This window comes from Hazenella coriacea (genome assembly GCF_004341825.1).
Classification (GTDB): domain Bacteria; phylum Bacillota; class Bacilli; order Thermoactinomycetales; family Thermoactinomycetaceae; genus Hazenella; species Hazenella coriacea.
On record NZ_SMAG01000004.1, the window covers coordinates 1 to 115,343 of the forward strand.

Annotated in this window: 133 protein-coding genes, 1 tRNA gene, 1 pseudogene and 2 other annotated features (1 of these 137 running past the window's edge); of the genes and pseudogenes, 19 read left to right on the plus strand and 116 right to left on the minus strand. The window is 40.7% G+C overall.

Features of this window, described 5'->3' with window-relative positions:
• Window positions 1-596: 596 nt before the first annotated feature.
• Both EDD58_RS08720 and EDD58_RS08725 read right to left on the minus strand, forming a co-directional pair.
• Window positions 597-1,016 (minus strand): OsmC family protein, encoded by a 420-nt coding sequence (locus EDD58_RS08720; RefSeq protein WP_131924513.1) that lies wholly within the window; start codon window positions 1,014-1,016, stop codon window positions 597-599.
• Between the two features lie 14 nt (window positions 1,017-1,030).
• Window positions 1,031-1,660, minus strand: coding sequence for a stage II sporulation protein M (locus tag EDD58_RS08725; protein ID WP_131924515.1), 630 nt, complete (start codon window positions 1,658-1,660; stop codon window positions 1,031-1,033).
• A gap of 105 nt (window positions 1,661-1,765) precedes the next feature.
• On the opposite strand from EDD58_RS08725, the gene pdaB reads away from it, so the two are divergent.
• The gene (gene pdaB, locus EDD58_RS08730; protein WP_131924517.1) at window positions 1,766-2,530 is read left to right on the plus strand and encodes a polysaccharide deacetylase family sporulation protein PdaB; all 765 of its coding nucleotides are present in this window, start codon (window positions 1,766-1,768) and stop codon (window positions 2,528-2,530) included.
• Between the two features lie 18 nt (window positions 2,531-2,548).
• Here pdaB and EDD58_RS08735 read toward each other — a convergent pair whose 3' ends face one another.
• A complete protein-coding gene (locus EDD58_RS08735; protein ID WP_131924519.1) occupies window positions 2,549-3,139 on the minus strand; it encodes a KinB-signaling pathway activation protein in 591 nt (196 codons plus the stop codon).
• A 134-nt stretch (window positions 3,140-3,273) separates the two neighbouring features.
• On the opposite strand from EDD58_RS08735, the gene gerD reads away from it, so the two are divergent.
• Entirely contained in the window at window positions 3,274-3,903 is a 630-nt protein-coding gene (gerD, locus tag EDD58_RS08740; protein ID WP_131924522.1) for a spore germination lipoprotein GerD, read from the plus strand.
• 102 nt (window positions 3,904-4,005) lie between these two features.
• Here gerD and EDD58_RS08745 read toward each other — a convergent pair whose 3' ends face one another.
• The 3 genes from EDD58_RS08745 to EDD58_RS08755 form a co-directional block, all read right to left on the minus strand.
• Entirely contained in the window at window positions 4,006-5,088 is a 1,083-nt protein-coding gene (locus tag EDD58_RS08745; protein ID WP_131924524.1) for an Mrp/NBP35 family ATP-binding protein, read from the minus strand.
• A 59-nt stretch (window positions 5,089-5,147) separates the two neighbouring features.
• Window positions 5,148-5,876, minus strand: a complete 729-nt coding sequence (gene cwlD / locus EDD58_RS08750) for an N-acetylmuramoyl-L-alanine amidase CwlD (protein ID WP_131924526.1) — start codon at window positions 5,874-5,876, stop codon at window positions 5,148-5,150.
• A 92-nt stretch (window positions 5,877-5,968) separates the two neighbouring features.
• Window positions 5,969-6,415 carry a hypothetical protein gene (locus EDD58_RS08755; RefSeq protein ID WP_131924528.1) on the minus strand — a complete coding sequence of 149 codons (447 nt, stop codon included), beginning with the start codon at window positions 6,413-6,415 and terminating at the stop codon, window positions 5,969-5,971.
• Between the two features lie 219 nt (window positions 6,416-6,634).
• On the opposite strand from EDD58_RS08755, the gene EDD58_RS08760 reads away from it, so the two are divergent.
• The 6 genes from EDD58_RS08760 (at window position 6,635) to EDD58_RS08785 (ending at window position 14,111) form a co-directional block, all read left to right on the plus strand.
• Window positions 6,635-7,282 (plus strand): TetR/AcrR family transcriptional regulator, encoded by a 648-nt coding sequence (locus EDD58_RS08760; RefSeq protein ID WP_131924530.1) that lies wholly within the window; start codon window positions 6,635-6,637, stop codon window positions 7,280-7,282.
• On the plus strand, window positions 7,275-8,573 hold the full coding sequence (locus EDD58_RS08765; protein WP_131924973.1) for an MFS transporter: 1,299 nt from the start codon (window positions 7,275-7,277) through the stop codon (window positions 8,571-8,573). The genes EDD58_RS08760 and EDD58_RS08765 overlap by 8 nt, the downstream gene beginning before the upstream one ends.
• A complete protein-coding gene (locus tag EDD58_RS08770) occupies window positions 8,558-10,876 on the plus strand; it encodes an ABC transporter permease (protein WP_131924532.1) in 2,319 nt (772 codons plus the stop codon). The genes EDD58_RS08765 and EDD58_RS08770 overlap by 16 nt, the downstream gene beginning before the upstream one ends.
• A 3-nt stretch (window positions 10,877-10,879) precedes the next feature.
• Complete coding sequence (locus tag EDD58_RS08775) at window positions 10,880-11,638, plus strand: ABC transporter ATP-binding protein (protein ID WP_131924534.1); 759 nt, start codon at window positions 10,880-10,882, stop codon at window positions 11,636-11,638.
• A 554-nt stretch (window positions 11,639-12,192) separates the two neighbouring features.
• Window positions 12,193-12,615 (plus strand): PH domain-containing protein, encoded by a 423-nt coding sequence (locus EDD58_RS08780; protein ID WP_131924976.1) that lies wholly within the window; start codon window positions 12,193-12,195, stop codon window positions 12,613-12,615.
• Complete coding sequence (locus EDD58_RS08785) at window positions 12,612-14,111, plus strand: PH domain-containing protein (protein ID WP_131924536.1); 1,500 nt, start codon at window positions 12,612-12,614, stop codon at window positions 14,109-14,111. The genes EDD58_RS08780 and EDD58_RS08785 overlap by 4 nt, the downstream gene beginning before the upstream one ends.
• A gap of 241 nt (window positions 14,112-14,352) precedes the next feature.
• Here EDD58_RS08785 and EDD58_RS08790 read toward each other — a convergent pair.
• The 53 genes and pseudogenes from EDD58_RS08790 to EDD58_RS09050 form a co-directional block, all read right to left on the minus strand.
• A pseudogene (locus EDD58_RS08790) lies at window positions 14,353-14,666 on the minus strand (DMT family transporter).
• Between the two features lies 1 nt (window position 14,667).
• The gene (locus EDD58_RS15135; protein WP_279389108.1) at window positions 14,668-14,997 is read right to left on the minus strand and encodes a DMT family transporter; all 330 of its coding nucleotides are present in this window, start codon (window positions 14,995-14,997) and stop codon (window positions 14,668-14,670) included.
• A gap of 24 nt (window positions 14,998-15,021) precedes the next feature.
• Window positions 15,022-15,378: a hypothetical protein gene (locus EDD58_RS15140; protein WP_131924540.1), complete on the minus strand. Its 357-nt coding sequence runs from the start codon at window positions 15,376-15,378 to the stop codon at window positions 15,022-15,024.
• A 220-nt stretch (window positions 15,379-15,598) separates the two neighbouring features.
• Window positions 15,599-15,820 carry a hypothetical protein gene (locus tag EDD58_RS08805; protein ID WP_131924542.1) on the minus strand — a complete coding sequence of 74 codons (222 nt, stop codon included), beginning with the start codon at window positions 15,818-15,820 and terminating at the stop codon, window positions 15,599-15,601.
• Between the two features lie 126 nt (window positions 15,821-15,946).
• Window positions 15,947-16,090: a MerR family DNA-binding transcriptional regulator gene (locus EDD58_RS08810; protein ID WP_279389109.1), complete on the minus strand. Its 144-nt coding sequence runs from the start codon at window positions 16,088-16,090 to the stop codon at window positions 15,947-15,949.
• Between the two features lie 217 nt (window positions 16,091-16,307).
• Entirely contained in the window at window positions 16,308-16,700 is a 393-nt protein-coding gene (rpsI, locus tag EDD58_RS08815; RefSeq protein WP_131924546.1) for a 30S ribosomal protein S9, read from the minus strand.
• Between the two features lie 21 nt (window positions 16,701-16,721).
• Window positions 16,722-17,159 carry a 50S ribosomal protein L13 gene (rplM, locus tag EDD58_RS08820; RefSeq protein ID WP_131924548.1) on the minus strand — a complete coding sequence of 146 codons (438 nt, stop codon included), beginning with the start codon at window positions 17,157-17,159 and terminating at the stop codon, window positions 16,722-16,724.
• 183 nt (window positions 17,160-17,342) lie between these two features.
• On the minus strand, window positions 17,343-18,107 hold the full coding sequence (truA, locus tag EDD58_RS08825; protein WP_131924549.1) for a tRNA pseudouridine(38-40) synthase TruA: 765 nt from the start codon (window positions 18,105-18,107) through the stop codon (window positions 17,343-17,345).
• Window positions 18,108-18,114: 7 nt separating this feature from the next.
• Window positions 18,115-18,909: an energy-coupling factor transporter transmembrane component T family protein gene (locus EDD58_RS08830; protein WP_243648691.1), complete on the minus strand. Its 795-nt coding sequence runs from the start codon at window positions 18,907-18,909 to the stop codon at window positions 18,115-18,117.
• Window positions 18,906-19,769 carry an energy-coupling factor transporter ATPase gene (locus tag EDD58_RS08835; protein ID WP_131924551.1) on the minus strand — a complete coding sequence of 288 codons (864 nt, stop codon included), beginning with the start codon at window positions 19,767-19,769 and terminating at the stop codon, window positions 18,906-18,908. The genes EDD58_RS08830 and EDD58_RS08835 overlap by 4 nt, the downstream gene beginning before the upstream one ends.
• Window positions 19,745-20,593, minus strand: coding sequence for an energy-coupling factor transporter ATPase (locus EDD58_RS08840; RefSeq protein ID WP_131924553.1), 849 nt, complete (start codon window positions 20,591-20,593; stop codon window positions 19,745-19,747). The genes EDD58_RS08835 and EDD58_RS08840 overlap by 25 nt, the downstream gene beginning before the upstream one ends.
• 79 nt (window positions 20,594-20,672) lie before the next feature.
• A complete protein-coding gene (gene rplQ, locus EDD58_RS08845; RefSeq protein ID WP_131924555.1) occupies window positions 20,673-21,065 on the minus strand; it encodes a 50S ribosomal protein L17 in 393 nt (130 codons plus the stop codon).
• Between the two features lie 24 nt (window positions 21,066-21,089).
• Complete coding sequence (locus EDD58_RS08850) at window positions 21,090-22,034, minus strand: DNA-directed RNA polymerase subunit alpha (RefSeq protein ID WP_131924983.1); 945 nt, start codon at window positions 22,032-22,034, stop codon at window positions 21,090-21,092.
• A 167-nt stretch (window positions 22,035-22,201) separates the two neighbouring features.
• Window positions 22,202-22,600 carry a 30S ribosomal protein S11 gene (rpsK, locus tag EDD58_RS08855; RefSeq protein ID WP_131924557.1) on the minus strand — a complete coding sequence of 133 codons (399 nt, stop codon included), beginning with the start codon at window positions 22,598-22,600 and terminating at the stop codon, window positions 22,202-22,204.
• Window positions 22,601-22,621: 21 nt separating this feature from the next.
• Window positions 22,622-22,990, minus strand: a complete 369-nt coding sequence (rpsM, locus tag EDD58_RS08860) for a 30S ribosomal protein S13 (RefSeq protein WP_131924559.1) — start codon at window positions 22,988-22,990, stop codon at window positions 22,622-22,624.
• Between the two features lie 19 nt (window positions 22,991-23,009).
• The gene (rpmJ, locus tag EDD58_RS08865; protein ID WP_022738894.1) at window positions 23,010-23,123 is read right to left on the minus strand and encodes a 50S ribosomal protein L36; all 114 of its coding nucleotides are present in this window, start codon (window positions 23,121-23,123) and stop codon (window positions 23,010-23,012) included.
• A gap of 64 nt (window positions 23,124-23,187) precedes the next feature.
• Window positions 23,188-23,406 (minus strand): translation initiation factor IF-1, encoded by a 219-nt coding sequence (infA, locus tag EDD58_RS08870; protein WP_131924561.1) that lies wholly within the window; start codon window positions 23,404-23,406, stop codon window positions 23,188-23,190.
• A 4-nt stretch (window positions 23,407-23,410) separates the two neighbouring features.
• Entirely contained in the window at window positions 23,411-23,719 is a 309-nt protein-coding gene (locus tag EDD58_RS08875) for a KOW domain-containing RNA-binding protein (protein WP_131924563.1), read from the minus strand.
• 20 nt (window positions 23,720-23,739) lie between these two features.
• Window positions 23,740-24,486, minus strand: a complete 747-nt coding sequence (map, locus tag EDD58_RS08880) for a type I methionyl aminopeptidase (protein ID WP_131924565.1) — start codon at window positions 24,484-24,486, stop codon at window positions 23,740-23,742.
• Window positions 24,483-25,136 (minus strand): adenylate kinase, encoded by a 654-nt coding sequence (locus EDD58_RS08885; RefSeq protein WP_131924567.1) that lies wholly within the window; start codon window positions 25,134-25,136, stop codon window positions 24,483-24,485. The genes map and EDD58_RS08885 overlap by 4 nt, the downstream gene beginning before the upstream one ends.
• Window positions 25,137-25,249: 113 nt before the next feature.
• Window positions 25,250-26,554 (minus strand): preprotein translocase subunit SecY, encoded by a 1,305-nt coding sequence (gene secY / locus EDD58_RS08890; protein ID WP_131924569.1) that lies wholly within the window; start codon window positions 26,552-26,554, stop codon window positions 25,250-25,252.
• Complete coding sequence (gene rplO, locus EDD58_RS08895) at window positions 26,554-26,994, minus strand: 50S ribosomal protein L15 (RefSeq protein ID WP_131924570.1); 441 nt, start codon at window positions 26,992-26,994, stop codon at window positions 26,554-26,556. Before rplO ends, secY begins: the two co-directional genes overlap by 1 nt.
• 33 nt (window positions 26,995-27,027) lie before the next feature.
• The gene (gene rpmD / locus EDD58_RS08900) at window positions 27,028-27,222 is read right to left on the minus strand and encodes a 50S ribosomal protein L30 (protein WP_207903285.1); all 195 of its coding nucleotides are present in this window, start codon (window positions 27,220-27,222) and stop codon (window positions 27,028-27,030) included.
• 6 nt (window positions 27,223-27,228) lie between these two features.
• Entirely contained in the window at window positions 27,229-27,696 is a 468-nt protein-coding gene (gene rpsE, locus EDD58_RS08905) for a 30S ribosomal protein S5 (RefSeq protein ID WP_131924986.1), read from the minus strand.
• Window positions 27,697-27,743: 47 nt separating this feature from the next.
• Entirely contained in the window at window positions 27,744-28,112 is a 369-nt protein-coding gene (rplR, locus tag EDD58_RS08910; RefSeq protein WP_131924574.1) for a 50S ribosomal protein L18, read from the minus strand.
• Between the two features lie 36 nt (window positions 28,113-28,148).
• Window positions 28,149-28,688, minus strand: coding sequence for a 50S ribosomal protein L6 (gene rplF / locus EDD58_RS08915; protein WP_131924576.1), 540 nt, complete (start codon window positions 28,686-28,688; stop codon window positions 28,149-28,151).
• 27 nt (window positions 28,689-28,715) lie between these two features.
• The gene (gene rpsH, locus EDD58_RS08920) at window positions 28,716-29,114 is read right to left on the minus strand and encodes a 30S ribosomal protein S8 (protein WP_131924578.1); all 399 of its coding nucleotides are present in this window, start codon (window positions 29,112-29,114) and stop codon (window positions 28,716-28,718) included.
• A 25-nt stretch (window positions 29,115-29,139) separates the two neighbouring features.
• Window positions 29,140-29,325, minus strand: coding sequence for a type Z 30S ribosomal protein S14 (locus EDD58_RS08925; protein WP_131924580.1), 186 nt, complete (start codon window positions 29,323-29,325; stop codon window positions 29,140-29,142).
• Between the two features lie 48 nt (window positions 29,326-29,373).
• Entirely contained in the window at window positions 29,374-29,916 is a 543-nt protein-coding gene (gene rplE, locus EDD58_RS08930) for a 50S ribosomal protein L5 (protein WP_131924582.1), read from the minus strand.
• Between the two features lie 27 nt (window positions 29,917-29,943).
• Window positions 29,944-30,321, minus strand: a complete 378-nt coding sequence (gene rplX, locus EDD58_RS08935) for a 50S ribosomal protein L24 (RefSeq protein ID WP_131924584.1) — start codon at window positions 30,319-30,321, stop codon at window positions 29,944-29,946.
• Window positions 30,322-30,377: 56 nt separating this feature from the next.
• Window positions 30,378-30,746, minus strand: a complete 369-nt coding sequence (gene rplN, locus EDD58_RS08940; RefSeq protein WP_131924586.1) for a 50S ribosomal protein L14 — start codon at window positions 30,744-30,746, stop codon at window positions 30,378-30,380.
• A gap of 40 nt (window positions 30,747-30,786) precedes the next feature.
• Window positions 30,787-31,053, minus strand: a complete 267-nt coding sequence (gene rpsQ / locus EDD58_RS08945; protein WP_131924588.1) for a 30S ribosomal protein S17 — start codon at window positions 31,051-31,053, stop codon at window positions 30,787-30,789.
• Window positions 31,050-31,265, minus strand: a complete 216-nt coding sequence (rpmC, locus tag EDD58_RS08950; RefSeq protein ID WP_131924590.1) for a 50S ribosomal protein L29 — start codon at window positions 31,263-31,265, stop codon at window positions 31,050-31,052. The genes rpsQ and rpmC overlap by 4 nt, the downstream gene beginning before the upstream one ends.
• The gene (gene rplP, locus EDD58_RS08955) at window positions 31,262-31,684 is read right to left on the minus strand and encodes a 50S ribosomal protein L16 (protein ID WP_131924592.1); all 423 of its coding nucleotides are present in this window, start codon (window positions 31,682-31,684) and stop codon (window positions 31,262-31,264) included. The genes rpmC and rplP overlap by 4 nt, the downstream gene beginning before the upstream one ends.
• A 3-nt stretch (window positions 31,685-31,687) precedes the next feature.
• Window positions 31,688-32,353: a 30S ribosomal protein S3 gene (rpsC, locus tag EDD58_RS08960; protein WP_131924594.1), complete on the minus strand. Its 666-nt coding sequence runs from the start codon at window positions 32,351-32,353 to the stop codon at window positions 31,688-31,690.
• Window positions 32,354-32,380: 27 nt separating this feature from the next.
• On the minus strand, window positions 32,381-32,713 hold the full coding sequence (rplV, locus tag EDD58_RS08965) for a 50S ribosomal protein L22 (protein ID WP_131924596.1): 333 nt from the start codon (window positions 32,711-32,713) through the stop codon (window positions 32,381-32,383).
• 31 nt (window positions 32,714-32,744) lie between these two features.
• Entirely contained in the window at window positions 32,745-33,026 is a 282-nt protein-coding gene (gene rpsS / locus EDD58_RS08970) for a 30S ribosomal protein S19 (RefSeq protein WP_131924598.1), read from the minus strand.
• 42 nt (window positions 33,027-33,068) lie between these two features.
• Window positions 33,069-33,902 (minus strand): 50S ribosomal protein L2, encoded by an 834-nt coding sequence (gene rplB, locus EDD58_RS08975; RefSeq protein WP_131924600.1) that lies wholly within the window; start codon window positions 33,900-33,902, stop codon window positions 33,069-33,071.
• A gap of 32 nt (window positions 33,903-33,934) precedes the next feature.
• Window positions 33,935-34,222: a 50S ribosomal protein L23 gene (gene rplW / locus EDD58_RS08980; RefSeq protein ID WP_131924602.1), complete on the minus strand. Its 288-nt coding sequence runs from the start codon at window positions 34,220-34,222 to the stop codon at window positions 33,935-33,937.
• The gene (gene rplD, locus EDD58_RS08985; protein WP_131924604.1) at window positions 34,219-34,845 is read right to left on the minus strand and encodes a 50S ribosomal protein L4; all 627 of its coding nucleotides are present in this window, start codon (window positions 34,843-34,845) and stop codon (window positions 34,219-34,221) included. The genes rplW and rplD overlap by 4 nt, the downstream gene beginning before the upstream one ends.
• 28 nt (window positions 34,846-34,873) lie before the next feature.
• Entirely contained in the window at window positions 34,874-35,506 is a 633-nt protein-coding gene (rplC, locus tag EDD58_RS08990; protein ID WP_131924605.1) for a 50S ribosomal protein L3, read from the minus strand.
• A gap of 33 nt (window positions 35,507-35,539) precedes the next feature.
• Complete coding sequence (gene rpsJ / locus EDD58_RS08995) at window positions 35,540-35,848, minus strand: 30S ribosomal protein S10 (protein WP_131924606.1); 309 nt, start codon at window positions 35,846-35,848, stop codon at window positions 35,540-35,542.
• 538 nt (window positions 35,849-36,386) lie between these two features.
• On the minus strand, window positions 36,387-36,650 hold the full coding sequence (locus tag EDD58_RS09000) for a hypothetical protein (RefSeq protein ID WP_131924607.1): 264 nt from the start codon (window positions 36,648-36,650) through the stop codon (window positions 36,387-36,389).
• Between the two features lie 40 nt (window positions 36,651-36,690).
• Window positions 36,691-37,590: a tetratricopeptide repeat protein gene (locus EDD58_RS09005; protein WP_131924608.1), complete on the minus strand. Its 900-nt coding sequence runs from the start codon at window positions 37,588-37,590 to the stop codon at window positions 36,691-36,693.
• Window positions 37,591-37,598: 8 nt separating this feature from the next.
• Window positions 37,599-38,930, minus strand: coding sequence for an ATP-binding protein (locus EDD58_RS09010; RefSeq protein ID WP_131924609.1), 1,332 nt, complete (start codon window positions 38,928-38,930; stop codon window positions 37,599-37,601).
• 124 nt (window positions 38,931-39,054) lie between these two features.
• On the minus strand, window positions 39,055-39,702 hold the full coding sequence (locus EDD58_RS09015; RefSeq protein WP_131924611.1) for a response regulator: 648 nt from the start codon (window positions 39,700-39,702) through the stop codon (window positions 39,055-39,057).
• Window positions 39,699-40,718, minus strand: a complete 1,020-nt coding sequence (locus EDD58_RS09020) for a sensor histidine kinase (RefSeq protein ID WP_341539271.1) — start codon at window positions 40,716-40,718, stop codon at window positions 39,699-39,701. The genes EDD58_RS09015 and EDD58_RS09020 overlap by 4 nt, the downstream gene beginning before the upstream one ends.
• Window positions 40,719-40,918: 200 nt before the next feature.
• On the minus strand, window positions 40,919-42,046 hold the full coding sequence (locus EDD58_RS09025) for an MBL fold metallo-hydrolase (protein ID WP_131924615.1): 1,128 nt from the start codon (window positions 42,044-42,046) through the stop codon (window positions 40,919-40,921).
• A gap of 27 nt (window positions 42,047-42,073) precedes the next feature.
• Window positions 42,074-42,643 (minus strand): sulfurtransferase TusA family protein, encoded by a 570-nt coding sequence (locus EDD58_RS09030; RefSeq protein WP_165875899.1) that lies wholly within the window; start codon window positions 42,641-42,643, stop codon window positions 42,074-42,076.
• 21 nt (window positions 42,644-42,664) lie between these two features.
• Window positions 42,665-43,447, minus strand: coding sequence for a sulfite exporter TauE/SafE family protein (locus EDD58_RS09035; RefSeq protein WP_131924619.1), 783 nt, complete (start codon window positions 43,445-43,447; stop codon window positions 42,665-42,667).
• Between the two features lie 42 nt (window positions 43,448-43,489).
• A complete protein-coding gene (locus EDD58_RS09040) occupies window positions 43,490-44,098 on the minus strand; it encodes a DUF1641 domain-containing protein (RefSeq protein ID WP_131924621.1) in 609 nt (202 codons plus the stop codon).
• A gap of 13 nt (window positions 44,099-44,111) precedes the next feature.
• Window positions 44,112-45,251 carry an NAD(P)/FAD-dependent oxidoreductase gene (locus EDD58_RS09045; RefSeq protein WP_131924623.1) on the minus strand — a complete coding sequence of 380 codons (1,140 nt, stop codon included), beginning with the start codon at window positions 45,249-45,251 and terminating at the stop codon, window positions 44,112-44,114.
• A 17-nt stretch (window positions 45,252-45,268) separates the two neighbouring features.
• Window positions 45,269-45,502, minus strand: coding sequence for a sulfurtransferase TusA family protein (locus EDD58_RS09050; RefSeq protein WP_131924625.1), 234 nt, complete (start codon window positions 45,500-45,502; stop codon window positions 45,269-45,271).
• A gap of 353 nt (window positions 45,503-45,855) precedes the next feature.
• Here EDD58_RS09050 and EDD58_RS09055 point away from each other — a divergent pair, with 353 nt between their 5' ends.
• From EDD58_RS09055 to EDD58_RS09075, 5 genes are read left to right on the plus strand one after another with little or no spacing between them, the layout of a single operon-like run.
• On the plus strand, window positions 45,856-46,596 hold the full coding sequence (locus EDD58_RS09055; protein WP_131924627.1) for an ABC transporter ATP-binding protein: 741 nt from the start codon (window positions 45,856-45,858) through the stop codon (window positions 46,594-46,596).
• Window positions 46,593-47,720: an ABC transporter permease gene (locus EDD58_RS09060; RefSeq protein ID WP_131924630.1), complete on the plus strand. Its 1,128-nt coding sequence runs from the start codon at window positions 46,593-46,595 to the stop codon at window positions 47,718-47,720. The genes EDD58_RS09055 and EDD58_RS09060 overlap by 4 nt, the downstream gene beginning before the upstream one ends.
• A 13-nt stretch (window positions 47,721-47,733) precedes the next feature.
• A complete protein-coding gene (locus EDD58_RS09065) occupies window positions 47,734-48,480 on the plus strand; it encodes a hypothetical protein (RefSeq protein ID WP_131924633.1) in 747 nt (248 codons plus the stop codon).
• Window positions 48,481-48,516: 36 nt separating this feature from the next.
• Complete coding sequence (locus EDD58_RS09070; protein ID WP_243648692.1) at window positions 48,517-48,903, plus strand: GntR family transcriptional regulator; 387 nt, start codon at window positions 48,517-48,519, stop codon at window positions 48,901-48,903.
• A 4-nt stretch (window positions 48,904-48,907) separates the two neighbouring features.
• Window positions 48,908-49,759 (plus strand): ATP-binding cassette domain-containing protein, encoded by an 852-nt coding sequence (locus EDD58_RS09075; protein WP_165875900.1) that lies wholly within the window; start codon window positions 48,908-48,910, stop codon window positions 49,757-49,759.
• A 154-nt stretch (window positions 49,760-49,913) separates the two neighbouring features.
• Here EDD58_RS09075 and tuf read toward each other — a convergent pair whose 3' ends face one another.
• From tuf to EDD58_RS09205, 26 genes are all read right to left on the minus strand, one after another.
• Window positions 49,914-51,101: an elongation factor Tu gene (gene tuf, locus EDD58_RS09080; RefSeq protein ID WP_131924641.1), complete on the minus strand. Its 1,188-nt coding sequence runs from the start codon at window positions 51,099-51,101 to the stop codon at window positions 49,914-49,916.
• A 104-nt stretch (window positions 51,102-51,205) separates the two neighbouring features.
• Window positions 51,206-53,281, minus strand: a complete 2,076-nt coding sequence (gene fusA, locus EDD58_RS09085; protein WP_131924644.1) for an elongation factor G — start codon at window positions 53,279-53,281, stop codon at window positions 51,206-51,208.
• A gap of 38 nt (window positions 53,282-53,319) precedes the next feature.
• Window positions 53,320-53,790 carry a 30S ribosomal protein S7 gene (gene rpsG / locus EDD58_RS09090; protein WP_131924647.1) on the minus strand — a complete coding sequence of 157 codons (471 nt, stop codon included), beginning with the start codon at window positions 53,788-53,790 and terminating at the stop codon, window positions 53,320-53,322.
• 47 nt (window positions 53,791-53,837) lie between these two features.
• Entirely contained in the window at window positions 53,838-54,251 is a 414-nt protein-coding gene (gene rpsL / locus EDD58_RS09095) for a 30S ribosomal protein S12 (protein ID WP_131924650.1), read from the minus strand.
• A gap of 151 nt (window positions 54,252-54,402) precedes the next feature.
• Window positions 54,403-54,654 (minus strand): ribosomal L7Ae/L30e/S12e/Gadd45 family protein, encoded by a 252-nt coding sequence (locus EDD58_RS09100; RefSeq protein ID WP_131924653.1) that lies wholly within the window; start codon window positions 54,652-54,654, stop codon window positions 54,403-54,405.
• A gap of 79 nt (window positions 54,655-54,733) precedes the next feature.
• Window positions 54,734-58,351 carry a DNA-directed RNA polymerase subunit beta' gene (gene rpoC / locus EDD58_RS09105; RefSeq protein ID WP_131924658.1) on the minus strand — a complete coding sequence of 1,206 codons (3,618 nt, stop codon included), beginning with the start codon at window positions 58,349-58,351 and terminating at the stop codon, window positions 54,734-54,736.
• Window positions 58,352-58,422: 71 nt separating this feature from the next.
• Window positions 58,423-61,971 carry a DNA-directed RNA polymerase subunit beta gene (rpoB, locus tag EDD58_RS09110; protein WP_481249184.1) on the minus strand — a complete coding sequence of 1,183 codons (3,549 nt, stop codon included), beginning with the start codon at window positions 61,969-61,971 and terminating at the stop codon, window positions 58,423-58,425.
• Between the two features lie 242 nt (window positions 61,972-62,213).
• The gene (locus EDD58_RS09115; protein ID WP_131924661.1) at window positions 62,214-62,819 is read right to left on the minus strand and encodes a class I SAM-dependent methyltransferase; all 606 of its coding nucleotides are present in this window, start codon (window positions 62,817-62,819) and stop codon (window positions 62,214-62,216) included.
• Window positions 62,820-62,975: 156 nt separating this feature from the next.
• On the minus strand, window positions 62,976-63,338 hold the full coding sequence (gene rplL, locus EDD58_RS09120) for a 50S ribosomal protein L7/L12 (protein WP_131924663.1): 363 nt from the start codon (window positions 63,336-63,338) through the stop codon (window positions 62,976-62,978).
• Window positions 63,339-63,397: 59 nt separating this feature from the next.
• Window positions 63,398-63,904 carry a 50S ribosomal protein L10 gene (gene rplJ, locus EDD58_RS09125; RefSeq protein ID WP_131924666.1) on the minus strand — a complete coding sequence of 169 codons (507 nt, stop codon included), beginning with the start codon at window positions 63,902-63,904 and terminating at the stop codon, window positions 63,398-63,400.
• A gap of 30 nt (window positions 63,905-63,934) precedes the next feature.
• Window positions 63,935-64,070, minus strand: a sequence feature (ribosomal protein L10 leader region).
• A gap of 61 nt (window positions 64,071-64,131) precedes the next feature.
• Window positions 64,132-64,830: a 50S ribosomal protein L1 gene (gene rplA, locus EDD58_RS09130; protein ID WP_131924669.1), complete on the minus strand. Its 699-nt coding sequence runs from the start codon at window positions 64,828-64,830 to the stop codon at window positions 64,132-64,134.
• Between the two features lie 78 nt (window positions 64,831-64,908).
• A complete protein-coding gene (rplK, locus tag EDD58_RS09135; RefSeq protein WP_131924671.1) occupies window positions 64,909-65,334 on the minus strand; it encodes a 50S ribosomal protein L11 in 426 nt (141 codons plus the stop codon).
• Between the two features lie 157 nt (window positions 65,335-65,491).
• Window positions 65,492-66,025 carry a transcription termination/antitermination protein NusG gene (gene nusG, locus EDD58_RS09140; RefSeq protein WP_131924992.1) on the minus strand — a complete coding sequence of 178 codons (534 nt, stop codon included), beginning with the start codon at window positions 66,023-66,025 and terminating at the stop codon, window positions 65,492-65,494.
• Window positions 66,026-66,068: 43 nt separating this feature from the next.
• A complete protein-coding gene (secE, locus tag EDD58_RS09145; protein ID WP_131924674.1) occupies window positions 66,069-66,293 on the minus strand; it encodes a preprotein translocase subunit SecE in 225 nt (74 codons plus the stop codon).
• A 55-nt stretch (window positions 66,294-66,348) separates the two neighbouring features.
• Window positions 66,349-66,498 carry a 50S ribosomal protein L33 gene (gene rpmG, locus EDD58_RS09150; protein ID WP_131924677.1) on the minus strand — a complete coding sequence of 50 codons (150 nt, stop codon included), beginning with the start codon at window positions 66,496-66,498 and terminating at the stop codon, window positions 66,349-66,351.
• Window positions 66,499-67,031: 533 nt separating this feature from the next.
• Entirely contained in the window at window positions 67,032-67,667 is a 636-nt protein-coding gene (gene sigH, locus EDD58_RS09155) for an RNA polymerase sporulation sigma factor SigH (RefSeq protein ID WP_131924995.1), read from the minus strand.
• Between the two features lie 114 nt (window positions 67,668-67,781).
• Window positions 67,782-68,330, minus strand: a complete 549-nt coding sequence (locus EDD58_RS09160) for an NYN domain-containing protein (RefSeq protein WP_165875901.1) — start codon at window positions 68,328-68,330, stop codon at window positions 67,782-67,784.
• Window positions 68,296-69,036, minus strand: coding sequence for a 23S rRNA (guanosine(2251)-2'-O)-methyltransferase RlmB (gene rlmB, locus EDD58_RS09165; protein ID WP_131924683.1), 741 nt, complete (start codon window positions 69,034-69,036; stop codon window positions 68,296-68,298). The genes EDD58_RS09160 and rlmB overlap by 35 nt, the downstream gene beginning before the upstream one ends.
• A complete protein-coding gene (locus EDD58_RS09170) occupies window positions 69,029-69,469 on the minus strand; it encodes a Mini-ribonuclease 3 (protein WP_279389105.1) in 441 nt (146 codons plus the stop codon). The genes rlmB and EDD58_RS09170 overlap by 8 nt, the downstream gene beginning before the upstream one ends.
• Complete coding sequence (cysS, locus tag EDD58_RS09175; RefSeq protein ID WP_131924686.1) at window positions 69,466-70,866, minus strand: cysteine--tRNA ligase; 1,401 nt, start codon at window positions 70,864-70,866, stop codon at window positions 69,466-69,468. Before cysS ends, EDD58_RS09170 begins: the two co-directional genes overlap by 4 nt.
• On the minus strand, window positions 70,835-71,572 hold the full coding sequence (gene epsC, locus EDD58_RS09180; RefSeq protein ID WP_131924689.1) for a serine O-acetyltransferase EpsC: 738 nt from the start codon (window positions 71,570-71,572) through the stop codon (window positions 70,835-70,837). The genes cysS and epsC overlap by 32 nt, the downstream gene beginning before the upstream one ends.
• 178 nt (window positions 71,573-71,750) lie before the next feature.
• Window positions 71,751-71,972 (minus strand) — a binding site (T-box leader).
• Window positions 71,973-72,002: 30 nt separating this feature from the next.
• A complete protein-coding gene (gene gltX, locus EDD58_RS09185; RefSeq protein ID WP_131924692.1) occupies window positions 72,003-73,463 on the minus strand; it encodes a glutamate--tRNA ligase in 1,461 nt (486 codons plus the stop codon).
• Window positions 73,464-73,484: 21 nt separating this feature from the next.
• Complete coding sequence (gene ispF / locus EDD58_RS09190; RefSeq protein WP_131924694.1) at window positions 73,485-73,970, minus strand: 2-C-methyl-D-erythritol 2,4-cyclodiphosphate synthase; 486 nt, start codon at window positions 73,968-73,970, stop codon at window positions 73,485-73,487.
• The gene (gene ispD, locus EDD58_RS09195; RefSeq protein ID WP_279389106.1) at window positions 73,967-74,656 is read right to left on the minus strand and encodes a 2-C-methyl-D-erythritol 4-phosphate cytidylyltransferase; all 690 of its coding nucleotides are present in this window, start codon (window positions 74,654-74,656) and stop codon (window positions 73,967-73,969) included. Before ispD ends, ispF begins: the two co-directional genes overlap by 4 nt.
• Window positions 74,657-74,729: 73 nt before the next feature.
• The gene (locus EDD58_RS09200) at window positions 74,730-75,824 is read right to left on the minus strand and encodes a PIN/TRAM domain-containing protein (protein ID WP_131924700.1); all 1,095 of its coding nucleotides are present in this window, start codon (window positions 75,822-75,824) and stop codon (window positions 74,730-74,732) included.
• A 129-nt stretch (window positions 75,825-75,953) separates the two neighbouring features.
• Window positions 75,954-76,442 (minus strand): CarD family transcriptional regulator, encoded by a 489-nt coding sequence (locus tag EDD58_RS09205; RefSeq protein ID WP_131924702.1) that lies wholly within the window; start codon window positions 76,440-76,442, stop codon window positions 75,954-75,956.
• Between the two features lie 425 nt (window positions 76,443-76,867).
• Between EDD58_RS09205 and EDD58_RS09210 the strand changes: the two genes are divergently transcribed.
• Window positions 76,868-77,266 carry a nucleoside triphosphate pyrophosphohydrolase family protein gene (locus tag EDD58_RS09210; RefSeq protein ID WP_131924704.1) on the plus strand — a complete coding sequence of 133 codons (399 nt, stop codon included), beginning with the start codon at window positions 76,868-76,870 and terminating at the stop codon, window positions 77,264-77,266.
• A 164-nt stretch (window positions 77,267-77,430) separates the two neighbouring features.
• Here EDD58_RS09210 and pssA read toward each other — a convergent pair whose 3' ends face one another.
• The 9 genes from pssA to EDD58_RS09255 all read right to left on the minus strand — a co-directional run bounded on the left by pssA (window position 77,431) and on the right by EDD58_RS09255 (window position 87,611).
• The gene (gene pssA, locus EDD58_RS09215) at window positions 77,431-78,141 is read right to left on the minus strand and encodes a CDP-diacylglycerol--serine O-phosphatidyltransferase (RefSeq protein ID WP_131924706.1); all 711 of its coding nucleotides are present in this window, start codon (window positions 78,139-78,141) and stop codon (window positions 77,431-77,433) included.
• 108 nt (window positions 78,142-78,249) lie between these two features.
• Window positions 78,250-79,329, minus strand: coding sequence for a DNA integrity scanning diadenylate cyclase DisA (gene disA / locus EDD58_RS09220; protein ID WP_131924709.1), 1,080 nt, complete (start codon window positions 79,327-79,329; stop codon window positions 78,250-78,252).
• Between the two features lie 3 nt (window positions 79,330-79,332).
• A complete protein-coding gene (gene radA / locus EDD58_RS09225; RefSeq protein ID WP_131924711.1) occupies window positions 79,333-80,706 on the minus strand; it encodes a DNA repair protein RadA in 1,374 nt (457 codons plus the stop codon).
• A 98-nt stretch (window positions 80,707-80,804) separates the two neighbouring features.
• A complete protein-coding gene (gene clpC, locus EDD58_RS09230) occupies window positions 80,805-83,252 on the minus strand; it encodes an ATP-dependent protease ATP-binding subunit ClpC (RefSeq protein ID WP_131924714.1) in 2,448 nt (815 codons plus the stop codon).
• Between the two features lie 214 nt (window positions 83,253-83,466).
• Entirely contained in the window at window positions 83,467-84,552 is a 1,086-nt protein-coding gene (gene mcsB / locus EDD58_RS09235) for a protein-arginine kinase McsB (protein ID WP_131924717.1), read from the minus strand.
• Window positions 84,553-84,564: 12 nt separating this feature from the next.
• A complete protein-coding gene (mcsA, locus tag EDD58_RS09240; RefSeq protein WP_131924720.1) occupies window positions 84,565-85,086 on the minus strand; it encodes a protein-arginine kinase activator protein McsA in 522 nt (173 codons plus the stop codon).
• Between the two features lie 6 nt (window positions 85,087-85,092).
• The gene (locus tag EDD58_RS09245; protein WP_131924723.1) at window positions 85,093-85,563 is read right to left on the minus strand and encodes a CtsR family transcriptional regulator; all 471 of its coding nucleotides are present in this window, start codon (window positions 85,561-85,563) and stop codon (window positions 85,093-85,095) included.
• A gap of 554 nt (window positions 85,564-86,117) precedes the next feature.
• Window positions 86,118-86,816 carry an MgtC/SapB family protein gene (locus EDD58_RS09250; protein ID WP_131924726.1) on the minus strand — a complete coding sequence of 233 codons (699 nt, stop codon included), beginning with the start codon at window positions 86,814-86,816 and terminating at the stop codon, window positions 86,118-86,120.
• A 135-nt stretch (window positions 86,817-86,951) separates the two neighbouring features.
• The gene (locus EDD58_RS09255) at window positions 86,952-87,611 is read right to left on the minus strand and encodes an HAD family hydrolase (RefSeq protein ID WP_131924729.1); all 660 of its coding nucleotides are present in this window, start codon (window positions 87,609-87,611) and stop codon (window positions 86,952-86,954) included.
• Window positions 87,612-87,953: 342 nt separating this feature from the next.
• On the opposite strand from EDD58_RS09255, the gene EDD58_RS09260 reads away from it, so the two are divergent.
• The 3 genes from EDD58_RS09260 to EDD58_RS09270 all read left to right on the plus strand — a co-directional run bounded on the left by EDD58_RS09260 (window position 87,954) and on the right by EDD58_RS09270 (window position 90,281).
• Window positions 87,954-88,775 (plus strand): sensor histidine kinase, encoded by an 822-nt coding sequence (locus tag EDD58_RS09260; RefSeq protein ID WP_131924732.1) that lies wholly within the window; start codon window positions 87,954-87,956, stop codon window positions 88,773-88,775.
• Entirely contained in the window at window positions 88,772-89,431 is a 660-nt protein-coding gene (locus EDD58_RS09265; protein ID WP_131924735.1) for a response regulator, read from the plus strand. Before EDD58_RS09260 ends, EDD58_RS09265 begins: the two co-directional genes overlap by 4 nt.
• 109 nt (window positions 89,432-89,540) lie before the next feature.
• The gene (locus EDD58_RS09270) at window positions 89,541-90,281 is read left to right on the plus strand and encodes a FixH family protein (RefSeq protein ID WP_165875902.1); all 741 of its coding nucleotides are present in this window, start codon (window positions 89,541-89,543) and stop codon (window positions 90,279-90,281) included.
• Window positions 90,282-90,414: 133 nt separating this feature from the next.
• On the opposite strand, the gene EDD58_RS09275 is transcribed toward EDD58_RS09270, so the two are convergent.
• The 8 genes from EDD58_RS09275 to EDD58_RS09310 form a co-directional block, all read right to left on the minus strand.
• Window positions 90,415-91,512: a site-2 protease family protein gene (locus EDD58_RS09275; protein ID WP_131924741.1), complete on the minus strand. Its 1,098-nt coding sequence runs from the start codon at window positions 91,510-91,512 to the stop codon at window positions 90,415-90,417.
• Window positions 91,513-91,666: 154 nt separating this feature from the next.
• Window positions 91,667-92,860 (minus strand): ABC transporter permease, encoded by a 1,194-nt coding sequence (locus EDD58_RS09280; protein ID WP_131924744.1) that lies wholly within the window; start codon window positions 92,858-92,860, stop codon window positions 91,667-91,669.
• On the minus strand, window positions 92,857-93,549 hold the full coding sequence (locus EDD58_RS09285) for an ABC transporter ATP-binding protein (protein WP_131924747.1): 693 nt from the start codon (window positions 93,547-93,549) through the stop codon (window positions 92,857-92,859). Before EDD58_RS09285 ends, EDD58_RS09280 begins: the two co-directional genes overlap by 4 nt.
• Complete coding sequence (locus EDD58_RS09290; protein ID WP_131924750.1) at window positions 93,546-94,652, minus strand: efflux RND transporter periplasmic adaptor subunit; 1,107 nt, start codon at window positions 94,650-94,652, stop codon at window positions 93,546-93,548. The genes EDD58_RS09285 and EDD58_RS09290 overlap by 4 nt, the downstream gene beginning before the upstream one ends.
• Window positions 94,653-94,829: 177 nt before the next feature.
• Complete coding sequence (yknW, locus tag EDD58_RS09295; protein WP_165875903.1) at window positions 94,830-95,531, minus strand: YknW family membrane protein; 702 nt, start codon at window positions 95,529-95,531, stop codon at window positions 94,830-94,832.
• Between the two features lie 648 nt (window positions 95,532-96,179).
• Window positions 96,180-96,255, minus strand: a tRNA-Ala gene (locus EDD58_RS09300).
• A 58-nt stretch (window positions 96,256-96,313) separates the two neighbouring features.
• A complete protein-coding gene (locus EDD58_RS09305) occupies window positions 96,314-97,090 on the minus strand; it encodes a DUF169 domain-containing protein (protein WP_131924756.1) in 777 nt (258 codons plus the stop codon).
• A gap of 173 nt (window positions 97,091-97,263) precedes the next feature.
• A complete protein-coding gene (locus tag EDD58_RS09310; protein WP_131924759.1) occupies window positions 97,264-97,998 on the minus strand; it encodes a protein kinase family protein in 735 nt (244 codons plus the stop codon).
• A 301-nt stretch (window positions 97,999-98,299) separates the two neighbouring features.
• On the opposite strand from EDD58_RS09310, the gene EDD58_RS09315 reads away from it, so the two are divergent.
• On the plus strand, window positions 98,300-99,589 hold the full coding sequence (locus EDD58_RS09315) for an MFS transporter (protein ID WP_131924762.1): 1,290 nt from the start codon (window positions 98,300-98,302) through the stop codon (window positions 99,587-99,589).
• Between the two features lie 245 nt (window positions 99,590-99,834).
• Complete coding sequence (locus EDD58_RS09320; RefSeq protein WP_131924765.1) at window positions 99,835-101,133, plus strand: MFS transporter; 1,299 nt, start codon at window positions 99,835-99,837, stop codon at window positions 101,131-101,133.
• A 169-nt stretch (window positions 101,134-101,302) separates the two neighbouring features.
• Here the strand turns inward: EDD58_RS09320 and EDD58_RS15035 are convergent, their stop codons facing one another.
• The 14 genes from EDD58_RS15035 to EDD58_RS09390 all read right to left on the minus strand — a co-directional run.
• The gene (locus EDD58_RS15035; RefSeq protein ID WP_131924768.1) at window positions 101,303-102,220 is read right to left on the minus strand and encodes a peptidoglycan DD-metalloendopeptidase family protein; all 918 of its coding nucleotides are present in this window, start codon (window positions 102,218-102,220) and stop codon (window positions 101,303-101,305) included.
• Between the two features lie 151 nt (window positions 102,221-102,371).
• Window positions 102,372-102,773 (minus strand): TadE/TadG family type IV pilus assembly protein, encoded by a 402-nt coding sequence (locus EDD58_RS09330; RefSeq protein WP_131924771.1) that lies wholly within the window; start codon window positions 102,771-102,773, stop codon window positions 102,372-102,374.
• Window positions 102,774-102,917: 144 nt separating this feature from the next.
• Window positions 102,918-103,487, minus strand: coding sequence for a Tad domain-containing protein (locus tag EDD58_RS09335; protein ID WP_165875904.1), 570 nt, complete (start codon window positions 103,485-103,487; stop codon window positions 102,918-102,920).
• Between the two features lie 472 nt (window positions 103,488-103,959).
• Window positions 103,960-105,267, minus strand: a complete 1,308-nt coding sequence (locus EDD58_RS09340) for a vWA domain-containing protein (protein WP_131924777.1) — start codon at window positions 105,265-105,267, stop codon at window positions 103,960-103,962.
• A 331-nt stretch (window positions 105,268-105,598) separates the two neighbouring features.
• Entirely contained in the window at window positions 105,599-106,915 is a 1,317-nt protein-coding gene (locus tag EDD58_RS09345; RefSeq protein ID WP_165875905.1) for a VWA domain-containing protein, read from the minus strand.
• Between the two features lie 268 nt (window positions 106,916-107,183).
• A complete protein-coding gene (locus EDD58_RS09350; RefSeq protein WP_131924782.1) occupies window positions 107,184-108,503 on the minus strand; it encodes a VWA domain-containing protein in 1,320 nt (439 codons plus the stop codon).
• Window positions 108,504-108,881: 378 nt separating this feature from the next.
• A complete protein-coding gene (locus EDD58_RS09355; protein ID WP_131924784.1) occupies window positions 108,882-110,204 on the minus strand; it encodes a VWA domain-containing protein in 1,323 nt (440 codons plus the stop codon).
• Window positions 110,205-110,279: 75 nt separating this feature from the next.
• On the minus strand, window positions 110,280-110,495 hold the full coding sequence (locus EDD58_RS09360) for a hypothetical protein (protein WP_131924787.1): 216 nt from the start codon (window positions 110,493-110,495) through the stop codon (window positions 110,280-110,282).
• Between the two features lie 103 nt (window positions 110,496-110,598).
• Window positions 110,599-111,504, minus strand: coding sequence for a type II secretion system F family protein (locus tag EDD58_RS09365; RefSeq protein ID WP_131924790.1), 906 nt, complete (start codon window positions 111,502-111,504; stop codon window positions 110,599-110,601).
• 15 nt (window positions 111,505-111,519) lie between these two features.
• Entirely contained in the window at window positions 111,520-112,443 is a 924-nt protein-coding gene (locus tag EDD58_RS09370; RefSeq protein WP_165875906.1) for a type II secretion system F family protein, read from the minus strand.
• Window positions 112,443-113,819, minus strand: a complete 1,377-nt coding sequence (locus EDD58_RS09375; protein ID WP_131924796.1) for a TadA family conjugal transfer-associated ATPase — start codon at window positions 113,817-113,819, stop codon at window positions 112,443-112,445. Before EDD58_RS09375 ends, EDD58_RS09370 begins: the two co-directional genes overlap by 1 nt.
• Window positions 113,820-113,895: 76 nt before the next feature.
• On the minus strand, window positions 113,896-114,636 hold the full coding sequence (locus tag EDD58_RS09380; RefSeq protein ID WP_131924799.1) for a CpaB family protein: 741 nt from the start codon (window positions 114,634-114,636) through the stop codon (window positions 113,896-113,898).
• Between the two features lie 42 nt (window positions 114,637-114,678).
• The gene (locus EDD58_RS09385; protein WP_165875907.1) at window positions 114,679-115,131 is read right to left on the minus strand and encodes a prepilin peptidase; all 453 of its coding nucleotides are present in this window, start codon (window positions 115,129-115,131) and stop codon (window positions 114,679-114,681) included.
• 14 nt (window positions 115,132-115,145) lie between these two features.
• On the minus strand, window positions 115,146-115,343 hold the 3' portion of the coding sequence (locus tag EDD58_RS09390) for a CpaE/TadZ family protein (protein ID WP_131924805.1). It continues 1,002 nt past the right edge of the window; only the last 198 of its 1,200 coding nucleotides appear in the window; its start codon lies beyond the right edge, outside the window; it ends in the stop codon at window positions 115,146-115,148.

Genomic DNA, 115,343 nt, shown 5'->3' on the forward strand with positions numbered 1-115,343 from the left:
GAGCCAGGATCAAACTCTCCAAGAATGGTTGTTTGATTCTATGCTCTCAAAAAATTAACAGGTCATGGTTTCACTCTTTAGTTTTCAAGGAACACATTCATATGATTCATTTTTTGTCACCATCTCGCGGCGACAAGATTTATAATAACACCATACAAATTGAAAGTCAATTACTTTTTTATAAAAAAATTAAAAGTGTTTATATGTAAAAGTGAAGTAGATCTTTTAAGATTTACAAACGAGAACTCTCCCTATTTCAATGGGGTAGAATTGGTATCCCCTTGTGACCATGCTTAGAGCAACAACTTTTGGCATCATCTAGACATGGATTGTGAAAATCCTTAAAACTGCATTCAAGCGAAAACTTGGAAAACGAACTATGCTAAGACATGGAACTCACCTTCATAGAGAAAATGCCTTTGGTTAGTTCAATGAAGCGAGAAACTCGTAGAAATGGTGATATAGTTCACTATGACCAGAAGCCTCTCTTTCTTCTCTCTGATGAGGCTTCTGGATCTGTCAAATCACAATTTAATCAACTTAATTGAGGCAAATTCCCTCTAGAAAATTAGTTTATTCCTCTGGTTAATAACTCTCTATAACTCAAAACGCTCTCCATTCACTTCAAAGCTTGCAGTTACTTCAGCATTCAATGAATTAGAGACTGTACAGTATTTTTCTACAGATAATTGAACCGCTCTACGCACTTTGTCAACAGGTAGTTCCCCTGTCAATACATAGTGCATATGCACCTTCGTAAATCTCTTTGGATACTCGTCAGCTCTTTCGCCAGAAACCTCCATATGAAACGTCTCAACCTGTAATCTCATTTTCTTCAAAATATCCACAATGTCAATTCCTGAACAAGCACCCACGGATGATAATAAAACTTCTCCAGGTCTTGGTCCTAAGTTCTCACCACCCACTTCTGGGGATGCATCAAAAGAAAAAGTATGTCCTGTAGGGGTTTCTGTTTCAAAATGCATTTTTTCTTTCCATGTAATCTCTACTTTCATCTTTCTACCTCCTATTAACCTAAGGGTTTCACATAAATCACAAGCGCAGACTCAATCATCGCCGCTAAAAAGAGTAATATAGTTACACTAATCATTAAAACACCGATATGTTGACGAAGCTCTTTCCAATCTTTTTTATTTTCTTCCATCACAGTCCGACTAAAAATGCCAATAAAACCACGGATGATAAAAACTCCAAACCGGATTCCTAATGATGCAGCAATGATCAGGGCTGGGATCTCCAAAATCCCATGAGGCAAAATGGTAGTCATAAATAATGTAAATGGGTGAGCTCCTGTCACTTCTGCTGCTGAAGCTAATGCCACTCCAAGCATTAACCCATTACTGATCAGAGAAATTAAAGGAATGATTCCAAAAAAGAAACCCAACCCAATCATCGAGAACGAAGCAACCATGTTCTTCACATATAGGGTAAGAAAAGCATTGATAAATGTAGGATTTCGATCGATCTGATCTACTGCCTCTTGGATCTGCTCAAATGCCCCCATTTGTTTTAAATATTGCATGATCTCCTGATAATTGGTGTACCCGATGATACTAAAAATAATAAAGGTAAGAGTTGACATGATTAAAAAAGTTCGTTCAGCTTTTAGTGCTTGGAAAAAACGGCGCAATCGATTCACTCACCTTCTGATCTTTCTCTAATCAATCATAACCCTCGTACAAATGCATACATTGAATAGTGGACAGGGTTCTTAGTCTCTGATTTGATGTATGGAGGGTCGAGTATGAATTATTTTTATGTGTTTTCTGGGAAGCAATTGAGACGAGCTTTTTTAATTGTCATAGCCCTTATTTTTGCTCTCGGGATTTTTTATGTTGAGAACGAAAATATGCAGGTATTTGTCCCCTTAGATTCAGGACCATCCGCGATCTATAGTGTAGATACAGATAAAAAACAGGTTGCTCTAACTTTTGATATTAGTTGGGGAGAAGAAAGAGCGGGTCCGATCTTAGATATTTTAGAACAAAAAGGGCTGAAAAAAGCAACCTTTTTCTTATCGTCTCCTTGGGCAGAATCTCATCCCAATATTGTAAAACGTATTGCTGATATGGGCTTTGAAATTGGTAGTCATGGACACCGACATGATAATTACAGTGCTTACAATGAAGAGCAGATCCGAACCCAAATCGGCAAAGCCCATTCCATCTTAACAAAAATGACAGGTAAAGAACCTAACTTGATCCGCTATCCCAATGGAGATTTTGATAAACGCGTCCTCAAAATTGCAGATCAAATGGGTTACAAAAGTATTCAATGGGATACCGACTCATTAGACTGGATGAATCCAGGTACAGGTAAAATCATCAACCGAGTGGTGAGTAAAGCACATCCAGGTGACATCATTTTGATGCATGCGAGTGATTCTTGTAAACAAACCCATGAAGCTTTACCTGAAATCATTGATCAGCTGCGAGCCAAAGGGTATGAATTCGTCACAGTGACCGAACTGATCTCTGGTACTGAGGTTCAAACCAAACCTGTAGAGTAAAAGCTAGACGCTGTTTGTCTAGCTTTTTTTATTTGGCTTTTGCACCCATTTGTGAAGTTGTAAAATTTGCCAACCATTACAGACGAGTAAAACTAAGATATTTTGTAACAGTATGAGAAAGGGAGTTTCTTGACCCATGATATTGATTGATGGGATCGCTTCCAAAGTCGTGGCGGCTACCATAAAGAATAAAGTAGGGATGAACGCAATCGGTTGTGTCCACTTCGCCTTCACTTGAGATATGACTAAAGCAACGACTGTAATCAGCACGGGAATGAGTAGATATATCCAAAAATCTTCTCCCTTAAACTTAATGAAAGTTAAGTAGACAAGGTTTCCTAATACAACCGCGACTAGCCCCAACAAAAAAATATGATACCAATTACGGTTTCGAATAAGTCCACGGCTCAGCCAGTTGAAAATAAGATAGGAAAAAAAGCCAAGTTCTGCGATCGCTGCCAAACTCAAACCTAATAAAAGTCGCCCTGTAAAAATGCCAAAAATCACTTCTCCCACGATGAATTCAAAAAGATAAGCTAAAGCCAAGGCGGTCACTGCTCCGATCAATAACGTAGACCAGAACCAAAAAATTAACTTTTTAAGTGTCATTATCTTGTCTCTCCTGTTAAGTTCGCTTTCCTGATTGTATCAAACCCACCTCTTTTTTGAGAAGATGGGGCATAAAACTTCACACAACTTACCATATTATGAGTAGCATTTCCGAGAAACGGAGGAACATTCTCATGCATCGCTATATCTCAATTCTATTCGTATGTTTGCTAACTCTCACTTCATGTTCTTCTACACAACAAGAATCCAGCTCCGAAATAGATTATCAAAAAGTGAAAGAAATTATGATTGATGTCATTCATACCAGCGAGGGGAAACAAGCCGTTCGTGAACTGATGAAAGACCCAGAATTTAAGAAAGAAATTATCGTCAGTAGTAGTGATATGGAAAAGTCAGTTGCTGCCTCCCTCACTGATCCCAAAATGAAAAAAGAATGGGAAAAGCTTTTACAAACTCCTCAAGTGGCGATGGGTTTTGCTACAGCGACTCAACAACAGCAACAAGAATTAATGAAAACTCTGATGAAAGACCCTGAGTATCAAAAAATGATGATGGAACGACTTCAAGACCCCGAGTTTTCTAAACATCTTCTTAAGTTGATGAAAAGCCAAGAATATCGACAAGAAGCCATGAAAGTGATGGAGGAAACGTTGAAAGTTCCTAGCTTCCAAGAGAAAATGATGAAACTCCTGAAACAGCCACCGCCACAACAAAAGCAGAAAGAAGGAGGAGAAGGTGGCGGTGATGGTGGTCAAGGCGGGGGAGGAGAAAGTGGTGGAGGCGGTGGTGGTGGAGGGCAATAGTCTGCTTCACGATCCGAGACACTGAAACCCTCCGATCTCACGCGATTCATTACAAAAAACCAGCATCCACACTCGACGTGGTGCTGGTTTTTTAACAACCATTTAAGCCACTGGAACCTTCTGTATAATCTTTTGTGCAAGAGATTCATAAATCTTTCCAGTTGGGTGTTCCTGACTATACACAGATGGAGAAAAGTCAGGATCATCAATATCATTAACAGGAGATCCTAATGGAATCTGAGCTAGCAGATCTACTTTTAATTCTTCTGCTAACTTCTCTCCTCCTCCACGACCAAATACATAGTCGCGTTCGCCATCTTTATTTTCATACCATGACATATTCTCCACGACCCCTAATAACTCATGTTTCGTAGTGTAAAGGGCCATCGCTCCAGCCCGAGCTGCAACAAAAGCGGCTGTTGCATGTGGAGTTGTTACAATAATTTCTTTACTATTAGGAATGAGCTGATGGACATCTAAAGCGACATCCCCTGTACCTGGAGGTAAATCTAAGAGAAGGTAGTCCAGCTCACCCCAGTGAACTTCACTGAAGAAGTTGGCAAGCATTTTACCAAGCATCGGACCTCTCCACACAACAGGTGCATTGTCTTCTACAAAGAAGCCCATTGACATCACTTTTACTCCATAACGTTCCACAGGAAGGATCGTCTGATCGATCACCACAGGTCGTTGTTCGATCCCCATCATATCTGGCACACTAAAGCCATAGATATCCGCATCGATAATACCTACTTTTTTGCCTTGGCGAGCGAGAGCTACAGCCAGGTTCACCGTAACTGTTGATTTACCTACGCCACCTTTTCCACTGGCAACTGCAATAAATTCAGTTTTTGAATCTTTAGCAAGAAGGGGTGGAACGGATGGCTCTTTTCCTGTAGTCGATTGTTTCCGTAAGCTTGCTGACAAAGCGGCTCGTTCTTCGTCTGTCATCGAGCCAAATTGAATTTCCACTTGTTCTGCACCTAATTGACGGATCGCTTGCTCTACATCTTCTTGGATTTTAAACTTCAAGGGACAGCCTTGAATGGTTAAAATCAAATCTAAAGCAACCTTCTTTCCATCAATACGAATGTTTCGGATCATATTTAACTCAACCAGGCTTCTGTTAAGCTCCGGATCTTTAACATCTTTTAATACATCAAGAACTTTTTCTCTAGTTAGCATATGATGACACCTCGAATTGAGAACGATTTCTTCACTATTATATCATAACCTTCCTCAATTCAATCCTTTGTATAATATTCGAGCAGACCATAATAAATAGAGGCTGCCAATTTCTTCTGATAATCTTCTGTTCCCAATAGAGAAGCTTCTTGTGGATTAGAAAGAAAGCCCACTTCCACTAAAGCTGTAGGCACTGGGGATGCTTTTAAGATATACACATCCCCTTTCTGTTTGGCAAGCCGGTTGGTATTTCCTAAGTGGTGGATCAGTTGGCTTTGAATGAGGGTTGCCAACTTTTTATTTTCTTCACGTTTTGGATGATAAAAAGTTTGAGCTCCAGACCAACGTGGAGAAGGAATTGCATTTAGATGAATACTAATGAATACATCTGCATTCTGATCCTCAATCAACTTCACCCGTTGCATAAGATCCTCAGCTTTCCGATGTGAGATCTTTTTGGTGCTTGTCTGAGATAAATCCGTATCTGTTTCTCGGGTCATCACAACTAAGGCCCCTGCTTCTTGCAAATAATCTCGTAAAAATAATGCAATTTTCAACGTGACTTCCTTTTCAACTAACCCTGTAGCACTAACAGCTCCTCCATCAAAACCACCATGACCAGGATCAATAATAATCATTTTCCCTGTCATTGGCATTGCTAAAGATTCCTCAGCTTCTTTATTCCATACTTGAACGACAATTTGATATAAAAGGGAGACACACAAAAAGGCACATCCTAACCAAATGACCTTCCCACTATTTGTCGACCAACGGAGATTATTCCACATAGATTATCGACCCTCACTAGACCTATTTCACTTCATAACCGATTTCATTGCTATGAAACAAATATATGGGACAGGGTTGTGGAATATGTATTCTATGCGTAGAACCGTTGACGAGCTCCCAGAACAAATAAGACCTGTACCAAATGCTCCAATAAAATAAATAAGGACTCACACCTCCACTCATCTAACCATTGCCAAATGGAGAAGTCGTCCGCCACTTCATGAATCAATTGCTGGCACTCTTCTTGATAAAAAAGCCGATATACATCTTCTAATTGATGATTTGGAATTAAATATCTCTGATCGATCCGAACCCGCTTCGCTTCTAAGATTCCATATACATATGCTTCAAATCCCAAACGATAAATGAGATCTAAAAGAATAGACTTTTTCTGCTCTGACCAAAAACGAGTCATGGGATCAACAAAATCCGTTGTTATATTCTCCATCTCCGACCAAGGGAAATGAGACAGCGCTTGCCTTCTTACTCGTTCCATATGTTGGTCGCGAACTTGCTCCAGAGAGATGACCTTAGCCACTGCTTCTCCTCCTTTGCCAATGTAACACTGAACCTGTTCTCCATTGTTGACAAAGGAGGATCGAAAAAAACCTCCATTCACCGCTTCAAATACATCAAACGAGTCTATATTGCCATCTTCATCTCTTATAATAACCCTTAATCGAGCTTTATTTAAAATCAACAGTATGCTAAAATAAAACCGACAGACAGTCGGTCTATAAAATAGGGGGTGTAAAAAATGAGAGTTACAAAAAAAGCCGAGGAGCGCAGGAACGAAATCCTTGACGCGGCTGATGAGCTTTTCGGTCAGAAGGGCTTTGATGGTACAAGTACAAACGATATTCTCGAAAAGGTCGGAATCGCGCGGGGAACACTGTATTATCACTTTAAGTCGAAGGAGGATATTATGGACGCACTGATTGAGCGGTATTCTGTCCTCCTTTTAGGAGCGGCGAAGGAAATTGCCTCAGATAAAAGCATTCCCGTAATCGAGCGCATAATCCGAACTGTAATGGCACTGAACTTGAGCGGCGGAACTAGCAAGGTAATTATGGACCACATTCACAAGCCGCAGAACGCGCTGATGCATCAAAAAATACAAAAGGTCATAATCAATGGCTTTCCACCGATCCTGACGGAAATCATCCGCGAGGGTATTGAGCAGGGAATGTTCAACACACCATTTCCGTATGAGTGCATGGAAATGGTTGTGATCTATGCGAATACCGTTTTTGATGATGATATGGTTACAATGACGGACGAGGAGCGCTTTTCACGAATGCTTGCCTTTATCTGCAATGTAGAAAGACTACTTGGAGCAGAAAGCGGAAGTCTGATGGACACTTTAAAGATGTTTGGTATGGGTGATGGAAGCAACAATGAATAATTCGGTAAAATCATTTAGAAAATTCCTCCTTCTGTGGTCGGGACAGCTTATTTCAACAATAGGAAATGGTCTTACATCGTTCGGGCTGGGGATTTATGTTTTCCAGCAGACAGGACAGGCGTCAGCAATGGGACTTGTAACCTTGCTTGCGTTTATGCCTTCGCTTCTCTTAAGCTCCTATGCAGGAGTGCTTGCAGATCGCTATGACCGCAGACTGTTAATGGTGTTGGGCGATAGTCTTTCGGCGATAGGACTTTTCTTTATTTTAATTTGTATGCTCCGCGGAGAAGCACAGCTATGGCAGATTTGTGTGGGAGTTACAATTAGCTCTGTGTTTTCGTCGCTACTTGACCCCGCCTACAAAGCTACGGTTACGGATTTACTTACCAAGGAGCAGTACACTAAGGCAAGTGGTCTTGTCCAATTGGCGGGCTCAGCAAAATTTCTGATTTCTCCTGTTATTGCGGGATTTTTACTCACCGTTACAGATATAAAGCTGTTGCTTATCATCGACATTTGCACTTTTTTTATCACCGTTATTACTACTCTTACGGTACGTAGGGGTCTTGTTTCCAAGACATATGAACAGACTAAACCGTTTGTACAGGAGTTCAAAGAAGGTTGGTACGCCGTTTCTAAAAACAGTGGTGTGCTTGTTCTTGTCATCATCACATCAGTGTTGACTTTTTTTCTCGGATTTATTGAAACACTCTCTATACCCATGCTACTTGCTTTTACGGATAGTTCTGTAATCGGGACAATTGAAACTATTGTCGCTTCGGGAATGCTTGTATCAAGTGTGATCATCGGGTTTCTTCCAATAAAGAGTGGTTATGTTAAAATTCTTTCTATTTCGCTGTTTTGTGTAGGAATATTTATGGCGGGCTTCGGATTTCGCGAAAATATTGTCCTGATCTGTATTTCAGGATTTCTCTTTTTTGCAATGATGCCGTTTGCAAACGTAAGCCTAGATTTTCTTGTTCGCACTAACATTGATAATTCTGTTCAGGGTAGAGCATGGGCACTAATCGGAATCATTTCACAGCTCGGATTTGTTGCCGCTTATGCACTTTCGGGTATACTGGCAGACTTTGTGTTCACTCCTCTATTAGTTGACGGCGGATTACTTGCTGACAGTGTAGGAAAGATCATCGGCACGGGTAGTGGTAGAGGAACGGGATTACTCATTATTATCGCTGGGATTTTGTTATCTGTTACTTCAGTAATTTTGTATAACTTGAAATCAATTAAAAGGCTTGAAAACAGGGGTGACTTATGTATTACAGAATAATCCGTAATGATATTTCAAAGAGCAAACTGATAACGCTGACAACAACGATATTTGTCGCTGTCGCCGCTATGCTTGTCTCTCTCTCGGCGATCCTTGTCGTAAATCTTTCGGGGGCGATCGATACACTCATGAAGCAAGCGAAAACTCCGCATTTTATGCAGATGCATTCGGGTGATATTAATACTGTACGGCTTGCGGATTTCGCGAAGAAAAACAGCCATGTCGATGAATTTCAGGTTCTTGAATTTCTAAATGTTGACGGTGCGCAGATTGTCATTGGCGGAAACTCGCTTGCGGACAATGTTCAGGACAACGGCTTCAGCACACAGAGCAAAAAATTTGATTATCTCCTTGATCTTAACGGAAACGTGATCCATGTATCCGATGGGGAGATTTATGTTCCGGTAGGTTATATGAAAGACGGTACGGCAAAAGTCGGTGACAAGGTTGTGATCGATGGAAAGAAATTTACCATTGCAGGATTTCTCCGCGATTCACAGATGAATTCAATGCTTGCCTCATCAAAGAGGTTTCTTGTGAGCGAAAATGATTATGCGGCAATCAAGGATTCTGGAAGCACGGAATATCTGATCGAGTTCAGATTAAAGGATTTGTCTAAGATTGGCGCATTCGAAACTGCTTACACCTCCGCAGGACTTGAAGCAAACGGCCCCACAATTACATATCCGCTTTTCAAAATGCTGAATGCTATTTCTGATGGGCTGATGATTGCGGTCATCCTTCTTGTAAGTGTGCTTGTTGTTGCCATCACATTTATGTGTATACGCTTTACGCTTCTTGCGAAAATCGAAGACGACTACCGCGAAATAGGTGTTATGAAAGCAATAGGGCTACGTGTTTCCGACATAAAAAAGATTTATCTTGCGAAATACGCAGTGATTGTGGCAGCTGGTTGTACTCTCGGATTTGTACTTTCATCTATGTTCAGAGATAGGCTTCTTGAAAATATACGACTTTATATGGGGGAGAGTGAAAATTCTTCTTTCGCTTTATTTTTCGGCATAATTGGCACATTGTTTGTATTCCTCGCAATTATTTCCTATGTAAGCATAGTGTTGAAACGCTTTCGAAAAATATCAGCCGCGGAAGCAATTCGCTTTGGCATTTCACAGGGAAAATCGACTCAGGCAAAACATTTTTGCCTAAGCGAAAACAGGCTACTTAACACAAATATTTTTCTGGGCGTAAAAGATGTTCTTGCAAAAAAAAGTCTTTACGCCACAATGCTTGCGGTGCTTGTGATTTCGACATTCATCATTATCGTTCCACAAAACCTGTACAACACTATTTCCTCAAAAAGCTTTATCACATATATGGGGATAGGAAGTAGTGATATGCGTATTGACATTCAACAGACCAACAATATTTCTAATAAAGAAGCAGAAATTGTAAAGGTGCTGGAGAACGACAGTTCTATATCCAAATATGCTGTGCTTACGACTAAAACATTCAAAGCAAAGACGGAGTATGGATCAGAGGAAGGAATAAAAATTGAGCTTGGCGACCATTCGATATTCCCAGTAGAATATTCCAAAGGCAGAGCACCCGTCGCAGAAGACGAAATTGCGCTCTCAACTATTAATGCTGATGAGCTAGGCAAAAAGGTCGGCGATGTCATTACGCTAGTGATTGAGGGGAAGGAGAAAAATCTCACGGTATGTGGAGTTTATTCTGACATTACTAACGGTGGCAAAACTGCAAAGGTTGCTTTCTCTGACAATTCGGCGGATATTATGTGGTCCGTTATTTATGCAGAGCTTTCGGATCCATCTCTTGTCGGAGAAAAAACCTCGGAATATGCAGACAGGTTCAATTTTGCTAAGATTTCGGGCATCGATGAATATATCAGACAGACATTTGGCTCGACCATAAGCTCCATCGAAAAGGTCTCCTATGTTGCAAATGTCGTTGCGCTGACAATAACGGTATTGGTTACACTTTTATTTATGAAAATGCTTGTCGCAAAAGACAGATCCTCCATTGCCATAATGAAATCGTTAGGTTTTACAAACTCGGATATTACAATACAGTATGTTTCGCGTTCGGTATTTGTTCTGATTGTGGGAATTGTTCTTGGGACACTTCTAGCAAACACTCTCGGAGAGATCTTAGCGAGCGCAGTTATCTCATCATTTGGAGCGTCGTCGTTTAAGTTTGTTGTTAATCCACTTTCTGCGTATCTATTATGTCCATTGATGATGATATGCTCAGTGTTGATCGCAACAATGATCGGCACATCGAGCGCGGGCCAAATAAAAATATCCGAAAATATGAAGGAGTAAATGATGAAGAAGATTATTATCGGTGAAAATATAGTAAAATCTTTCAGAGTAGGCAATGAAAAGCACAATGTTCTGGATGGCGTGTCCGTTGAAATAAACGAGGGAGAGTTCGTGTCGGTTATGGGACCTTCGGGCTCAGGAAAATCGACACTGATGTATGCAATCAGTGGAATGGATGGCATTGACGGCGGAAAGGTTTCTTTTGATGGTAGAGATCTATCAGCACTTAATGAAAAGGAGCTCGCCGACATACGCAGGACAAAAATGGGCTTTGTTTTTCAGCAACCAACTTTGCTTAAAAACCTGAACATTCTCGATAACATCATTCTTCCTACAATGCGGGATAACAGAAAAAGTGCTGCGAAGATTACCGAAAAAGCAAGAGCGCTTATGAAAAAGGTTGGTATTGCCGAACTTGAAAAGCGTGATATTACCCAGGCTTCGGGAGGACAGCTTCAGCGTGCGGGAATATGCCGTGCACTCATTAGTAATCCAAAAATAATCTTCGGTGACGAACCGACTGGCGCGCTTAACTCAAAAGCCGCACAGGAAGTTATGGACATCATTTCCAAAATTAACACAGAAGGTACTACGGTTATGCTTGTAACTCACGATGCAAAGATTGCCGCTAGGACTGAGCGTATTCTGTTTATGTGTGACGGAAAGGTCGTGAGCGAAATGCGATTTGAGAAATTCAATGGCACAGAGCTTAATGATCGAATGGAAAAAGTGACGGCAAAAATGCGGGAAATAGGAATTTGAATACTCTCTCCACCTACGCGATCACTTGAAGTGGGAGTACTCTTTCAGAAAGACTGATAGAAAAAGAGACAGTACCTGTTTATTTTGGATACTGTCTCTTTTTCTATGATACATTTACTTTTTCAAACGGACTGCAAAGTAAGAGGTAATAATTGTGATGGTCGTTAGGAGATCATCCACTTGTAAGAAAACCAAAGTGAACTACATCGCCATTGTAATGGCGAGCTTCTCGTTTTATTGAATCGACCCACGTCGCATTCTCCAAGAAGGCTCGTTCCATGCCTATATGAAGTTTACTTTACCAATACTGGAAGCATATAAATTAATGATAAAAAATAAGGAACATATTAATAAGTTTTTTCAAGGCTTTAATAATAGATGTATACCGTATTGAAATGGATGGACCATCACTCAAAAAAATATTTTTAGATGAATAATCGAAATGACGTATAATTAATAGAGAAACAATAGGTGGTGATTTTTTGAATACTCTATTGAACGCACCTCAGAAACGTTTATCCAAAGACGCGATCAAAGTTTGGCTCATCCGAGATATGATTACGAATATCATTGGGATCATCATCCTAGGTATCTTATTTTACCTTGATTATCATTTTTCATGGAAAGAATGGATTGGTTGGATATTGATCGCGATTACAGTCTTTGCTTTAATTGGTGGGATTTGGTCCATGATTCATCCTTTTTTACTTTATAAAAATTGGCGGTACGATGTGAATGAAGAGTTTTTGCAATTAAAATCAGGCGCAATCAATGAAACACATCAGCTTGTCCCAATGACAAAAATCCAATCAGTCGCAACCGAACAGGGACCCATTCTTAGAAAATACGGCCTCTACTCTGTTTCGGTTGAAACGATGGGGTCTTCTCATTCCATACCCGCATTACCCAAAGAGGTGGCTATTGAGTTGAGAAATCAAATTGCTCAATACGCTAAAATTAAGGAAGTAGAGCAATGACGAAGATAAAACGCTATTCTCCACTCATAATACTTTTTGATTTAGGCAAATTACTAAGGAATTCCTCTTTCTTTGCAATTTATTTATATGTAGTGAATACAAACTCAGAATCATTCTTCATCAAATATGGCAGGATTGTTTTCCTGATCGCTGTTGGATTGACACTTTTTTCAATCGTATATAAATGGTTCACCCATAAATACGAACTTGATGATCAGTCATTTCATCTTTACAAAGGACTTTTCAGCAAATCTGAACAGACGATCCCCTTTTCTAAAATTCAAAACGTCAATCGTCACACATCCTTATTCCATCGGATCTTTAAAATGACTTCTATTCATTTTGAAACAGCCATGACAGGTGAAAATGCAACGATAAAATTTAAAGTAATCTCTCAAATAGATGCTGAGCTTATGGAAGAGCATATAAAAAATATGGTTCTTGCTGACTCGGTCGACCTGAATCATGAATTCGCTGATCCAAGATTGGAAGTTGAACACCAAAGTCCGAATCGAACCATTCATTTTCAACCAACGAAAAAGGACATCTTAAAAGCATCTTTTACATCGTTAAGCTTTTTAGTTTTTATCCCTTTAATTGGCTCATTTTATTACAAAATTAATGAATTTTTTCATGTAGAGGATACTGTAGAAGGATTTTTTGAAAAAATAATAAGCTCGTGGTGGTTCGTGACAATCATTGTTATCGTTCTCGTGATCGCCTCCGCAATCTTTGGAATCGCAAAGACCTTTTTCAAGTATGGGAAATATGAAATATCTTCAGATTCGAATCATATTTACATCACTAGAGGTGTGATCGATGAAACAGCCTTATCAATTTCCAAAGAAAAGGTGCAGGCGATTGAAATTGATCAGTCGTTAATAAAAAGATTACTTGGGCTTGCGGAAGTGAAGCTGACAAGTGCTGGTGGTTTGAGTTCGGGGGAGGATACGTATGAAATTAATACACTCTATCCTTTTCTACCCGTTAACAAAGCTTATCAAATGGTTTCGGACATTTTGCCATCCTATGTGATTACACAAGAAATGAATCGACTCCCGAAAAAATCCTTTTGGGTACGTATATTGCGCCCAAGCTGGATCTGGATCATTGCAACAGGTGCTTTATTTTATTTCAAGCCAACAATTTTGGATGTGGAACAAGCTTGGATTATTTTATCAGCCCTCCTTTTACTTTGTGTTTTAATAGCAAGATTGTTAAATTTCTCCCATACCCGTTACGTAATAAATGATCACTTTATTCAGTTTAAAAAAGGAATCCTCACTACCTCTTTATTTGTCTCAAAACGAGAAAAGGTCATTGAAGTGAAAGTCACACGAAACATCGTTCAAAAGATGCTAGGTCTTGCGTCGATTGAGACAACTAATAGAGGAAAGCCAGTACATCATGCAGGTGTCGATGATGTGCCAACGGAACTAGCGAATTCATTTCTTCTGTGGTATGTAGGTCGGAAAAACGAGATCAAAGTTGAATGATAAATAAGCTGGAGTATGTTGTGAAATAGATTGAATTAAATATGCCCAAGAATGCGATCAAGTTAACATTCTTGGGCATATTTGGGATTCCCGCTCTCTTATAATGTTTTGCTTAATATAACGCTTGGAGAACTGTGGTACAAGACCTGCTTCTTTAAGACCATATTTTTTATGCTCTTTCACCCCTGGGGTCAGGTTAAGAAGACAGCTTTTTATACCAACCTAATCCTGTGTTAATGATTCAACTTACAACTTTTAAACCCGCAACAGTCAATATAATACCGATGATACAAACCATGCGTAGCAAGTTTTTAGGTTCATTAAAAAATATGATCCCAATAACTGTTGATCCAAGCGTACCAATCCCGGTCCAAATTGCATATCCAGTTGACAATTGAATCTCCTGCAAAGCCATGGATAGAAACTGAAAACTAATGATAAATCCTCCAATCAAAATAACGTTATTGACCCAATTATTTTCTACAGATACCTTTTTATCCCAATGACTCCAATCACTTCAAATATGCCAGCTATAAGTAGGTACCCCCAGGCCATATTAGTTCTCCCCCTTTTGTGTATCACCTGTAAATTTCAAGCCAATAATGAAAGTTGCCAGTAAAAGAATCAGAAAAATTTTCATTATATTTAATGGTTCATTGAAAATAATGATGTCCACCAAAATGGTTCCAATGGTTCCAATCCCAGTAAAGATTGCATAGGACGTCCCAATCGGAATCGTTTTGGTTGCTTGAATGAGCAACTCAAAGCTTACTAGAATAGCAAGAAGGGTTAACAGACTAAAAGAGTCTGCCTTGAGACCAGCCGCCCAGTAAATTTCCACTAAACCACTCATAAACAAATAGAACCAAGCCGTTTTTTCAGATATTTTTTCTTCCTTAGTCTCTTTGTTCTAGTCCGAATCTTTGGGTGATGTCTTCACATTCTGATCCTTGTTATTCGGAGATTTTTTGGGGAAGAAGATGTAAGAAAATGGCCAAATCGCATGAATTATGATCACCGTTGTCCAAACGCTACTAATCGAATTACCAGTCTCATCTATATAAAATTCGTTTTCTTTGGATAATATCCATTCCTTTAAATGAGACCCATAGGATCCGCTTGGCAATTCTGACGATGGTATAAGACCAAATATAAAAATAAACACGATATGAGCGATTACAAAGATCAAGAAATGACCGTAAAAATACTTTCTTTCCAATTTTGCATATTCAGCACCGAAACATTTCTCTTCATGTGAATCACGCAATTACTTTTCCTCCTCCTGCCAATTCGATTCATATATATCCATAATGTTGTCAATATACTGAATTTAATCATCCCCAAGAATGATTAAAGCGGCTTCTTCGGGGGATTGCTTTTGAAGATTCCAGTACTTCTCAACAAGCGCTATATCTCCATGAAATGCATCCTCAAGAAATGACACAAACCTCTCGGCCAATGCCTGAGATTTTGCAGAAGCTGGGTCTTCATATTTTTGCTCTTAATAAATCGACCAACTCTTTGGACTCCCTTTCTCCAATATCCAAAGCGGGATTTCTCAGCATTTTGAGCTCATGTTCATCAAAATGTTGCTTCAAAAATAAAGTTTTGTTGACCTGGTCTTCTTCGGTCTGTCTGACATACTGGAAAATATTTTTCCAACTTAGATCTTGTTCGATAAAGGATAAATGCTGAGAAAGTCGCAACAACTTCTCTAAATAAGTAAGTCGTTCTTTTTCCTTTGCGATCAGCGCCAGCTGTTCTTCAAAAACATTTTCCCAATCGTTTTGATTCAGGATTGTTTTTATTTGGTTTAATTGAAAGCCAAGTTCCTTTTATGCCATGATTCGCTGTATATCTGTTTTTGAGTAGTAGCGATAACCTGATTCCGCTGTATGAGATGGCTTCAACAGATTGATTTCATCGTAATACCTAAGCGTTCGAATCGTTATGTTCATTTCCTTGGCAACCTTTCCGATTCTTTATATCGTGAACCTCCGAAATTGTTTTCATTATTACTATAATCCTGACGTTAGCGTAAGAGTCAATCCAATATTCAAAACTTAATACATCTTATTTTTCCATATCGTTTAAAGTTTATATAGCAAAGATAGAGCCTATTCTTCATAGCAAATACAAAACCCTTTCTCATCTGATGTGAGAAAGGGTTGTATAAACATTGATATAACAGTAATATTAACGTTTGGAGAACTGAGGTGCACGACGGGCTGCTTTAAGACCGTATTTTTTACGTTCTTTCATCCGTGGGTCACGGGTTAAGAAGCCAGCTTTTTTCAAGGAAGGACGGAGTTCAGCATCCACTCTGAGGAGTGCACGAGCAACGCCGTGGCGAATCGCTCCAGCTTGTCCGGTAAATCCTCCACCATTCACTTTTACAAGTACATCATAACGATCTGCGGTATCAGTCAACACGAGTGGTTGCCGTACAATTGCTTTTAGAGTTTCCATACCAAAGTAATCATTGATATCACGACCATTGATTACGATACGGCCATCTCCAGCAACGAGGCGTACTCGGGCAACTGATTCTTTACGGCGACCGGTTCCATAAAATTGAATTTGTGCCATGATTGGTACCTCCTTTTTTTATTATCCGCGCAATTCCCACTCAATCGGCTGTTGTGCCTCATGAGGATGTTCGGAGCTTGCGTAGACTTTTAATTTTTTAAGTTGTTGACGACCTAATGTTCCTTTTGGAAGCATGCCTTTTACAGCAAGTTCAATCATACGCTCTGGACGGGTTGCACGTAAGTCTCCCGCAGAAGTCGCTCTGAGTCCACCTGGATATCCAGTGTGACGATAGTACATTTTTTGCTCTAACTTTTTACCTGTTAATTCTACTTGAGATGCATTGATCACGATGACGAAGTCACCTGTATCTACATGTGGGGTGAATTGTGGTTTATGTTTACCGCGTAGCAAAGTCGCTACTTCGGTTGCTAAACGCCCAAGGGTTTTCCCTTTTGCATCCACCACATACCATTTCCGTTCTACTTCTAATGGTTTAGCCATATATGTGGTACGCATCTATTTCCCTCCTCTTCTAACTTAACGGAATCTCCGTTATATCGAAAGCTAAATATCAAGCATTTAGAAGCATTTTTTAAAATCATTTGATGTTGCGCCGAACTTCATCCACCGGGGCGTGGAGTGGAAAATACCAAGCGTTATCATACCCCAAAAACGCTTAATTGTCAAGAAAACGCCTCGCTAGATCATCGAATCTTCTCGTTCCCAAGGTGTATAACCCACCCTCATCAAAACCAATCCTTCGGGTGGCAAAGTAGGACCTGCAAAGGTACGATCATGAGCTTGAATCATCTGTGGAATCTCTTCGACTGAACGATGATGTTTACCGATCTCCACCAAAGTCCCTGTGATAATTCTTACCATATTATATAAGAATCCATTTCCTGTTAGCTCAATATAAAGTCCTTGTTCGTCTTTGATCACACGACAATCATAAATCGTTCGAACTCGATCGATCACTTCTGTCTTTGCCGAACAAAAAGAGGTAAAGTCGAAGGTTCCGATGAGGAGCTCTCCCGCTTTTCGCATGGGTTCAAGGTCAAGGCTGTATGGAATATGAGTGCGAAATCGACGAGTAAATATATTAGAAATGGGCTGGGTGTCAATCTGGTAGCGATATGTCTTCCAACAAGCACTCTTACGAGCATGAAAATCAAATGGTACTTTCGAACTACTCAACACACTGAGATCCCTAGGTAACATCCTTCTGAGGATATAAGCATATTTTTCAGATGGGATCGGGCTCGTTGTCGTAAAATGACACACTTGCCCTTGTGCATGTACCCCTGCGTCCGTACGACCTGAGCCATGAATCGTCACTTCTTCTCCTGTGAGTGCAGTCAATGCTTCTTCTAATGTCCCTTGGATGGTACGTTGCTCAGGTTGACGTTGAAAGCCGGAAAAATCAGTTCCATCATATGCAATAACCAGCCGAACCTTTTTCATCTAACTCCTACTTTCTTAACCACCACAAGCCTACTAGAAGAAATAGAAAGATGAGCGGGAGAATCAGATCTCTTAAATGATACCGAAGAATCTTTAATTTGGTTCTTCCTGTGCCTCCCCGATAACCACGAGCTTCCATGGCTAAAGCAAGGTCTTCAGCCCGACGGAAAGCAGAAACAAATAGTGGAATCAGCACAGGGATATAACTTTTAACCCGTTTCAAGATTGAGCCTCGATCAAAGTCTACTCCTCTTGCCATTTGTGCTTTTTTAATTTTCTCTGTCTCCGACCAGATGGTTGGAATAAAGCGGAGAGCAATCGACATCATTAAAGCAAATTCATGTGCAGGGAGTCCTAACTTCTTAAATGGTTGTAATAGACGTTCTAATCCATCTGTTAAATCAATGGGGGACGTGGTAAAGGTTAATAATGAAGCCATCACCACAAGTAAAAAGAAACGAGTTGAAATAAAGATTGCTTGTCGAACTCCTTCTTCATATACAGTAATGAAGAAGAATTGGATTAGGATTTCTCCACCTTTTGTCATAGTCAAATGAAGGATTGCGGTGAAAATGATTAGAAAAATGACCGGCTTCACAGCTCGGTATAAGATCTTTAGGGATATTTGAGAAAAATAGATCCCAATAATCGTAAATAGCAATAATAGACTATATGACCACACATTGTTTGCTAGAAAGACAATCAGCATATAGGCAAATACAAATAATAATTTAGCTCTAGGATCAAAGCGATGCAGAGGAGAGTTCCCGGGTATATACTGACCCATTACAAATTGATTCACTTAATCTCCTCTCTTTCTCTACGAGCCAGAAGAGCTGATACGAGATCTTCCAAAGCGAACATATCGGTAGATAAAGGTGGAGAAAGTCGTTGATTGAGTTGCATGATCAACTTAGTAATTTCAGGAAGGTCCAATTGAAGTTGACGCAAACGATCTGGTTGTGAAAATACCTGCTTGGCTGTGCCGTTCAACACACATTGTCCCTCTGACATAAGATATAAGTGATCTGCATACCTCGCAGCATCATCCATATGATGAGTGACTAAGATCACAGTAAACTGCCGTTCCTTATGCAATCGATAAATCGTATCAAGTAAATCTTTTTGCCCTTGCGGATCAAGTCCAGCGGTAGGTTCATCCAAAATCAAAATATCGGGTTGCATCGCTAAAATTCCAGCAATTGCTACTCGCCTCATCTGACCGCCGCTCAGTTGAAAAGGTGAGCGACTTGCCAATTCAGGGGATAGACCTACCCACTTCATCGCTTGGGAAACCCGTTCCTCGATTTCTGATTCAGATAGTCCTTGATTATGAGGTCCAAATGCAATATCTTTGGCTACGGTTTCTTCAAACAATTGGTGCTCGGGGTATTGAAATACCACACCCACATGACGACGAACTTGGAACAAATCCTTGCTCTCTTTATCTATCACATAAGGACCTATGTGGATTTTTCCAGATGTAGGACGTAATAAACCGCTCAAAGTTTGAATCAACGTAGACTTCCCAGACCCTGTTGGACCTAATATAGCAACAAATGAATGACTATCTATCTGAAGATCAATATCACGCAAGGCTTGTTTTTCAAAAGGAGTATCTGGCATATAAATGTGATTTAGTCCTTGGATAAGAATCTCCATAGTTCATTCACCAGATCCTCTGTTTTAGAGATTTCTGTTTGAAGCGACCAACCATGCTGAATCAGTCGCTGATGAAGTTCAACAGATAATGGTACGTCCAATCCCCATTGTTTTAGCATCATCGCTTTAGGAAAAAGCTCAGTAGTGGGCAGATCCAGTTGTACTTCTCCTTCTGCCATCACAATCACTCGATGAGCTAGAAAAGCCTCATGAGCTGAATGAGTGATATGAATCACAGTTGTTCCCCTTTGGTGTAACTGGCGAATGATCGTAAGGATATCTTGCCTTCCTTGTGGATCTAACATTGAAGTCGCTTCGTCAAAAACAATTAATTCGGGTCGCATCGCCAAAATCCCAGCAATTGCAAGCCTTTGTTTTTGACCACCTGATAAATGGTGTGGCTCTCTCTGTTCCATTCCACTCAAACCAATGGCTTCTAAAGTTTCATGGATTCGTACGATCATTTCTTCGCGTGGTACTCCCAAGTTCTCAAGACCAAACGCAACATCATCTTGTACAGATGTAGCAACGATTTGATTATCTGGATTTTGAAAAACCATTCCTACCCACCGTCGAATTTCCCATAAATCAGCCTCCGAATGGGTAAACTTATCATTAACAGAAACATCTCCTTCTACAGGAAGAAGAAGCCCATTTAGACATCGTGCAAGGGTTGACTTCCCAGAACCATTCGGACCGATGATGCTTACATACTCACCCTTTTGAAAGGTGAGGTTCACATTTTTCAAGACCCACTTATCTTTCGGGGTTTCATCTGGAAGGTAATCAAACCATACGTTTGAAACTTGAATCAATGGGTTCATTTATTCTCCTCAAAAAGAAAAAGGGTTGATGTCAGGACCGGTTAAGATCCTGCCCTCACCCTTTCATCTACAGATTTGGTTACTTCACCAATTCTAGGAAAGCCATTGGAGCTCCATCACCACGACGAGGTCCTATTTTGAGAATTCGTGTATAACCGCCATTACGCTCTTGATAACGAGGAGCGATTTCTTCAAACAATTTCTTGACTGCATCCACTTGTTTGTTATGGACAATCTCTTCTCCATCTTTCACAGTGTTTGAACGAGTGGTACGAACAAACTCAGCTGCTTGACGACGAGCATGAAGATCTCCACGTTTGCCGAGGGTAATCAGTTTTTCCACGATTGAACGAACTTCTTTTGCCTTCGACTCTGTTGTTTGAATACGCTCATTAATGATTAAGTCGGTAACAAGATCACGGAATAATGCTTTCCGAGCTGCTGTATCTCTACCTAACTTAGAGTGTGCCATCGAATTTCCCTCCCCCTGCAAGTATTAATCATCGCTGCGCAAGGCAAGTCCAAGCTCTTCTAATTTTTCTTGTACTTCTTCCAGCGATTTTCGTCCCAAGTTGCGGACTTTCATCATATCTTCTTCTGATTTCTGCGTAAGTTCTTGTACAGTATTGATTCCCGCACGTTTGAGACAGTTATAAGAACGGACAGAGAGATCTAACTCTTCGATCGTCATCTCCATCACTTTTTCTTTTTTGTCCTCTTCCTTTTCGACCATGATTTCAGCCTCTTTAGCCTCATCAGTCAAGCCAACAAATAACATCAGGTGTTCGTTCAGAATCTTAGCACCTAAGCTCACTGCTTCATCTGGTAAGAGACTTCCATCCGACCATACTTCAAGTGTTAACTTGTCGTAGTTGGTTACTTGTCCAACACGAGTATTAGTCACTTGATAGTTAACTCGTTCGATTGGTGTATAGATCGAATCAATTGGAATAACGCCGATCGGTAAATCTTCTCGCTTGTTTTTATCAGCGGATACATATCCGCGACCACGATCAGCTATCATACGAATGTGAAGATGAGCTCCTTCAGCCAACGTAGCGATGTGTAGATCTGGATTCAAAATCTCCACATCGCTATCAGCACGAATATCACTCGCTTTGACATCTCCAGGTCCATCAATATCGATTTCAAGAACCTTCTCTTCATCTGAGTGAATCTTTAAAGATAGCTGTTTGATGTTAAGGATAATCTCTGTTGTATCCTCAACCACTCCAGGAATCGTGGAAAACTCATGCAATACCCCATCAATCTGGATGGATGTGACGGCCGCACCAGGCAAAGAGGACAGCAAGATACGGCGTAACGAGTTGCCAAGAGTAGTGCCGTATCCGCGTTCCAAGGGTTCCACCACAAATTTTCCGTATCGATGATCGTTACTGACTTCTACAGCTTCGATCTTCGGCTTTTCAATTTCAATCATACGGCTCACAAACCCTCCTTCAGAACGTCGCGTTCCGGGCGTTATCTCACCAACTGGTGACTAGGCTGTTGTGTAAATACGGAATGGCTAGAGTCCACGTGTCCTATCCAGTATACACAAACTTCTCCCAAATTAAACCACGGACTTGTTAAGAAAGAAGTGAATACTTACACACGGCGACGTTTCGGCGGGCGGCATCCATTATGAGGAATTGGTGTGACGTCTTTGATGAGATTTACTTCTAAGCCTGCCGCTTGCAGAGAACGGATCGCTGCTTCACGACCAGATCCAGGTCCTTTTACCATTACTTCAACAGATTTCATACCGCTTTCCATCGCTGTTTTAGCTGCTTGCTCAGCTGCCATTTGAGCAGCGAATGGAGTGCTTTTCCGTGAACCTTTAAAGCCCATGGTTCCAGCACTTGCCCAAGCAACGGCATTACCGCGTGGATCTGTAATGGTGATGATGGTGTTATTAAAGGTAGAACGAATGTGTACTACACCAGACTCCACGTGTTTTTTAGCACGACGTTTTACACGTTGAGTAGTAGTTTTACGTTTAGCCACTGTTTTCCCTCCTTACTTCGACTATTTCTTTTTATTTGCAATCGTACGACGTGGACCTTTACGGGTACGTGCATTTGTTTTGGAACGTTGACCACGAACTGGCAAACCACGACGATGGCGAATTCCACGATAAGATCCGATTTCGATCAAACGCTTGATGTTAAGGGCTGTTTCACGACGTAAATCCCCTTCAACCACCAAGTTTTTATCAATATAACTACGTAACTTTGCGATTTCTTCCTCAGTTAGATCACGAACGCGTGTATCAGCTTTAATCTCGGTAGCTTCCAAAATTTTGCTTGATTGAGAACGACCAATTCCATAGATGTAGGTGAGGGCGATCTCAACGCGCTTTTCACGTGGTAAGTCGATACCTGCAATACGTGCCATACGCTACACCTCCCGTCTGTTAACCTTGTTTTTGTTTGTGTTTAGGATTTTCACAGATTACCATTACGGCTCCTTTGCGACGAATCACTTTACATTTCTCGCAAATGGGCTTCACCGATGGTCTTACTTTCATTGATGGTTACCTCCTGTCTTTTGACAGACCCTTATCGAACCAAGTGATTCACCATGTGACGAAATTATTTATAGCGATAAGTGATCCGTCCACGGGTTAAGTCATACGGAGAGAGTTGAACTGTCACTTTGTCACCTGGCAGAATACGGATGAAATGCATACGAATCTTGCCAGAGACGTGAGCGAGCACCTCGTGACCGTTCTCCAACTCTACCTTAAACATTGCATTTGGTAAGGGTTCTCTTACAACCCCTTCTACCTCGATCACATCTTCCTTGGCCATCGACTCACTCTCCTTTCTGCTCACTTTGATTATGTTGGAGCAGGTATTGGTTTAGGGCGTACCGCAACTTTGCGTTATTCACACGACCGAGCTCATTAATTACGTTAGCCACTTCTTCAACTACCTGATTGGTTAGCTGAATATGCTTCACGTTTTTCTTTTTGGGACGGTCGAATTTTCGCTGGTCCCCATCAGCCAACCAAACGAAGTGAGGTTTTTCAAAACCGATGACAATCGCATAACAACCAGCTTCTCGTCCCCGTAAAACCCGAACGATTTGCCCAAGCTGGGGTCGACTGTCAACTTCTGTCACGTCTATCACCCTTCACCTGATCAAGCTGTAGTTAGAATCTCGTGGCCTTCATCCGTAATCGCGACAGTATGCTCAAAGTGAGCACACAATGAACCATCTGTAGTTACAACCGTCCAATCATCATCAAGAGTACGAACAAAACGCTTTCCAGCATTCACCATAGGTTCTATGGCTAGAGTCATTCCTTGCTTGAGACGAAGTCCTTTGCCTGGAACTCCATAGTTTGGGACACTTGGGGGTTCATGCAAACTTTGTCCAACTCCATGTCCTACATACTCCCGGACAATTGAAAAGCCCGCTTCTTCAGCAACAGCTTGAATCGCATGAGCAATATCACCCATACGCACTCCAGGTTTTGCTTGCTCTAAACCTTTATAGAGAGACGCTTCTGTCACCTTAAGTAACCTTTCAGCTTCAGGTGAAACTTTACCCACAGGGTAAGTCCAAGCAGAATCACCATGATAGCCTTCATAACAAGCACCGATGTCAATAGAGATGATATCCCCTTCAGAAAGCTTTCGATTCCCTGGGATTCCATGTACAAGTTCCTCATTGACAGAGGTACAGATACTTCCTGGAAAACCATTATAACCTTTAAATGAAGGAGTAGCCCCATATTTTTTAATCATGCGCTCTGCTATTCGGTCCAGTTCTTTCGTAGTGACACCAGGATGGATCGCCTTCTTTAACTCCTGATGAGTTAAATATACGATTTTTCCTGCTTGTCTCATGCGTTCCAACTCGTTTGCTGATTTTAGGATGATCATTTAGATATGCCTCTAACTAGTGACAATATAGACTCAGTCACTTGATCAATGGTTTGTGTTCCATCCACACGATGGACTTTACCCGTTGATTCATAGTACTTCAACAAGTGTTGGGTTTGTTCTAAGTTAACGGATAGACGTTTAGCAACAGTTTCAGGTTTATCATCATCCCGCTGATAGAGTTCTCCACCACAACGATCACAGATACCTTCCTTTTGGGTAGGTGCAAAAACCACATGGTAGGTAGCTCCACAATTACGGCAGATTCGACGACCAGTAAGACGTGTTAATAATTCATTTTCATCCACTTCAATATAGAGAACCATATCTAATTCTCTAGCAAGATCTTTAGTCAATTCGTCTAATGCTTCAGCTTGTGGCACAGTTCTCGGAAAACCATCTAAGAGAAAACCAGTTGCACAATCATCTTTACCTAACCGTTCACGAACAATACCAATCGTTACCCGGTCAGGAACCAGTTGACCTTGATCCATGAAAGACTTTGCTTCTAATCCAAGTGGGGTTTCTTCTTTTACCGCTGCCCGAAACATATCACCTGTGGAGATATGGGGGATCTGAAACTCTTCAATAATCTTAGCTGCTTGAGTTCCTTTTCCTGCTCCAGGCAAACCCATCAATACGATATTCAAGCATTATCCCTCCCCGTTTTCATCCGTTACGGGCGGTTCGCAGGCAGAAATGAATCATTCAATCCTGCTCATGCATAGTTCCCCGGAGTATGTCCGGGGGTCACGATGTCAACCTATTTATTCATAAACCCTTTGTAGTGGCGTTTGATCAATTGGCTTTCAATCGTTTTCATCGTCTCAAGGGCTACCCCGATGACGATTAGCAAAGCTGTACCACCAATTTGAACTGATTGAGGCAAGTCTGCAATAACGACCATGAAGACCGGTAAAATTGACACAGCCGCCAAGAAAAATGCACCCGTTAGAGTGAGTCGATTCATTACCCGGGTCAAATAGGTGGATGTGTTTTTACCAGGGCGAATGCCAGGAATAAACCCGCCGTTTTTCTTCATCTGATCAGCTAATTGAATAGGGTTAATCTGTACAAATGTATAGAAGTAAGTAAACCCAATGATCAAGACCACATATAAAACCATTCCAAAACCAAATTCATCAGCACGAATGTTCTTGATCACCCAATCAGCGATTGGATTACCTGCCCAAAACTGCGCAATTGTCGCTGGGAAATATAAGAGAGATAGCGCAAAAATAACAGGAATCACTCCAGCTGCGTTTACTTTTAATGGAATGTGTGTGGATTGACCACCGTACATTTTACGTCCGACTACACGCTTTGTATACTGAACAGGAAGTTTACGAACACCCTGTTGGATATAGATAACTCCAATGATAACGATTAGCACGACAGCTAAGATCCCGACAACTTTTAAGATTCCTAAGAAGACTGGAGCATTAGGGGTTGTAAACAGAGTGGTATACACTTGCGTAATCTGTGTTGGAATTGCAGCAATGATCCCTGCAAAGATCAGGATAGAAATTCCGTTACCAATCCCTTTTTCCGTGATCTTTTCACCAATCCACATTAAGAAAGCTGTCCCCGCAGTGAGTGTAAGTGAGATTAGTGCAAAATCCCAAAAGCTACCTCCCTGAACAAAACCCTGTCCAGCTGCATTATTAAACCCGATCGACATACCAATCGACTGAATCAAGGCAAGCACAATCGTAAAATAACGAGTAAACTGTGCTAGCTTCCGACGTCCTGCCTCACCTTCTTTTGCCCAACGAGCAAAAGCTGGAATGACATCCATCGTCAACAACTGTGCAATAATCGAAGCTGTGATGTATGGAAAGATTCCTAGTGCAAAGATGGAGTAGTTTGTAAATGCGCCACCAGAGAAGACATCAAGTAAGCCAAAAACCCCTTGAGTTTCGTTCATTAGTGCACGGAGTGCTTCCGGATTCGTGTTCGGAACCGGAATAAAGCTTCCGACCCGAAACACGACTAACATCATCAGAGTAAATAAAATGCGCCGACGAAGATCTTCCACCTTAAAGATGTTGCCCAGGTTCCGAATCATTAGATTACCTCCGTCGCTCCACCAGCGGCGGCAATTTTTTGAGTCGCGGCTTGTGAAAATTTATTTGCTTTCACTGTCAACTTTTTGGTTAGTTCACCGTCACCCAACACTTTCAAACCATCTTTAAGATTTCGTACAACTCCAGTTTTCAAAAGCAATTCAGGAGTTACTTCAGTACCATCCTCAAAGCGGTTTAAAACATCCAAGTTAATAACAGCATACTCTACACGATTTGGATTGGTAAATCCTCGTTTAGGTAGACGTCTGTAGATAGGGTTTTGCCCACCTTCAAAGCCTGGACGAACGCCACCACCTGAGCGTGCCTTTTGTCCTTTATGTCCTTTTCCTGCTGTTTTACCTTGACCAGCAGAAACTCCGCGGCCAATGCGTTTTTTCGTTTTACGAGACCCTAGAGCAGGTTTTAACTCATGTAGTTTCACTCTTCGCACCTCCTCTTCAACGTATCCTGCACACTATTCATTGATTTCTTTGACTTCAACCAAGTGTTTAACTTGATTGATCATCCCACGAATGGCCGGACTATCTTGATGAAGAACGGTCTGTTCCCGTTTACGCAGACCGAGCGTGCGCAGGGTGACACGTTGCACTTCAGGACGGCCAATCATACTCCGCTTGAGGGTAATCGCCAGTTTCGTTGCCACGGTCATCCCTCCTTATCCTAACAATTCTTCTACGGTTTTACCGCGTAATTTTGCTACATCTTCAGGGCGTTTCAAACTTTGTAATCCGGTTAATGTTGCACGAACCATATTGATTGGGTTGTTTGAACCAGTCGATTTTGTAAGGATATCCCCTACACCAGCAACGTTTAATACGTCACGCACAGGACCTCCCGCAATTACACCAGTACCTTTGGAAGCTGGCTTAAGAAGAACTTTTCCTGCTCCAAAATGACCGATGATATCATGAGGAATTGTGCTTCCTATGAGAGGAACAGAGATCAGGTTCTTTTTCGCTTCTTCAATGCCTTTACGAATTGCTTCTGGTACCTCTGCGGCTTTTCCGATGCCAGCACCCACTCTGCCTTTTCCGTCACCGACAACTACAAGAGCACTAAAGCTGAAGCGGCGACCACCTTTAACAACCTTTGCTACGCGGTTGATGCTAACCACTTTCTCCATAAACTCAGACTGTGCAGCATCTCTTTTGCGTGGCTTCTCTTGTCTGCTCAAAAGTCTAGACCTCCTTCCCTTGCTCCATCAGCTAATGCTTTTACACGTCCGTGATAAATATATCCACCACGGTCAAAAATAACATTTTCGCAGCCTTTTTCTTTCGCACGTTGTGCGATCAGTGCTCCGACTTTGCGTGCAGCGTCAACTGTTGCGCCACTTTCGCCTTTCCCTTTAAGTTCAACATCTAAGGAAGATGCAGAAGCAAGGGTTGTGCCTGTTTGATCATCGATCAATTGAGCATAGATGTTTTTCGAAGAACGGAAAACATTGAGGCGAGGACGCTCAGCCGTGCCAAAAAGTTTTTTACGAACACGCAGATGGCGTTTTTTACGCTTTTTGTTGCGATCATCTTTTTGAATCACGGTCTAGCTCACTCCCTTCTATATTAAGCGATTAGTTTACTTCTTACCGGTTTTACCTTCTTTACGACGAACACGCTCATCGCTATACTTAATTCCTTTACCTTTGTAAGGCTCAGGCTCACGATAGGCACGAATGTTAGCAGCTTGTGCGCCAACTTTTTCTTTGTCGATTCCACGTACAATAATTTGAGTTTGAGAAGGAACTTCGATTTCAATACCTTCTTCTGGAGTTACTTCCACTGGATGAGAGTAACCCACGTTTAATACTACATTATTGCCTTTTTTCGAAGCACGATATCCGACACCAACCAACTCCAGCGTTTTGGAGAAACCTTTGGATACACCTTCAACCATATTTGCAACAAGGCTGCGAGTAGTTCCATGTAGCGCACGATGTGTGCGGTGATCGCTTGGACGCTCAACAATCACTTCGTTGTTCTCCAGCTTGATGGCGATATCGGAATGGAAGTCACGAGATAAAGTTCCTTTTGGACCTTTCACAGTAACTGTATGACCATCGATTTTTACTTCAACACCGGTTGGTACAACGATCGGTTTTCTTCCGATACGAGACATTCCATTCACCTCCATCCATAAACGATCTTACCAAATGTACGCGATTACTTCTCCGCCTACTTTTTGCTGGCGTGCCTCTTTATCAGTCATTACACCTTTATTGGTAGACAAGATGGCAATACCTAAACCGCGTAAAACACGTGGAATTTCATTTGATTTCGCATAAACACGCAGACCTGGCTTGCTAATTTTCTTCAGGCCCGTGATTACTTTTTCATTGTTTGATCCGTACTTTAAGAAGATCCGCAAAATCCCTTGTTTGCTATCTTCAATGTACTCTGCATCACGGATAAAACCTTCACGCTTTAGAATCTCAGCGATTTCCCTTTTCATACGAGAAGCAGGAAGTTCAACACTTTCATGGCGTACCATGTTCGCATTACGGATTCTTGTCAGCATATCTGCAATCGGATCTGTCATCACCATGCGAGACCCCTCCTTCCTTCATCAATTACCAGCTTGCTTTTTTTACACCGGGAATCTGACCTTTGTAAGCCAACTCACGGAAGCAAATACGACAGAGACGAAACTTACGGTATACCGAATGTGGCCGACCACAGCGTTCACAACGTGTATATTCACGAACTTTATACTTCGGCTTACGCTGAGATTTTATAATCATTGATTTCTTGGCCAACGGATTCCCTCCTTTTACTATCAGATTTAGGTCCGAACCAAGATTTCACTACTTACGGAATGGCATTCCCATCAATGTGAGTAGTTCACGTGACTCTTCATCGGTATTAGCAGTTGTAACGATTACAACATCCATACCACGAACTTTGTCAACTTTATCATAAACGACCTCTGGGAAGATCAACTGTTCTTTTAAACCGAGGGTGTAATTTCCGCGTCCATCAAAGGATTTTGGAGATACTCCGCGGAAGTCACGCACCCGTGGCAAAGCAACATTGATTAGTTTATCAAGGAAATGATACATACGCTCTCCGCGAAGTGTTACTTTAACACCGATTGGCATTCCCTCACGAAGTTTAAAACCAGCAATTGACTTTTTAGCACGAGTGATTACTGGCTTCTGACCAGAAATAGTGGTCAAATCTTCCACTGCATTATCCAGAACTTTTGGATTTCCTACAGCTTCACCTACACCCATGTTGATTACAACTTTTTCGATCTTTGGTACTTGCATGCTAGATTTGTAGTTGAATTTCTTCAACATAGCAGAAGCAACATCTTTTTGGTACTGTTCTTTCAAACGAGCTGCCATCAGGTGAACCTCCCTTCTTTAGCAGAATTACTTATCTAGAATTTCGCCAGACTTTTTAGCGTAGCGAACTTTTTTCTCTTTGTTGTTTTTTCCCTCAACAAATTTGTAACCGACTCGTGTAGGTTGTTTTGTTTTCGGGTCTTCAATCATTAGATTGGAGAGATGGATTGCAGCTTCCTTCTCGATGATTCCACCTTGAGGATTCGCTTGGGAAGGACGGGAATGTTTTTTAATCATATTCACACCCTCAACCAAAGCACGATTCTCTTTTGGGAAAACTTTGATGACACGACCTTTCGTGTACACTTTTTTCCCATTTTCATCGAAATAAGGAGCTTCTTTACCACGCATTACAATGACTGTATCTCCACTTTTAATATGAAATTTATTTGGTTTACCGGACATGCTCGGCACCTCCTTACTTCCGGAGTGTAGTCTCTAAGATTTAGGATCCCAACACTTTACAGCACTTCCGGTGCCAAAGAGATAATTTTCATGAAGTCGCGATCCCGCAATTCACGAGCTACTGGTCCAAAAATCCGAGTTCCACGTGGACTTTTATCTTCTTTAATGACAACAGCAGCATTTTCGTCGAAACGGATATAGGAGCCATCAGGACGGCGAGTTGCACGTTTGGTACGAACTACTACGCACTTCACTACATCACCTTTCTTGACAACGCCACCTGGTGTTGCTTGTTTGACAGAAGCAACAATAACATCACCGATACCAGCAGAAGTCTTTCTAGAACCACCTAAGACTCGAATGCACATAATTTCTTTTGCACCAGAGTTGTCAGCTATACGAAGTCGAGTTTGAGATTGGATCATCTGTTTCCCTCCTTCCCGCGTCCATCAAGCAAAACTTCGATTAGATGATAACCGCTTCTTCAACGATATCCACCAAACGCCAACGCTTATCTTTGGATAACGGACGAGTTTCCATGATTTTAACAATGTCGCCAATTTTAGCTTTGTTGTTTTCATCATGAGCTTTAAATTTTGTGCTGTATTTTACGCGCTTTCCATAAAGCGGATCTTTCTTGTAGGTTTCTACAGTGACGACGATCGTTTTATCCATTTTATCACTGACCACTTTGCCGATACGTACCTTGCGGCGAGACGTACGCTCGTTCATCCCTGTTTCCTCCTTTCTTCAATCCCCAGTTCGCGTTCCCGAAGAACGGTTTTACAACGGGCAATGTTTTTGCGAACTTGACTCAGACGCGCTGGATTTTCCAATTGCCCAGTAACTGATTGAAAACGGAGGTTAAACAGTTCTTCCTTGTACGTAGCAATTTTTTGCTCGATCTCGGCGGTGGTCAACTCGATTAGCTCTTTTGCCTTCATTCGTTACCACCTGCTTCACGTTTAACAAATTTTGTTTTGATTGGAAGTTTCATAGCTGCAAGACGCATAGCCTCACGTGCTATTTCTTCCGGAACACCCGCTAATTCAAACATGATTTTACCTGGTTTTACAACCGCAACCCATTTTTCCGGGGAACCTTTACCGCTACCCATCCGTACCTCTAAAGGTTTTTGGGTTACAGGTTTGTCAGGGAAAATCTTAATCCAGACTTTACCGCCCCGTTTGATATAGCGAGTCATCGCAATACGTGCTGCCTCGATTTGCCTGTTGGTAATCCAAGATGGCTCGAGGGCCTGCAAACCGTATTCACCAAATGCTACTTCCGTACCGCCCTTTGCACGACCTCTCATTTTGCCGCGGTGTTGACGACGAAACTTCACACGTTTTGGTAATAGCATCGATTACTCGCCTCCTTTCGTTTCTCCCTTTTTGTTTGTGCGAGTAGGGAGAACTTCTCCACGATAGATCCAAACTTTTACGCCGAGACGACCATAAGTGGTATGAGCTTCAGCAAAACCATAATCGATATCAGCACGAAGCGTATGAAGAGGTACAGTTCCTTCACTATAACCTTCACTACGAGCGATATCAGCTCCACCCAAACGTCCAGAAACCGTAGTACGGATCCCTTTAGCACCAGAACGTAATGTACGTTGCATAGCTTGTTTCATTGCACGACGGAAAGACACACGACGTTCCAATTGTTGTGCAATATTTTCAGCTACTAGATAAGCATCAAGCTCAGGGTTTTTAACTTCATTAATGTTGATATGAACTTTCTTGTTGGTCAATTTGGCAAGAGATTGACGAAGTGCTTCAACTTCTGATCCACCTTTACCAATGACCATACCAGGTTTAGCAGTATGAATGCCGATGTTGATGCGGTTTGCTGCCCGTTCGATCTCTACGCGGGAAACAGCTGCATCTTTCAAACGATTTTTAATGAAGTCACGTACTTTAATGTCTTCATGTAAAAGATCAGCATAGTCTTTTCCGCCATACCATTTTGAATCCCAGTCACGGATGACACCCACACGTAGACCAACTGGATTAACCTTTTGACCCAAAGCTTTGCACCTCCTTAATTAAACAGATTATTTTTCAGATACAACCACAGTAATGTGGCTCGTACGTTTATTGATTCTGCTCGCACGACCCTGGGCGCGGGGCAAATAACGTTTCATCGTGGGCCCCTCGTCAACAAAAGCTTTTTCAACAACCAAGCTGCTAGAATCCATATTGTAGTTATGTTCTGCGTTTGCTACGGCTGACGAAAGAACTTTTTCAATGATCGGAGAGGCGGCACGAGGAGTAAAGCGAAGAATGGCGAGTGCCTCTTCCACAGACTTGCCGCGGATCAAATCGATCACCAGACGCGCTTTGCGTGGAGCGATACGAATATTGCGTGCAATAGCTTTTGCTTGCATATTTTTACCTCCTCTCTCGTTAACCTAACCTCTACCGTCTTCTCGATTTCTTATCATCGCTAGCATGACCTCTGTAAGTACGAGTTGGAACAAACTCTCCTAGTTTATGCCCAACCATATCTTCAGTCACATAGACAGGGACGTGTTTGCGCCCATCATGCACAGCGAAGGTATGACCAACAAAATCCGGGAAAATCGTGGAACGGCGTGACCAGGTTTTAACGACACGTTTTTCGTTCTTCTCATTGAGCTGTTCTACTTTTTTCAGTAGGTGATCATCTGCAAATGGTCCTTTTTTCAGGCTGCGGCCCATACAGTCAACCTCCCTTCAAGTGAGGCTAATTCACATCCAAAATTACTTCTGTTTACGACGACGAACGATATATTTGTCAGACGCTTTATTTTTCTTACGGGTTTTGTAACCAAGAGTTGGTTTACCCCATGGTGTAACTGGTGATTTACGACCGATTGGTGTACGACCTTCACCACCACCGTGTGGGTGATCATTCGGGTTCATTACAGATCCACGAACAGTTGGACGTTTACCCAACCAACGAGAGCGTCCAGCTTTACCAACAGTAATCAATTCATGGTCGATATTACCTACTTGACCAAGGGTTGCACGACACTCGATCAAGATCATGCGAGTTTCTCCAGAAGTTAGACGAATGATTGCGTACTTTCCTTCTTTACCAAGAAGTTGAGCAGATGCACCTGCTGCACGAACCAATTGTCCTCCACGACCTGGTTTCAACTCGATATTGTGAATCACACTACCTAGTGGAATATTACGTAATGGCAATGCATTACCTACACGGATATCCGCTTCAGGACCTGACATGATCGTTTGACCTACTTTAAGTCCGTTTGGAGCGAGGATATAACGCTTCTCACCATCAGAATAGTGGATTAATGCAATGTTAGCAGAGCGGTTTGGATCGTATTCGATCGTGGCAACTTTGCCTGGAATGCCATCTTTGTTACGTTTAAAGTCAATGATCCGGTATTTACGTTTGTGTCCACCACCATGATGGCGCATTGTGATTTTTCCTTGGTTGTTACGTCCAGCTTTCTTTGGCAGACTCACAAGCAAAGATTTCTCAGGCTGATCTGTGGTGATCTCTTCAAATGTGGATACGGTCATATGACGACGAGATGGAGTCGTCGGTCTAAAATGTTTAATGCCCACTTTATTTTCCCTCCTTTGTTATGTGATAGAAGTTAGGCTTCAAAAATTTCGATCGGCTTGCTGTCTTCAGTTAGCTTTACGATCGCTTTTTTACGTTCAGGTCTCCGACCGGTGTAACGACCATAACGCTTTTCTTTACCTAGAAGACGAATGGTATTTACTTTGTCAACTTTTACACCAAAGATTTTCTCAATGGCTTTTTTGACTTCTACTTTGTTCGCACGTACGTCCACTTCAAAAACGTATTTGCGATCTTCCATTAGATCCGTGGTCGCTTCAGTAATCACTGGGCGGCGGATGATATCGCGTGGGTCTCTCACTGGCCGAGCACCTCCTCTACACGATTCACAGCTCCACGAGTGAGAATCACTTTATCATGATACACAACATCCAACACGTTAAGTCCATCCGCTTTGATGAGTTTAACTCCTGGAATGTTGCGTGCGGCTAGTACTGCATTATCCTCGAGTTGATCTGTAACAATAAGAGCTTTTTTCTCAATACCCAAGTTTTTCAGTACTTGAACCAATTCACGTGTTTTTGCTTGTGCTAGCTTTAGTTCATCAAGGACTAGCATCCCTTGATCCAACACTTTACTAGAAAGGGCAGATTTAATTGCTAGACGACGAACTTTCTTTGGTAATTTGTATGCATAACTGCGTGGTGTGGGCCCAAAAACAATTCCACCACCCACCCATTGTGGTGAACGGATACTACCTTGACGAGCACGTCCTGTACCTTTTTGTTTCCAAGGTTTACGACCGCCACCCCGAACAGCTGCGCGGGTTTTTACGGCATGTGTTCCACGACGTTGGGATGCTTGTTGCATCACGATCGCATCATGTAAAACAGCCTCGTTAGGGGTAATGCCAAAAACTTTCTCTGCAAGTTCGATATCCCCTACTTGTTTACCGCTCATATCTAAAACGGTTAGCTTAGGCATGTGGGCTCCTCCTTTCCTCAATCAATCATTAAACGGTTTTTGCTTTAACAGCTGATTTAACGACTACATAACTATTTTTAGGTCCTGGAATAGCACCTTTGATCAGAAGCAGATTTTTGTCTGCATCTACACGAACCACTTGAAGATTTTGAGTGGTTACACGGTCGCCACCCATACGTCCTGGCAATTTATGTCCTTTAAAGACACGAGCTGGGTCAACAGCACCGAGTGAACCTGGTCCACGGTGATAGTGAGAACCGTGACTCATCGGTCCACGTGCGTGATTATGACGTTTGATGGAACCTGCAAAACCTTTACCTTTAGATGTTCCGGTTACGTCAACGATTTCACCTTCTGCAAAGATATCGGCTTTAACTTCGCCACCAAGTTCAAAGTCACCTAGGTTTACACCACGAATCTCTTTCACGAAGTGTTGAGGTTTTACATTTGCTTTTTTCGCATGACCAAGCTCAGGTTTGTTGGAACGATGTTCCTTTTTCTCTTTAAAACCAAGCTGGATTGCTTCATATCCATCGGTATTGAGATCTTTCTTCTGAAGCACAACACAAGGGCCTGCTTCTACAACGGTTACTGGAATGACAATCCCGTTTTCATCAAAGATCTGGGTCATACCAACTTTTTTACCGAGTATACCTTTCACTTTTTACACCTCCTGCCTTTACAAAATGAAAGATTACAATTTAATTTCAATATCGACACCTGAAGGTAGATCTAATCTCATCAATGCGTCTACTGTTTGTTGAGTAGGATTGACGATATCAATCAGACGCTTATGAGTGCGCATTTCGAATTGCTCACGAGAATCTTTGTATTTGTGAACCGCACGAAGGATCGTGTAGACAGACTTTTCTGTTGGTAATGGAATAGGTCCTGAAACAGCAGCCCCTGTCCGCTTAGCTGTATCTACAATTTTAACTGCAGATTGATCCAGCACACGATGATCGTAAGCTTTTAAGCGAATGCGAATCTTTTGTTTTGCCATTGTTAACCCTCCTTCTCGCTCATTTTTAAAAATGAACTTCTCCGTGGAAATTTCCCGCCCAACCATGGCAAAGGGGCCGGGTGTGTCGGCAACCTTCCACATCATCACTGTTCATGACAACATTCAACATTATATAGAATGAAAGAAATAGATGCAAGTTTTTTTCGATCGGTTTTTGGGAAAATAAATAGTCTGAGTCCTATTTCTATCTTCTCTATGGAAAAAGAGGAACTCTATTCAATTTGAAAGGTTCATTGATCCATAATGAAATCACTAATTACAAAAGAATCCTTCCTAAAGATAACAAATTGTGAACCCAATTTTCCAGTCTTTTGTTAACATTTTTTGTCTATACACCCCTTTTTCTCTATTCAATCAAAATTCCAATGAACTTTCGTTTCCAGATTCTCAAAAAAAAACGACCTTTATAAGGTCAGAAATAACTGTGTATGCTAAGCATCATTACAGCAGTCATCATCACTTAGGTCGTTCCCCACTGTTTCTATTAATCAACCTAGAGATTGGAAATCATAGGGAGTCAGTTGGATCGCTTCTTTCTATTTCGCTTCTTTTGCTCTGCTCCCATAGACAATACGGTACGAATAGAAAGAAATTCAAAAACTACGAAACCGACTCCAAAAACAATCCCCAAGGAAAAATCATGTTTTCCAAATATCTCTGTTGCTGAGACTCCAAATATACTATCCAGGATTCCCATAGAAAAAAATATATCCGCACACAAAACCAAAAAAACGAGAGAGATTGTATTGAAGAAAATAATTAAAGGAATTTTATTTTCCATAGTTCTTACCCCTTTTTCTCAAATAAAGAATCTCAATCGATCACTTCAAACGTCCTTTCTTAATAAGGAAATCTAGATACTTTCCAACTAAACTTGCATAAATAACTAGAAAAATATAGAAACAAATACAAGAAATAAAAAAAGGGAACGCAAGCGGACGGAAAAAAAGCCCTAATGCGAGGAAAAACAGGCCAACCCACACCCATCCCAAACGTCCCATAAATAGTTGATAAATCCATACCCAACGATAAAGTGGATGCTTAATCTTGATACTTAAATGATACATACCTAGAGTGAGTGAACTCCCAGGATCTAAGCTTATCGCCTCTTTAAAATGGCGATAAGCTTGATGAGGGCGGTTTCTAAAAAGTAAAAATTGACCATAATTATGATGAGTGATGTCATTCTCGGGATCTTGAGCTAGTGAATCTAGAAAAGCTTGCTCAGCCTGTTTATACTTCTTTAGCTTTCCTAGGATAACTCCTTTAACAGAAAGGGCATTCGCATCTGTGGGATCAATTCGTAAAGCATATTCGATTTGATATAATCCTTCTTTATATCGATCATTATAGATGCCTAAAAATTCAGCATAGGTAAATCGACCGAAAAAACTATTCACGTTTAACTCAATGGCCTTTTTATACTCTTGCTCTGCTTCTCTCTTTCTCTTAAGTTTAAATAAAATAATACCATATAATGTATGTGCATCCGCATAAGAGGGATTTAATTTTATCGTTTCTTTAATGGTTGCTAAAGCTTTTTCATACTCTTCCAATCCTACATAACTACTTGATATCAACCAGTAAGCATAGGCTTGTTCTGGATCATTCGCTAATGCTTGCTGAGCCAGTTCAATCGCTAGATCATATTTGTCTAATTTAAAAGCTTGTTCTGCTTTCGCTAATTGTTTATTGATATCATTGACTAATTCTTGTTCCATCTAATCACCTAAGAATGTTTATTTAAATAGTCAAGAATATCATCATAGATTCCTGATTCATTGCTATAAGTAGCATAGTTTTTAGCAGTGGATAACCATTCCAAGGTACTGGACTTAACTTTTTTTAAGGCTTCCAGCAAATCATTCGTAGTCACTTTTCTTTTTTTTCCAGTTTTCATCGCATCAGTGATCGCCAAGTCAATGGCCCAATCACAAACCGAACGAATATCTGCACCAGAAAATTTCTCCATCTTTTTCGCCACTTTTACAAAATCAATCTCTTCGATGGGCTTCCCTGATAGTTGAATATGCAAAATCTCTACTCTAGCTTGTAAATCAGGGGGGGCAACAAAGAGAACACGATCAAACCGTCCAGGACGACGCATCGCAGAATCAACAAACCAAGGTGTATTAGTCGCCCCTAAGACCAATATCTCTTCATTATCCGTATGGACTCCATCCAATTCACTTAATAGTTGGTTGGTTAATGAGCGCATATATGTGGAAGTGGATTGTTGACGACTACTTCCGATCGCATCCAATTCATCAATAAAGATAATCGAAGGTCGCTTCTGACGAGCTGTCTCAAAAATATCATGCAAATTACGTTCACTTTGCCCAATATACATATCCAAGATATCGTGAATATTAATACTTACAAAATGGGCATTACATTCTCCTGCAGTTGCACGAGCGATATGTGTTTTCCCGCACCCTGGAGGTCCATATAACAGTAATCCTCCTCCGATCTTCTTCCCATAGGAGCGAAACAAATCGGGATTTTGAAATGGATAAATAATATTCATCCGAATTTGCTCTTTTAATTCTTCTAAACCACCAATGTCTTTAAAGGAGATTTCCGGCTTCTCAAATAAATCATCTTGTCGAGTTGAAGGCTTAAATTCAACCACTCGGAGTTTTTGTTTAACTTGAACTTGTTTCTGTTTTAACTCCTCTTGATATCCCTCGTCTTTAACCTGAGGGTTTAAATTTAACGCTTCTTCATAAAGTTCTCCGGCCCTTTCATATTCTTCTTGTTCAAAAAAGGATTTAGAAACCAATAGTAATGCTTCTGCTGGTAAATCTGGAACCTGATCAGTCTGAAGCAATTGAATCACTTGATCAAATTGTCCAAGGTCAAAATAGGCCCGTGCAAGAGCAGAGTATGCTTCTTTGTCATTGGGGATTTGTGTAAGAATTTCTTGTAAGTAAGTAATCGCATCTGTGGTTCGTCCAGCACTTAATAAATGTTCACTTACTATTTTTTTTAACGGAATATTATTCGGGCTCAACTGTAAAGCTTGTAAAAGAGATTCAAGTTGATGATCTTGAGTTCCCATATTTCTTTCCTCCTGTCAGTACACAACTTAATCACAATTATACTAATATTTTCATGACTATGAATGAGTTTATTAATAAAACCAATTAAAAATAAACATATCTCCGAATAGACGGAGACATGTTTTAGATCATGAGGTCTAAATAATTGTTATTAATCGCATACTGAATCAACTCATGTTTACTTGAAATATTTAATTTCTGCATAATATTACTTTTATGATTTTCTACCGTTTTTACACTGATCAACAACTTGCCCGCAATTTCTCTATTGGAAAATCCAAGTAAGGTTAAGCGTACGATCTCTTTTTCACGATCAGTCAACACAGAGTCTTGTTTTTGATGGTCTTTTCCCTCTAGCCATTTTTCCATCTTTTCGTCGGGTACAGATGTTTTATAAAATCTTTGATTGTGATGGACTGACTGGATCGCTTCATACAAATCACTTCCTTGGCTCTTTTTTAAAAGATAGCCATGAATACCTAGTTCAATCGCTTTTTTGACATAAGATTCCTCATCATACATCGTTAATAAAACAATCTTACATTGATCTAATTGTTGGTAAATCTCTTTAGATGCTGAGAATCCATCCAATCCGTTAGGCATCGATAAATCCATCAAAATCACATCTGGCTTTAATCGCATCGCTTGAACGATCGCTTCGTCTCCCTCTCCTGCTTCTCCAACAAATTCTATATCCTGAAATGTCTCTAAAAGAAGGCGGATTCCTTTACGAATAAGCACGTGATCATCCACCAACATCACTCTGATCAATGGTGATCCTCCTTCGTAACAGGCACCCAAACATAAATCGTCGTTCCCTGAGGAGATGATTGAATATGGATACTCCCATTCAGTTGATCAATTCTCTCTTCCATATGTTTTAATCCCAATCCTTCTTTGACTTGATTCGGATCAAACCCCATGCCATTGTCTTTAATCTGTTGATAAAGCCCATCCCGATACTTAATTAAGCTGATACATACTTGATCTGCTTGAGCATACTTCATAATGTTATGTAGTGCTTCTTGTGTGACTCGGAATAAATTAATCTCTGTCAATGAGGGAAGACGCTCTTCTAAATCAGCTTGAAAGTGAAATTGAACCTGGGGCACAATCTGCTGATAAGAGCGAACCATTCCTTCGATCGCTGCAACCAACCCTAACTGATCTAAGATTTGGGGACGCAACTGGTGTGAATATGCTTTCACATCCGTAATCACATGATCTAGCTCATTTTTCACTTCAGAAATATATTGTTTAAGTTCAGGACGATCGATATGAGCGTCAATGGCATCCATCGCAATCGAAATAGAATACAATGACTGACTGACTCCATCATGGAGTTCCTGTGCTAAACGTTTATGTTCATTCTCTTGAGCTTCGATCAGCTTTTGAATAATCATTTTAGATAAACGAGCTTCTTCTTCTTTCTTCTTCAATGTCTGATCCCTTAAAACTAGCAGTATTTCTTTCTCATCCGTTTTGGGGTCATGAAAAATGACAGCTGTACTCATCTCCACTTCTAATTTTCTCCCTTGATAGACGGGCATCTGTGATAAAAAATAGGGCACTTCTTCTTGCGCTACTAAATAACAACGATTTTCTCCTTTTTTCACTTCACGCTTTTGACAAAATGTACAATAGGGAACAGGTTCACCTACCAACCAACCTGTCATCTTTACAGCGGAAGGGTTCATGACCAAGATTTCACGATTTTGGTTCATGATAATGATCCCATCCTGCAATGAATTGAAGACTTGGATCATATAATCTGTCTGTTCTAGCATAATCATCCCTCCTTTTTACTTTATATGAACAACTTGTATCCCAATCCCGTTGGAACGTTGTTTCTCTGTCTCACTCTCGTAGTGTGTTCACAAAAGTGTTCTCCAGAGAGACATCTTCCCTCCTAAGTTTATTGGACAGATCAATAAAAAAGGGAGAAAAATATACAGATGATATTCTCCCCCTTCTGTCAATGTTCATTTTAATTTGTATGATGAACGGCACAACGATTAGGTCCGATCTCTAACTCACTCATTTTCATTTCATCTGCGGTTAGTGTTCCCCGATTGATCGCTATAATATCTGTAAAGTTAGGAGGGGTTTCCGTAGAGGCTGAGGCGGCTACATGATCGATAAATGCGTCTTCTTCTTTTCCTTGCATGATCTCATTTTCTTGGCGAATTGAACCAAGTGATTCACCAATAAATCCTTGAGCATTTAATTCGGTACTCAGATTTGCATAGTGAGCAGGTAAAACCAAAACATCATCTGCAATATGAGCTACTTTTTCATAAACAGTATGGTATAAATCTTTCGCCCACTCTCGAACTTTTCCACCTAGGTCAGGGCGACCTAAACCACTGACAAAGATGGTATCTCCAGAAAAGAGTAATTTTTGATTGACCAAAAAGGAGACACTTCCAGGAGTATGTCCAGGCGTTTTGACAGCTAGTACTTCTAGTTGAACATCCGCAAAGTGTATATGGTCGTGTTGTTCTAAGGGAGCAAATTCAAATACAGCCCCTTCACTCTTCATCAAGTAGTATTTAGCCCCAGTTTTTTCAGCCAACAGGCGTCCTCCAGAGATATGATCTGCATGTAGATGAGAGTCCACAATATGGGTAATCTCTACGCCTTCTTGTTCAGCTAGGGAGAGATACGCATCAATAAAACGGGATGGATCAACCACCAAAGCTTCTGAACCAGAAACGATAACATAAGAGAGGCAACCTTTACCGACCCGGATCAATTGAAATACATTCATTTGATCATCTTGATAAATATTTACAGGGTAAAGATATTCGCTCCACGTTTTCATACCACCCTGTAAATAGTAACTTGAGATTCCTTGATCTTTTAAACCCTCTGCGACCATTTTCGATGATCCTTCTTTTGCGCATACCACTACAATTTTTCGATCTGTAGGTAGTTTTCCTAAAATCGGCTCCACACTTTCGATCAGCTCAAAGTATGGTACATTTAAATACTCTATATTTTTCCCTTCCACTTTCCAATCCGCAAAGTCCATTTCATTCCGTACATCTAAGATGAATAAAGGTTCTTGATCAAATATCATCTGATTCAGTTCACCTGCTGTTACCAATTTCAAAAGGGACCCTCCTCACTTTCCATCTACTTAATCCTCCATCGGCCCTGTCCATTCAGACATTCCAGGTAGAACATTGGTAATATCACTAAATCCTAAATCTCTTAATATTTTACAAGCAATATCACTTCGATTTCCTGTTCGACAAATCACATAGTAAGAGGCTTTTGGATTCAACTCTTTATATTTAATTCGTAATGTACTTAATGGAATATGAATGGCTTGCGGAATATGTCCAAGCATAAATTCAACGTCTTCTCGTACATCCAGTATATAATGTTCTTTATTTTCATTGATTAGAATTTCAATTTCTTCGTTAGTAATAACTTTTGGATATTTAGGCAGAGGTTTACGGTTTTTTTCATCTGCTTTTCTAATATAGTGAGAGCACAGATCCTCTTCCTCATGAAAACCAAGGTATTCATCTCCGGTATGTTCCGCTAACTCTTGAAGTTCAATCCCTGACAAGGTATCTCTTACTTGTACTTCTAACACTTGACCCGTTTGTAATCGATCTAACGCATCTTTTGCCTGTGACAAGGGGATGGGCGAGATATAGTCAAGACAATTTAACTTTAGATCAATCGATTGTACATTCAATAGGACCATCTCTTTCGTTAGTTAGGCAAATAAAATGTCCGTCCAAATTTTTATCACTGTAGCCATAATAAGAACAAATAAAATCATTTGAAGTACTTTCACATTCATCTTTTTGCTTAACTTAGCTCCTAGTGGTGCGGCGATTAGGCTGGCAATAACCATAATCACGGACGGGATTAGTAGCATATGACCACCCATCAACTTCCCTGCTGTTGAACCAATTGAAGAAATAAAAGTGATTGCCAATGAGGAAGCAATGGCTACACGAGTTGGAATGCGCAGGATCACTAGCATGACAGGGACTGTGATAAAGGCGCCAGCAGCTCCTACAATCCCTGATAGAATACCAATGATCCCTGCACTTACTGCTGCAATCGGTTTATTAAAAGTAATCTCAGCATAATCGGTGATCAACTCACCCTTTTTAGGAAGAAGCATCATAATAGCAGCGACCAATGCTAAAATTGCATAAACCACATTAATTGTTTCATTGGGTAAAAACTTCGAACCATAGCCCCCGATAAAACTCCCGATAATAATGGATGTTCCCATAACGATTACCAGACTTTTATGGATATATCCATCTTTTCTAAACTCAAACATTCCAGCTAATGTCGCAAAAAAAACCTGTACTGCACTAATCGCAGCTACTTCTTGTGCACTAAAACCAGCAAAACCTAGTAGTGGAGGTATATAAAGCAACATCGGGTACTTGATGATGGATCCCCCTATTCCCACCATCCCTGAAATCATCGAACCAATCGCACCGATGGCAAATAAGAGTATCCATAATTCGATTTCCATAATTTCTCTCTCTGAAGCGGCAATTTCTCTCCAACCCGACGATTACTTAACTGAACGGAGGTTCTTGAGTAGAGTCACTCCAAAAAGAATCGCCTCCTGAATCTCTTTCTCCTTGGTAAGCTTTAATAGTTGGAACAGAGACAGATTTTGTGTAACAGGTTGATCCTTCTTTTGTTCAATTGTTTTTTCTACCGCGTCAATTAGTTTAGGCGCTTCTTTAACTAGGGAAGATTTGAGCACTTGATCTCCCACTTCAACTAATTGAAGTCCTTGTTGTGTTAAATGTTGAACCGTAGATTCTGTTAGTGAATCGGTCAATACACCTAACGTTTGTGCCAACTCTAATAACTTATCTAGCGTTCCATTTTTCTCGAGTACCATTACTTTTTCTAATACATGAGCTAACTGATCACTATGTTTAAGAAGAACATCAATCAGATGGTGAACCCGTTCATCTCCTAATACATCAAGTAGCTGAGAGGATTGTTCCAACTTTTGAGTCAGTCCATTGACCGTTTCATCGGTCAATGTATCGCTCATCATCTTGATGATGCTTAATGTATCGAGAAATACAGGTAACATTTCAACGACTCGTTCCTGTGTTTCCTCCGGGATCACATCAAGTGCTAGGTGCTTTTTGGTTTCTGCCATGTGTGACACCCCCTTAAAGAATCCCTTTTAGGTTTACCCAGTGGACATTGTTGTAGCTACTTTTTGCATAGTGAACCATTTTAGAAGGTGTTACTGGTTTGGGTGGATTTTCGTAATCAAATGAGATATACGTTGCTTTATCTAGACCAGTCTCAATAAAGCAGAACACTTTTCCGTTATATTGTTTGTTACCCTTACGCCCTCTCACTTGGTTAATCAGATTATCTGCCAATACTTCCGATTCAAAGTGTGCTGTTGATCCTGCTTTACTAATCGGTAAATTGGTAGCGTCTCCCACAACATAGATATCTTTTTGTCCTTCAAGGTACAACTTATTACGATCAGTAGGTAACCAGCCTTCCTGATCTCCCAGCTTGTTATCTCGAATGACTTCTGCACCTTTATGTGGTGGGATAGCAACCAATAGATCATAAGGTAGCTCACGACCATCTAAGCTGACCATTACCTTCTTTTCTGGATCTACATGATCCATCATAAAAAAGGTCTCTACATGAACATCACGTTCTGCAAACTCTTTAGTTGCTAGTTCAGCTACAGAAGCAGTTCCATAAGGGCCAGCTAGTGGATAAGCATAAGTGATCTCTGTCTTTTCACGGATTCCTTGTTGTCTTGCCCAATCTTCAAACATCATCGTAAATTCAAGTGGTGCTACTGGACATTTATGAGGAAGTCCAACTGCCATGACCACTTTTCCACCTTCAAATTGATCCATTGCCTCACGCAATTTGAGTGATCCTTCTAAGGTATAGAAGATGTGTCCACCTTCATCTAGTCCTGGAACATCTTGCACTTGCGGATGCGAGCCTGTGGCAATAATTAGGTAGTCATAGGATAAACTTTTACCCGATTTCAACGTCACTTGTTTCTTGTCTGGATCGATTTTTTCTGCACGATCCAGAACCACCTCAACTTTTGGATCCATCACTTGTTCTATAGGACGAATCAACTCTTCAGGTTGTTTTAGATGAAAAGGAATATATAGAAATCCTGGCTGATAAACATGGTAATCTTTTTCACTAATCACAGTAATCGAAGTTTGATTTTCTTCCAACTCTGTTTCTAAGCCATGCGCCAACTTATTAGCCATCATCGTTCCAGCAGTACCGCCACCAACGATTAAGATCTTTTTCATCGTTAAACCCCTCCTCACTATTTCATCCGTACGATTAACTTAAAAGCGTCGCCAGATGGTTCTTCACCTAAAAACTCATGCCCCATCTTTTCTGCCCATGCAGGAACATCTTTACGAGAACCTGGTTCGTTGCTCAAAAGTTCAATCACAGTTCCTGACTCAGCATTTTTTGCTGCTTTCATTAATTCCATGAGTGGACCAGGACAAAAAGCCCCACGTGCATCGACTAAAACTCTATTTTCTTCTGCCATCATGTCACATCTCCTTTGCATATAAAAACGCTTACAAATTGATTCTATGCTTACTACTTGCTATAAACCATAGGGGTTCCCCCCTATCTTTAACAAAGATCCCCTCAGATTTGATAAGTCACAATCATTTCGGACGACATATCGTCTCCCAACCTATATAAATATTGCTTGTCATCAATACTCCTTCCAATCTAAGTGAATCCACAAATACCTCCAATTTAGTGTTCTTGGCTCATCGAGTACATCTTTATTGCATGCAAAAAAAGAGTTGACAGAAGCACTGTATATACTGTTAATATTAATATACACAGTATATACAAACTGATTAACTCGTTAAAGGCGGTAGAGGCAGAATGAACCAAGTAGCCATTCAAGCCCATGATTTGCATAAACAATTTCAACATCACCAAGTACTTCGTGGAGTGAATCTGTCATTTCCACATGGTAAGATCACTGCGTTGTTAGGAGCTAATGGTGCAGGTAAAACAACCTTTTTACAAATTTGTTGTGGGTTGATCTCTCGAACTTCTGGAAAGCTTCAAGTCCTAGGCTTAGACCCACAAGTAGATCACTTTAAGCTTAAAAAGCGGATTGGACTTTTATTTGGAAATGAAACTGGATTATATGATCGGCTAACCGCTTATGAAAATATCACTTATTTTGCTGATTTATATGGAATACCAAAGAAAATACAAGAACAACGAATCCAAGAATGGTCAAAACGGTTAAAACTAACTCCTTACTTACATAAACGGGCAGGGGAATTATCGAAGGGGAACCGTCAAAAAGTGGTGATCATCAAAACAATCATCCATGATCCAGAACTCATCTTTTTTGATGAGCCTACAACGGGATTAGATATTGAAGCATCGCTATCTTTTCAAGAGTTAGTCCAAGAATTACAACAAAGAGGGAAAACCATTGTTTTCTCCACTCACATTCTCGAGGAAGTAACCAATATCGCTTCTCATGTAGTGATTCTTAATCGCGGACTTATTCATTTTCAGGGCACTTTGGAAGATCTTTATCAAAAGTCGAATTCTAACCAGCTACAAGAAATTATTCGTGGCGTGATCGGAGGGCATACAGCATGAAAATCATCTGGACGGTTTTGAAAAAAGAATTAACAGATCAACTCAGAGATCGTCGAACCCTATGGCTCACGATCATCATTCCATTATTATTAGTTCCTGTTCTTTTCTTGTGGCTAACCAAAGAAGACAGCTCACCAAATCCACAGGTTGCTGTATCCCAATCACTTCCTACATCCTTACAGAAGCAAGTAGAACAAGGGTTAAAAGTTAAAGTCGTTCCATCTACCCATCCTGTAGAAGAGGTAAAAAAAGAGAAGGCGATTGCTGCCCTCTCCTTCAATGAAACAACTAAAACCTTAGACTTATATCAGTCTTCATCTGAAACACCCGACTTGGAACAAACTCTATCTGGCATGGTCGCCCAACTAAATCTTGAAGCAGGACTTCAACATCAAAGTAAGCTTGGCATCTCCCCTCAAGAGTTATATCCTTGGAAGTTGAACACCCATGATTTATCTAAAGATACTTTTAACCGTTCGGCCGTCTTCTATATCTTGGGCTTAGTTCTAGGAATGGCTCCCTTAACTGGAGGAATGACCTTAGCTATTGACGCGATCGCAGGAGAAAAAGAACGAAAAACCATTTATTCCTTGTTCTTGTTACCGATCTCTCCCACCCAACTTTGGATGGGTAAATGGTTGGCAGTAACCCTCATGGGATGTTTAAGCACATTAATCACGATCGGTGCTACCTGGGGAGCCAATCTATATACAGGAGAACTAATCATTCCATCGTCCGCCTTGACACAAATTGCACCTTTCACATGGATCATTTATGGCATTTTAATTGTCGCTACCATTGCGTTTTTATCTTCAATACAATTGTTAGTAAGCACATTTGCACGAACCTTTAAAGAAGCACAGTCATACTTTACACCTGTACTATTCTTAGTGATGATTCCAATCTTTATGATGATGGGTATAAAGCCTGTAGAGTTAGAAGCCTATCAAATCTATACGCCCATTTTTAGTTTATACTCTATGTTATTAAAGATTTTATATGGTCAATCCGATTATGTACATCTCTTAATTGCTACAGGAATCACACTAATCACAGGTATTGCGGTTGCTTATCTTGCTAGTTTCTTTTTTAAGCAACCTCGATGGATTTTAGGGCGAGATTGAAGGAGGAACGTTGATGTTTCAGAAAGACACTTGGTGGTTAACGAAGTTTGAAATCAAAAAGAATTGGAGCGCCATGTTATTTTCATGGTGCCTTTTTCTCATTTTCTACTTTTTTGTACTGCAAATGATTGGAGAGTTTGATCTTCCTCTAAAGAATCACCCTTCATATTCATTTACATTCTTTTTTCTTGATCTTTGTTTATTTACTTTCTTAACCTTTCATTTCACCAGAAGAAAGGAGTATTATTCGACTTCTGTCTATAGCAAAGACGAGATCACTCATGAACAAGGATATTATCGTAGTCACCCCATCTCTATTGAACAGGTTATAGGAAGTCAACTACTTCATATGTGTTTATTTTTAATTGTGAGTATGGTTACAGCAGGTCCTTTTCTATACTATGTCACACCACTCTTACAGCAACACTTTGACTTTCTTTCATATGTTTTTATGCTTCTAATCATGTTTGCGATGGCTCTGTTCATTACGGGTCCTATTTTATATGCAGAATCTGTGTTTTCCTTTAAAGTGTATTCAGTTCAATATGCTTTATGGACTATCGCATTTATGTTGTTATCATTGATTTATCGAACTCTAGCCGAAGAGCACTGGTTTAGCCCATTGATTACCTTGGCACAAGAAAAAAATGGGATTGTTACAGGATTGATATTAATCTGTTCTTTTTTCAGTCTACTTATCTTTTATCGATTGATTGTTGCAAAAATCCGTAATAGAGAGTATCGAACTATTCAACGTTAGGAGGGATGACAGATTTTATTACCGATCTCTGTATCGATGGAACGTCCTGAGCCGATCTATCGGCAAATTCATGATCAGCTACAAAACTTAATTCTAAGTGGACAACTGACTAGTGGAACTCCGTTGCCTTCCATTCGTTCCTTGGCACAAAACTTATCTTGTAGCGTAATTACAACCCGCCGTGTTTATCAAGATTTGGAGAATGAAGGCCTGATCTATACCAAACAAGGAAAGGGGTCCTTTGTGGCTGATGTACAAGTTGATCAAGCGGAGCAATTGAAAGAAGAGCGAATCACTGTAGAGCTAATGTCTGTCATTGAACAATCCTTCCAGTTACACATATCCAAAGAGCAATTAGAAAATATCTTTCATCGATTACTCCATGAAGTTTATCAACAACCTTTGGAGAAAGGAGAGAAATAAAAACTTGATTATATTGCAAGATATCTATAAAAAATGGAACTCCTTTACTTTTGGACCGATGGACATAGACATTCAACCTGGCTTGATCTATGCAGTGGTGGGGAGCAATGGTTCTGGAAAAACAACTTTATTTAACCTCATCATGAATCTAATCAAACCTGATGATGGGGAGATACAACTTTTCAATCAGACTTATCCTGATCATGAAGTACATATCAAACAAAAAATCGGCTATGTTCCTTATTCCTTTTTAGGAAATCCTACTTGGACTGTGAATCAGGTGGTGCAATTCACCTCCCATTGGTATCCTACTTGGAATCAAACACTCTGTGATTCACTATTTGAACAGATGGGGATCAATCGAAACATAGCCATTGGCAAGCTTTCATCCGGGACGCAGAAAAAATGCTTGTTGTCCTTAGCGTTATCCATAGAGCCATCTCTTTTATTGTTAGATGAGCCAACCAATGGGCTCGACTTTACAACCAAACAACTGGTGATAGAAAAATGTAATCAATGGATGGAAACAGGCGAACGATCGATCCTTCTTGCGACACATGATCTTCATGAAGTACAAAAGGTAGCCGATTATTTGATCTTACTTGATCAAGGTCAGCATCTAGGCACATTTGAAAAGGACCAGCTGTTACAGGATTGGGCTCATATCTGGTTAGACCCTTCAACGGAATCTGACATCGAATTGGAAACAATCACCTATCACTCCGACACCAAATATATAATTACCCATCAAAGGGAAAAAGCGGTCAAACAATTACAGTCGGCTGGTATTCAGATCCGTAAAATTAAATCGATGAGTTTAGAAGAAATCATCCCCTATCTCGTTCAGCAACAATAATCTCTTCAATTAATAATAAGATGGGTTCAAGGTATAAACTCTCACTCTTTTCCTCACACCCGAAGCACTCAAAGATATAAAAAAGCTGTTAACCCTTGGACTTGGTTAACAGCTTTTATTATGTCTATAACAAAATCATGTATGGAATCATTAATTACTTAATGATTGTTGTAACGGCACCTGCACCTACGGTACGGCCACCTTCACGGATCGCAAAACGGGTTCCGTCTTCGATCGCGATTGGAGCGATCAATTCAACTTCCATTTCGATGTTGTCACCAGGCATACACATTTCAACACCTTCTGGTAATTGAATAACACCTGTAACGTCAGTGGTACGGAAGTAGAATTGTGGACGGTAGTTAGAGAAGAATGGGGTATGACGTCCACCCTCTTCTTTGGACAATACATATACTTGAGCTTTAAATTTGGTATGTGGTTTCACAGTACCTGGTTTAGCCAAAACTTGACCACGTTGGATGTCTTTACGGTCTACACCACGAAGAAGTGCACCAATGTTGTCACCAGCTTCAGCTTGGTCGAGCAATTTACGGAACATCTCTACACCAGTAACAACGGATTTACGAGTATCGGTAATACCGATGATTTCAATCTCGTCACCAACTTTAACGATTCCACGCTCAACACGACCGGTAGCAACGGTACCACGACCAGTAATGGTGAATACGTCCTCAACTGGCATTAAGAAGGTTTTATCAGTGTCACGTTCTGGTTGTGGAACGTACTCGTCAACTTGAGCCATTAACTCAAGAATTTTTTGACCCCACTCACTTTTTGGATCTTCAAGAGCTTTTAGAGCAGAACCTTTAACGATTGGAATGTCATCCCCTGGGAAGTCATATTCGCTAAGAAGTTCACGAACTTCCATCTCAACGAGTTCGAGAAGCTCTTCATCGTCAACCATGTCACATTTGTTTAAGAATACAACGATGTATTCAACGCCTACTTGGCTGGAAAGAAGGATATGTTCACGGGTTTGTGGCATTGGACCATCAGCAGCGGATACTACTAAGATTGCACCGTCCATTTGTGCAGCACCAGTGATCATGTTTTTAACGTAGTCAGCGTGACCTGGGCAGTCTACGTGAGCATAGTGACGGTTGTCGGTTTCGTATTCTACGTGAGAAGTAGAAATGGTAATTCCACGCTCTTTTTCTTCTGGAGCGTTATCGATTTGATCATAAGCGGATGCTTGTGCGCCACCATATTCAGCAAGAACAGTGGTGATTGCAGCGGTCAAAGTGGTTTTACCATGGTCAACGTGACCAATTGTACCAATGTTAACGTGTGGTTTAGAACGTTCAAACTTGGCTTTTGCCATGACTAAAATCCTCCCTTAATAAAGCAATATGTTTAATTAATGTTGATTGATGTATAGAAAGCCGGGAAGCGGTGGGTCCGCTCCACCAGTTTCTCTTAATGTGATTAAGCACCTGTAGCCTTTTTGATGATTTCTTCAGCAATACTTTTTGGAACTTCTTCGTAATGGTCAAATACCATAGTAAAGTTACCACGTCCTTGTGTACGAGAACGTAAGCCATTGACGTACCCAAACATTTCAGAAAGAGGTACCATACCACGAATGATTTGGGAACCTTTACGGGCTTCCATACCTTCGATGCGACCACGACGTGAGTTAATGTCACCCATAACATCACCCATGTATTCTTCAGGCACTTGGACTTCTACTTTCATCATGGGCTCAAGAATAACAGGATTACATTTGGATTTAGCTGCTTTTAATGCCATAGAACCAGCAATTTTAAATGCCATCTCAGAAGAGTCAACATCATGGTAAGAACCATCCACTAAAGTAGCACGGACGTCTACGAGTGGATACCCAGCTAATACACCATTCTGCATGGATTCTTCAATCCCGTTTTGAACTGCAGGAATGTATTCTCTTGGTACCACACCACCAACGATTTTGTTGACAAACTCGAAACCGCCACCCTCTTCAAGAGGTTCAAACTCAACCCAAACGTGACCGTATTGTCCACGTCCACCAGACTGACGGACAAATTTCCCTTCAACTTTCGCAGAGCCGCGGAAGGTCTCTTTATAAGCAACTTGTGGAGCACCTACATTAGCATCTACTTTAAATTCACGTTTCAGGCGGTCAACAATAACATCAAGGTGTAACTCACCCATACCAGCAATGATGGTTTGACCTGTTTCTTCGTTTGTAGAAGTTTCAAAGGTTGGGTCTTCTTCAGACAGTTTAGCGAGCGCAATTGACATTTTGTCTTGGTCGCTTTTTGTCTTCGGTTCAATCGCAATCTGGATCACAGTATCAGGGAATTCCATGGACTCAAGAATGATTGGACTCTTCTCGTCACAAAGGGTTTCACCTGTTCCTGTATCTTTCAATCCTACAGCAGCTGCGATATCACCTGCGTATACCTTACTAATTTCTTCACGGTGGTTCGCATGCATTTGTAGAATCCGACCGACCCGTTCCCGTTTCCCTTTCGTGGAATTGAGAACGTAGGAACCTGCATCCAAAGAACCTGAGTATACACGGAAGAATGTTAGCTTCCCGACATATGGGTCGGTCATAATTTTAAACGCAAGAGCTGCGAAAGGCTCTTCATCACTAGAATGACGAACTACTTCTGAACCATCTGGTAGTTCTCCCTCGATCGCAGGAACATCTAGTGGTGATGGAAGTAAAGCAACAACTCCATCAAGTAAAGGTTGAACACCTTTGTTTTTATATGAAGATCCGCAGAATACAGGTGTGATTTTTACATCACAAGTACCTTTACGAAGAGTTGCGATGATTTCTTCTTTGGTGATTTCTTCACCTTCAAGATACTTCATCATCAAATCTTCATCCAACTCAGCGATTGCTTCGATCAAGCTGGTACGGTATTCTTCAGCTTGTTCTTTATACTCTTCGGGAATCTCACGAGATTCAGAGGCAGTTCCCAAATCGTCAGTATAAATGATTGCTCTCATCTCGATGAGGTCAACCATACCTTCAAAGGTATCTTCCGCACCGATTGGAATTTGGATTGGTACAGCATTGGCGCCAAGACGATCACGCATTTGCTCTACAGCCCCGAAAAAGTTAGCACCGGTGATGTCCATTTTGTTTACATAAGCAATACGTGGAACACCATAACGGTCTGCTTGTCTCCAAACAGTTTCAGATTGAGGTTCTACGCCACCTTTTGCGCAGAAAACCCCTACAGCTCCATCCAATACACGGAGGGAACGCTCTACCTCTACAGTGAAATCAACGTGTCCTGGAGTGTCAATGATATTAACTCGATGACCTTTCCATTGAGCTGTGGTAGCAGCGGAAGTAATTGTAATTCCGCGCTCTTGTTCTTGTTCCATCCAGTCCATCGTTGCTGAACCCTCATGGGTTTCACCAATTTTATGAACTCGACCCGTATAGAACAAAATCCGCTCGGTTGTCGTTGTCTTTCCTGCATCGATGTGAGCCATGATCCCTATATTACGTGTATCTTTTAAGGAGAACTCACGTGCCATCGGAAATTTCTCCCTTCATGTTCACAAATGTGATGCAATTACCAGCGATAATGAGCAAATGCACGGTTTGCTTCTGCCATGCGGTGTGTATCTTCTTTCTTCTTCACAGCTGAACCGTTATTATTTGCTGCATCCAAAATTTCGTTAGCCAAACGTTCTTCCATGGTCTTCTCACTACGAAGACGTGAATAGTTGACTAACCAACGAAGACCAAGACTTGTACGACGTTCTGGTTTTACTTCGATCGGTACTTGGTAGTTGGCACCCCCTACACGACGTGCTTTAACTTCAAGTACTGGCATGACGTTTTTGAGCGCTTGCTCAAACACTTCCATTGGATCATTTCCAGAACGTTCATGGATGATATTGAAAGCATCATAAAGGATTCGCTGGGCTTTTCCTTTTTGACCGTCATACATCAAACGATTGATCAGACGAGTCACCAATTTGCTATTGTAAATTGGATCTGGAAGTACATCCCTGCGAGGTACTGGGCCTTTACGTGGCATGCTTTTCCCTCCTTTTCTACTTTAATATTTGTGAAATATCATTTCAATTATTTTTTAGGACGTTTGGTTCCGTATTTAGAACGGGCTTGCTGACGGTTATTCACACCGGCAGTATCTAAAGCACCACGAACAATGTGATAACGAACCCCTGGCAAGTCTTTCACACGTCCACCGCGGATCAGAACCACGGAGTGTTCTTGCAAGTTGTGACCGATTCCTGGAATGTATGCAGTAACCTCGGTACCGTTGGTTAAGCGTACACGCGCATATTTACGCAGAGCGGAGTTCGGTTTTTTCGGTGTCATCGTACCTACACGAGTACACACGCCACGTTTTTGGGGAGATTTTTGTGGAACAATCTCTTTTTTGAACGTGTTATAGGTGTATTGCAATGCAGGAGACTTTGATTGTCTAACTTTGCTTTTACGACCTTTGCGTACAAGCTGGTTGATTGTTGGCAACGAAAGCACCTCCTTCTTTTTTGATGAGATTTCATGTCCACAGATCCAGGTGTTTCATCTATGGTTAAAAAAATGCGAACGACTTAAAGTGATATAGGGTCGCGCACCGAGTGGGTACGCGATTCCATCTATTTGTTGTCGCTCATTACTTTCATGATTGGAGAATTGCTGCCGTTGCGGCGCCGACTTCAATTCCACATGCCCTTCCTAGCTCTTTCATAGAATCCACATGTGTAACAGCAATCCCTCGAGCCTTACACATCGAAATCATAGAGAGCGTAATCTGTGAGTCTGCATCATCAGCCACGATTACTAAAGATGCTCTGCCTTGTTCGATGGCCTTCTTAGTTTGCTTGGTTCCGATCGTAATCGCTTTTGCTAATTTCACTTTTTCATAAGACATTGGATCGCCCTCCAAAGTGAATAGTTCCAAGCACACAAAAAATATTATCACCAGTCTGATTCATTGTCAACAATAAACTCTAATCGATCAATACGGTTTCTTTAGAAGTGGAGGAGGTCGTTCCTTTCACTTCATTAGCCATATTTGGATTTAGATTACGATAGCGTGACATTCCTGTACCCGCAGGTACCAATTTACCAATGATCACATTCTCTTTTAATCCAAGTAACCGGTCTACTTTCCCTTTAATAGCAGCATCAGTCAATACCCGAGTCGTCTCTTGGAACGAAGCAGCAGATAGGAAAGATTCAGTTTCTAGTGAGGCTTTCGTGATCCCTAACAAGATTGGACGAGCAACAGCAGGCTCTCCACTAGAAGTGAGTACTTTTCTGTTCGCGTCTTCGTAGTCATGAATATCAACCACAGAGCCAGGAAGTAAGTCGGTCGTTCCAGAGTCAGTAATACGCACTTTTCTCATCATTTGGCGAATCATGACTTCAACGTGCTTATCATTAATTTCTACCCCTTGCAGACGATATACCTTTTGAACTTCTTGTAAGATATATTTCTGCACTCCATGTACACCTTTGATTCGTAACAACTCTTTAGGATCGATGGAGCCCTCTGTTAGCTCATCTCCAGCACTTACCATGTCACCCATCTTTACACGAACACGTGAGCCATAAGGGACTGTGTGTACTTTGGTTTCCACTTCATTTTCGATCTCGATTTCGCGGCGATCTTTTCCTTCGCGAATATCAATCACTTTACCAGCAATCTCACTAATGATCGCTTGACCTTTTGGATTCCGGGCTTCAAATAGTTCTTGAATACGCGGGAGACCTTGAGTGATGTCATCTCCAGCTACCCCACCTGTATGGAAGGTACGCATAGTCAACTGTGTACCTGGTTCCCCAATGGATTGTGCCGCAATAATTCCAACGGCTTCACCAATTTCAACAGGTGTTCCCAAAGCTAAGTTTCGACCATAACATTTTTTACAGACTCCATGTTTCGTTCGACATGAGAGGACAGAACGAATAACAACACTCGGAATATCGGCATCAATAATTTGGTTAGCAATGTCTTCGTCAATCAATTCATTGCGACCGATGATTACTTCCCCTGTCTCTGGATGACGAACCGTTTCAAAAGCAACTCGTCCATTGATCCGATCGAATAGTTCTTCGATGACTTCGTTTCCTTCTTGAATTCGGGAAACTAATTGTCCTTTATCTGTACCACAATCATCTTCACGAACAATCACATCTTGTGCGACATCTACCAGACGACGGGTCAGATATCCAGAGTCGGCTGTCCGCAACGCCGTATCGGCCAAACCTTTCCGCGCACCGTGGGTAGAAATAAAGTATTCCAAAACGGTAAGACCTTCACGGAAGTTCGTACGAATCGGCTGTTCGATAATTTTACCTGCTGGGTTAGCCATCAAACCACGCATACCCGCCAACTGGGTAATCTGAGAAACGTTACCCCGTGCACCTGAGTTAGCCATCATGTAGATCGGATTATATTTACCCATGTTTGCCATGATGACTTCAGTGATTTTATCCTTCGCTTGGCTCCAAATCGAGATCACTCGCTCATATCTCTCGTCATCTGTAATGAGACCACGGCGATATTGTTTCATCACTGTATCTACTTTATTTTGAGCTTTTTCCAAAATCAGGTGTTTCTCCTCGGGAACTGTAACGTCTGAAACAGACATCGTAATACCCGCTTTAGTTGAATAAGAGTACCCCAACTGTTTGACCTTATCGAGAATCTCTGACGTAGCTGTTGTTCCAAAACGACGGAAACATTCAGCGATAATCGCACCAAGATCTTTCTTTCTCAAAGCACCTGGGTCTTCGATCTTTTGAATTGCTTCTAGAACATTGACCCCTTTTTCAAAGATAAAGTATTTATCAGGTGTTCCTGAGAAATTTCTTTTTCCTGGTTCATTGATATATGGAAAATTGGTTGGGAAAATCTCATTAAAAATCAATTTACCTACCGTAGTAACTAACAAACTGTTTTGCTGTTTTTCTGTAAATACGGTCTTGTTTAATCTTTTGGCAGGGATGGCAACTCGTGAATGAAGAGAGACAAAGCCTTGTTGATAAGCATTAATCGCTTCAGAAATGGAGTAAAAGACTGTACCTTCTCCTTTTTCTCTTTCTTTTTCAACCGTTAAGTAGTAACAACCTAAGACCATATCTTGGGAAGGTGTGACCACAGGCTTGCCATCTTTTGGGTTAAGAATGTTTTGTGCCGCCAACATTAATAAACGTGCTTCTGCCTGAGCTTCAGCAGATAAAGGAACGTGCACAGCCATTTGGTCTCCATCAAAGTCAGCATTATATGCTGTACATACAAGTGGATGGAGGCGAATCGCACGTCCTTCCACAAGGATCGGTTCAAATGCTTGAATTCCCAAACGGTGAAGAGTAGGGGCACGGTTCAACAAGACAGGATGTTCTCGAATAACTTCCTCAAGTACATCCCAAACCTCTGGATGAATTCGCTCTACTTTACGCTTAGCACTCTTGATGTTGTGTGCCAATCCCTTAGCTACTAGCTCTTTCATCACAAACGGTTTGAAAAGTTCTAGAGCCATTTCTTTTGGAAGACCACATTGATACATTTTTAAATTTGGACCAACAACGATTACGGAACGACCTGAATAGTCAACCCGTTTTCCTAATAAGTTTTGACGGAAGCGACCTTGTTTCCCTTTCAACATATGGGAAAGAGATTTGAGTGGACGATTCCCTGGTCCTGTGACGGGACGACCCCGACGACCATTATCGATTAAAGCATCTACCGCTTCTTGAAGCATCCGCTTTTCGTTTTGCACAATAATATCGGGAGCACCGAGATCAAGCAAACGTTTTAAGCGATTGTTACGGTTAATCACACGACGATAAAGATCATTTAAGTCAGAGGTTGCAAAACGACCACCATCAAGCTGAACCATTGGTCGTAATTCTGGTGGAATAACCGGCAATACGTCTAGAATCATCCAATCAGGTTCATTACCTGAAGAACGAAATGCTTCAAGCACTTCTAATCGTTTTACCGCACGATTTCGACGTTGACCTTGCGCTGTTTGTAGCTCTTCCTTCAATTGATCTACTTCTTTTTCTAAATCAATATCTGCAAGTAGACGCTTAATTGCCTCTGCACCCATCATCGCGATAAAAGCACTTCCATATTTATCACGATAACTGCGATACTCTTTTTCTGATAACAATTGTTTCTTTTCTAAAGGTGTAGCACCGGGATCTACAACCACATAAGAAGCAAAGTAAATCACTTCTTCTAAGGAACGTGGAGACATGTCTAGGACAAGTCCCATCCGACTGGGAATCCCTTTGAAGTACCAAATATGGGATACAGGTGCTGCTAACTCAATGTGTCCCATCCGTTCGCGACGCACTTTTGCACGAGTGACCTCAACTCCACATCGGTCACAGACAACACCTTTATAGCGAACACGTTTATACTTACCACAATGACATTCCCAATCTTTGGTAGGACCGAAGATCTTCTCACAGAAAAGACCTTCTTTTTCAGGCTTCAATGTACGATAGTTAATCGTCTCAGGCTTTTTGACCTCACCGCGGGACCAAGACCGAATTTTTTCCGGAGAGGCAAGACCAATCTTCATATATTCGAAGTTATTTACATCTAGCAAAGGGCATTCCTCCCTCTAGATTCATTCATCACAGTGGGGGCGCATCCAGATTAGCGCCCCATGTGTGGCGATCAAGAAGTAGATCGAGCGTTGCTATCATCTTCCAGATCGAAATCTAGTTTGTCATTGGCCGATTCTTCATCCTCATCCAATTCACGCATCTCAATTTCTTGTTCATTTTCAGCCAAGATTTTTACATCCATCCCTAGGGATTGTAATTCTTTAATCAATACCTTAAACGACTCAGGAACACCTGGTTCGGGAACATTTTCCCCTTTGACAATCGCTTCATAAGTTTTGACACGTCCAACGACATCGTCTGACTTAACGGTCAAGATCTCTTGTAGAGTATATGCAGCTCCGTACGCTTCAAGAGCCCATACCTCCATCTCACCAAAACGTTGTCCACCAAACTGAGCTTTACCGCCAAGTGGCTGTTGAGTAACCAAAGAGTAAGGTCCTGTAGAACGAGCATGAATTTTATCGTCAACCATATGAGCAAGTTTGATCATGTACATCACACCAACGGTTACACGGTTCTCAAATGATTCTCCCGTTCGACCATCATAAAGAATCGTTTTTCCGTCTTCATCAAAGCCTGCTTCTTTCAAGGTATCAAATACATCAATCTCTGAAGCACCATCAAAAACTGGTGTTGCCATATGGATGCCAAGTGCTTTGGAAGCCATTCCCAAGTGCACTTCCAATACCTGCCCGATATTCATCCTCGATGGTACCCCAAGTGGATTCAGAACTACTTCTACGGGTCTACCATCTGGTAAGAATGGCATATCTTCTTCTGGCATCACACGGGCAATAACGCCTTTATTTCCGTGACGTCCTGCCATCTTGTCTCCTTCAGAAATTTTACGTTTTTGAGCGATGTAGACACGAACAAGCTGGTTAACTCCTGGAGGCAATTCATCCCCATTTTCACGAGTAAACACTTTTACATCTACTACAATCCCATCGGTTCCATGAGGAACACGGAGAGATGTATCACGAACTTCACGAGCTTTTTCACCAAAGATCGCATGTAGGAGACGCTCTTCCGCAGTCAGTTCAGTCACACCTTTAGGCGTCACTTTTCCGACGAGAATATCACCAGCTTTGATCTCAGCTCCGATCCGGATAATTCCACGTTCGTCTAAGTTACGTAACGCATCTTCCCCTACGTTAGGGATGTCACGAGTCATTTCTTCAGGTCCAAGCTTGGTATCCCTTGCTTCGGAGTCGTATTTCTCAATGTGAATCGAGGTATACACATCTTCTTTCACAAGCTTTTCACTAAGTAGAATCGCGTCTTCATAGTTGTAACCTTCCCAAGTCATAAAGGCGACGACAACATTTCGTCCTAATGCCATTTCTCCTTGTTCGGTTGAAGGACCGTCTGCTAGGGTATCACCTTGTTTCACTATTTCCCCAGTCCGAACCACTGGACGCTGATTCACACAAGTTCCTTGGTTAGAGCGAGTAAATTTGGTGATGATATACTTATCGAGATCACCTTTAACAAGACGACCATCTACTTCCTCTTCATGGCGTACCCAGATTTCATCCGCAGTCACACGCTCTACAACACCTGGGCGTTTCGCTCGAATCATCACCCCAGAGTCACGTGCTGCTACATGCTCCATTCCCGTTCCGATAAAAGGAGCCTCTGGTTTCAACAAGGGAACTGCTTGCCGCTGCATGTTCGATCCCATCAAAGCACGGTTGGAGTCATCATTTTCCAAGAATGGAATACAAGCAGTTGCGACAGAGACCACTTGTTTGGGTGAAACGTCCATATAGTCAACCCGGTCTTTAGATACTGGGATAATCTCGCTCTTATGGCGTACGGTAACCATGTCATTCTCGAATGTACCGTCTTCATTTAGAGCAGCGTTCGCTTGTGCCACATAATAATTGTCTTCTTCGTCCGCAGTCAAATAATCGATCCGCTCAGTGACTTGACCTGTATCAGGGTCTACACGGCGATAAGGGGTTTCAATAAACCCATAAGCATTGATGCGGGCAAAAGTAGACAACGAGTTGATCAGACCAATGTTCGGACCCTCAGGAGTTTCGATCGGACACATCCGACCATAGTGTGAGTGGTGAACGTCACGCACTTCGAACCCTGCTCTCTCCCGGGTCAAACCTCCAGGTCCTAACGCCGACAAACGACGTTTATGTGTCAACTCAGCCAATGGATTGGTTTGATCCATAAACTGAGACAGCTGGCTACTTCCAAAGAATTCTTTAATCGAAGCGATCACAGGACGAATATTAATTAACGCCTGTGGTGTGATCGCATTGGCATCCTGAATGGACATCCGTTCCCGGACAACACGCTCCATTCGAGATAAACCGATGCGGAATTGATTCTGTAATAGCTCACCCACGGAACGTAACCGGCGATTACCTAAATGGTCAATATCATCCGTTGAACCTACTCCATGCAACAAATCAATAAAATAGTTGATAGAAGCAATAATATCTGCTGGAGTAATGTTTTTTACGGATTGATCCACTTCTGCATTGGAAATCACTTTAATCACTTTACTCTCATCAAGAGGTGAATAAATTTTCACAGTTTGTAAACGAATGGGACCTTCATCAGGTACTCCACCACGAACTGTATAATCATGAAGTCCAAAAGCTGTTTCACCAGTAAGTACTGGAAGTAACTTATCAAGAACACGACGCTCCAACACTTGTCCAGCATCAGCCAAAATTTCACCTGTTTCAGGATCAACAATGGGTTCAGCTAGCTTCTGGTTCAAGAGTCGATTTTTGATATGCAATTTTTTGTTCATCTTGTAACGACCGACATTCGCTAAGTCATATCGTTTAGGATCAAAGAAACGTGCGAACAATAAACTGCGGGCGTTATCCGCTGTTGGTGGTTCTCCTGGGCGTAACCGTTCGTAGATTTCGATGAGTGCTTTGTCCGTGTTGGTTGTGTTGTCTTTATCTAGTGAGTTACGAACATACTCATCGTCACCAAGCAAATCGATGATCTCAGCATCAGAACCGAAACCTAGTGCACGCAAAAGAACCGTCACAGGGATTTTTCTCGTACGGTCGATTCGCACATAGATGATATCCTTCGCGTCGGTTTCAAACTCTAGCCATGCACCCCGATTGGGAATGACTGTTGCTGTAAAAGCTGGCTTCCCGTTTTTGTCCACTTTCGTGTTATAATACACACTAGGTGAACGAACCAATTGGCTTACGATGACCCGCTCAGCACCATTAATGATAAAAGTACCTGTATCGGTCATCAGAGGGAAGTCACCCATAAATACTTCCTGTTCCTTTACTTCACCCGTTTCTTTGTTGATGAGACGAACCTTTACCCGTAAAGGGGCCGCATATGTTACTTCGCTCTCTTTTGACTTTTTCACATCATACTTGGGTTCACCTAAGCTGTAGTCGATAAACTCAAGTACCAGGTTTCCTGTGAAATCTTCGATTGGCGAGATATCTTGGAACATTTCGCGCAATCCTTCATCTAAAAACCACTGGTACGACTTCTGTTGTATTTCGATAAGGTTCGGCAACTCCAACACTTCATTAATACGAGCATAACTACGACGTTGCCGACGACCACACTGGACCATTTTACCAGCCAAACAAACTCCCCCCTCGTACCCAGTCGAAAGCCGCTAGATGGGCGACTGTTAAAGCTAAAAAAAGAAAATGGGTTATATTGGCAACCTCATTTTTCCACCTATAAGTAGTCTATTTACCTATCTTAACCAGTTTGATATACAATCATACCTAACCTGGACATCAAAAATAATGTTTACTGAATACGGTTCTTTGTGGATAGACTTTCTGCAATTTATAACGTTATCACAAGCGGAAAATCATGTCAATCACAATTCATCGCTTGAATGATCCAATACCCCTTCTTCTGTTCAATCGTTTTCACAGAGGAGTATATTTGTTCCAACTCTTTTTTTGCAGATTGTGCTCCTTGTTGTTTACGGATTACGATCCAAAGAGAACCATTCTGTGTAAGATGATCTTTTGCTTCAGCAAATAAACGATAGATGGTTTCTTTCCCAACACGAATCGGTGGATTAAACAAAATATGGTCAAAGTCTTTGTCCGAAATCGCTTTAAAACCATTACTCACTAATGTTTTTACACGATTAGAAACTTGGTTTCGTTTTGCATTTTCAGCTGCGAGTTCAACCGCCCGATCATTCACGTCCACCATCACTACTTGTGTTTGGGGATGAGCATAAGCGACAGAAATGCCAATCGGTCCATATCCACATCCTAAATCTAATACTTTGGATCTTTGACCGATTTCTACTGTCTCAATGAGTAAACGACTACCAAAATCTACACCTTTCTTCGAAAAAACTCCTGCATCAGTTTGAAATGTAAAGGAATGATTGAGTAGATGTGCTTGAAATTGACGTTCTTCCGATTTCGAAGATGGATGAGGTGAATAGTAGTGGTCGCTCATTTTTGGAACCCCCTATGATCGCTACAACTATAAAGGAAGATCACAAAACCTTCTTGTTGTATAGACGACCACCTTTGATTAAACTTTGTGAAGTTGTATTGATACAAAAGCGACCCGCCGACCGATGACGACGGGTCAGACCGATGATCAAATCAATTACTTGACTTCTACAACAGCACCGGCTTCTTCGAGTTCTGCTTTGATTTTGTCAGCATCTTCTTTGGATACAGCTTCTTTAACTGGTTTTGGTGCTCCATCAACAAGTGCTTTTGCTTCTTTCAATCCAAGACCAGTAATGCCACGAACAGCTTTGATCACGTTGATTTTGGAAGAACCAGCGCTTGTAAGGATTACGTCAAACTCGGTTTGTTCTGCAGCGGCTTCTCCACCTGCTGCTCCACCCATTACAACTGGTGCAGCTGCGGTTACACCAAATTCTTCTTCAATTGCTTTTACAAGGTCATTCAGTTCAAGAACGGTCATGTTCTTAACTGCTTCAATAATTTGTTCTTTAGTCATGACTAGAAACCTCCCTGTTAAATGTAAATATATAATTTAGATGGTTAAAAATAGATTTTTTACGCTTCAGGAGCTGCTTCGCCATCCTTCTCAGCGACTGCTTGAACAGCAAGTGCAAGGTTACGCACAGGTGCTTGTAATACACTAAGCAACATAGAGAGTAAACCTTCGCGAGATGGTAGAACAGCAAGCTCTTTAATTTGCTCGAATCCAACTACGTTTCCTTCAACAACGCCACCTTTGATTTCTAAGGCTTTGTTCTCTTTAGCAAAATTGTAGAGGATTTTCGCTGGAGCTACCACATCCTCGTTACTAAATGCGATAGCAGTAGGTCCTGTTAGATGCTGATTTAGATCGGATAAGCCCACTTGCTCAGTCGCACGACGAGTCAATGTGTTTTTCATTACATGTAGCTCAACACCAGCTTCACGCAATTGTTTACGAAGTTCGTTGGATTGTTTCACTGTTAGACCGCGATAATCAGTAACGATGGTACTTTTACTTGAGGATAATTTCTCAGCGATCTCAGCTACGACTACTTTTTTCTGTTCAATTGCTTTGGACATGAGTACACCTCCTCAATCAAAGAAGTATCAATAAAAAAAGAAAAAGCCCCCGTAGACATAGGAAGGCTTATGTAAGCATATAGAAAATGCTCCACACAACACACCTCGGTAGGGGATTAAGCGTTCCGTACGCACCTACTGTCTACGGTAATCAATCATCTGATTGTCAAGCAGCGAAATAAGCATACTTGAATTATTTAATGATGTCAATATTTTAAGCACATATATTAACGGGTGGACAGACGCCCAGCGTTAACTGTAACTCCAGGTCCCATCGTAGAAGAAACCGTTACACTTTTCATATACGTACCTTTTGCAGCTGCTGGTTTTGCTTTAACTAAAGCATCAGTTAGAGTTTGCAGATTTTCTCCCAATTGTTCAATGGAGAAAGATGCTTTACCAATTGCTGCATGAACATTACCTGCTTTATCAGCACGGTATTCGATTTTACCCGCTTTAATCTCTTGAATTGCTTTAGCAACTTCAAAAGTAACCGTACCGGTTTTAGGGTTTGGCATTAAGCCTTTAGGTCCGAGAGTCCGACCTAGACGACCTACTTGACCCATCATATCTGGTGTTGCTACTACTACATCAAAGTCGAGCCAACCTTGTTGCACTTTGTTGATCATTTCATCATCACCAACAAAGTCAGCACCTGCTTGCTCAGCTTCTTTTGCTTTTTCACCTTTAGCAAATACGAGGACGCGCTTTGTTTTACCTGTACCATGTGGTAAGACAACAGCCCCTCTTACTTGTTGGTCTGCTTTCTTCGTATCAATTCCTAAACGAAAAGCAGCTTCGACTGTTTCGTCAAATTTTGCAGATGAGATGCTTTTTACTAACTCTAAAGCTTCCTGAGGCTCGTAAAGTTTCTCTCGATCTACTTTTTTAATAGCATCAAGATACTTTTTACCATGTTTTGCCACAGTCATTTCCTCCCTTCGTGGTCGTAACGGATGATCCTCCCACAAGCTAAAACTGCTCGTGGCGGAGCAGTCTAGCTATTAGTCTTCAATAACAATGCCCATGCTACGCGCGGTACCTTCAACCATACGCATAGCAGCTTCGACGTCTGCTGCATTGAGATCAGGCATTTTGGTCTCAGCAATTTCACGAACTTTGTCACGTTTAATCGTCGCAACTTTTTTCTTGTTAGGCTCTCCAGAACCAGCATTGATTCCAGCAGCTTTTTTCAAGAGAACTGCAGCTGGTGGAGTTTTCGTGATAAAAGTGAAAGAACGATCTTCAAAAACCGTAATTTCAACAGGAATAATCAGACCAGCTTGTTCTGCAGTACGAGCATTAAACTCTTTACAGAAGCCCATGATATTAACGCCAGCTTGACCTAATGCCGGACCTACAGGTGGTGCCGGATTGGCTTTACCAGCGGGAATTTGCAGCTTGACCACTTTAATAACTTTTTTGGCCACGCTAACCAACCTCCTTAACAAATGTGGTTTTCTCGGGTATTACCCTCCCACGGAAAGGCAAGCTCCCTGCGATCGGGCTTGCGCTCGCCCCAAAGATGGGGGTAACAAACAATAACACTTTATCACAACATGATCAGAAACGAAAGTTTTTCATCAGCTAAAGTTTTTCAACTTGAAAAAAATCCAACTCAACAGGCGTTTCACGTCCAAACATATTGACCAGTACCTTAAGCTTAGATCGATTCAAATCGACTTCCTCAATGATACCAACAAAATTGGCAAACGGTCCTTCTTTTACTTTCACTGATTCATTCTCAGTAAAGTCCACAGTTGCGCGTGCTTCATCCACACCCATCTGTCGAAGGATTGTTGTTACCTCATCTGGCATCAGGGGAGTTGGTTTGGACCCAGCCCCAGATGAGCCAACGAAGCCAGTGACACCTGGTGTATTCCGTACCACATACCACGAGTCGTCAGTCATGATCATTTCCACAAGAACATAACCTGGAAACACTTTCCGCATGACGGTTTTCTTTTTGCCCTCTTTATGCTCAACTTCCTCTTCCATTGGAACAAGGACACGAAAAATCTTATCCTGCATCTCCATCGAATGGACTCGCTTCTCCAGGTTGGTCTTTACTTTGTTCTCGTAGCCAGAGTACGTATGAACCACATACCAATTCTTCTCCATGCTCATCAGGGTTGTCCCCTGTCCCCCCTTAATTTTCTTACAACTATTTCGTAATCAGATTAACAAGCTGCCCCATACCTAGGTCAACAGCAAATAAAAAGGCAGTCAAAACGATCACGGTGAATAAAACAACAAGTGTATAGTTCACCATTTCCTTCCGGCTAGGCCAGCGTACTTTTTTTAGCTCTTGCACACTCCCGCGAAAGAATCCGGTGGTTCCACTAACACTTTTTCGAATTCCTCGACCGATGTTAGCGATAAACGCCATGCTGTCACCCCCATCTAATCTAAGACGAACCAATATGATTCACTATAGAAAACTATTATTTCGTTTCACGATGAGCTGTGTGCGCATTGCAACGAGGGCAATATTTGCGTAATTCCATACGATCCGGATGTTTCCGTTTATTCTTGGTCAGCGCATAGTTACGTTCGCGACATTCCGTGCAAGCCAATGTAATGTTCACCCGCATGCCGACACCTCCTCTATCTAAATCACCGATCATGTCGATATATAATAGAAAATACCCAAACTAGGTTATCATAGACACTGATTTCTGTCAATGGATCGACTCGGTACCATCATTCCATTATTAACATAAAATCATCTTCCATAAACACTTTATTTCCTATAATGACTATTGTAACATATGGATATTTATCATTTTTAAGTTTATTCATTACCAAAGCAATTCACCATTAGCCTAGTTGATTAAATGTCTTTGAAACTCGGTATATCGGGGGTAATATTTCGATTACTTTAAAAATTCGTTATGGGGTTGCCTACTGCTATTTTAGAGCAATACTTGGATCTACTCAAGATATTTAGTTCAAGCGGGACGAAAAGTAAAAAATTCATACTTGTCTATAGTTTGTTTATATTTGTCGATTTTTCTTTCTTACCATCAAAACTTTTTTCATTTTTAGGAGGAATATGTTGTTTTTTGTCGAACTACACAAAAAAAGAAAAAACAGGCGGCCACCTGTTTTTATGAAATTCTCTAGTTTAAAGGGAAAGTTCTCGAACTTCTAGGTATTTCTCTAACTTTCTTTTCACTCTTTGTAATGCATTATCGATGGACTTAACATGCCTGTCTAATTTAACAGCAATTTCTTGATATGAGCTTCCATCTAAATAGAGCATGAGTACGCGTTTCTCAAGATCACTTAAAATTTGTGATATTTTTTCTTCTATATCACCAATTTCCTCCTGATTAATATAAATTTCTTCAGGGTTGGAGCGTGCCACTGATAACTTATCATGCAAAGTACGATCGGAGTCTTCATCATATGTTGGCTTGTCCAGCGATACATACGAGTTCAGTGGAATATGCTTCTGACGAGTAGCGGTTTTAATTGCTGTAATAATTTGTCGAGTGATACAAAGCTCAGCAAATGCCTTAAACGAAGCAAGCTTGTCTCCTCGAAAATCACGAATCGCCTTGTATAAGCCAATCATGCCTTCTTGGACGATATCTTCATGATCAGCTCCGATCAAAAAGTAGGATCTCGCTTTAGCCCTGACAAAATTTTTGTACTTATTAATCAAATATTCAAGAGCTTCATGATCTCCAACTCGAACACCACATACTAACTCTTCGTCGGCTAATGTCCGATAATCGACCATTTTGTTATAAGTCATCGCATGACTGGTTTGTAAGTCAACACTCACCACATTCCCTCCTCCGACAAGTAGCCAAGAAGCCCATAGTAAGATTATTATAGCTGAATTGAAACAAAAACGTCAATTTTTCTCCTATTTTTTCCTCCTCAATTTTTCGAGTTTTTGTATCATTTCTTCGCTTAATCGCTCTTCTAGTGTATTTCTCTGATTTTTTTGCACTTTTCCTTTTAAACGATCACCTAATCGTTTTTTGGCAGATTTAATATCCTCCAACAACTCTCTTGACGAAACTCGATAAGCTCCTTGTCCAAAAATCATTCTCTGCTCAAGGTAGTCGGAAGTAGCTACATAGATTCGCCGATGCGGACTTTTGTTTTTTTTGACAAACCTTTCTATTAGTTCATCGGCAGTCTCTTCACGGCGTGTATAAAACACAGTCACTTGCTCTAATGTGGTTTTCACTTGTGCTTCTGGGGTTAGATGGGCGTCAAACACTAGAAACACTTTTCGTCCAGTCATAGCTTGGTATTCTGAAAGATCCCGAATGAGCTGATCCCTTGCTTCCCCTAGACTGGACGGGTTCCAATGTAATAGGGGATCGGCTCCGATTACATTATACCCGTCCACAACTAACCACTCTTCTTGCCTAACCATGAGTTCTCCGAGAACGTAGTACTTCATACATGAATAGCCCTGTTGCAACAGAAGCATTTAAGGAACTTACTTGCCCGCTCATTGGGATCTTTACCAGAAAGTCGCACTTTTTCTTCATCAGTTGACTGATCCCATGCCCTTCATTTCCAATCACTAGTGCAACAGGCATTTGATAATCAACCTGACTATATTCTTGTTTTGCTTTCCCATCGGTCCCTACTAACCAAACTCCACGCTCTTTTAATTCATCAGCAATCCGATTCAAGTTAGTAACCCTAACCACAGGAATATATTCGATCGCCCCTGCGGAGGTTTTGGCTACTACTGAAGTTAAACCTACTGCTCTTCGTTTCGGTATAATGACTCCATGTACTCCAGCTCCATCTGCCGTTCTAAGAATCGATCCTAAATTATGCGGGTCCTCAATTCCATCTAATAAGACGAAAAAGGGTAATTCTCCTTTTTGATCTGCTCGATGAAAAAGATCATCTACAGTCGCATACGAATAGGAGGATACTTGTGCAGTAATCCCTTGATGGTTTCCTCCTTCAGCCAATTGATCCAATTTGGTTCGAGGTACCCATTGAAATGGGATCTTTTCTTCTTGGAGTTGACTTAAAATCCCCTGAATGCTCTGTCGGTGGATTCCTTCTGCCAATAATACCTTTTCAATCGTTCTCCCTGAGCGAAGTGCTTCTTGTACTGAATGCTTTCCAATGATCCAATCACTCATCGCCAAAACTCTCCCTTTCTACTTGCTGTAAAATAGCCTGCATCAATTGCTGAAGTCGTTGTTCATTTTGATTTACATACAAATAGCCGATGAGCGCTTCCAACCCCGTACTGGATCGATAATCAGATACCTTAGCATGCTTAGGTACACTTCCAGACTTCGCATTTCGCCCTCGTTTAAATACATCAATCTCCTCAGGTGATAAATCTGATTCAATACTTCTTAAGACCTCTGCTTGTGCTTTTGCAGATACAAAACGAATCGCTGCCTTTTGTAAGTCTTGAGGGCGTACAACTCCCTTGGCTACTAAATGATGTCTAACATACAATTCATAAACTGCATCACCTAGATAAGCTAAGACTAGCGAATTTAACTCTCTAGGTGATTTCTCAATAGATAAATGAGTCATTCCTAATAATTGCAGATCCTTCATTTCCGCTTCCACCTAACTCCCTGTGGTGTATCTTCTAAAATAATGCCTTGAGAGAGCAGGTGATCACGAATTTCATCTGCACGAGCAAAGTTCCGGTCCTTCCTTGCTTGTTGTCGTTCGTTGATTAACGCCTCAATTTGCTCATCCAACGAATTTTCTTGTTCAACTGGTAAAAGCCCTAAAATCTCTTGACCATAAACATTCAACCAGCTACTCAATTCATCGATCTCGCTTTGAGAAACAACAGGCTTAGCAATCCACTCATTCGCTAGTTTTACACCTTCGAATAAAACACTAACTGCATTAGCTGTGTTAAAGTCATCATCCATCGCCACATGAAACTGTCGTGTAAGTTCTTTCAACACAGTTTGCAATTCTGGATCTACCCCTCCAGGTAAAGCTGTTTGCCGTCTATATATCATATTTTGATAAGCCGTTTTGATCCGTTCTATACTATTTTCCGCTTGTTCGATTACCTCATCACTGTACGAGATTGGATTCCGATAATGGGCAGATAATAAGAAGTAACGGATGGCCAGTGGGGAAAATTCTTGTCTTAACTCAAAGACACGCCTTACATTTCCTAGCGACTTAGACATCTTTTCGTTCCCCATATTAATATAGCCATTATGCAACCAATACCGAACAAACTGCTTTCCTGTCCATGCTTCACTTTGTGCGATTTCATTTTCATGATGTGGAAAGCAAAGATCTGCTCCACCCGCGTGTATATCTAAGGTATCACCTAAATATTTCCTCGCCATCGCAGAACATTCAATATGCCAACCGGGTCTTCCAGGTCCCCATGGTGTCTCCCAACTGATTTCACCTGGCTTAGCCGCTTTCCAAAGTGCAAAATCAAGAGGATGTTCTTTTAATTCATTTGTTTCAATCCGAACCCCAGTTTTTAGCTCTTCTAATGATTGATGCGATAACTTACCATAATCTTCTTTACGAAGAGGACGATAATATACATCACCCTTTTTCTCATACGCATAGCCTTTTTCGATAAGGCTTTTTACTGCATCAAGCATTTCAGGGATGTGTTCGGTTGCTCTTGGATGTACATCTGCCCGCTTGACTCCTAATGCGTCCATATCATCAAAATAAGCTTGAATATACCGTTCAGCAATCTCAGGCACGGACTTACCTGTCTCCCTTGATGCTTGGATGAGTCGATCATCTACATCTGTAAAGTTTTGCACATAAGAAACTTGATAGCCAAGATGTTGTAGATATCGACGAACCACGTCAAAAAAGACAAATACTCGAGCGTTTCCGATATGAATATAGTTGTATACTGTGGGACCACAAACATACATACGTATTTGCCCCTCTTGTAGTGTTTCTAATGGCTCTTTCTTTTTAGTCAGTGTGTTGTAAAGTTTGATTGTCATGCTCATTCGATCCCCCTTGGTTTGTTTCTGAACTATGATTCTCTCTCTGAGCCTGATTTTTGAGTTGTGCCATTTCCTGTTTCAACTCATCAATTTCCTGTTGCATTGAACGGCAAATTTCAGCAACTGGGTCAGGTAGATTTACCTGATCGAGATCGGTTTGAACACGTACTCCGTCTTGAATCACAACGCGACCTGGTACCCCCACCACGGTAGAGTTCGGCGGAACTTCTTTTAACACAACCGATCCAGCGCCAATTTTTGAACAACGCCCCACTCGAATCGAACCTAAAACTTTAGCCCCAGAAGCGATCATGACATGATCCTCAACGGTTGGATGCCGTTTACCTTTCTCTTTACCTGTTCCTCCTAATGTCACACCTTGATAAATCGTGACATAATCACCTATTTCGCAAGTTTCTCCAATGACAACTCCCATTCCATGATCAATAAAGCATCCTGATCCGATTTGGGCTCCTGGATGAATTTCAATCCCTGTAAAGAAACGATTGATTTGTGAAATGAATCTCGCTAAGAGAAACCAACGTTTGCGATAAAAGAAATGTGCGACACGATGCCCCCAAATGGCATGTAAACCTGAGGTTGTCAGAACCACTTCCAATGTATTTCTCGCAGACGGATCTCGATCAAAAACCGCTTGAATATCTGCCTGCAAAATTCTGCGCATTTCTTTCAGTTTACTCATACTGGTTTCTCCCCTTATACGTAGTTTTGAGCCTATTACTAGTAGGCTACTCCTTAAAAAGGAAATTTCCATAGTGTTATGCGCACAAAAGTCATTTTTTTAAGACATAATAATCTAAAGACCAAGTAATGCCATCTATAAATAGTCCATATAAATAAAAAGTCTCTGTAGCATCAGCTACAGAGACGGAGAAATCCGCGGTTCCACTCTGTTTGAATTCAAAATAAATATGATGAATTCCACTTCACCCGATAACGGCGGGACCGGATCTTCCTACTCCAGAATCGTTTCAGAAGTCTGCTCATGGGTGCATTTCAGATCAAACAGGATAAAGCCTTTCACCTACCGACTTCTCTCTGAAATCCTGTTTTCATCTTACTCTCCCAATCAACGCATGATGCAATCTTTTCTCTTATTTTCCAATAATCTCTTATTGTTTGTCAACCAAGTTCTTCAAACGATTTTGTACAGTTTCTACACCTAACAACGAAATCGTTTCTCTTAGATCAGGACCATGAGCCACTCCAGTTACTGCAACCCGAACTGGCATAAACAATTGCTTCCCTTTATAACCTGTTTCTTTTTGAATCTCTTTAAAAACAGATTTTAGTTGATCTGGATGAAGCTCTGTCAAGTTTTGGATTCGTTCTAAAAAGGCTTTAAGCACAGTTGGGACTTGCTCACCAGCAAGGATTTCTTGAGCCTCTTCCGTATAATCTACGTCGGATTGGAAAAATATGTCCGTCAATTCGGCGATTTGGGACACAAATTCTAGCTGTTCTTGATATAATCCTACAAGTCGAGTCGTCCAATCTTTTTGTTCAGGATCAAGCGGAGTTTGGATCCGACCTGCTTGTTCGAGATAAGGAATTGCCAAGTCAACAATCCGTTCCAAAGAAGCCTTTTTGATATAATGCCCATTCATCCATTTTAACTTACCTGTATCGAAAACCGCAGGAGCTTTTGATACCCGCTCAAGAGAAAACAGTTGACATAGCTCTTCTTTAGAAAAGATTTCCTCTTCTCCTTCTGGAGCCCAGCCAAGTAAAGTAATAAAGTTTACAATGGCTTCTGGTAGATATCCTAATTCTTTATACTGGTCGATGAATTGGATAATGGATTCATCCCGCTTGCTCATCTTTTTCCCTTCACCGTTCAAAATTAATGGGACATGTGCAAAGACAGGCTTTTCAAAACCAAATGCTTCATATACTAAAAGTTGACGTGGAGTATTAGATAAATGCTCTTCTCCGCGAATCACATGGGTAATCTTCATCAATGCATCATCAATGACCACAGCAAAGTTGTAGGTTGGGCGTCCATCTGGGCGTACAATCACAAAGTCACCTAGGTCATTGGATTCAAATTTTACTAAGCCACGAATCGCATCTTCAAATGCCAAAGTTTTTCCCTCTGGAACTCGAAATCGAATACTAGGAATACGCCCCTCTGCTTCTAGCTTAGATCGTTGTTCTTCAGTGAGATCACGATCCCAGCCACTGTACTTGGGAGCCTCTCCACGTGCTAATTGTTCTTCGCGTTCTTTTTCTAACTCTTCAGGAGTACTATAGCTATAATAAGCTTTTCCCTCTTGTAAAAGCTGATCTACATATTTCTGATAAATATCTAATCGTTCCATGCAGCTATATGGACCAAAGGGACCACCAATATCTACAGATTCATCCCAATCAAGTCCCAACCATTTTAGCATTGCCAATTGCTTTTCCGCTGCACCAGGAACATTACGTTCTGTATCTGTGTCTTCAATCCGTACTACAAAATCGCCATCATATTTTTTCGCTAGTAGATAACTAAATAATGCTGTTCTAGCTCCCCCGATATGTAGATGACCTGTGGGACTAGGTGCATATCGCGCTCGAACTCTCTTCATCGTTCATACTCCTTTTCCAATCTATGCAACTTCTTTTTTCATAAGTAAAACGACAGCCATTGTAGCAATCCCTTCACTTCGTCCAGTAAAACCAAGTTTTTCGGTCGTTGTTGCTTTAATATTAACTTGTCCAACCTCAACTTCTAATAACTCGGCCACTCGCTGACACATCGTCGGGATATAAGGAGCCATCTTCGGTTTTTGAGCAATAATGGTTGCATCCAAATTCCCTAATTGATATCCTTGTTGCTTAGCTAAATCCCAAACTTTTTGCAGTAGCTTTGCACTATCTGCTCCTTTATAAGCAGGATCTGTATCGGGAAAATGCTTGCCGATATCCCCCATAGCGAGCGCACCTAATACGGCATCCGTGATGGTATGTAAAAGTACATCAGCATCAGAGTGCCCAATTAATCCTTTCTCATATGGAATCTCGATTCCCCCAATAATGAGTGGGGATCCCTCAGCCAATTGATGTACATCAAAACCTTGTCCAATTCGAATCATACATGCTTTCTCCTCATCTGTTGGATCGATTCAGCCAAGATAAGATCATCTGGCGTTGTGATCTTGATATTGGTATACTCTCCTTCTACTACTCGCACATCAATCCCTAATTCTTCAACTAACATGGAATCATCAGTAGCCAATTGTTCACGCACTAATCCCAACTGATGTGCTTCCAGTAGCCATTCACGGCGAAAAGCTTGTGGTGTTTGCACAGACCACAAACGACTTCGGTCAGGGGTCATCTCTACAATTCCTGCATCATCAACTTGCTTGACTGTATCCTTCATCGGAACTGCCAAGATGGCTGCTCCATGCATTTGGACAGATTCAAGAAGTCGATCAATCGCTTGATGACTGACAAATGGGCGTACTGCATCATGAACCAACACGAGATCTGTATCGAGAGACTGAATCCCACGATAAACGCTTTCTTGTCGTTCTTTTCCACCTGCAATCACCTGGGTAACCTTTAAAAATCCTTCTTTTTGGATCAACTTCCGAGTACGTGCAATCTCGTCTTCCTTCATGACTACAATAATTTCATCAATAGCAGGATGGGTTTCAAATACGCGAATCGTATGAATTAAGATCGGCTGATCCTCAAAGAGTAAAAACTGCTTACTCTCCTTGGTTCCCATTCGTTTTCCCTGTCCCGCAGCTGGAATGACTACACCAACACTCACAATGAATCTCCTTTCAAATAAAGCATGCCCGCCGGTGAAAACCGCTACGGGCTGAAACATTTCATGTATCCTATTATAACGCACGTTCAAGGAGTTTGGGTTTAGCAAATATCATTCTTCCAGCAGAAGTTTGTAATACACTTGTTACCAGTACATCAATATGCTCACTGATATACTCACGCCCACCTTCAATGACAATCATCGTTCCATCATCTAAGTAAGCAACCCCTTGACCATGCTCTTTTCCATCTTTAATCACTTGAACATTGATCTCTTCACCCGGCAAAACAACAGGTTTAACTGCATTGGCCAAATCATTAATATTTAAAACAGCAACCCCTTGAAGCTCACAAACTTTATTCAAGTTAAAGTCATTGGTGACAACTTTCCCAGAGAGGACTTTCGCAAGCTTCACTAGCTTACTATCGACTTCTGCTACTTCTTCAAAGTCACCTTCATAGATTAAAACTTTGACGTCAAGTTCTTTTTGGATCTTGTTTAAAATGTCCAAACCACGACGTCCACGATTCCTTTTTAAAACGTCGGAAGAATCAGCAATATGTTGCAACTCTTCCAAAACAAAGCTAGGAATAACTAATATTCCTTCTAAAAAGCCGGTCCGACAAATATCCGCAATTCGACCATCAATGATGACACTTGTATCCAAGATTTTATGTTCAAACGCATCCCGTCCGTCTTTTTTGTTGCGTCCATCTTTGCCTTGCCGACCTAGCGTAAAAATAGAAATCAGTTCATCACGCTTTTTGTATCCCACTCTGAACCCGAGATAACCAAGTAAACCTGAAAAAATAAAAGGTAGAACCCGATTAACCCCCGGAATAGGCAATTGTGATAATGGCTGTTGAATTAGAAAAGCGACGATTAAACCAAAGATCATCCCTAGTGCTCCAAATAATCCATCAGCAGCTGGAATCTTGACTAATCGTTCTTCACTCCAACGAATCCATTTCACCACGTGGTTAGACAATAAAATGGTGGCGACTAACATCACAACTGCACCTATACCGGCACCAATATATTCTGGTCCTGGTACTTCTCCAAAATTCAGAGGAGATCGTTGAAGCAACCCGAAAAACTTCTCACCTAAATAATAGCCTGCGGATGCTCCGATCAGAATGAAAGCTAATTGAACAAAGCGTTTCAACACGGGGCTTCACCTCCTCCCAACACCAAGCATTACTTAATATCATTATAGACAAACTTAGCAAACAGAAACCCTAGATAAACCTCATTCTTGAAAAATTTTTAGGAAAAACAGAGGTGATCCATTCTAATCTTAATTTTTTTCAGTTATAACAATATCATCAATAAGTTCAAATGCTTGTTCTTCCTTCAAATTTCTAGCTAAAGCAAGTTCACTAATTAAAATTTGCTTTGCATTATCTAGCATCTTTCTTTCGCCTGTGGAAAGACCTTTCTCTTCCTCGCGCAGCATGAGAGACCGCACAACATCAGCCACTTCATAGATGTCTCCGCTCTTCATTTTGTCCAAATTGGCTCGATAACGGCGGTTCCAATTGGTTGTATCAGAAACATCCCGTTGACGCATCCTCTCTAAAACCTGATCAACCGTCATTTCATCTACAACTTCTCTCAAGCCGATGCTTGCTACATTTTTCATTGGAACCATCACTTTCATATCGCCGATCGGCATACGCATGACATAATATTTCTGTCGTTCGCCTAGTATTTCTTTTTCCTCAATCGACTCAATGACTCCTGCACCGTGCATCGGATAAACCACTTTATCGCCAATATTGAACAAGTCGATCCACCTCCAAAGGGCAATATCTATTTTCCAATATATCACAAACGAAAAAGCCAGTCAATAATTTGAAAATAAATATATTAGCATATCTATATCCAAATCGTCAATAACTTTTTTCAAAATTAAATCGTTTATCTCCATTTAGAAATTACCATGCTCTTTCAGTTCTAATCATCCAGATCCCACTTTGACAAGCTTTTAACCATACCATCAGTTGCGAAAGCCTTTTTTCCAGCCAATGATTTAGATCCTTATTTATCAAAAAATTGACACATCTTAGGTAAAATTTATATAATAACGTTAGTATATTCCCTATATCTAGTTTTGATTCGTCTTAGAAAGCTCCTTCTTTGAAGGCTTAGTCTCTAGAAATCTTTTAGTTTGCAAATCATTTCCATATACTCCAAAAAGAGGTGAAAGGCATGAGTGAAGAGGAACATCTTCATACCTTTCAGCAACAAGTAGCTGATTTATTGTTACGTCATCGTAGTTTTCTAGATGTTTCATCAAAGTTTCAGGAATCCAATGCAAGGGTGATTCGCGCTTTAATGAAAGCTGTCACTGATTGTGGGTGTATTCAGATTAACGCTGAACGCCAACCATATTCTGATGATTTGCCTATAGAAGAGTGGCGTGATTTACTAAAGACACATATCTCCGGTAATCTTTGTGATCCTTGTAACGATGTAGTAAAAGCTGAAATGGGAAAAAACTTGTTTTATCTAACAGCCCTTTGCAATCTTTTGGAAATGAATCTGTCAGATGTGGTCAAACAAGAATCAGAAAAATTATCGACGTTAGGAATTTTTAATTTGAGGTAGTCTATTCAATTACCAAAAGAGTAGATGAAATAAAAATTTGAATCATTTAAATAGAATACTTCATAATCATAAGCCTTCATGAAAGTAAAAACAACCCTGAAAACCACTCAAGGTTGTTTTTTTGTAGACATCTTATGTTAGAGCCTCTATCAAACACGATCTTTTTATTCTTTTACAGGCTCTTCATTTCCTTCATCACGTCGCCTGCGATCAAATGATTTTTTCACTCCGTACAATGCATATAACATTAATGGTATGAACATAACCTTAGGTAGTTCATGAGGAAATAGAAGTGCACAGATGGCTAAAGCAATTAAAAATAAAGGACCAATCCAATAAATCGCTTTTGGAATTCCCATTTTTTTGAATGCTGGATATTTAATTTGGCTAACCATCAAAAAAGATAGAAAGAGCATACCTGCCATCAAGACATAAGGGCTTCCTACATAAGGGTTGTACAAAGCCATTGTTGCCAATATTCCACCTGCCGCCGTAATGGGTAACCCAATAAAATATCCAGGCTCTCCTGGGTACACGTTAAATCTAGCTAAACGCAAAGCGCCACAGATTGGAAAGATCGCAGTCACTAACCACCCTTCAAGACCTGTATGATTTTGGAATACAGAAATATACATAATGATTGCGGGTGCCACACCAAAGGAAATAACATCAGATAATGAGTCCAGTTCTTTACCAAATTCGCTTTGCGTATTCAGCATTCTTGCCACGCGACCATCAAGACCATCTAACAGCATACCAATAATGACCATAATAGCAGCATATTGCCACGAATCCTGAATCGCCAGAATAATAGAGATGATACCAAGAAATAAGTTCCCAACCGTAAAACAACTGGGCAATGCCTTAGCAAACATAAAAAGGGAACCTCCTAAATAAATTGAATCCCGCTCAGGCGGTGGAGAAAACCCCCTCCTTCGCAATTTTTCATTCAATTTTGTTGTAGTGGTTTCATTCTAGGTTATTTAGATATGTCTGTCAATAAAGACCTGTTCCTGAATCCTCTTTAATCCCTCTTTAATCGTACGTGCTCGTACATCACCGATTCCTTCAACCTCATCTAATTCTTCGATGGTTGCCATCAATGTCCGAGAAAGCACTTCAAAACGAGCAATTAGCTTTTGAATGATATTCCAAGGTAAACGTGGGATTTTATTCAGAATTCGATATCCTCTAGGAGAAACAGCCTCTTCTTGAATGTTAATATTTATAGGATAACCTAGAATCCGAACCAGATTCATATGCTCCAATAAGTCATCCGCAGAGAGCTTTTTTAGTTCGTTGAAGACATTCTCCGGATTTACACACAGGGGATCTGCACAATAGTCCATAATGAGTAGTTCTGCTTCCTCTTCAACATTAGAAACCAATTCTTCAAGTTGCATACTAATGAGGCGACCCTCTGTCCCTAATTCATGTATATATGTTTCAATCTCTCGTTTAATTCTTAAAACCATTTCAACCCGTTGTAATACAAGAGTCACTTCGTTGAGTGTAACTAACTCTTCAAATTCTAATGCACTTAGATTGGTCATCGTTTGGTCGAGAACTGATTTGTACTTTTCAAGGGTTTGAATCGCTTGATTCGCTTTAGTTAAAATGACACCCATATCTTTCAAGGCATAGCGAATATTCCCTTTGTACAAGGTGATGATATTTCTACGCTGGGAGATCGAAACGACTAACTTCCCCGTTTGTTTAGCTGTTCGTTGAGCCGTACGATGACGAATTCCTGTTTCCGTCGAAGAAATGGATGAACTAGGAACGAGCTGAGCATTAGCATAAAGAATACGTTTTCCATCATTACTTAAGATGATGGCTCCATCCATTTTAGCTAATTCATAAAGATAAGCGGGTGAAAATGGACAATCAATATGAAAGCCCCCGTCTACAATGTCGCAAACATGATCATCATAACCCATCACAATCAAGGCGCCTGTTTTTGCACCCAGTACATTATCAAGCCCCTCACGAAATGCGGTTCCAGGTGCAATCAAGCGTAATGTTTCACTAATTACTGTCTCCTTCGTAGCTTCCTCTTTCACATGTTACCCTCCCAGTGCCACATCCAATGCTTCTCCCAAGGTATTGACACCGATTAATTCCATTCCCTTGGGTGGAGTCCATCCGCGACGGTTCTTTTCCGGAAAAATAATACGTTTAAAACCCATATTATAGGCCTCAGCTACCCGTTGCTCAATCCGTGAAACCCCCCGCACCTCTCCTGTTAAACCTACTTCACCAATGAATAAGTCAGAGATTCCAGTCGATTTCTCGCGGAAACTAGAAGCAAGGCTTACAGCAATACTTAAATCGACCGCCGGTTCGTCAAGGCGAACACCACCAACGACATTTAGATAGGCATCTTGATTTTGTAAAAACATCCCCAGTCTTTTTTCCAATACCGCTATGATCATGGTTACACGATGATGATCAACTCCAGTCGCCATTCGCTTGGGTGTGGCAAAACTGGTAGGCGCTACTAATGCCTGTAATTCCACGAGAACAGGTCTTGTTCCTTCCACACTCGCAGCCACAGCGGTTCCAGGTACTCCTACAGGCCTACCTGACAAAAATAACTCTGAGGGATTGGACACTTCTACAAGCCCTCCATCTTTCATTTCGAATACACCTATTTCATTCGTAGAACCGAAACGATTTTTGACAGCCCGTAACACTCGATATGTATGATGCCTTTCTCCTTCAAAATAGAGAACACAATCTACCATGTGTTCCAACATTCTTGGTCCTGCAATCGCACCCGCCTTCGTCACGTGTCCCACAATGACAATAGCAATTCCACGCTCTTTCGCCCAACGCATCAACTGTCCCGTACATTCCCTCACTTGAGAGACACTACCAGGTGCTGAGGTCACTTCAGGATGAAACATGGTTTGAATCGAATCGATCACCATCATCTTAGGCTTTGTTTCTTCCATTAATGTTTCAATCGCCGTTAAATCTGTTTCAGATGCCACCATCAGTTGTTCATGTAGAGCTTCAAGTCGTTCAGCACGTAAGCGAATTTGCTCCGTTGATTCTTCACCTGAAACATATAGGACTGGACAATCACGCTTGGCTAATTGGTGCGAAGCTTGGAGTAATAAGGTTGATTTTCCAATCCCTGGATCCCCACCAACTAAAATAAAGGAGCCAGGAACTAGACCGCCCCCTAATACACGGTTCAATTCTCGGATCCCTGTATCTGAACGGGGTTCATCCATTTTTACAATTTGTGTAATCGGAACTGCTTTTTCTCGTTTTGTTTGTAACTGGACACTGGTTCCAGGTATATATCCAGTTGGATTTTCACGTTCTTCAACCAATGAATTCCAGTTTCCACATCCAGGACATCGTCCCATCCACTTAGCCGACTCATATCCACATTCTTGACAAACAAACTTGGTTTTTTTCTTCGCCACGTTCCGTCTCCTATCAATCTGTTCTATTTCAATCCTCATTATAACAGACACGATTATAAAAAATATCCCCACTTCCTCTTGAAGTGGGGGGGTGGAGGTTAGATCGCTTCACTTGGCTTCACATCTGTTTTTTGCACAACCAATTCGCCATCTTTCACATCAATATGAATCACATGACCTCGTTGAATGTTACCACGAAGCAGTTCTTCAGAAAGCCGATCCTCAATATGCTTTTGAATCGCTCGGCGTAACGGTCGTGCTCCATAGGTTGGGTCAAAACCTTCTTTAGCCAAGTGTTTTTTTGCTTCTTCGGAAAGATTAAAGTCAATATCTTGCTCTTTGAGTCGATGACGCAATTCGTTAGCCATCAGAGATACAATTTCCCGTAGGTGCTCTTCTTTGAGAGAGTGGAACACGATCACATCGTCAATCCGGTTTAAAAACTCAGGTCGGAAACTTTTCTTCAACTCTTCCATCACATTCTGTTTCATGTTTTCGTATTCGTCTTTACTAGTATCTCCTGCTGTAAAACCAAGACGATTATTTCTCCGAATAGAAGATGCCCCCACATTAGACGTCATAATGATAATTGTATTTCGGAAATCGACAGTTCGACCTTTTCCGTCCGTCAATCTTCCGTCTTCTAAGACTTGTAATAGGACATTAAAGACTTCAGGATGAGCTTTTTCGATCTCATCAAAGAGCACGACCGAGTATGGTTTGCGGCGAACTTTTTCTGTTAGCTGCCCACCTTCTTCATAACCTACATATCCTGGAGGGGAACCAACTAAACGGCTCGTCGAGTGCTTTTCCATATACTCGGACATGTCGATCCGAATCATGGCGTCTTCCTCACCAAACATCGACTCAGCTAATGCCCGCGCCAGCTCAGTCTTACCAACCCCTGTTGGACCGAGGAAAATAAACGATCCAATCGGGCGTTTAGGATCTTTTAGCCCAGCACGTGCACGGCGAATCGCTCTCGAAACAGATTTAACCGCTTCTTCTTGTCCAATTACACGATTATGGAGAATACTTTCCATATTCAAGAGGCGTTCGGATTCCTCTTCAGCCAGTTTTCTAACAGGGATTCCTGTCCAATTGCCCACCACATCCGCAATATCTTCTGCAGTGACTTCGGAATCAGTTTTCCCTTGATGTTGTTTCCAATCGTTACGGGTAATCTCTAACTCTTCACGTAATTTTTGCTCTCGATCACGGAGAGAGGCTGCTTTTTCAAATTCTTGACTTTGTACAGCTGCATCTTTTTCTTTCTTCACTTCATCCATCTTTTGTTCCAACTCTTTTAACTCAGGTGGAACCGTGTATGAAGACAGACGAACTTTAGAAGCTGCCTCATCAATCAAGTCAATCGCTTTATCAGGAAGATATCGATCCGTGATATAACGATCAGAAAGTTTAACTGCCTGTTCAATCGCTTCATCTGTAATTTTAACCCGATGATGAGCCTCATAACGATCACGTAAACCCTCTAAAATTTGAACCGCTTCTTCTTTTGTTGGCTCTTCCACTGTAATCGGTTGGAAACGCCTTTCTAACGCAGCATCTTTCTCAATATACTTGCGGTATTCATCTAAAGTTGTCGCACCAATACATTGAAGCTCGCCTCGCGCCAAAGCAGGTTTCAAGATATTGGAAGCATCGATTGCACCTTCTGCTCCACCCGCTCCAATCAATGTATGAAGTTCATCAATAAATAGAATGATATTTCCTGCTTGTCGAATCTCATCCATGATTTTTTTCAGACGATCTTCAAATTCCCCACGATATTTTGTACCCGCTACCACAGTACCCATATCTAAGGTCATCACACGTTTGCCACGAAGGGTTTCTGGAACTTCTCCCTCTACAATCTGTTGTGCCAATCCCTCAGCAACCGCGGTCTTACCTACCCCAGGTTCTCCGATCAGTACAGGGTTATTTTTAGTACGACGCGAAAGAACTTGAATGACTCGTTCGATCTCTTTGCTCCGTCCAATCACAGGGTCTACATGACCATCTCGTGCAGAAGCAGTTAAGTCTCTTGCCAAACTATCTAGTGTAGGTGTATTGGCATTCGCTCCAGCCCCTTGATGAGGAGATAAAGTCTCACTGCTTCCAAGTAATTGTAGAACTTGTTGACGAGCTTTATTTAGACTTACCCCCAAGTTATTGAGAACTCGAGCAGCTACACCTTCACCTTCACGGATCAAGCCTAGTAATATATGTTCGGTGCCGACATAGGTATGACCTAGCTTCCGAGCTTCATCCATGGAAAGTTCAATCACTTTCTTGGCACGTGGGGTATAAGCAATATTCGCTTGTTGCGCCTGTCCACGACCAATCAATGTCTCTACTTCTTTTTGGATCTTTTCAAGACCTAAGCCTAGAGCAATCAAAGCTTTGGCAGCAATTCCTTCGCCTTCGCGAACTAACCCTAGTAAAATGTGTTCTGTCCCGATATTACTATGTCCCAGACGAGCAGCTTCTTCCTGAGCCAAAGCTAATACTTTTTGAGCACGCTCTGTGAAACGTCCAAACATCATTTTCTCAACACCTCTTTCTTTCTATCTCTATGTGAGCATTTTTTAATAACATCATCACCGAGATCCCGTCAGGTCACTGTTTCTCTGCCTCGCTTTTGTAGCAAATCCGCAAAAGTCGCCTGTCAGAGAACCATCTCCCCTTCTAGCTTCACTCAATCAAGCTAATAGATTTCCAGCTTATTTAAGTGGTTTTGTTCAAGTCGAGTTCAATGATTTAGGCTGATTTGGTATCCTGCTCCATAGCTAAACGTTCACGAATCAATACCGAGCGACGAATATCCCTCGATTCGGCATCGAGGCGTTCTCCTGCATATCTCTGTAAAAAACCAGGCTGGGTCATCACCATCAACTCATTCATCACATTGGCTGAAACACCATGGATCATTCCCAAATCAATCCCCAAACGAACATCAGACAGTCGCTTCATCGCTTCTTTCGAATCAATAATCCTCGCATGAGATAAAACGCCATAAGACCGTTGCACTCGATCTTCCAGCTGTAGAGCAGAAACTTCTTGCAAGCGATTCCGTGCATTCTGCTCATGTTCGATCATCTGACGTACAACCCCTTGCAAATTATCGATAATTTCTTGTTCGGACTGTCCTAAAGTAACCTGGTTAGAAACTTGATACAAATGTCCTAAAGCTTCGCTACCTTCTCCATAAATCCCTCGCACAGCCAATCCCACTTGCGTAATAGCGGGCACTAGATGATTGAGTTGTTGAGTGATGGCTAATGCTGGTAAATGAACCATCACTGAGGCACGAATCCCTGTTCCAACATTAGTGGGACAACTGGTCAAATATCCACATTGGTCATCAAATGAATAAGAAAGATGTTTCTCTAACCAGTTATCGATTTGGTTTGCTAAATCCCAAGCTTCTTCAACTTGAAGTCCGGGAAATAAACATTGGATGCGAATATGATCTTCTTCATTAATCATGATGCTTACCGATTCATCCTTACTAAGCAAAACAGCTCCGTAACGAGACTCCTCCGCTAACATAGGCGAAATTAAATGCTTCTCAACTAAAACTCGCTTATCTAATTCATCCAGATCACGCATACGAATCAGTTCAGCATCCTTTAAAATAGGTAGAAGATCTTTCTCATTTTTCCACGCTTCCTCCACCAGACGAACAGCTTCTTCCGCCTGGGAAGAGGTACTTAGCATTGGAAAAGGAAGGTTGGATAGGTTTCTCGCAACTCTTACTCGACTACTGAAGAGAATATCAGATTGCGGTCCCTTTACTCGCATCCATTCACTGATGGCATGTTGCATAAAGTGTTCTAGTGACATGGAACTTCCTCCCTACTTCTCCAATCGTTCTGATAATGAGCGAATTTGATCACGTAATCGAGCCGCTTCTTCAAATGCTTCTTCTTTTATTTTACGTGCTAACTCTTCCTTTAAATGTTCTAATTCTCGTTTTAATTTCAGCTCACCTTTTGTACGCTCTGGGATTTTCCCTCGATGAACTGATTGACCGTGAATCCTTCTTAGCAAAGGCTGGAGACGATCCCGAAATGTATGGTAACAATCCCCACAGCCAAAACGACCAATTTTACTAAACTGATTATAGGTTAAACCACATGTCGGACAGCGAAGGGATTGTTGTTGGTAACTCCCATGAGCTGTCTCATTGGATGGAGTATCAAAATTAAGTAGTCCTGATAACAACTGATGAAAAGAGAATCCATGGTCAAAGCTAGGCATATATTCTCCTTTTTCTTGGGCACACACTTCGCACAAATGAAATTCTGTTTTAGTTCCATTCACTATTTTCGTGTAATGAAGTGTTGCCGGCCGTTTTCCGCACTCTGGACAGAGCATCGGCCGTCACTCTCCTTTACTAGTAAGTAATATCGTAATCATGATCCGAATCATTCGCGCTCTCATTTGGTCTCGAAGCGGAATGGGTAACTGAATGGTATCGCGAGAAACAAGCCGCATCATCATCAAAGCTTCACGTTGAGTCATCAGTTCTTCATCAACTAATCGGGAAATAATATGCTCCGCAGTCAATTGTGGAATCGCATTTCCGACTTTATCAAGGAGATCTTCGAATACTTCTTGGTCTGTCTGAAAGTGAACTTTGCGAATGCGGATATATCCGCCCCCTCCTCTTTTACTTTCCACCAAGTATCCTTTTTCAATCGTGAAACGGGTCTGAATCACATAATTAATCTGAGAAGGAACACATTGAAAAGTATCAGCTAGTTCACTTCGTTTAATTTCAATGACACCTGTTGAACTTTCTTTCAAAATTCGTTTGAGATAATGTTCAATGATGTCCGAAATGCTACTCATCGGACAACCCCCTGCTGACTTTGACTAACTTTGACCTTATGTTTTTATTATAGCTAAATTTGCTTTTTGTGCCAAGTCCTTTTAAATTAATAAAAGGAAAAAGCTGATCTCCGTAGTGCCTTTATACTAAGTCATCTTTGCCTTACAAGGTCGCTAACACCTTTCCGATTCCAAGAAAGAATATATTGACTCCTCTTTTCCCATCGAGGAATTTTAGGAACTGCACAAAGTCATTACATAAGCGATTTCCTAACTGATGTTGAACTGCACTCCAAAATATAACCTAGTTCTATATTCCCTCGAAATGAGTTAATTCATACCTTCAGATTAGCAACCATCTTAGATCAATCTCTAAATGAGCCGTTTGATCCAAATCCCGTCAGATCGTTGTTTCTCTATCACACTCTCGTAGCATGCTACAAAAGTCATTCGTCTGAGAAATATCTTCCCTCCTAGGTTGATGGGGTAAACTAAATGATTCCCAATGACTTCATGTCGTTGTGCTCATCCCAAGTATCTATCATCGCAAGGACTATGGGAGCATATTTTTCTTCTTATTCTGTCCTGACACTTTTCACGCCTTTGACTTTTTTCATCTGATCACACAGCTGGGTCAGTTCCACTTTTTCAGATAGTCGTATTACAAAAGTCAAACCAATCTCTGCACTGTCATCTTCATCGATATCCCTCTCTTCAATATTTACTTTTCGAATACTCCCACCTTGTTCAGCAATCAAGGAAGCGATTTCTCCAAGTTTATCTGGTTCATCTTGGGTGATCATATGAATCGTTTGGAGATGTCGTTTTTTACTAATCATACTCTCCAAACGGTTAAGCAACTCTAAACTAAATAATACGAGCAGAGTCGTTAAAATGGCTCCATACATAAAGCCAGTTCCTACTGCTAGACCAATCCCTGCAACTACCCACAAGGAGGCTGCTGTCGTCAATCCTGAAACTGAAAAACCATGACGCAAAATCGTTCCTGCTCCTAAAAAACCTATTCCACTAACCACTTGTGCACTGATTCTTGAAGGATCAAATCGTACACCAGGCTCACCCATAAATGATGGAAAGCCATAGATCGAGATCAACATGATCAAAGCAGAGCCTAGACTTACAAGAATATGTGTGCGGAATCCCGCTGGGTGATTATTTCTTTCCCGTTCCCAACCAACTAATCCCCCTAATAAACCTGCCAAAAATAAACGCAAGGTAATCTCCCAATAAGGAATGGTCCACACACTTTGCATGTCCCCTACCCACCTCCATCATGAAACGAAAGCCGGGATGGATTCCCCGGCTTCAGTCATATCCTTTTAGATCCTATCTACATTTAATCTATGCAATCTCATGTGTTTTTATCTCAATATCTAACAGATTTACTATTATCGAACATGATCTAATATCTCAGAAAAGGTAGTAATCACAAAGTCTGCATCAGCTAACTCATCACTTTCTCCAAACTGGGGGAATCCGGAGTAACGACATCCAATCACAGGTAGTCTATTTTCTTTACCCGCCTCCACGTCTGAACTTCGATCCCCCACCATATAACCTACTTGTATCCCATGCTTTTCTATACAGATTCGAACTAAGTCCGTTTTACTCTTCGTCTCATAATCACCTGCTGTGTAAACCTCTCGAAACCAATGAAGGATTCCCTGTGATTCAAGAGCTCCCCTCACATAAGGACCTACCCCATTACTTGCAATCATCAAAGTCCAACCTTGTTTCTTCAACTGTTGTAACGTTTCTTTCACACCTGGATAACACTCACTTTTTCCTTCTTTAAATAACTTCAGCTCTTCTTGAAGCATCCATTGATCAGCAATCTCTCTTGTTTTTTCGTCAGCATCAGGCAAGAGATTCTCCCAGATTTCCTGATGTGTCATGCCAAAAACCGATTGAATCTTTGTTTCAGAGGGAATGCTTCCATCATATAACTGGTGTTGTTGTAAAGAATTAAATGTTTGTTGAAAAGCGGGTACAGCTACTTTTTCTGTCTGAAATAAGGTTCCATCCAAGTCAAAAATAATGGCTCGCATCTCAATCCCCTTTTCTCTTATGTATCATTCATTGTTCTCTGTCAACTTAACCAAAATCGCTTATGAAAGCAACTAAAAGACTGCTCATCAGTAGTTTCGATTAGGCAATAATCACCTGTTCGATCGAGCGTCAGTGCTCGATTCCCCCCCTTCATGAGCTTGTACCTTGCAAAAAAGAGAAGAAGCCCCCTCTACCCTTCGCTTCCGGAAGGAGGCCAAAGGCATCGAAGGCTCTTCAAGAAGAGTTGCCTTCTTTTTTCGATAGATCTTCACCTCATACCCCCATTTTCAATACTTTTATCAGCTATGATTAAGACAAATGAACATACTGGGGTGTTCACCTTGACCTATAAACAGATTAAATGGTTGATCTTAACCATCCCTACCTTGGTGATTGGTCTGTGGGAATATATTCGCCACGAATTTCTTTTACCTTATATCTCCATGGATTTAGGAAATTGGTTATCTCCGGTGATTGTATTCTTGGTCACCATCACTTTACTGCGACGACTCTTTGTCATTTATGAACAAATGCAAGAGCAGTTAAAAAGAGAACGAGAAGATAAAGCGATTTTACAGGAACGGGAACGAATTGCCCGAGAATTGCATGATGGAATTGCGCAAAGTCTATTTTTGTTCTCGGTACAATTTCAAACATTGAAAGCAAAACATACTGATCCTGAATGGGAAGAAATGGACCAAAGTCTACGCAAGATTTACGATTATGTCCGCCATTCGATCGCTAATTTAAAAAAACCCCCTACACTCTCATCCGTAGCCTGGAATAAAAAAATTGAAGATTGGGTAATGCAGTATCAGATCGATACAGGAACTTCGATCCAGTTGGATGTAAACCTAGATCAAGCCAATTTGACATCCAAAGAAAAGTTAGAGTTGTTCTCATGTATCCAGGAAGCATTGAACAATATTCGTAAACATGCCGAAGCACAACAAATCTGGATTACTTTTTCAGTGGAAAACAAAGGCTGGAAACTTGAAATTATCGATGATGGAAAAGGATTTACGGGTGACCCCTTTCAAAAACAGAATCGTTTCGGCTTAAAAATCATGCGAGAACGTGTCCAAGAGATCCAAGCACACTTATCACTAAGGCGAAAAGGAGAACAGACTTACCTGTTGATTAAAAAGGAGGGAAACTCATGACGAATCCTTGTCGAATCTTGATTGGAGATGACCATGAGCATGCACGTAAAGGGATGCGTATGATCCTAGCCAATGATCCTAACTTTGAAATCGTGGCTGAAGCGAAGAATGGAAAAGAAGTGATCCAATTGACCGAACAAATGATGCCGGATATGATCTTGATGGATATCAATATGCCTTTGATCAATGGATTGGAAGCAACACGAATCATTAAAGAACGCTTCCCTTATGTCAAAATTGTCATGGTAACTGTCTCTGACGATGTTTCTGACCTGTTTGAGGCTTTAAAAAAAGGCGCACAAGGGTATCTCTTGAAAAATTTAAATTCAACCATTTGGTTAGAATATCTACGAGCTTTAGCTGCCGACGAAACTCCCATGCCCAAAGAAGTGGCACGTCGTATTTTAAATGAATTTAGCCAAAGTCCACGACCTGTCCCAAACCCTGGTCTAACCGCTCGCGAGCAGGAGATTCTCTCATTGGTCGCCAAAGGATTAAGTAATAAAGAAATTGCAACCCAACTCTCCATTTCAGAGTATACAGTGAAAAACCATTTAAAAAATATCATGCAAAAACTTCACTTAAGTAACCGGGTACAATTAACTCGCTATGCTTACGAACAAGGCTGGATTAACTCCTCAGATAACTGGTGCTAGATTCATACAAATGTCATGATCATAGCTCAGACGAGTCATGGAGTGTTCATCAAACTTTTATAAAATTGTTTTTGCCTGTTACTAACTATTGAAGGAGTCAATGATTGTAATGAAACGCATATCTTTCAGTTTTAAACTATTTCTTGGACTATTTACTCTCATCTTTATGACTGCTTGCAATCAAGGAAACACTGATCATGATCACCATCAAAATACACCCCAGATTCCCGGTTCACAAAATCTAACCTTAGGCTTTCAAACCGTTCCAGCACAACCCATGCCAGGACAACCGATCGAATTACAAGCAACAGTAAAAGAAGACAACAAACCCTTTACAAGTGCAAGAGTAGAGTTGGAAGTATGGAAAAAAGGAAATAAAAAGCATGACATGCTTCCTGCTAAACATAGTGAACAAGGAATTTATAAAGCTACGACTACGTATCAAGAAGAAGGCGAGTATCTGGTCATTGTCCATGTCACAACCCCAATGGTTCACCAAATGATCGATAGTAAATTCCAAGTAGGGCAAGGACAAGCTAGCCAAGCGACTCCAGACACAGGTGGACTCCAGATGAACTTAATGCTTCCAAACGAAACCACCAAGGGACAAACGACAAAAATCACTGCACATGTAAAAAATGATGGGAATCCTCTTAGCCAAGCTGAGGTACAAATTGAATATTGGAAAGAAGGAAGTCAAACCAAGGAAGCCAGTGACACGGCAGAAATAAGTAGTGGAGATTATTCCACAAGTATTCGTTTTCCTGAAGCAGGGACATACCATCTCGTTCTACATGTAGAGAAAGGAATCTTAAAAGGAAAAGAAGAAAAAACTTTGCTTGTGAAGTAAGATCTCTTAAAATTTCTCCCCAGTTTTTTATCCATTTGTGATACAATAGCCAAAGAATAACATTTAATTTTTTAGAGAGCTACTTCCACTTATAAAAGCGGAGCTTGATGAACCATTTCAAGCTCCGCTTTTATTACTTTAGATAAGTGCCTGTCAAAAACATCATATAGACTAAAAAACTAGCCAGTCCCACATAGCTAATCCCATACATCCAGCGTGTAAGTGGTTTGACACTATAGTATTTTTCATCCTTCTGGATTCCACCTACGGCTTGCTCTTTGGTAACCATAGATGTTCCTTCAATCATCATGTGAACCTGAGGCTGTTGAGATGTAGGATGAATCGTTTTGGTCAGATAAACCTCACGAATCGTTCCAAAAGATCCTTCCATCTCCACAATGGTACCCAATCCGGGGTATTCGATCTTCACTGACTCTTTCTGACTTTCAACATTACAGGTATGAACCCAGAACAAGGGACGTCTGTGATTTTCTCCAGGAATCCACATTCCTGCATGTTCAAATTGTTGAGGATCTACTTTGGCTTCAATCGCAAACCGGCGTAGCTTTGGTTTACGATTAGGGCGATAGGTTGACCAAAGTTCAATCACGAATAGGACATAAATAAATAGCAAGAGCCAACTTCTCAGATAAATAATTAACAGTAATCCTACAACTAACCCTAGTACCCATAACCAACGGGTAATTGCAACCACGATTCTTCCACCATCTAAGGGATGAATCGGCACAAGGTTAAAAAGGTTGATAAAAAAACCGATCGATGCAATCGTAAAGAACAAAATATCACCTGTATAAATTCCCAAGAAAAATGGTATCAATGCACCCACAGTCCCTAATAAAGGACCACCCATAGCAATAAAGGCTTCTGTGCTAGCGTCTTGGGGCTGTCTCTTCATCATGATTAAAGCGCCCAAAAATGGAATAAATGCTGGAGCTGAGACAGGCAAACCTTTCATTTTAGCTGCCCACACATGCCCCATCTCATGAATAAAAATCATCACTACAAGCCCGATCGCAACTTCAAAGGGAGCGATTAAGGTATATCCAGCCACGGAGACTGCCATACTGATAATCGTTCCTCCAAATTTCCCAAATTTCAGAAGGGGTAACAATGCCTTTAATTTACTACCGATACTAACTAATAAAACTCCGAGCCATCCCCATCGGGATAAAGCTCCACGTTTGGGCTTAGTATTCTGTTTTTCTTCCACCTAGGCCCTCCTCCTTCAAGATAGTTACAAATTTTATCGATTGAAAATTCTATCTTCAGTTGTATAGAGTCTCAGTTATCTTATTCCCCTTCAAGTCCATTTATAAGCTAATGAAAAAGCCCCGGAGAGACCGGGACTAAATAGTAATCAGCGATTATTCGTAACGAAGACACTCGATCGGATTAAGACGAGCGGCTTTATTGGCGGGCAAGAGCCCAAAGATCACACCAAACGCCATCGAGAACAAGACTCCACCGATTGCAACAGGAATCGAAACTGTAGCCGGCCATACATCGAGGGCACTTAAAATGAATGCGCCTCCTCCGCCAAGAGCAATTCCAATCCCTCCACCAATCATCGATAAGGTCACCGACTCAATCAAAAATTGCATCAGGATATTCCCTCGGCTAGCTCCGAGCGCTTTTCGAATCCCAATTTCTCGAGTTCGCTCCGTCACAGAGACCAACATAATATTCATGACACCAATTCCGCCAACTAACAAAGAGATACCACCAATACTCCCAATGACGATGGTCATGATATTAGCCACTTGGGTGATCCCTTGTGTCAGTTGCTCTAGATTCTGCGCTTCATAACCATCTTGTTTCTGATGATTACGATTCAATACTTTGACAGCTTCTTTTCCTGCCATGTCAAGGTGTTCTGCATCTTTTACCTTTAAAGTCAATTGGTCGATCCGCATAGAGCCAAAAATAGTTCTCCAAGTCTGAGCAGGCAATAATATTTGAGGAGGATCGATCAGCCCCTCCAAACCTTCCGCTTTTTGTAAAACTCCGACCACTTTGACCGGTTCAGAGCCCACACGAATAATTTTGCCAACTGCCGACTGATTGGGGAATAGTTTTTCAGCTACACTATTGGAAAGAAGAGCGCCACCATTACTGCTTTGGAAATGCCCTGTGTCAAAAGTGGTTCCCTCTGCGATCTTCATAGAACCTAATTCTAAATAGCTTTTATTATTTAAACCAATCACGATGGTTCCGCTTGATTTTTTATCACGATACTGTACATTTGCAATCTCAAAGCTACTTGCAAAAACCTCCTCTACTTCAGGAATCCTCTTTAAATCAATGAGGTCCGTTTGGTTAAATAAGTTCTCATCTTGAAAGTAGAATGTAGCATTTTCGTCTTGTTTGGCTTGAATATTGACCGTATTGCTGGAGCCTGCAAATGCTTGGGTGAGTTGATCTGTCCCACCCTGCCCAATGGCAACAATCAAGATCACTGAAGCCACACCGATGATAATCCCCAACATCGTGAGAAAAGAGCGTAGCTTGTGGGCGAAGATCGAGTCTAGCGCCATCTTCATATTTTCCCAGATATTCATGGCGCTATGCCTCCTTGCTCTTGCCGATCGGTTACAATCATTCCATCTCGGATCATAATCTGCCGCTGAGCCCGCTCTGCCACTTCTGCATCATGGGTGATCATCACCACCGTGCGTCCTTCTTCATGTAATTCATCAAATAAATCCATCACATTTTCACTGGAGACCGAATCTAAGGCTCCAGTCGGCTCATCCGCTAACAATACTCTAGGTTGGGTAACAAGTGCACGAGCAATCGCTACCCGTTGCTGTTGTCCGCCAGACAGTTCCGAAGGGCGATGGTCCTTACGGTCCTCCAGACCGACTCGGCGTAAGGCTTCTACAGCACGGACACTTCGCTCCGACTTCGAAACACCTGCATAAGTCAGAGGCAATTCCACATTTTGTTGAGCAGTCATCCTAGGTAAAAGCATAAATTGCTGGAAGATAAATCCAATTGTCCGATTTCGGATTTGTGCCAAACTCACTTCCTCTTCAATAGAAATATCTTTACCATCCAAAATATACGAACCTTCAGTAGGACGATCTAGACAACCGATAATATTCATCAGCGTGGACTTACCTGACCCGGAGGGTCCCATGATCGCGACATATTCGCCCTCTTCGACAAGTAGGTCGATATTTTTGAGAACAGGAACTTGCAAAGCCCCTGCTTGATAAGTTTTATACACTTCACGCAATTGGATCATTGAACTTTCACTTCCGATCCATCCTTCAAGTCTGGACCTGGTTTCAAGATAACCAAATCATTCGCTTGAAGGCCGGAAACAATCTCTATAAACTCAACATTACGCTTACCTGTTTTCACCTTTACTTGCTTGGCTTTTCCACCATTAACCACAAAGACATAAGATTCATTATTCACTTCTTGAATTGCAGAGATTGGAATACCAGTCACTTGATCTGAGGCTGTGTGTACTTCAACGATAAGTCGAGAGCCCAATTTCATCGGTACAGAATCTTTTAATTGAATCTCGATCGGATAAGTCACTTGTGCCTCACCTTGACCCAGTGGGTCCGTGGAATTTTTGGGTAATAAGGCGATTTTCTCTACTGTCGCTTTCCATTCTTGATCAGGTAAGGCATCTGTTTTCACAGCGACGGGTTGACCTGTTTTTACATTGAGTGCATCATATTCAGAAATATTAGCAGTCACTTTTAATTGACTCAGGTCTGCCACAATAACGAGGGGCTCAGTGGAAGCGGAAGCAATTCCTGCTTGCTCATTTGCTTGAACAATCGTTCCCTCAAATTCACTCGTCACATACAAACGCCCTTGTCTTGTTTCAGTCATTGAGAGTTGTTGTTTCGCACGCTCTAATTCTAACTTTGCTAATTCAATTTGTTGATTGATCTCATCTTTGGAAGCCGAAGTAGGAGGGATGTTACCTAGCATAGGATCAGCAGATATAGCAGTGGAACCAATCTTCTTCTTTTGTTTATATAAGTTATCTAGATTAACCTTCGCTGTCTTCACTTGCAGTTCAGCTTGTTTCTTTTCAGCCAAAACAGATTCACTGTCATATTCAACTAAACGTTGCCCTTTTTTAACCTTTTGCCCTGGTTTTACTAAGACTTTTTTTAACTCCCCACGCTCAGGCTGGAGATAAACATTTTGTTGCTTGCCTGCTGTCAATGTTCCTGAAGTGGTAAGCGTCTCTTCTACTTTTTGTTCCTTCAACTTGACCACTTCAACATGATTCTCGGTCTTAAAGGGTTGGAGGACAGAGAGAGTAAAGGTTCCCACCACTGCAGCAGCAATACCGATCCCAATCCAAAGTTTCTTATTCACATTTGTTCCTCCACATCTATCATCGTACCTACTAAACTAAGGAAATATTCACCAATTACAACAGGACACTGTCTCTCATGTCTGTGTTCAAAAAAACTATTCATTAAAGAAACAATGTCCCTCTTAGTTGAAAATACTTATGAATGATTTAAAGCGTTTCCATTCCCAATCAGATACCTACATATTCATAGCACTAAAGTATGATCCGATAACGGAAAACATCATGCCGATCACAAAGAAGATCAAAGAAATGGTCCATGCTTTCCCTTTGGATAATTCCCCTACCACACTTAACCCTATGGCAGTTAGGACAACGCTCCAAATTCTTATCACATCGATCGAGGATAAAATCCCTTTTAAAGCCCCATCTGAGGAAATGATGGTTGCTAAGCTAGTAGGCGAAACTCCCCCCATCACATCTCCAGTGATTACACTATAGGCAAGAGCCATAATTAAAGATATGACAGATAAAATCATCAGATGGACATTCAGAGAAAACATCTTTTTGAAAGTGGTTTCTCCTTGGAAAATGGTGACCATCAACCAACAAAAGAATGCACTAACTAAACTCACAACAGGTACCATAAACAAGCCTGTAATTACAGAAGTAGTGAACGTGATCATCTTTAAAATCTCTGGATCTACAGATGGTTGTCCATTCGTTGGTTCCATAGATTGTTGTATAAAGCTAGGATCGTTAATCAATAGATAAGCCTGGGCTACAACGATTAACGTCACCAAGACTGTAAAAATGATCAGTGGTCCCCAAAATGTTGGATTTTGATTAATTCTTTGAAATTGCTCTCTAGGACTGGTTAAAATCCCGAATACAGAAGGTTTCCTTCCTTTGTCTAAAGCTGGTTGCTGAGTGGTTTCCACTCTCCCACTCTCCTCCCTCTTTGGTATAAAAAACATACATCACACATCAAAGAGTGATCCGAACCTTGAAACCCTTCTCAGTTTTCATCAGTTACCCTGTAATATGAACATTTTAATCACATATGGATCCAAATCCCGACGGGTGCGCTCGAACTCTGCTTCACTAAAGAAACATCTCCCCACCTTAATCAATTGGGTGAGTAGTTTAAGTTGTCCATGTCGAGATAGGGGTCAGAGTGATCCCTAATCGTATTTGTTATCACAAATTTATTTACGGATTTCAAGGATCGACACCAATCAAGTGGCTTTGCAACAGGGCTTTTATCACCCTGTTATCTAAATGATATCACTCCAATATAAAAATATCTATACTTAATCTTCCTTATTAAAAGAATTAAACTCCTGTTAAGGTAATCATAGATCTATGAGTAAAGAGATATGTGTATCTCCAGGAAATAATCAGTAAAAAATTCTAATTCATATAGCTTCAATGATCTCTGAAATTATATTTATAAATCTTTTACTCTCTATCATAGAATTCGTATTTGAAAGGCCATTTTAGTCCACTCCAATTCATACAGAACTACGTATATAAAAAAAGAACCTATACTCAAGGTATAAGTTCTTTTCAAGATCGTACAATTATTTTGGTGGAGCTAAGCGGGATCGAACCGCTGACCTCCTGCTTGCAAGGCAGGCGCTCTCCCAGCTGAGCTATAGCCCCATATATAGGAGCTATATTATCATATTATGGGAGATAAGTCAATGATTCAATTCTCTATCTAAGACATCTCTTTCCACATTTCATTTAACTTCTCATAACTAGCTGGGAATTGTGCCTGGTATTGTAAGAAGGTAGGAATTGGATATCGAACTCCCCCTTTATGCGTTCCTTGCAGTCCTTGTACCAGATCTTCCGCCCAACTATAGGGGAATGAAAATGCCATTTCATGATCATGTGTTTGTCCAAAAACTCGGTCTCCATAACATGGTAATATCACTTGAGGTTCCTTTGTCTGCTGAGTACGGATGACAATATCTGCACAATCGGCTCGGGCACTAAAATGTGAAGTCAAATGTCCCCCCTTTTGATATAAAGCTCCTGCGACTAAACGCATCACTTGTGCAGAGTTTCCATATACCAATACCACATCAGGGGTAAATGTAGTTCGATGTAAAGGAGCAATCCAAACCGTTCCGCTTTCCTCTTTGTTCAACTTTGGAACAACCGCCTCTGATTTCTTTCCAGCTTCCATCGTTTCCGTATACATGCCACATGCTAGTGTTCCTTCTTCATAATATGGAATTTCTTCTTTAAATCCGAAAGCCACCTTGGCAATCGGACAAGATAAATCCTCGCCCCCCATAGCTAAAGTCCAACCATAGCGCCTTGCCATCGTAATTGCCTGACAGATCGATAACTGAACCCCAAAATCTCGAAAAGGTCTTTTGACCCGATTCGGTTCAATCTCCCCATCTTTTGCCACTTTAATCGCTAGTGGAAATGTATCAGGTCGGACATACTGTTGAATCGCATCTGCAATTTTAGCTACTCCCATACTAGTACCACTCCTTTTTTTGAAACTGCCCTATATTTTCAATTATAAAATATTTCTGCGTGAAATAGTTCCTTAATTTCATTCATCTCCCTCATCATGAAAAGATAAAACTCTTAAATTCACCAAAAAAGCTGCCTACCAAAGTTTGCAGCTTTTCCTTTGTTTTATAAAATTTATAATTTGTCAAGTACATCTGCAATTTCTTCCACTTGCGGACGACTATGTATGTTAAAAGAGAGTGCTCGAGAAATTAATTGATCTAATTCCTTAGGGCAGTCTTTACAAAACGTAGAGATGGGTGGGATTAGCAAACCCGTGGACATAGGGTTTTTCCCTGTTAACATTTGATAGATCATGACACCAATGGTATAGGAATCATATAAGTTATCGAGCTTACGAGCTTTATTGGGATCTCCAAGATCTAAGCTTGGCCCCTTGGGTAAGGCCCCAAGTGGTCCTCCATAGATAAATCGAATTCCTTTGTCTGAGGTGATCATAATATTTTGGGGATGTACAATCGTAAACTGTTTATTCTTATACAGCCGTAATAATTGATAAGTGACTCCACGCATTACCGAGGTCATCTCATCTAGCGAGACTGGAGTTTTTTGTTGTAAATGGTGGGCTAATAAAGTTCCTTCTAGACTCTGAAAAACTTGATATAAACAATCATTTTCGATAAACACTTCACGAATCGGGAAGAATACGGCATCTTCACGAATTAAGATTTTCTCTCTTTGAATTTGTTTGCTAACTGGTTTGATTTCTAATCCATGAATAAACCGGGTTTGTGAATCCCCCTGCTTCGTTTTGGTTTCAGCAAAATATAAGACACCGATCACGAATGGAAATGCATTTAACACACGGTATTTATGATTAATCCACTCTCCTTGTGCCTTCATCTTCATACACTCAATTCCCCTTTATTTCCATATAAGCCATATAAACACTAATCCATCTAGATATCATACTGAGAAACTCGGACATCATCATGGATCCATTCCAAGAAAGTCACGAACATTAAATAAACATCATTTTCTAATTATAATATTTTATTCTATCATGAATCACCCCAACACTGTAGAGATTGCTTTAAAAGCTTTTACGAAGGCTTAGTTAAATAAACATGAAATCAAATAGTTACGTGTGATAAACTAGAAACAGAATCCATTTTCAGAAAATAGAAAACAGGAGGAATCTCTCTCAACTATGGACAAAAAAGTAACTCGAAGTTGGGCTATGTATGATTGGGCCAACTCCGCCTTTGCTACAACGATCATGGCCGCGGTGATGCCCATTTTCTATTCAGATGTCGCAGGGCAAGGCTTAGATCGCAATATTTCCACAGCCTATTGGGGTTACACACAGTCAATCGCCCTCGTGTTTGTTGTCTTATTATCTCCTATTCTTGGGGCGATTGCAGATGCTTCTAACTCCAAAAAGCAATTCCTACGATTTTTCACCTATATGGGTGTCATTGCATCTATTCTAATGTTTACAATCGGTGAAGGGCAATGGGTCTGGGCCTCGATCTTGGTAGTTATCGGTACTCTCGCCTTTTCTGGTGCCAATGTATTTTATGATGCTTTCCTTCCAGAAATCGCCCCTGAAGAAAAACAAGATTATGTTTCCTCCCAAGGATATGCTTATGGATATATCGGTGGTGGGATTCTCTTAGCGATCAACCTCCTGATGATTAGTAAGCCAGATCTCTTTTATCTCAGTAGTATAGGCGCCATACAAGTTTCTTTTTTATCTGTGGGCATTTGGTGGTTTGTCTTTTCTATTCCTATGTTTCGCAATGTTCACGAAAAACCTGCACCTGCCATTGCTGTCTCCGTCTCTCGCAAAGTAGCCAACGGTTTTAGAAGTGTAGGGCAAACATTAAGGGAAATTAAAAAATACCCTGAACTTCTCAAGTTCTTAGTTGCCTTTTGGTTTTTCAGTGATGGAATTAATACCATTATTAAAATGGCGACCATTTACGGACGAGAAATCGGAATCGGACAAAACGATTTAATCTCTGCTCTGCTCATCACTCAATTTGTAGGAATACCTTGTACTTTATTTTTTGGGAAAATAGCAGAAAAACTCGGAGCAAAGTTAACTTTAATCATCACGCTTTTCATCTATCTGTGTATTGTACTACTTGGATATTTTATGACTTCTCCTATTCATTTTTATCTACTTGCTATCATGGTTGGTCTTGTCCAAGGTGGAAGTCAAGCCTTAAGTCGCTCGATCTTCGGTCGATTGGTTCCTGCTCAACGGAATGCTGAATTTTTTGGGTTCTTTGGGTTATCAGGAAAATTCGCTGCCATCTTTGGTCCTTTTGTGTTTGGTTTAATGGGACAACTGACAGGCTCAAGCCGTGCAGGGATCGCTTCTCTTTCCCTCTTTTTCATCATCGGGATTGTTTTATTAATCATGGTGAACATTGAAAAAGGAAAAAAAGAAGCTTTAGCAGAACTCTCAGCAACGAATACCAATGTGAAGTAAGGCACTGGGAAGGACACCAAAGTGGCACAAAACTTTTTACTCCAACTCATTGTATTTATCAATAAACATAACTGATGTATAGCGGACTAAGACTAGGTCCGCTTTTTTATGATGTGCTTGTATGAGACAACATCTTCGATTAACATAACAGAATATAAGTAGAGGACTCATATATGAAAAACAGCTAAAAACTAACAATTGAATGTTAGTCTTCTTCAACATTCATTCACTCAAGGAGGTTCATCATGAATCGCAAAGCTGTACGAAGCTGGTTGTGGGTGGACTGGGCCAACTCCGCCTTCACAACAACAATTATGGCAACGATCATGCCCATCTTTTATGCTGATGTGGCTACTAAACATATGGATGCTACTACATCTACAGCCTTTTGGGGATATACTCAATCGATCGCCTTGATTGTGGTAGTTCTTCTCTCTCCAGTCCTTGGAGCGATTGCAGATGCAGCTCGTTCTAAAAAAGCATTCCTTTGTTTTTTTACCTTTATGGGAGCGATCGCCTCCGTCTTAATGTTTTTTATTGGTGAAGGAGATTGGATTCTCGCTTCTGTCCTTATGATCATCGGAACGATTGGCTTTTCCGGATCAAATTCTTTTTATGATGCTTTTCTTTCAGATCTTGTACCGAATGAACATGACAGGGACTTAGTCTCCTCTATTGGTTATTCCTTTGGATATATCGGCGGTGGAATCTTACTCGCAATTAATTTACTGATGATTCAGTATCCGGAGTCCTTCTTTCTTCCTGATCGCTTAGTAGCAACTCAAGTCTCCTTTATTACTGTAGGGCTTTGGTGGATTGGATTCTCCATCCCCTTCTTTATACATGTCAAAGAGAGTAAGCGAGAAGGGACCCAAAGCCGATCCGTCGTAAACTGGACCAAACATGGCTTTCAATCCGTAGGAAAAACCATACGTAACATCCGACGATATCCTGAACTCTTAAAGTTTCTAGTCGCTTTCTGGTTCTTTAGTGATGGGATCAATACCATCATCAAAATGGCCACCATTTATGGACGAGAAGTGGGGATTGGACAAAATGATTTGATTATTGCTCTTCTCCTCACTCAAGTTGTAGGCATTCCTTTCACCATTTTATTTGGTAAAATTGCCGAGAACTTTGGAGCCATGCGTACATTGACTATGACCCTATTCGTTTATCTATTAATTGTTATGCTAGGCTTTTTCATGACAACTAGCCTTCATTTTTATCTCTTAGCTACTGCCGTAGGTATGGTTCAAGGGGGGAGTCAAGCTTTAAGTCGGTCCCTATATAGTCGATTAGTTCCTACTAAGCACCAAGCTGAGTTTTTTGGCTTTTTTAGTTTATCTGGTAAATTTGCCTCCATTTTTGGCCCCTTTGTTTTTGGTCTAATTGGACAATTAATGAACTCAAGCCGTCTAGGCATTATCTCCATCGCTTTTTTCTTCATCATAGGAATCATCATCCTTTCAACCATAAATCTAGAAAAAGGCCGCATTGAAGCCATCACAGGAAATCCGAAAGACGATTTATATATAGCCTAATGAAAGCCAGAATATGAAAACACACGAGCCTCCCATCAAAGGGAACTCGTGTGTTTGACTAGCTATTATTAATGACAAGTTTTTAAGCTACTCCAGAATCCCCTATTCATTACGAAGACCCATAAAAACCCCTCCACACTAAGGAGGGATTTTTATGGGTTCGTCTCGTCTATTTAGACAAGAACTGCTGAGGATTTATCTTTTGACCATTGGCAATCACTTCGAAGTGAAGGTGAGATCCAGTAGATTTACCTGCACTCCCCATGCCTGCAATATGTTCACCTCGTTTGACCTTCTGCCCTGGACGAACATAGATCTGATCCGAGTACATATGTGCATATAAGGTTTGGATTCCACCACCATGATCAACGACGATCCAGTTACCATATCCACGAGCAGGTCCAGCTTTGACTACTACACCATCAGCCACTGAGTAGATTGGAGTTCCTACTGGGGCAGCCAAGTCAATACCACCATGAAAAGCTCCTGGTCTTCCTGTGACAGGGTCAACTCGAGCACCAAAGGAAGAAGTGAAACGAGCCCCTTTGACTGGAGGGCCAAACATTCCTCCAGAAGTAATCAAATCACCCATTTTACCTGTGGGAGTGCCACTCATCATACTCATCAATCCATAGCCACCGGGATTAGCTACACCATCATCAACCCAAGTTCCATTCCCATACCCATAGCTATAATGCTTATTCTCCCCAAGTTTAGGAGCTTCAGCATCTGTGCTGTAGTAAATCGGACTCGATTTGGCAAAGATGATTGGAATATAAGTCCCACCACTTGCCTTTACCGTCCCACCACTTGTGGTGATGCGAAAATTCTCTAACTTAAATTGTTCATGTTTACCAAAAGACTTAAGTGCTTGATCTTTTGAATCGCCACCACCTGCAGACGCCACCCTCACAGCATCACGTACAGCAGCATGAGTTGCTAACACTGCTTGCCCTGCCAAAATGACCTGCCAAACGATAAAACATAAGATCATAAATGCGGGCACGAGAGTTACAAACTCCATTGTGGATGCCCCTTTTCGGCAGTTACGCACTCTCGGAGCCCACTTTCTTAAGATTCTCTTCATATCTAATCCTCCATGATACAAATTAAAAGAACTTGTTACATAACTTTCATCATCCTCTTGATTGGATTTCTGATTTATGCAACAACCTCCAAGAGTTTTAAAATTAACTTGGTAGAATCACTTCATTGGATAAGAAAGAGGTGTTGTCCTGCTAATAATCGTAGATTGGCACTTTTGCGGAGGTTTTATAACGAATGGGCTTTGCAACATCAAACAGGATTTTAATTTCTACATCAGCTGTTGCTACCACTTGACCTTCTCCAGATTTCTTCTGAACTCTATATGACACTAGCTTATAATAGTTGTTATAAATCCCAAACGCACGTCTACCTCTGCTTTCTTCAGCTGCATACTTACCAGAAGCTTCAGCTAACCTTGCTCCTTCTTTAACTAGGGACTGGGCTTCCATCACTGCGATGCCAGTAATCACAAATTGCCAAATCACCATACACATAAACAATACACAAGGTATTAACACGATAAATTCCATCGTGGGTGACCCTTTGCGCCTTCTGCGGATCTGTTGTCCCCATCGAACCAAGTATCCTTCCAATTGCACCCCTCCAAGATGAAACCCATCTCATTCTACTAGAAGTTATTGAAGTGGCTTTTTTATTTTTCTATTAACATTCACCCCTCATCGTGATAAATCATCGAACTTCCCAGAGATTTTATGCGAAGTGATACATCATCTGGATCAAAATGACTGATTTAACACACTTCTATTGTTCAGCCATTTCAAATATCTACGTACAGGTCCAGACCCTTTTCCTTTTACATAAACATCCTTAAAGCGGTCTTGAAAAATGAGTGGGTGGTACTTGACCTGTGCTTCCACTTGGACTCGATGATCTTTTACAATGGTAAGTTTACCTTTTGTAGATGCATGATTGCGCGCTAGATAATCTTTTGCTGTACTGATGAGTGTTCCTTGATTAGTTGTAATGACTTGTGCTACCAGGGCTTGCCGCTGTTGTGGTGTGCCCAAGACTTGATACCAAGGATCTACATAACAATTACATGCAGCATTCCGCGCTTCAGCTATTTGAATCTGTCGCTGAATTTCAGCTTCTACCAGAGCATCTAACTTCTTAGTCACAGCGAGACTTGCGCCATCTGCGGCCACTTGTGCTTGAGAATGCCCTACCCATGCAGTGACCATTGATCCTATACATAAGAACATAAACATAAAGATAGGCAAACCGGCAATCCACATGGACGTTACATTCCCACGTCTGCTCTTCAACTTTTGAATCGCCCTAAGCATACATGTGCCCCCTGCTATCAAATTACGATGAACTATCGTTTGACAAATCTCCATCAAAAAACCTTTTTTAATAGAGCTTCTCTACTAAACCCATTATTAAATAATTCGGATTTTACGATGGATTATATGTCTTAGGAACCTTATTTTAATTTTAACTGATTTTTCTTTTCTTACCAAGAGGATCTAATAAATTTACTAAATCGACAGATTTATTAATAGTCTTCTTATCATCAGCGCAAAAAATATGCCTCTCTAAATACTATATTTTACATTATTAAAGACCATTTGTAAATAAAATTCGGAATTATTCCATGCCTTTGTGAAACAAAAAATCCCCTGTAAGATGTCTTACAGAGAAATGTAATTTAAACCAGCATATTCTAACTTCCTTTCAAATCGTCACCCTTTGAGCGACCCATTTCAAAATTCAACACAATGCTCTCAAGGGTGACGACTGATTGAACCTTCAACCTTAAAGTTTGCTAGCTCCCTCTTCTTCTTTTTTCTCTATTCTCTCTTTTTCAGCATCTCGTTCTTTACCCAATAAGTTACTGACTCGATTGAATTCATCCCAATTACCTGAGGTAATACAGAGATGTCGATCCCACACTAAACTGGTTATCCCACTTTTATCCTTAATAATTCCACTTCCTGCTAAATAATCAATCGCTTTTTTAATACGCTTTTCTTCCCGCTTCTCCAATCGATAAACCTCATCCTTAGCTTTGCCTAGCTCTTTATACTTTTCACTCCAAATCTCGCTCACTTTATTTCGACTAGCCGCTCCCCAATATCTCCATTCTCTTTCTATACGATTCTTTTCATTTTCCAAGTAGTTATCTAGATCTTCCTGCGATTGAACTGATTTAAATTGACCATTAGCTGCATTGGCTACTTCTTTTAACTGTTTTTGACCTGCATCATCCACATCAAAGCCGATAATATTCACTACAGGTTTACCACCTGCTTGTGACAAAGACTTAGCCGCCGCAACTGGGTCACCCCCACAGGTTTCAATCCCATCACTAACCACATAGATAATATTCTTTACATTTTCTCCATGATGCTTTTGCATATCTTCCTTAGCTGCTTGAATAGCGGAAGCAAGCGGCGTCCAGCCCATCGGCTTAAAGCGATTGAGGGCGCTATTAAAATTAGATTCATGATATGGACTCATCGGATAAACCACTTCATTACTTTGGCAAGAGACATTTTTATCTGAATCACTGCCACTTCCTTTATGTCCATATACTCTTAAAGAGACATTTGCACTTTTAGGTATACTCTTAGAAAAGTTTTGAATCGCTTGCTTAGCTAGATCCATCTTTTGCCCACCAGATACTTTCCCTGCCATACTGCCACTCGCATCTAAAATAATTTGAACATTAAATTTTTCAAGATTAGGGATCCTTACTTTTCCATCTGGAGTCGTTTCATTGACATGAATACTCGGATCAATGGTTTGCATCGTCGCATAAGGAGGTTGATAGTTTTCTGCAAATAAATAAACAAGGCGATCAAAATACTCTTCATCACTTAGATTTTTGGGGAAAGTATCTAGTTCCTTTTTAACAGCTGCTTCATTATATTTTCCCCCTGAGAATTTACCAGGATTCTGATTCATAATTGGCTTGAACTCATTGACAGCTTTTGGAATCACTTCTGGTTTCGGTTCACTATTCTCAGCATTGTTTTCTTCTGACGAAAAAAGACCATTACAAGCAACTAGACTCGTACACAGTAACAAAACTATGACCATTTTAAGATATCTGTTTTTCATATGAATCACCTATCATCAATATTAGATACTAAATTGAACAATTATCCATCGAAAATCTGATCAATATGTATTCTCATCAATAAGTAAGTAAAAGTAGAAAGTATTACTACCACACAATAAATCCATGACAAATAAAAAATCCTCATCTGATTCTACCTTCATAGGGAAAACATGGTATAAATAATAAGATATCATAGATTTCTGTGAAGATAAATTACATTAGCCAATATTTATTGAATTTTATATTTAGATAAACAAAAAGGCTAGCCTCCCTAATCAGATCAGAGGACAAGCCAGAATCGAGCAGTCTAAATCATCTTTGATTCACTAACTACAACCCTTTCTTTCCCTCTTCTTCTTGCTCTTTAATTCTTTCCTCCTCTAACCTTCTGGCTTTCTCTAACGCTTGTCTCACTCTTCGATCCTCTTCAATAATCCCTTTATTAATAACGTGATTCCTATTATATGCCATTAGAGACAATTGACTTTCATCCTGAATCTTACCTGTCGTTTGTAAGTAATTGATTGCTTTTTTTATTCGTTCTTCTTCTACTTTCGATAATTTAAAAACAGATTGAAGGACATTGTCTGATACTTTATATTTCTCACTCCAAATCTTCAATACATCCATTCCACTAGTAGCACTCCAAAATTCCCAGTCCATTCTCAAACGTTTTTTCTGTGTCTCTAAATAGTTTTCCAGGTCCTTTTGCGTATAAACAGACTTAAATTCACCTTCTGCCACTTCAGCAACCTCTTTTAATTGCTTTTGTCCCTGATCATCGACATCAAACCCAATAATGTTGACAACTGGTTTCACTCCTATTTGTGTTAAAGACTTTGCCGCTTCTACAGGATTGCCTCCACAAGTTTCGACTCCATCACTCACTACATAGACGATATTTTTGATGTTATCTCCATATCCCTGTTCCATATCCTGTTTAGCTGCTTGGATCGCTGAAGCAAGCGGCGTCCAACCTGTCGGTTTAAACTGATCAAGAGCTCGGTCAAAATTTGCTTCATGATATGGACTCATGGGATAAACTACTTCGTTACTTTGACAAGAAACTGCTTTATCCTTGCCACTGTTACTTCCTTTATGTCCATAAACTCTTAAAGAGACATTTGCTTCTTCTGGAAGACCTGCCGCAAAACTATTAATTGCCTTTTTGGCCAAGTCCATTTTTTGTCCACCCGATACTTTTCCAGCCATACTCCCACTCGCATCTAAGAGAATTTGTACATTCACTTTTTCCACTTGTGGCATATTTCCACCATCAGGTGTTTTATTGTTCACACGAATCGTAGGGTCAATCGCTTGAATCGTTGCATACTGATCTTGATAATTCTCCGCAAACAAATAAACTAGGCGATCAAAATAGTCTTCCTTACTTAAATTCACTGGAAATTGGTCTAGCTCTATCTCCACTGCTTCCTCATCGTACTGATCACCTGAGAATTTCCCAGGATTTTGAGTCATAATCGTTTTAAAGTCGTTGACCGCTTTAGGAATGACATATTTTTTCGAGGTGCCGTCCTTGGAAGCTTGGTCAGCTTCACCACCAGATGAAGAAAATAAGCTATTACAAGCAACTAGACTAATACATAGAAAAAAAATCATAGTCAGTTGGAGATATTTACTTTTCATATGAATCACCTGTTGAGTATGTATTTTTGTAAAAATGGGCATATAGGTTTCAAAAAAGGTCGAAACAGAATATTATGTTAATATATAACACTATTTAAAATAAATAGTCAATTCAACGAATTATACAAAGGAGGGATATAAAAATCTATAGTATATTAGTATCAATAAACTAAAGAGAAACAAAGGTTTAATATAAAAAAATACAGGATAGTTTATATTTGAATAACAATCAACCTTTAAGTTAGGCAAGCCCATTCTTATTAACAATCTATAAACTTTTCTTTCCTTCTTCCTCCATTTTCTCAATTTTTTCATCTTGCAATTTCTTTTCATCATCTAGTGCACCTTTAACTCTTTTAAATTCTTTCCATGTGCTCATTGTAATAAAAGTTCCTCTTTTTCTAGCCAGTTCATTTAAAGGTAATCGTTCATTTTCATTAACTTTCCCACTTTGAACTAAGTATTCTATTGCTTTCTTGATGCGTTCTTCTTCTGTAACCTTTAAATCATCAATCGCCAATCTTGATTCATCTAATACACTATATTTTTCACTCCATATCTTTAAAGCTTCCACTTTACTGGAATAACGCCAAAGCCTCCACTCTGTTTTCAAACGTTTCTTTTGAGATTCTAAATAACTTTCAAGGTCTTTCTGTGAGTAGACATACTTAAACTCTCCATTTGCAGCCTGAGCTACTTCCTTCAGTTGCTTTTGTCCCTTGTCATCCACATCAAACCCAATAATATTTACGATTGGCTTAACTCCTACCTGAGTTAATGACTTGGCTGCTTCTACAGGATTGCCTCCACAAGTTTCAACTCCGTCACTTACTACATAGACAATATTTTGGACGTTTTCTCCATTTTCATTTTCCATATCTTTTTTAGCAGCTTGAATAGCAGCAGCTAAGGGAGTCCAGCCTGTCGGTTTAAATTGATTGAGTGCACCGTTAAAATTGGCATTGTTGTAGGGACTCATCGGATAAACCACTTCATTACTTTGACAAGAAACAGCTTTATCCTTACCACTGTTGCTACCTTTATGCCCATACACTCTTAAGGATACGTTCGCCTCTTCTGGAAGACCTGCTGCAAAGCTATTGATCGCTTTTTTAGCTAAATCCATTTTTTGTCCACCAGAAACTTTTCCAGCCATACTTCCACTTGCATCTAACAGAATCTGAACATTAATCTTTCCAACTTGAGGTATTTTTCCTTCTGGTGTTGCCTGATTGACACGGATTGTAGGGTCAATCGCTTGAATGGTTGCATAGTGGGGTTGATAATCCTCTCCCAAGAGATATACAAGATTGTCTAAGTATTCCTCATTACTCAAGTTATTTGGTAAGTTATCTAGTTCCTTGTTAACTGCTTCTTCGTTATACTGGTCACCCGAAAATTTTCCAGGATTTTGAGTCATAATCGTTTTAAAATCATTGACCGCTTTAGGAATGACATTTTTTTTCGAGGTGCCATCCTTGGAAGTTTGGTCAGCTTCATCACCAGATGAAGAAAATAAGCTATTACAACCAACTAGGCTAACACATAGAAAAAAAGTCATAGTCAGTTGGAGATATTTACTTTTCATATGAATCACCTGTTGAGTATGTATTTTTGTAAAAAATGGGTATATAGGTTTCAAAAAAGACCGAAACAGAATATTATGTTAATACATAACAATTTATCTACATCATCTACCTTATCAGGAAAAACACGGTATATGATTAATAAGATACCATAGATTTCATTTAAATTATATAGCATTTTTCATCTAACATTAAATATTTTTCAAATAAATTATCAACTCAACAGAATATAAAAAGGAGGACATTAAGGATTCATTTCATATAAGTATTAATAAATAAAAAATAAACAAAGTTTTAATATAAAAATATAGGATAGTATTTATATTTGAATAATAAAAAGGCTTAACCTTTAAGTTAGGCAAGCCTACTTCATTAACAATCTATAAACTTTTCTTTCCTTCTTCTTCTTGTTTGTCAATTCTTTCTTGTTCATTCTTTTTAGCTTGATTAAGTACATCAGTAACCCTCATAAATTCTTCCCATGTACTTGTTATAATAAAAGTTCCCCTTTTTCTAGTCATTTCAGATAAAGGAATTTGATCATTTATTTTTCCACTTTGAGTCAAATATTCTACTGCTTTGTTGATTCGACCTATTTCTTTTTCTTTTAATTTATCAATTGCTAATCGAGATTCATTTAATAATTGATATTTTTTACTCCAAATCTCGTGAGCTTCCATTCTACTAGAGGAACCCCAAATTTTCCATTCCGTTTCCAAACGTTTTTTTTGAGACTCTAAATAGTTCTCAAGATCTTTCTGTGAGTATACTGACTTAAACTCCCCATTTGCAGCCTGAGCTACTTCCTTCAGTTGCTTTTGTCCCTTGTCATCCACATCAAACCCAATAATATTTACGATTGGCTTAACTCCTACCTGAGTTAATGACTTGGCTGCTTCTACAGGATTGCCTCCACAAGTTTCAACTCCGTCACTTACTACATAGACAATATTTTGGACGTTTTCTCCATTTTCATTTTCCATATCTTTTTTAGCAGCTTGAATAGCAGAAGCTAAGGGAGTCCAGCCTGTCGGTTTAAATTGATTGAGTGCACTGTTAAAATTGGCATTGTTGTAGGGACTCATCGGATAAACCACTTCATTACTTTGACAAGAAACAGCTTTATCCTTACCACTGTTGCTACCTTTATGCCCATACACTCTTAAGGATACGTTCGCCTCTTCTGGAAGACCTGCTGCAAAGCTATTGATCGCTTTTTTAGCTAAATCCATTTTTTGTCCACCAGAAACTTTTCCAGCCATACTTCCACTTGCATCTAACAGAATCTGAACATTAATCTTTTCAACTTGAGGTATTTTTCCTTCTGGTGTTGCCTGATTGACACGGATTGTAGGGTCAATCGCTTGAATGGTTGCATAGTGGGGTTGATAATCCTCTCCCAAGAGATATACAAGATTGTCTAAGTATTCCTCATTACTCAAGTTATTTGGTAAGTTATCTAGTTCCTTGTTAACTGCTTCTTCGTTATACTGGTCACCCGAAAATTTTCCAGGATTTTGAGTCATAATCGTTTTAAAATCGTTGACCGCTTTAGGAATAACTGGACCAGTAGCTTTAGGTTCTTGGATCTCTTCACCAATAGCTTCCTTACTCTCCGACTCAGAGTTATTACAAGCAGATGTAACTATTAAACAACATAATAAAACAGTTGTTAATACAATATTTCTTTTGTTAACTTGCATAAATATCACCCTCCATTAAATAGAAAGATGGTCGTCTATAAAGACGACCAATTAAATTGAAAATAAATTATTAGATTATTTTGGAACTGTTGCACTTCCATCAAGAGCTTTAGTGATTTTCTCTGTAATTATTGATGTAACGCCTCCATCTTTAATGAATGTAAAGACGAGTCCTGCAAAGATAACACCAACAGCGATGATAATTACATACTCCATAGTTGGAGAGCCTTTTTTACTAAGGAATGGTTTATTAAGAGCATTCCACAATTTAGCGCCCATTTTAATACCCATATATAATTCCTCCTTAAATATAATTAGACAGCTTCAGCCTTCTTAATATATTCAACATTCATAAGATTTCTCCTCCTTATCACCCCCTTAAATTTAATTTTTTTTAAAATCCACCAAACATATTGTTTTTGACGAAGAAACTATAGATAATCCCACTAATCAACAGGATCATGATTGAAGGTGCAATAATTAGTGTGCTGACAATTGAAATCTTTGGAGCAGCTTTTCCAGCTGCCTCTTTGGCTTGTTCAGCGCGCATTCGACGCATTTCTTCTGCCTGCATGGCAAAGGTCTGAGCAATCGCTGTTCCCAAATTATGAGCTTGGATCAATGACTGGATTAATGCTTCCAACTCTGAAGAAGTGGTTCGACTCATCAAAGACCGATAGGCGGTTTCTCTCTGTACGCCAAATTTCACCTCTTGGAGAAATCTCGCAAACTCCTCGGCAAGTGGACCATCTGAAGTTTCTACATAATAGGAGAGTGCTTCATCTAGCCCCATCCCCGCTTGTAAAGTAATACTCATCATATCGAGATAATCAGGAAGCTCATATCTAATCTCTGCCTGTCTACTTTTTGCTCTTTGTTTAATAAAGAGGATAGGGATCATATAACCACCAAAAACTAATAACAAGAAAATGATCGGTGCTAATGGAAGACCCAATACAAAGTAGATAAAACCCAAGATCAGACCTGCTATTGAACCAAGAATTTTAGCTCCCTGTAAACGATTTACCGTCAATCCATAAGGATGCCCGGCTTTAACTAGATGGTCTTCTAACTCTTCTGGAATACTCAAAAGTTGGACTTTCTTACCAATCGGTGCTAAATCATCGAACCACTGATGAAGAAGAACCGTTTTACTTCGTTTTTGCTTTAACACTTTCCAAGGTGGGATGATATCATCTAAGATGGAAACCATCTGCTGTTGCTCGATTCGATACGAATAGTATGAAAATCCAGCTAGTAGAAGGAAAATCCACACCCCTATAACAACTGCTATAATCATGGTATCAACCAACCTCTATACTCGAATGTCGGCAATTCTCTTAATAATAAAGAATGCTAACAATTGCAATCCTATAAAAACAATTAACACGATGATCCCCCAAAAAGTCGTGAATAAATCAAAAAAGCCATCGATCATCTGACTCATCACAAAAACAACAAATACGGAGATAACTGGCATAAGATAAGCAGAATATCTTGATTGTGCAATCGAAGCATCGATCGTCTTATGGATAATTTTCCGCTCTTCCATCGTACGAGCCATTTCACTTAATACTTTTGATACATCGCCACCTGCACGTCGTTGAATGACTAGGGCGTTGACAAACACTTTTAAGTCCTTACTACTTACTCGATTTAGAAGTTCCCGCAAAGAAACTTCTAAATCTCGCCCCAATTGCAACTCTTGAACAACACTTCCTAACTCATCTTTGATTGGGGACTCCATCTCTTTCACTACAAGTCCCAATCCTTGAGGAATTGAGAGTCCTGCCCTTGCAGCACTACTTAATAATCGACATGCTTCAGAAAGTTGGTCATCTAACTTTTGAATATAAACAAGCCGACGTGAAGCTAAAAAAGCTTTAGATACAATATAGACCCCGCCAACTCCAATAATGATACTAAGCCACAACGGCGCTTTCATCCCCATGTACATGAAAATCGTAATTAATACAACAGAGAGGAACATTACAGCCCCATACTCGGATGGCTTTAAACTTACACTCGCTCTTTTTAACTGCGGGGCTAATGCTTTTGCCCAACTAGCTCGATCCAACTTCTCAACTAAAGAATCTGACCATCCAATCTCAGTTTTCGTACCAATATAGGATTCTAGCTGTTCATGATTTTCTGTTCGAAGCCGTCTGAATTGGAGCCAATAAAAAATGGCTCCCATCAGACTCATTACAGCACTGGCACCTAACAATGCGATCCACATCAGTGATCCCCTCCTGGATGTACCGGACGGAAAATAGCTGGATCGACGGGAGCCCCATATGCCTTCAGACGTTTGAGGCATTCAGGGATCTCACCCGTTGCGGTGTGATAACCTTCCACCGTTCCTTCAGCAGTCAGATTGGTTTGTTCAAAGCGGAAGATATCTTTCAGGTGAACAGAGCCATCTTCTTTTATTTGCAGTTCGGAGATCGCTAACATCTTCCTCTGACCATCTGGTAAACGACCAATTTGTACAATAAGGTCAACAGCTCCAACAATGTAGGAACGAATGATCTCAGTGGGAAGGTCCATCCCAGACATCATGACCATCCCTTCCAAGCGGTTCATCGCATCGTTAGGAGAGTTAGCGTGAACGGTAGTTAGCGATCCTTCGTGACCTGTGTTCATCGCTTGTAGCATATCGAAGGCTTCAGCACCCCGAACCTCTCCAACGATGATCCGGTCAGGACGCATCCGCAAAGCGTTCCGAACCAGTTGACGAATGCTGATTTCCCCTTTTCCCTCTACGTTAGCTGGACGTGCTTCCATCCCTGCTACGTGACCATGAGGAATCCGAAGTTCAGCCATATCTTCAATAGTGATAATCCGTTCATTTTCTGGGATGTAGCAGGCGAGAGCATTTAAAAGGGTCGTTTTCCCGCTACCTGTTCCTCCTGAGATGATGATATTTAGTTTCGCTTTAATTAAGCTAGTCAAAAACTCTCCCATCTCAGGGGTGAAACTACCAAATTCTAAGAGGTCATGCAAACGAATCGGGTCTTTTCGGAATTTACGAATCGAGACCAGTGCACCTTTTAAACTAATCGGGGGAATAACTGCATTCACCCGGCTCCCATCTGGTAAACGGGCATCTACCATCGGAGAGCTTACGTCGATCCGACGTCCGATCGGGGCAACGATTCGATCAATGACGTGACGAAGAGCTTCATCATCACGAAATTGAATTTCGGTTTTGTGTAACTTCCCTAGCTTTTCGTAAAATACTTCATTAGGGCCATTGACCATAATCTCAGTAATATCATCATCTTCGAGTAATGACTCTAAAGGCCCATAGCCGACCGATTCATTAATAATTCGGGAAATTAGACGATTACGGTCATGCCCAGTTATAACTACATGCTCATCAGCAAGGTATTTACCGATTAATCGGTCTAACGTAACTCTTAATTCATTCGACGGCATCTGAGTAAGCTTTTCCAGATCCGTCTCTTGGAGCAATCTAGTTTTAAAATGTTGAGCTAATTCATTGACGCGATCTTCATTAATACGATTCGACTTTTTTTGTGTTTCAGTTGGTTCACTTGCTTTTCGAGGCAACCGTCTTTTTTGAAAGTTGCGTTGCGAAAAAGTAGCCATGGCACACTCCTTCTATTCTTACCAACATACATTATTGCTTGTGTTTAACGTTTGCTTCTCGCTAATGTTGTTTTTGTTACTGCCCGTTCTTACCTTTTTTCGATTTATCTTCTTGCTCTTTAGCCTTCGGATCTGCTTGTTCTTCTGGCTTTGCTTTAGGATCAGCTTTCGGGTCAGGCTGTTCATTAGCTAAGTTTGGAGCTTTTAGAATCCGAATCGCATAAGAAAAGTTTTGTTCATGAACAAAGGCTCTTGCTTGATCCAGAGTCATTTCTAAACCTAGGGCTTTACCATCTTTCGTAACCCCAATGACAGGGATACTTTTCATGAAAATTAACGTTTCACTTTTCTTATCGCGTTCATTTTTGGAGATAATAATATCTACTCGATCGTTAAAGTTAAAGGAACCATCAAATTGAATATTTTCTGTCTGTGAAATCATAACCATTCGTTTATTTTCTTCAGTTAGATGGTTCTGCATTTTTAGGACATTCGAAGTTAATACTTCATCTTTTCCGATGGGAACCACTGAGATCAACTCAGCAATGTTATGTGTACTATTCTCTACTAAAATCTGTTCTAAGCTTGTCACCATCGAAGGTTGGACATACTGCTCAGGAATTTCAATGGGTCTAAAATCTTCCGCTTTCAAAGGATCTCTAGATCGAATATCTTTATCTGCGACATAAACGGTCACGAAGCCACCTAAGGCAGTTTGCACCTTGCCTACTTCGTTTAAAAACATTACTCCAGAGACTCCGGCCAATACCAGCGCCAATACTAAGAATACAATTGCTCTACGTTTTGCACCTTGCATGAATGTATCACACCTGCTTACCAGTAGAATGTTTTTTTCCGCTTATTGAAGCAGAAAGGGGTAAATATAAGCTATTAAAGTTGCCAATAAAATAAATGGGGCAAATGGAAATTCAGTTTTTCGATTGGTAGACTTCCAGTAAATGATTTTTAATCCAATTACATAAATAGCAGCTAGAACATGAGATAGCAGAAAGATGATAAAAAAAGGCTCCCATCCTAACGCCAAACCCATCATTCCAAAAAGCTTCACATCTCCGCCCCCGATGGACCTTTCATCCGTGACAACTGCAATAAGGTAAAGCACGATAAAAACCCCAAAACCCGTTAGCACATACTCCCACCACGGCTTCGGATGAGAGAATATACGGATCACTCCTGTAACAGCAATTCCAATGAGGATAAAGCGGTTATAAATCAGTCGATGTCGGAGATCAGTAATCGTAGCAGCTACTAATATTCCGAGTAAAGTGAGATAAATCAAATGTTCAGCCAACAGACTTACTTCCTTTAATTCTTAGTTTCTATGCCTACAATTGCTGATTGTCTACTTGGATTAGCCAATAATCTTTTGGCTAACTTTTGTACATCCTTAGCAAAAGCCGTCATGTTGCGCTCATTTCGAGCTGTACGCAATGTGTTTCCGCGATTGATCGCTTGTTCTATTTTCTTTTGATCGTCTTTAAATTGACCTATAATATCATAGGT

Excerpts from the sequence above, each read along its gene's own strand:
- EDD58_RS08720 (WP_131924513.1), bottom strand. The coding sequence starts at position 1,016 with ATGAAAGTAGAGATTACATGGAAAGAAAAAATGCATTTTGAAACAGAA.
- pdaB (WP_131924517.1), top strand. The coding sequence starts at position 1,766 with ATGAATTATTTTTATGTGTTTTCTGGGAAGCAATTGAGACGAGCTTTT.
- EDD58_RS08735 (WP_131924519.1), bottom strand. The coding sequence starts at position 3,139 with ATGACACTTAAAAAGTTAATTTTTTGGTTCTGGTCTACGTTATTGATC.
- gerD (WP_131924522.1), top strand. The coding sequence starts at position 3,274 with ATGCATCGCTATATCTCAATTCTATTCGTATGTTTGCTAACTCTCACT.
- EDD58_RS08745 (WP_131924524.1), bottom strand. The coding sequence starts at position 5,088 with ATGCTAACTAGAGAAAAAGTTCTTGATGTATTAAAAGATGTTAAAGAT.
- cwlD (WP_131924526.1), bottom strand. The coding sequence starts at position 5,876 with ATGTGGAATAATCTCCGTTGGTCGACAAATAGTGGGAAGGTCATTTGG.
- EDD58_RS08760 (WP_131924530.1), top strand. The coding sequence starts at position 6,635 with ATGAGAGTTACAAAAAAAGCCGAGGAGCGCAGGAACGAAATCCTTGAC.
- EDD58_RS08765 (WP_131924973.1), top strand. The coding sequence starts at position 7,275 with ATGAATAATTCGGTAAAATCATTTAGAAAATTCCTCCTTCTGTGGTCG.
- EDD58_RS08770 (WP_131924532.1), top strand. The coding sequence starts at position 8,558 with ATGTATTACAGAATAATCCGTAATGATATTTCAAAGAGCAAACTGATA.
- EDD58_RS08775 (WP_131924534.1), top strand. The coding sequence starts at position 10,880 with ATGAAGAAGATTATTATCGGTGAAAATATAGTAAAATCTTTCAGAGTA.
- EDD58_RS08780 (WP_131924976.1), top strand. The coding sequence starts at position 12,193 with ATGATTACGAATATCATTGGGATCATCATCCTAGGTATCTTATTTTAC.
- EDD58_RS08785 (WP_131924536.1), top strand. The coding sequence starts at position 12,612 with ATGACGAAGATAAAACGCTATTCTCCACTCATAATACTTTTTGATTTA.
- rpsI (WP_131924546.1), bottom strand. The coding sequence starts at position 16,700 with ATGGCACAAATTCAATTTTATGGAACCGGTCGCCGTAAAGAATCAGTT.
- rplM (WP_131924548.1), bottom strand. The coding sequence starts at position 17,159 with ATGCGTACCACATATATGGCTAAACCATTAGAAGTAGAACGGAAATGG.
- truA (WP_131924549.1), bottom strand. The coding sequence starts at position 18,107 with ATGAAAAAGGTTCGGCTGGTTATTGCATATGATGGAACTGATTTTTCC.
- EDD58_RS08835 (WP_131924551.1), bottom strand. The coding sequence starts at position 19,769 with ATGGAGATTCTTATCCAAGGACTAAATCACATTTATATGCCAGATACT.
- EDD58_RS08840 (WP_131924553.1), bottom strand. The coding sequence starts at position 20,593 with ATGAACCCATTGATTCAAGTTTCAAACGTATGGTTTGATTACCTTCCA.
- rplQ (WP_131924555.1), bottom strand. The coding sequence starts at position 21,065 with ATGGCACACTCTAAGTTAGGTAGAGATACAGCAGCTCGGAAAGCATTA.
- EDD58_RS08850 (WP_131924983.1), bottom strand. The coding sequence starts at position 22,034 with ATGATTGAAATTGAAAAGCCGAAGATCGAAGCTGTAGAAGTCAGTAAC.
- rpsM (WP_131924559.1), bottom strand. The coding sequence starts at position 22,990 with ATGGCACGTATTGCAGGTATCGACTTACCACGTGAAAAGCGCGTTGAG.
- rpmJ (WP_022738894.1), bottom strand. The coding sequence starts at position 23,123 with ATGAAAGTAAGACCATCGGTGAAGCCCATTTGCGAGAAATGTAAAGTG.
- infA (WP_131924561.1), bottom strand. The coding sequence starts at position 23,406 with ATGGCCAAGGAAGATGTGATCGAGGTAGAAGGGGTTGTAAGAGAACCC.
- map (WP_131924565.1), bottom strand. The coding sequence starts at position 24,486 with ATGATCATCCTAAAATCAGCAAACGAGTTGGAACGCATGAGACAAGCA.
- secY (WP_131924569.1), bottom strand. The coding sequence starts at position 26,554 with ATGATTCGGAACCTGGGCAACATCTTTAAGGTGGAAGATCTTCGTCGG.
- rpmD (WP_207903285.1), bottom strand. The coding sequence starts at position 27,222 with ATGACCGTGGCAACGAAACTGGCGATTACCCTCAAGCGGAGTATGATT.
- rpsE (WP_131924986.1), bottom strand. The coding sequence starts at position 27,696 with ATGGAGAAAGTGGTTAGCATCAACCGCGTAGCAAAGGTTGTTAAAGGT.
- rplF (WP_131924576.1), bottom strand. The coding sequence starts at position 28,688 with ATGTCTCGTATCGGAAGAAAACCGATCGTTGTACCAACCGGTGTTGAA.
- rpsH (WP_131924578.1), bottom strand. The coding sequence starts at position 29,114 with ATGGTGATGACAGATCCGATTGCAGATATGCTGACAAGAATCCGTAAT.
- rplE (WP_131924582.1), bottom strand. The coding sequence starts at position 29,916 with ATGGCAGCTCGTTTGAAAGAACAGTACCAAAAAGATGTTGCTTCTGCT.
- rplX (WP_131924584.1), bottom strand. The coding sequence starts at position 30,321 with ATGTCCGGTAAACCAAATAAATTTCATATTAAAAGTGGAGATACAGTC.
- rplN (WP_131924586.1), bottom strand. The coding sequence starts at position 30,746 with ATGATCCAATCTCAAACTCGACTTCGTATAGCTGACAACTCTGGTGCA.
- rpsQ (WP_131924588.1), bottom strand. The coding sequence starts at position 31,053 with ATGAACGAGCGTACGTCTCGCCGCAAGGTACGTATCGGCAAAGTGGTC.
- rpmC (WP_131924590.1), bottom strand. The coding sequence starts at position 31,265 with ATGAAGGCAAAAGAGCTAATCGAGTTGACCACCGCCGAGATCGAGCAA.
- rplP (WP_131924592.1), bottom strand. The coding sequence starts at position 31,684 with ATGCTATTACCAAAACGTGTGAAGTTTCGTCGTCAACACCGCGGCAAA.
- rplV (WP_131924596.1), bottom strand. The coding sequence starts at position 32,713 with ATGCAAGCAAAAGCTATTGCACGCAATATTCGTATCGCTCCACGCAAA.
- rpsS (WP_131924598.1), bottom strand. The coding sequence starts at position 33,026 with ATGGGCCGCAGCCTGAAAAAAGGACCATTTGCAGATGATCACCTACTG.
- rplD (WP_131924604.1), bottom strand. The coding sequence starts at position 34,845 with ATGCCTAAGCTAACCGTTTTAGATATGAGCGGTAAACAAGTAGGGGAT.
- rpsJ (WP_131924606.1), bottom strand. The coding sequence starts at position 35,848 with ATGGCAAAACAAAAGATTCGCATTCGCTTAAAAGCTTACGATCATCGT.
- EDD58_RS09000 (WP_131924607.1), bottom strand. The coding sequence starts at position 36,650 with ATGGAAAATAAAATTCCTTTAATTATTTTCTTCAATACAATCTCTCTC.
- EDD58_RS09005 (WP_131924608.1), bottom strand. The coding sequence starts at position 37,590 with ATGGAACAAGAATTAGTCAATGATATCAATAAACAATTAGCGAAAGCA.
- EDD58_RS09010 (WP_131924609.1), bottom strand. The coding sequence starts at position 38,930 with ATGGGAACTCAAGATCATCAACTTGAATCTCTTTTACAAGCTTTACAG.
- EDD58_RS09020 (WP_341539271.1), bottom strand. The coding sequence starts at position 40,718 with ATGCTAGAACAGACAGATTATATGATCCAAGTCTTCAATTCATTGCAG.
- EDD58_RS09035 (WP_131924619.1), bottom strand. The coding sequence starts at position 43,447 with ATGGAAATCGAATTATGGATACTCTTATTTGCCATCGGTGCGATTGGT.
- EDD58_RS09040 (WP_131924621.1), bottom strand. The coding sequence starts at position 44,098 with ATGGCAGAAACCAAAAAGCACCTAGCACTTGATGTGATCCCGGAGGAA.
- EDD58_RS09045 (WP_131924623.1), bottom strand. The coding sequence starts at position 45,251 with ATGAAAAAGATCTTAATCGTTGGTGGCGGTACTGCTGGAACGATGATG.
- EDD58_RS09050 (WP_131924625.1), bottom strand. The coding sequence starts at position 45,502 with ATGGCAGAAGAAAATAGAGTTTTAGTCGATGCACGTGGGGCTTTTTGT.
- EDD58_RS09055 (WP_131924627.1), top strand. The coding sequence starts at position 45,856 with ATGAACCAAGTAGCCATTCAAGCCCATGATTTGCATAAACAATTTCAA.
- EDD58_RS09060 (WP_131924630.1), top strand. The coding sequence starts at position 46,593 with ATGAAAATCATCTGGACGGTTTTGAAAAAAGAATTAACAGATCAACTC.
- EDD58_RS09065 (WP_131924633.1), top strand. The coding sequence starts at position 47,734 with ATGTTTCAGAAAGACACTTGGTGGTTAACGAAGTTTGAAATCAAAAAG.
- EDD58_RS09070 (WP_243648692.1), top strand. The coding sequence starts at position 48,517 with ATGGAACGTCCTGAGCCGATCTATCGGCAAATTCATGATCAGCTACAA.
- tuf (WP_131924641.1), bottom strand. The coding sequence starts at position 51,101 with ATGGCAAAAGCCAAGTTTGAACGTTCTAAACCACACGTTAACATTGGT.
- fusA (WP_131924644.1), bottom strand. The coding sequence starts at position 53,281 with ATGGCACGTGAGTTCTCCTTAAAAGATACACGTAATATAGGGATCATG.
- rpsG (WP_131924647.1), bottom strand. The coding sequence starts at position 53,790 with ATGCCACGTAAAGGCCCAGTACCTCGCAGGGATGTACTTCCAGATCCA.
- EDD58_RS09100 (WP_131924653.1), bottom strand. The coding sequence starts at position 54,654 with ATGTCTTATGAAAAAGTGAAATTAGCAAAAGCGATTACGATCGGAACC.
- EDD58_RS09115 (WP_131924661.1), bottom strand. The coding sequence starts at position 62,819 with ATGAGCGACCACTACTATTCACCTCATCCATCTTCGAAATCGGAAGAA.
- rplL (WP_131924663.1), bottom strand. The coding sequence starts at position 63,338 with ATGACTAAAGAACAAATTATTGAAGCAGTTAAGAACATGACCGTTCTT.
- rplJ (WP_131924666.1), bottom strand. The coding sequence starts at position 63,904 with ATGTCCAAAGCAATTGAACAGAAAAAAGTAGTCGTAGCTGAGATCGCT.
- nusG (WP_131924992.1), bottom strand. The coding sequence starts at position 66,025 with ATGGAGAAGAATTGGTATGTGGTTCATACGTACTCTGGCTACGAGAAC.
- secE (WP_131924674.1), bottom strand. The coding sequence starts at position 66,293 with ATGGCGTTTATCGCTAACATCGGTCGAGGAATTCGAAAAAGTGTTAGT.
- rpmG (WP_131924677.1), bottom strand. The coding sequence starts at position 66,498 with ATGCGGGTGAACATTACATTGGCTTGCACGGAATGTCGCGAACGTAAC.
- sigH (WP_131924995.1), bottom strand. The coding sequence starts at position 67,667 with ATGACTTATAACAAAATGGTCGATTATCGGACATTAGCCGACGAAGAG.
- EDD58_RS09160 (WP_165875901.1), bottom strand. The coding sequence starts at position 68,330 with ATGAAGTACTACGTTCTCGGAGAACTCATGGTTAGGCAAGAAGAGTGG.
- rlmB (WP_131924683.1), bottom strand. The coding sequence starts at position 69,036 with ATGAGTGATTGGATCATTGGAAAGCATTCAGTACAAGAAGCACTTCGC.
- EDD58_RS09170 (WP_279389105.1), bottom strand. The coding sequence starts at position 69,469 with ATGAAGGATCTGCAATTATTAGGAATGACTCATTTATCTATTGAGAAA.
- cysS (WP_131924686.1), bottom strand. The coding sequence starts at position 70,866 with ATGACAATCAAACTTTACAACACACTGACTAAAAAGAAAGAGCCATTA.
- epsC (WP_131924689.1), bottom strand. The coding sequence starts at position 71,572 with ATGAGTAAACTGAAAGAAATGCGCAGAATTTTGCAGGCAGATATTCAA.
- gltX (WP_131924692.1), bottom strand. The coding sequence starts at position 73,463 with ATGAAGAGAGTTCGAGCGCGATATGCACCTAGTCCCACAGGTCATCTA.
- ispF (WP_131924694.1), bottom strand. The coding sequence starts at position 73,970 with ATGATTCGAATTGGACAAGGTTTTGATGTACATCAATTGGCTGAGGGA.
- EDD58_RS09210 (WP_131924704.1), top strand. The coding sequence starts at position 76,868 with ATGAGTGAAGAGGAACATCTTCATACCTTTCAGCAACAAGTAGCTGAT.
- pssA (WP_131924706.1), bottom strand. The coding sequence starts at position 78,141 with ATGTTTGCTAAGGCATTGCCCAGTTGTTTTACGGTTGGGAACTTATTT.
- clpC (WP_131924714.1), bottom strand. The coding sequence starts at position 83,252 with ATGATGTTTGGACGTTTCACAGAGCGTGCTCAAAAAGTATTAGCTTTG.
- mcsB (WP_131924717.1), bottom strand. The coding sequence starts at position 84,552 with ATGTCACTAGAACACTTTATGCAACATGCCATCAGTGAATGGATGCGA.
- mcsA (WP_131924720.1), bottom strand. The coding sequence starts at position 85,086 with ATGCTCTGTCCAGAGTGCGGAAAACGGCCGGCAACACTTCATTACACG.
- EDD58_RS09245 (WP_131924723.1), bottom strand. The coding sequence starts at position 85,563 with ATGAGTAGCATTTCGGACATCATTGAACATTATCTCAAACGAATTTTG.
- EDD58_RS09250 (WP_131924726.1), bottom strand. The coding sequence starts at position 86,816 with ATGCAAAGTGTGTGGACCATTCCTTATTGGGAGATTACCTTGCGTTTA.
- EDD58_RS09255 (WP_131924729.1), bottom strand. The coding sequence starts at position 87,611 with ATGCGAGCCATTATTTTTGACTTGGATGGAACCTTATTTCAGACAGAA.
- EDD58_RS09265 (WP_131924735.1), top strand. The coding sequence starts at position 88,772 with ATGACGAATCCTTGTCGAATCTTGATTGGAGATGACCATGAGCATGCA.
- EDD58_RS09270 (WP_165875902.1), top strand. The coding sequence starts at position 89,541 with ATGAAACGCATATCTTTCAGTTTTAAACTATTTCTTGGACTATTTACT.
- EDD58_RS09280 (WP_131924744.1), bottom strand. The coding sequence starts at position 92,860 with ATGAATATCTGGGAAAATATGAAGATGGCGCTAGACTCGATCTTCGCC.
- EDD58_RS09285 (WP_131924747.1), bottom strand. The coding sequence starts at position 93,549 with ATGATCCAATTGCGTGAAGTGTATAAAACTTATCAAGCAGGGGCTTTG.
- EDD58_RS09305 (WP_131924756.1), bottom strand. The coding sequence starts at position 97,090 with ATGGGAGTAGCTAAAATTGCAGATGCGATTCAACAGTATGTCCGACCT.
- EDD58_RS09310 (WP_131924759.1), bottom strand. The coding sequence starts at position 97,998 with ATGAAGATGAAGGCACAAGGAGAGTGGATTAATCATAAATACCGTGTG.
- EDD58_RS09315 (WP_131924762.1), top strand. The coding sequence starts at position 98,300 with ATGGACAAAAAAGTAACTCGAAGTTGGGCTATGTATGATTGGGCCAAC.
- EDD58_RS09320 (WP_131924765.1), top strand. The coding sequence starts at position 99,835 with ATGAATCGCAAAGCTGTACGAAGCTGGTTGTGGGTGGACTGGGCCAAC.
- EDD58_RS15035 (WP_131924768.1), bottom strand. The coding sequence starts at position 102,220 with ATGAAGAGAATCTTAAGAAAGTGGGCTCCGAGAGTGCGTAACTGCCGA.
- EDD58_RS09335 (WP_165875904.1), bottom strand. The coding sequence starts at position 103,487 with ATGCTTAGGGCGATTCAAAAGTTGAAGAGCAGACGTGGGAATGTAACG.
- EDD58_RS09340 (WP_131924777.1), bottom strand. The coding sequence starts at position 105,267 with ATGAAAAACAGATATCTTAAAATGGTCATAGTTTTGTTACTGTGTACG.
- EDD58_RS09345 (WP_165875905.1), bottom strand. The coding sequence starts at position 106,915 with ATGAAAAGTAAATATCTCCAACTGACTATGATTTTTTTTCTATGTATT.
- EDD58_RS09350 (WP_131924782.1), bottom strand. The coding sequence starts at position 108,503 with ATGAAAAGTAAATATCTCCAACTGACTATGACTTTTTTTCTATGTGTT.
- EDD58_RS09355 (WP_131924784.1), bottom strand. The coding sequence starts at position 110,204 with ATGCAAGTTAACAAAAGAAATATTGTATTAACAACTGTTTTATTATGT.
- EDD58_RS09360 (WP_131924787.1), bottom strand. The coding sequence starts at position 110,495 with ATGGGTATTAAAATGGGCGCTAAATTGTGGAATGCTCTTAATAAACCA.
- EDD58_RS09365 (WP_131924790.1), bottom strand. The coding sequence starts at position 111,504 with ATGATTATAGCAGTTGTTATAGGGGTGTGGATTTTCCTTCTACTAGCT.
- EDD58_RS09370 (WP_165875906.1), bottom strand. The coding sequence starts at position 112,443 with ATGTGGATCGCATTGTTAGGTGCCAGTGCTGTAATGAGTCTGATGGGA.
- EDD58_RS09375 (WP_131924796.1), bottom strand. The coding sequence starts at position 113,819 with ATGGCTACTTTTTCGCAACGCAACTTTCAAAAAAGACGGTTGCCTCGA.
- EDD58_RS09380 (WP_131924799.1), bottom strand. The coding sequence starts at position 114,636 with ATGCAAGGTGCAAAACGTAGAGCAATTGTATTCTTAGTATTGGCGCTG.